Origin of the sequence: Xenorhabdus kozodoii, assembly GCF_002632875.1 — a bacterium.
Lineage (GTDB): Bacteria > Pseudomonadota > Gammaproteobacteria > Enterobacterales > Enterobacteriaceae > Xenorhabdus > Xenorhabdus kozodoii.
In genome coordinates this window covers 56408-144821 of sequence record NZ_NJCX01000010.1, presented here as the reverse complement: position 1 = coordinate 144821, position 88414 = coordinate 56408, and the positions used below count along the sequence as shown (strand labels likewise).

The window sequence follows — 88414 nt, the reverse complement described above, 5'->3', positions numbered from 1 at the left end:
GACAGTGACCAATCAACTTTCATAACTTACTGTTTTTCAAGTTGTTGTCCCTACACTGTCCTACCAAATTTGGTGGAGCTGGCGGGAGTTGAACCCGCGTCCGAAATTTCTACATCCTCGGTACTACATGCTTAGTCTAGTCTTTACATTCGCTTGCTAGCTGCGGACAGACACGCCACTAACAAACTAGCCTGATTGGATTTAACGCTTCAACCCCAGGCAAGGCATCCACGCGATCTCTTTTAGGTTTGACCTCTCTTGATCCCCGTCCTAAGAGCTGAGGCTAGGGAGAGAGGGCTCTGCGCAGGTTATTAAGCTGCCAGTGCGTAGTTTTCGTCGTTTGCGACTATTATTTTGCGGCTTTTTACGAGGCCAACCGCCCCTCGGCATGCACCTTGGGTTTCGCAAATTCCGTCGAATCCAGAATCAGCCCCAAGTGTTAAAGGCAAGTATATCAGAATATTGGGTGATAACGCTAGCGATTAACGCCCAGAATTCTTCATAATTCGCGCTTTGTCTAATTTCCACTCACGTTCTTTAATGTCTGAACGTTTATCGTGCTCTTTTTTGCCTTTTGCAACGCCAATTTTGATTTTGCACCAGGCATTCTTCCAATACATGGAAAGTGCGACGATGGTATAACCTTCTCGATTGATTCGACCATACAGTGAATCAAGTTCGCGTTTGTTAAGTAGTAGTTTGCGTGACCGTGTCGGATCACAAACTACATGGGAAGAAGCAACATTTAATGGCGTAATGGTGGCACCAAAAAGATAAGCATCACCATCTTTAAGTAAAACATAACTCTCACTGATGTTAGCTTTGCCTGCTCGCAGTGATTTGACTTCCCAACCTTGTAGGGATAAGCCTGCTTCGAATTCTTCTTCAATGAAGTATTCGTGGCGGGCTCGTTTATTCATGGCAATTGTTGCCGAACCGGGTTTGTGTGCTTTTTTCTTTGTCATAATGCGTTGTATTATACTGTATGCGTTAGTGAAAGAAATCTCTTCTGCATGATATTTAGCGATAAGTGCATATTTATTGTTCTAAATGTCATCAGGTTTTTATTTAACCACATTTAAGTGATACTATTCAGCGCTGTTATGTTTTACAGGAAATGATATGCCACAGATTAGTCGCTCTGCGCTAGTGCCTTATAGCGTGGAACAAATGTATAAATTGGTCAACGACGTGACATCTTATCCAGATTTTTTACCGGGATGTGTGGGGAGCCGTGTAATAAGTAGTGGTGATAATGAAATGACGGCTTCCGTTGAGGTCTCTAAGGCAGGGATCAGTAAGACGTTTGTAACGCGCAATACGTTATTTGATAATACAAGAATCAGCATGCAGCTTGTTGATGGCCCTTTCCGTAAGTTGATGGGAGGATGGCATTTTACTCCGTTAAGTGAAGATGCCTGCAAGGTTGAGTTGCACCTCGATTTTGAATTTACCAATAAATTGATTGAGCTGGCCTTTGGCAAAGTGTTTAAAGAGTTAGCCGGTAATATGGTTCAGGCTTTTACCCAACGTGCACGTGAGGTTTATAGTGTCTGAGATCAATATCGAAGTCGTTTATGCTCTGCCTGAACGGCAATATCTGCGTAATGTGAAATTACCGCAAGGAGCCACTGTTGAACAGGCGATTATCGCGTCTGGTCTTTTGACATTACGTCACGATATCGATTTGGTTAAAAATAAAGTTGGAATTTATAGCCGTCCAGCCAAGCTGAGCGATACGCTGGAAGAGGGTGATCGTGTAGAGATTTATCGCCCTCTGATTGCTGATCCAAAAGAAATGCGCCGTAAACGAGCAGAGCGCGCTAAAAATAGTGCACAATAATGCCTATTTATTCGCCAGGTGATCTGCTGGCGAATAAATAAAACACACATCACTGATTCTCTGGCAGTGATTTTTCATTCTCGATATCAGTTAGCACACCTTTGTCATCAAAAGTCAGTGTCAGGGTTTCCTGAGTGACTTTCCCATGACCAGGTTGTTGGCGGAATACGTAATACCAGGTTTGACTCCCAAACGGATCGGTCAGCATTGGCGTTCCCAAAGTGTAAGAAACTTGCTGCTGAGTCATCCCCTTATGGATTTTGGCTACCGCCGCCGGCGTGAGGTAGTTTCCTTGATTAATATCAGGACGATAAACAATTCGCTCAAACATGGAGCAACCCGCAGTCAGCATAACCAGTGATACAGTAGCGGCAGTCAACAATTTACAGCGCATAGTAATTACATTCCTTTAGGAGTTAGGTCGTCGATAATAATAAACATTGAAGAGATTGAAAACCTCTACGCATTTACCTATGACTGCAATTATACAAGAAAGTTGGATCAATTTATGCCGCCAACAGCTCTTTTGCATTAGCCAGCGTATTTTTTGTAACCTCACTTCCTGCCAGAAGCCGTGCCAGCTCTTGAAGCCGTGCTTTTTTATCCAATAGTTGCATTTGGGTTTCTGTTTCTTCGCCGTCTGTTTGCTTGCTGACATAAAAATGTTGATGCCCACAGCCTGCAACCTGAGGTAAATGGGTGACACACATAACCTGGGTTGATTCCCCCAATTCACGTAGCAGGCGACCGACAATTGCCGCTGTTGGGCCGCTGATACCGACATCAACTTCATCGAAAATAAGCGCAGGGGTTTCCATCTTTTTCGCGGTAATGACCTGAATTGCCAGGGCAATACGGGAAAGTTCACCACCTGATGCGACTTTCGCCAATGGTTGATGGGGTTGACCAGGGTTAGTTGTGACATTGAATTCAACTTTGCTGGCTCCATCGATACTTAAATGCTCCGGTTCAAAAGTAATATCGATGGTAAAACGACCATGCGGCATAGAAAGTTGGTGCATACTGTTTGTTATCAATTGACCCAATTCTGCGGCATATTTCTGGCGAATATGGTGCAATTTTTCTGCCACTGACAGCGCCTGTTGATAATGCAGGCTGACCAGTTCACTTAGGTGGGCACAATCGTTTTCCTGCTGGGATAATTGATATTGTTCTTCCAACAACTGCTGGTGTAATGCAGGCAACTCTTCTGGCGCAACATGGTGCTTACGAGCCATGCTGATCTGCTGGGAGATTTTTTGTTCCAGTTCGAATAAACGATTAGGATCGAGTTCCAATTGGTCACTGTAATGACGTAACTCGTCACTCACTTCATTGATTTGGATAGCCGCCTCTTCCAGCATGTTAAGCAGGCCACTGAGTTTGTGATCCATGCTGGCAAGCTCTGTCAGTTCATTACGTGCATAGCTGAGAAGGCTGACGATATTCTGCTCATCATTATCACTTAACATCTGGAGGATATTTTGGCTGACGGACAAAAATTGCCCGCAATTTGCCAGCCGTTTGTATTCGCTATCTTGTTCTTGATAATCCCCTGCTTGTGGTGACAACTCGTTCAGCTCTTTCAGGTGATATTCCAGCAATTGCTGACGCGAGCGACGCTCAAGGGTTTGTTGTTGAAATTGGGAGAGTGCTTGGCAGCTTTGGCGCCATTGCTGGTAGGCCTGCTTCATTTCGAGCTGAAGTTCGAAATCACCCGTGTAAATATCCAGTAAGTGCCTTTGATGACGATTTTCTAACAACATTTGGTGGGCATGTTGCCCGTGGATTTGGATCAGATGCGAACCCAATTCACGTAATTGAGAAAGGGGGACAGCAGTGCCATTGATAAAACCGCGGGAGCGCCCATCAGCGGTGATCGTACGGCGCAGCAGGCACTCATTGCCATCATCAAAACTGCTATCAAGCTGGTGATCTATAAGCCATTTGCGGGCAGAAGGGGCATCAGCCAATAAAAAACGGGCACAAAGATCGGTACGTGGAGCACCTGGGCGAACCATATTGGCTTCACCACGATTACCAAGGCATAAACCTAATGCATCAATCGCGATGGACTTACCGGCTCCGGTTTCACCGGTGATTGCCGTCATTCCTGAGCGAAAATCAATTTCAAGTTCGCGAACGATAGCAAAATTACTGATGGTTAATTGAGTCAGCACCGTGCCCCTCCTTTTTTACTGTATATAAAACATGTCCCTGTGCATAAAAACATGTCTGTGCTTTCATACAGTATAAACTGGTTTTTTATACAGTAAAGTAGGCAAACGTATTTTTAGAACATTTTTTTCGACCAGCCCAGTTTTGTGCTCAGCGTATTGAAGTAGTTGTAATCTTTTGGATGAATTAAGTGCAGATTATAGTCACTGCGTTTGATGATCACTTCTTCACCATCTTGGATTGGCAGGACAATCTGGCTGTCACAACTGACTTCGTAGTCACTGCTGTTTTGGGTGAATTTCAGGCGAATGCTGCTTTCGCTGCTGATAACGAGAGGGCGTGCCGAGAGTGTATGTGGAAACATCGGGACTAGCACGATAGCATTCAAGTTTGGGGTTAATATCGGCCCTCCCGCAGACAATGAATAGGCAGTGGAGCCTGTGGGGGTTGCTATGATCAAACCGTCTGAACGTTGAGAAAAAGCGAAGCGCTCATCAATATAGACTTCAAATTCAATCATATGGGCAACTTTGCCTGGATGTAATACAACTTCATTGAGTGCAGTGCTACGTCGGGATTTATGTCCGGTTTTTGTCACTTGTGCTTCGAGCAGAAAACGTTTTTCGTCCCGATATTCGCCATCCAGAACTTCGGATAGCTGTTGCAAAGCATTATCGGGATCTAAATCCGTCAAAAAACCTAAGTTACCTCGGTTGATGCCAATGACTTTGATATCATAACGCGATAACACTCTGGCAGCACCGAGCATATTGCCATCACCACCGACAACAATCACAAGATCGGCGATCTGACCAATTTCTGTTAACCCTCCAGTCTGGGCGTCTTTTAAATTAATGTCTTTTGCAACCTGTCTATCCACAATGACGCAATAACCTTTAGACACCAGCCAGTGGTACAGCATTTCATGGGTGGCCAGCGCTTCAGGATGACGTGGACGACCGACAATACCGATGCATTTGAATTCATTATTCATTGCTGTTACTTCCTTCAGCATATGGTTTTGCCCTCACAATGATGATTGTTCCCTTGAATCCCACGTTTTGATCCCCATAATAAGCTCAAATGGCGAAGATAATACAAAATACGCGGAGATATCCATGAGTAGTAAAGACCAAAAAGTACCTGACGAGCAAGTCGCAGAAAATACAGAAAATGTATTAGAGCAACAAATGAATGCGGAAAAGGCAGACGCGGCAGAGACTGAAAACGTTGTTGACCCGCGTGTTGCTGAGCTGGAAGAACAACTGAAACAGGCGCAGGCTAATGAACGTGATGCGTTGTTGCGTGCACGTGCTGAAATCGAAAACATTCGCCGTCGTACTGAGCTGGATGTAGAAAAGGCACATAAATTTGCATTGGAAAAATTTGCCAATGAACTTCTGCCTGTTATCGACAATCTGGAACGTGCATTAGAAGTGGCTGATCGTACGAATGAAACGCTACAGCCAATGATTGAAGGTATTGAACTGACCCTGAAATCTTTTATTAATGCCGTGGGTAAGTTTGGTGTTGAAGTGGTTGGTGACATCAATGTCCCTTTCAATCCAGAAGTGCATCAGGCGATGACCATGATGGAATCTGAACAGCATGAACCTAATCAGGTGATGTTGGTGATGCAAAAAGGTTATACCCTAAATGGCCGCCTATTACGTCCTGCAATGGTTGCTGTTTCTAAATAACGCTACGGTATCCCGTGATGAAATGCCGCCGTTAAAAGGCGGCATTTTTGTGAGCAAAAATGGGTTATTGGGGCAATTGAGGTTTCCAGTCTATTGGCGATAATCCTTGAGCTTCCAACAGATTGTTGGCCTGCGAAAAATGCTTACAGCCTAAAAAACCACGATGGGCAGACAAAGGGGAAGGGTGTGGTGCTTTTAATACATGATGGCGTTGGGTATCAATAAAACGGCCTTTTTTCTGGGCATGAGATCCCCAAAGCAAGAAAATGACCCCGCTACGATGTTCATTGATTGCTGCAATAACTTTGTCAGTAAAGGTTTCCCACCCTAAATGGGCATGGGAATGTGCATTGCCGCGTTCAACGGTGAGCACGGTATTGAGCAATAGCACCCCCTGTTTTGCCCAACTGATCAGGCAACCGTGATCGGGGCGAGTGAATCCAGCAATATCCGCTTCCAGCTCTTTGTACATATTGACGAGAGAAGGTGGCGCAGGAATGCCTGGTTGTACAGAAAAAGCCAGGCCATGGGCTTGGTTCGGGCCGTGGTAAGGATCTTGTCCCAAAATCACCACTCTTACATCAGCCAATTCGGTATAGCGGAATGCGTTGAAAATATCTTTCTGAGGCGGATAAATGGTTTTTCCAGCCTGACGTTCATGGGTAACATAATTGATTGTATCAATAAAATAAGGCTGCTTCTTTTCATTGCCGATGACATCGTGCCATGTGAGAGGTGCGGACATAGCCAATCCCTTTCTAGATGATTATCAGATGGCTTAAGCTTACCGATTCCCTTGGGATAGGGAAACCCTCAGATCCTAATCCACGCTGAATTTCCAGAATGAAAATCTGTTTTTATCATTTTTTTTGAAAATATATAAAAATAATTTTATTCAGGCTGTCCATAAAAAATGATTTAAAACATGGTGTTATAATTTCCCCATTAATAACCTTATAAAATTAGTTGATTACAATCAAAGAATCTTCTCATTTGGGCTGGTATACAGGAAACCAAGAATGATGGTTGATTAAATAATGGCTTGGCTAAATAACCAAAATGATGATGTTGGAGGTATAAATGATTACTGGGATTCAAATTACCCAATCTGACAACGCTGCATTGATGAACTCTTTTTGGCTGTTGGATGATGAAAAAAATGAAGCGCGTTGTATCTGTGCCAAAGCAGATTACGATGAAGGCCAGATTATTGATAAACAGGAGTTGGGGCAGTTTGAGTATCGCGAGATCCCGCTAGAAATTGAACCGACTGTACGTGTCGAAGGCGGGCAACATCTGAATGTTAATGTTCTGCGGCGTGAAACGTTGGAAGACGCAGTCAAACATCCCGAAAAATACCCTCAGCTTACTATTCGCGTATCCGGTTATGCTGTGCGCTTTAACTCACTGACCCCAGAACAGCAGCGCGATGTGATTGCGCGTACTTTTACAGAAAGTATGTAATTTTTATACCAAGCAAAAAGTCCAAAGGGAGAATGAATACTCCCTTTTTTATTGGCATAAACGAGAAAATACAATCCCATATTTAAGTTATGGAAATTTATTTTGTTAATTAAAAATTAAAATTGTTTTAAATTTGTTAATCATTCTGCCGATAGAGAGTTTAGGTTTTTTAATTGCATCAAACTTGAATAATCTATGGGAGAACTTTATGACTTTATCAATCAATACCAATTTGTTAAGTAACTTAGGGGTATATTCATTACAAGGGAGTTCCCTGCAACCTCAATCTAATTCTTCAGCCCAGCCACCCCCAGACAAAGTTAATCCTATTTCTCCCCCAAACATTTCGCTTTCAGAAAACACCAAACAGGTTAATGCGCTCTATCAATCATTGGTGAGCAACTCAAATGCCAGTGCGATGGCAGTGCCTGGATTGGAAGCCAATGATATTGCGGGAAAACAATCGAAACGGGTCGATTATACCTTGACGCTGCTTACCCGTGATGTTTATCGGCAAAGTAGTTTAGGGATTGGCGATTATGAACGTCTGTCTGATGAAGATTTATTAAAAGTAGGCATTGATCCCGACACCCTGAATGATTATTCAACAGGGTTTCAGGCCGGGGTATACCATAACAAGGGGCTATATATTGTCTCTTTCACGGGTTCGAATGAACTAAAGGACTTTATGGTCAGTATTCGTCAGGGACTTGGTTACAATGAAAAGCAATATAACCAAGCGGTAGACTTGGCACATAAGGCGCTAGGGGTATTTGGGGAAAATGTAGTTTTCACAGGGCACTCATTAGGGGGGGGATTAGCAACAGTGGCCGCATTGACAACCGGAAAACCCGCCGTTATCTACAATTCTGTGAGTGTTTCTGACGCGACATTGAAATATATGGGAATATCACCCGAAGTCGCTCGTGAAATGGCTGACAGTGGCTTGATACGCCATTATGCCGTTGAACACGATTGGCTGGGTAATTTGCAAAAAACATTGCCACTGGATCAACCGATGGGACATACAATAGAACTTAAGTATGAATATGAATTGGAGAACGTATGGGATGTCATCTTGCCTAATCGATATGGCTTACATGTCTTTAAAGCGCATTTTTTGGAAGCCGTCCTCGAATTGATGGCGGAGCAAAAGCCTTGGTTGGACAAGGGCAATACCCTGCTGGCGTCAACGGATGCTACAGCGACTGATACCACACCACAACAAAGTGAACGGTATTATGCTGGGTAATATTTAGGGTTCAGCCTGCCAGAAGATGGGCGAATTCATTGCATGGCTTCGCCCATTTCTGCAATCAATTTCTACGACCGATTTGTACAACCGATTGTTACAATTGATAATTGCTAGAATTAATCATTGCTGGATTCAATTAATTCTGGTTTGGATTTGTCAGAAGAAGTACGGCGTTTACCGATATTTTTTCTGTCGCGATGGCGAACTTTAACGCGGTTTTTCTTCGTTTCTTCTGTTTTTTTCTTCTCTATACGTTTTGCCAATACTTTTTTGGATGGTTTATTGCCCTTTTTCTCACTGGGTGCTTTGGTTTGTGGACGAAGCTCATCAACTACCCGCATTTTCAACGGCTCATTGAGGTAACGGCTGACTTTACCCAAAAGTAAGTGGTCGTGTGCTTCAACCAGCGCAATGGCGGTTCCTTTACGGCCTGCGCGGGCAGTACGCCCAATTCGGTGCAAGTAAACATCTGAGGTACGCGGTAAATCAAAATTAAAGACGTGGCTGACATTTTCGATATCCAACCCACGGGAGGCTACGTCGGTTGCGACCAGAACGTTGACCTTACCATCATTCAAGCGTCTGACGGCATCTGTACGCTTGGCTTGCACCATTTCCCCCTCAAGGAAAGCGGCCTGAATGCCTGCCTGGCTCAGCCAATCAACAAGTTCACGTACTCGCTCTCGTTTACGTACGAAAACAATGGACTTAGTCACATCGGGTTGTTGGAGAAGGTGACACAGCAAAGCGGTTTTATGCTCTAACGAATCCGCCCGATAATAAAATTGCTGAATTCGCTTGCGCTCGCGGCGAGAAGGTTCGGCATCGATCTCAACGGGATCCGTTAACAGGCGCGTGGCAAAATCACGGATGGCTTCCCCTTCCAGCGTTGCGGAGAATAATAACGTTTGTTTGCGCCAGCGGGTTTCACCTGCAATAGTTTCGACATCATTGGCAAAGCCCATATCCAGCATGCGATCGGCTTCATCAAGGATCAGCGTCTCTACTGCACGGCAGTCGAAGTTTTCTTCTTTGATGTATTGCAGCAACCGCCCTGTCGTTGCGACAACAATATCCTGGTTTTCACTAAATACTTCCGCGTGATTCATATAGGCAACACCACCGGTTATGGTGGCAATGTCCAAATGTGTATGGGCCGCGAGTTCTTTTGCCTGTTCTGCAACCTGCATGGCCAGTTCACGGGTTGGCGTCAAAATCAGGATACGCGGAGGCCCTGATTTTTTGCGAGGAAAATCCAGTAAGTGCTGTAGTGCCGGCAGCAGGAAAGCCGCCGTTTTGCCTGTCCCGGTTGGCGCAGAACCTAATACATCCCGTCCTTCCATGGCCGCAGGAATGGCGGCCGCCTGAATGGCGGTCGGGCGTTCATAGCCTTTTTCATTCAGTGCTTCAAGCAGGGTTTCATCAAGTTCGAATTCGGAAAAATTTGTCGCAGTCATCATATACCTCTGTTAGGGCCGCAGATTATAAACGGGTTAGGCGCATTCTTCACCCTATAAAAGCATCCAATAAGCAGGTTGCTTTGATCCGTAGGCCATAAGATTTATGCTATGACAAATTCTCATTTCAGCAGATATAGGTCATGGCATCGATACAGAAACCCGCTTTTCGCCGCGGTGGTTTTACATTTAAACAGTTTTTTGTTGGACATGATAAATGTGCGATGAAAGTCGGGACGGATGGTGTGTTATTGGGAACCTGGGCGCCAGTATATAACAGGAAAAGATGTCTGGATATTGGATGTGGTAGTGGTTTGATTGCGTTAATGATCGCCCAACGTACAAAAGAAGAGACTATTATTGATGCAGTGGAGCTGGACGCACTTGCTGCTATGCAGGCCGTTGATAATGCGCAGCAATCACCGTGGTCTTCCCGCATTACGGTATATCAGCGGGATATTCATGATTTCGTGCGACAACATGTTCAGCAAAATGAGTTACGAAACATTGATCTCCAATATGATTTGATTGTTAGCAATCCTCCCTACTTTGAGCCGGCTAATGCATGCCGAAACGAAGCGCGTAATCAGGCTCGTTATACGGAATCATTGACGCATCAAGGATTGCTGGCGTGTGTGCAGGCGTTGATTACCCCGACGGGGTTATTTTGTTTGGTACTGCCTTATAACATTGGTGAACAATTTGAAAAAATGGCGTCAGGTTTGGGATGGTTTACCCATTTCCGAGTCAATGTTCGTGACAGGCAAGGGAAGCCGTTGCATCGTCTATTGCTGGGATTGTCACTACAAGAACGAGATACTCAAGTGAGTGAGTTAACAATTCGTTCTTCGGATGGCTCATACTCAGACGAATTTCGTCAGTTAGTAACGGATTTTTATCTTTATTATTGATAATGTTAGCACTATTGAGATGGCGAATTATATTTTTCGCTACAATAAAACAAGAGTTTTCTTTTTCTCAGATTAAAATCGCGTGCCCTGTAAAATAGTGGCTATGATTTAGACAGATGCAATACGAGAATAACAGGCGGTTGCCATTAAAATTACAGCTAACGTTGAACTTCACAATAAATTGATACTCAAAGTCATGCTTGTTCGGGAAATTAGAGCATCATATTGGTTTAATTTAAGTATAAATGTGGAGTTTTACCTCAGGAGAGTGAACCTCGGATGAGCGAGCAGTTAACGGATCAAATGCTGATTGAACGAGTCCAGAAGGGCGACCAAAAGGCATTTAATTTGCTGGTGATGAGATACCAGCACAAAGTAGCGAGTTTGATAGCTCGTTACGTACCTCAAGGCGACGTTCCTGATGTTGCTCAAGAGGTTTTCATTAAGACTTATCGGGCACTGTCTTCTTTCCGGGGTGACAGTGCTTTTTATACATGGTTGTACCGTATTGCCGTTAACACTGCGAAAAATTATTTAGTTGCTCAGGGACGTCGTCCACCATCCAATGATCTGGATGCCAACGACGCAGAAAATTATGATACGTCGAATTCATTAAAAGAAATTTCGAACCCTGAGAACTTAATGTTGTCTGAAGAATTAAAGGAAGTGGTTTTTCGCACGATCGAATCGCTGCCAGAAGATTTGCGGGTAGCGATTACGTTGAGGGAGTTAGAGGGGTTGAGCTATGAAGAAATAGCCGACATCATGGAATGTCCTGTAGGCACTGTGCGTTCACGAATTTTTCGGGCAAGAGAAGCAATTGATAATAAAGTTCAACCATTGATCCAACAATAGTGGAACAGGGTTGGGCAAAACAATACTTAAGGGTACTTTGGCATGCAAAGAGAAAAACTTTCCGCATTAATGGATGGAGAAGCTCTTGATAGTGAAGTAGTTCATTGGGTCTCTGAAGATGCGGTCATGCAGAAACAGTGGGAACGATATCACCTTGTGCGTGATGTACTGCGTGGCGATGTGGGTAATGTATTACATGTGGATATTGCGAGTCGAGTAGCTTTGGCACTTGAAAAAGAACCCATCCATATTAACCCGGCGGCGGTTTTGGAATCTCAGCCAAAACCCGAAACATGGGCTAATATGCCGTTTTGGAACAACATTCGCACATGGAAGAGCCAAATTGCACAAATAGGTGTTGCAGCTTGCGTATCGTTGGCGGTGATTGCCGGTGTCCAACAATATAATAATGGCGATAATAGTGTTGAAACAGATAGCCAATTTGAAGCGCCAGCTTTTAACACGTTGCCTGTGATGGGAACCGCCTCAACAGTGGGTTTAGCGACGCCAGTCGAAGAAGAAACTTTTGGTGGCGATTTGAGTATGCAAGTGCGAGAAAGCAATAAACGGATTGATGCGATGTTGCAGCAATATGAACTCGCTCGACGCATTCACACGGAAAAAAATTATGGCGCCACCCAGGCTAATCCCGTTTCTGAAGAGCAAGCACCACAACAGCCACAACAACAGTGATGAAACAGACTTGGGTTGTCGTTTTTTTATTGGCGAGTAGCCTGATCAATCCTCTAAAAGCCTCAGCGCAACAAAGCCGTGCTGAGGCTTTGTTGCAGGATATGAGTAAGGCGGTACAAACGCTGGATTATGAGTTTGGTTTTATCATTTTAGGGCAACAATTTCTTGTTCCCTTGCGTTACCGTCATGCCATTATTGATGGACAAGTTATCGCCCAAATCATCCAAATGGATGGCTCACGTAGAGAAATTATCCAGCGCGGTGACCAAATCAGCTATTACGAGCCTGGATTGGATTCATTTAGTATACGTAGCACCCATATCGTCGATTATCTTCCGCCAATCATCTTCGCTGATTTTACCCAATTGCAAAATTTTTATCGTTTCATTGATGCAGGGAGTACGCACGTTGGCGATCATCCCGTGAATTTTGTTCGCATCATATCGAAAGATAAATCCCGCTATAACTATAACCTCCTGATTGATGAAAAAAATCATCTTCCTCTGTTGATAGACCTATTAGATAAGGATAATAAAACAGTCATTGAGCAATTCCGTGTCGTGTCATCAACGGTGAATGGCGATGTTAAAACGGCACTGAACGCGATTACTGATTTGAAATTGCCGCCTATGTTACTCATTTCCCCGGCCAACAAACTGAAGTTCAATTGGCGGGTTGCAGAAATGCCGGAGGGTTTCAAAGAAATTTCCCGTAACAGCGGGAAGATATCAGAGACAGAGTGGTTGGAATCTATCATGTATAGTGATGGGTTGTTTAATTTCTCGGTCAATGTCGTGAACTCAGGTACAAAGGTTGTTGATGGGCCACCCTTTCGACAAGGCAGGAGAACGGTTTATACTTTGACCGGAGATAAACATAGCATCACAGTCATTGGTGAATTGCCTTTTGCAACAGCCGAGCGAATTGCGGCAAGCGTGATGTTTACGGGAGAAAAAAACTGATGGTTAAAGAGTGGGCAACGGTTGTCCGTTGGCAAAAGGGGCGTGCATTGTTACGCTATGGCTCATCTTCAGGTTGCAGTAGCTGCCAGGCTAAAGCCGCCTGTGGTTCTTATTTACTGGAAAAAATAGGGCCAGAAAGCATCCATCAGTTGGAGCTGGAAATTACCCAACCGCTGCAACCAGGCCAGAAGGTCGAAGTCGGTATTCCTGAAAGCAGCCTGCTACGCTCAGCTATGCTGGTTTATTTGACCCCCTTGTTGGGATTGTTTTTGGGCGCCGCACTTTTCCAGTTTTGGACGATTGACCAATTATGGATCTGTTTAGGGGGAATTAGCGGTGGATTTGTTGGTTTCTTCACTGCCCGCAAGATTGCTGCGTATTGGGATAATTTGCAAGCATACCAACCTGTTGTGTTACAAATTGGTTTACCTCCTGATTCGATTAAGGTTCTACAGCAAGAATAATCTGTTTTACCATTCGAATTTCAACTTTAATTTATCATTACTGAAAATGACCCGGTCATACTGAAAACGACAGGCATGGCTAAGTTTTCATGAGTTTGGTTTTCACGGGTTTGGCATGTAGAATACGATCCCTTAGGCCAGTGGCCGAACCCATAAACTGTCGCTTTATGTCCATCAATGTGTCCATAGGCGAATATTCAGAAATATTAAGGCAAAAAAGATTTAATAATGAAGCAAATACGAAATTTCTCCATTATCGCCCACATTGACCACGGTAAATCCACGCTATCTGACCGGATTATTCAAATTTGTGGTGGTCTGTCTGATCGCGAAATGGCAGCGCAAGTACTGGACTCAATGGATCTTGAACGTGAGCGCGGGATCACGATCAAAGCCCAAAGTGTCACTCTTGATTACAAGGCAAATGACGGGCAAGTTTACCAATTAAACTTTATCGATACACCAGGCCATGTTGACTTCTCTTACGAGGTTTCCCGCTCTCTGGCTGCTTGTGAAGGCGCTTTGTTGGTTGTGGATGCGGGGCAGGGTGTTGAAGCTCAAACATTAGCTAACTGCTATACCGCCATTGAAATGGATCTGGAAGTGGTGCCAGTTCTGAACAAAATTGACCTCCCTGCCGCTGAACCAGAGCGTGTCGCAGAAGAAATTGAAGAGATTGTTGGTATTGATGCAACAGATGCTGTTCGTTGTTCTGCGAAAACAGGGGTGGGCGTACAAGATGTTATTGAACGTCTGGTGAAAGAGATACCCCCACCAGAAGGCGATCCTGATTCACCGTTGCAGGCCCTGATTATTGACTCATGGTTTGATAATTACCTGGGTGTTGTTTCACTTGTCCGTATTAAAAACGGTACGTTACGCAAGGGTGATAAAATCAAGGTAATGAGCACCGGGCAAGTCTATAACGCTGATCGTTTGGGCATCTTCACGCCAAAACGTATTGATCGTGATGTATTGAATTGTGGTGAAGTCGGCTGGTTAGTCTGTGCCATCAAAGATATTCTGGGGGCGCCAGTTGGGGATACACTGACAACGGCCCGTCAGCCTGCGGAAAAAGCCCTGCCTGGTTTTAAAAAGGTCAAACCGCAAGTTTATGCGGGGTTGTTCCCGATAAGTTCTGATGACTATGAAGCGTTCCGTGATGCATTGGGTAAACTGAGCTTAAATGACGCGTCATTATTCTATGAGCCAGAAAGTTCCACTGCATTGGGCTTCGGTTTCCGCTGTGGTTTCCTTGGCTTACTGCATATGGAAATTATTCAGGAGCGTTTGGAACGTGAATATGATCTCGACTTGATCACCACGGCTCCAACAGTGGTTTATGAAGTTGAGACAGTCAGTGATGATATTATTTACGTTGATAGTCCATCCAAGTTACCGCCATTAAACAACATTAAAGAACTGCGTGAGCCGATTGCAGAATGTCACATGTTGTTACCGAAAGAGTACCTTGGCAATGTCATTACACTCTGCATAGAAAAACGCGGTGTGCAGACGAACATGGTCTACCACGGCAATCAGGTTGCACTGACTTATGAAATCCCAATGGCTGAAGTTGTGCTGGATTTCTTTGACCGCCTGAAATCGACATCCCGTGGTTATGCGTCCCTGGATTATAACTTTATTCGTTTCCAGAACGCAGACATGGTTCGTGTGGATGTCTTGATTAATGGCGAGCGTGTTGATGCGCTGGCATTGATTACTCACCGTGACAATTCGCAATATCGTGGGCGTGAGCTGGTGGAAAAAATGAAGGATTTGATCCCACGCCAGCAATTTGACATTGCCATTCAGGCTGCCATCGGTGCTCATATTATTGCGCGTTCTACCGTTAAACAGTTGCGCAAGAACGTATTGGCGAAATGTTATGGTGGTGACGTCAGCCGTAAGAAAAAGCTATTGCAGAAACAGAAAGAAGGTAAAAAACGCATGAAGCAGGTCGGAAACGTTGAACTGCCGCAGGAAGCCTTCTTAGCGATTCTGCACGTTGGCAAAGATAATTAACAAAGATCCGTAAGGAGATCAAATGGCTAACACTTTTGCCTTGATATTAACGTTAGCAACGTTAATCACCGGTATTCTCTGGTGCATAGAGCGATTCAAGTTCGCACCTGAACGTAAGAAAAAACTTGCTCACATTCAGGGACAGGCGACAGGCGCAGAAACTCAGGAAACTTTGGCTAAAGAACTGAATAAACCTTCATGGATTGAGACACTTGCATCTGTCTTCCCCGTGTTAGCCATTGTATTGGTTCTACGCTCTTTCGTGTATGAACCTTTTCAGATCCCTTCGGGTTCAATGATGCCAACACTGCTGATCGGGGATTTCATTCTGGTTGAAAAATTTGCTTATGGTTTAAAAGATCCGATTACGCAAACAACCTTAATTAAGACTGGCGAACCTAAGCGTGGAGATATTGCTGTTTTCAAATATCCGAAGAACCCAAGCATAGATTTTGTAAAACGAATCATTGGCTTGCCTGGGGATAAGATCGTTTACGATGACGTCAAAAAAGAGCTTCAGGTTTACCCTGGCTGCGGTTGGAATGCGGAATGTAAAGGTGACTTACCGGTGACTTATCGGAGTGTGTTTCCAAGTGAATGGACGCTAAAAGAAGATATAACACCAGAAGGAATGAGAATAAATGGTGTTTATCAAGTGCCAGTTGATGAACCAATAGGGCCATACTCTCTGCGCCAGAATGAAAGGGTCGAAAATCTAGGTAATGTGTCACACTCTATTTTGACCATCCCTATCATACAACGCGTCCCCAGTTTCTCTCAGGAAGGTTTGCCAATGGGCACTTGGGTTGTTCCTAAAGGGCAATATTTTGCGATGGGGGATAACCGCGACAATAGCGATGACAGTCGTTCATGGGGATTTGTACCGGAAAAAAATCTGGTAGGCCGTGCAACCGCCATTTGGATGAGCTTTGAAAAACAGGAAGGTGAATGGCCGACCGGCGTGCGTTTCAGCCGCATTGGGGGAATTCACTAATATTTCTATATTAGCGCAGCATTAATTTATCCCACAGTGTAGAATATTCTTTCAAACGAGATGACTGGCTCCCTAAGATAACGAATCCCTTGGGAGCCAGTGCAAACGCAACAGTTTTGTAAGGTATACCGCAATGGTATCGCCTCACAGGTCTGTTGCGTGTGCTTTTATTTGATAAATTCTAACTGAATTGGTAGCACATGAACTCCATAATAACGAACCGGTTACAACATAAGCTAGGGTATAGCTTTAAACAGCACGATTTGTTGCTTCAAGCGTTGACTCACCGTAGTGCCAGCAGTAAGCATAATGAACGTTTGGAATTTCTTGGTGATTCAATCCTGAGTTTTGTCATTGCTAACGCCCTTTACCAGCGTTTTCCCCGTGTTGATGAAGGGGATATGAGCCGCATGCGAGCGACACTGGTGCGTGGTAATACGTTGGCAGAGCTGGCCAGAGAATTTGAATTAGGTGAATGCCTGCGTCTGGGGCCGGGTGAGTTAAAAAGTGGAGGGCATCGTCGCGAATCCATTTTAGCGGATAGTGTAGAGGCTTTAATTGGCGCTATTTTTCTTGATAGCGATATTCAAACCATCGAAATGATCATCCTGAATTGGTATGAAGCCCGTTTGAATGAAATTAGCCCAGGCGATAAGCAAAAAGATCCCAAAACACGTTTACAAGAATATTTGCAAGGGCGTCATTTGCCGTTGCCTACATATCTGGTTGTTCAGGTTCGTGGGGAAGCACACGATCAGGAATTTACCATTCACTGCCAGATCAGTGGATTTGAACAACCCGTCAGAGGAGTTGGTTCCAGTCGCCGCAAGGCAGAACAGGCGGCTGCAGAACAAGCATTAAAACAACTGGAGCTTGAATGAGCGAAGAAAAAAACTATTGTGGATTTGTTGCAATAGTCGGTCGTCCCAATGTCGGTAAGTCAACATTATTGAATCGATTATTGGGGCAAAAAGTATCCATCACTTCCCGTAAACCTCAAACGACGCGGCATCGCATCATGGGGATCCATACGGAAGGGGCTTACCAAACTATCTATGTTGATACACCCGGTCTTCATATTGAAGAAAAGCGTGCGATCAACCGATTGATGAACCGTGCGGCGAGCAGCTCTATTGGTGATGTTGAACTGGTTATTTTTGTTGTGGAAGGCACGCACTGGACACCCGATGATGAAATGGTGGTGAACAAGTTGCGTCATTTGCGTTGCCCTGTCTTATTGGCTATCAATAAAGTGGACAATGTGACAGATAAAGCGATTTTGCTGCCACATATCGGTTTCCTTAGCCAACAGATGAATTTTATCGATGTTGTGCCGATTAGCGCCGAAAAAGGCATGAATCTTGATACAGTCGCCAAATTAGTGCGTGATCATATGCCACAGGCGGATCATCACTTCCCTGAGGATTACATCACTGATCGCTCACAGCGTTTTATGGCGTCCGAGATTATCCGTGAAAAACTGATGCGTTTCTTGGGTGATGAACTGCCCTATTCCGTGACAGTGGAAATTGAACAATTTATTACCAATGAACGTGGAGGGTATACAATCCACGGTTTGATTCTGGTAGAGCGTGATGGCCAGAAGAAAATGGTGATTGGTAATAAAGGCAGCAAGATCAAGAAAATCGGCATAGAAGCCCGCCAAGATATGGAAAAGCTGTTTGATATGAAAGTCCACTTAGAATTGTGGGTGAAAGTCAAATCCGGTTGGGCTGATGATGAACGGGCGCTGCGTAGCCTCGGTTACGTTGACGACTTATAAGGCTGATTAGTGGACGGCTGGCAGAGAGCCTTTGTGCTTCATGGGCGCCCTTACAGTGAAACCAGTTTACTGCTGGATCTCTTTACTGAAAATGAAGGGCGGGTACGTGTTTTAGCGAAAGGGGCACGCAGCCGTCGCTCTCATTTAAAGGGTTGCTTGCAACCTTTCACCCCGTTGCTCATTCGCTGGAGTGGGCGGGGTGAAATCAAGACATTAAGGGATGCAGAGCCTATTTCATTGGCTCTCCCCTTAACCGGAAGTGTGCTCTACAGCGGCTTGTATGTGAATGAACTGCTGTCCAGAGTTCTTGAGCAAGGAACAGCCTATCCCGCGCTTTTTTTTGATTACCTCCAATGCTTACAGGCTCTTGCGGCGAGTGAATTGACACCCGAATGTGCATTGCGTCGTTTTGAATTAGCGTTACTTACCAATATGGGTTACGGTGTCGATTATCTTCACTGTGCAGGAAGTGGCGAACCTGTATTGGATACAATGACTTACCGTTATCGTGAAGAAAAAGGGTTTATCGCCAGTTTGGTGGTAGATCATGACAGTTTTACTGGCTATGAACTCAAGGCGCTGGCAAGTGGTGAATTTCCCGATCAGGCGACTTTGAAAGCGGCGAAGCGTTTTACCCGCATTGCCTTGAAGCCCTATTTAGGGGGGAAACCGCTAAAGAGCCGTGAACTATTTCGTCAATTTGTGCGTAAAAAAACTGATAATCCCAACAAGAAAAATGAAAATTAAAGTAGGCCGCTTTTTCATGATGAAGAGTGTAGACTTTATTGAATCTTATGTTATTGCAGGAGCTAAAAATGGCTGAGGTATTGTTAGGTATCAACATTGATCACATTGCAACCTTACGTAATGCCCGTGGGACACCCTATCCAGATCCCGTTCAGGCTGCATTTGTTGCCGAGCAAGCCGGTGCTGATGGTATCACCGTTCATTTGCGTGAAGATCGCCGCCATATCACTGACAGAGATGTTCAATTATTAAGAAAAACAATCCAAACTCGTATGAACCTTGAAATGGCGGTGACAGACGAAATGGTGGGGATTGCTTGCCAAATCAAGCCTGCTTTTTGTTGCTTAGTGCCTGAAAAACGACAAGAAGTCACAACCGAAGGCGGCTTGGATGTGCTGGGGCAAAAAGGGCACATTGCGGCGGCTGTTAAGGCTTTATCGGAAGCGGGGATTCTGGTGTCTTTGTTCATTGATGCCGATCACCAGCAAATTGATGCTGCGGTCGAGGTTGGTGCACCCTTTATTGAGATCCACACTGGTGCGTATGCCGATGCTGAGGATGAAAGACAACAGGAAAAAGAGTTCCAGCGCATCAAACAAGCTGTAACTTACGCGGCAGCTAAAGGGCTGAAAGTCAATGCAGGCCATGGCTTGACCTATCACAATGTACAACGTATTGCAGCCTTACCTGAAATTTATGAGTTGAATATAGGGCATGCCATTATTGGCCGTGCTGTATTTAGTGGCTTACCTGCGGCGGTTGCGGATATGAAAACGTTGTTGCGGGAAGCTCGCCGTTAATGGCCATTATTGGATTAGGCACTGATATTGTTGAAATATCCCGCATTGAAGAAATTGTCGGGCGTTCAGGCGAACGCCTGGCAAAGCGCGTTTTGAGTGACGGAGAGTGGCAGCAATATCAACAACATAACCAGCCTATTCGCTTTTTGGCAAAGCGCTTCGCTGTCAAGGAAGCGGTAGCCAAAGCATTTGGAACCGGTATCCGCAATGGGCTGGCCTTTAATCAATTTGAAGTGATTAATGATCCGTTGGGAAAACCCACGTTAAAACTTCATGGAGAAGCCGAAGTGTTGGCTGAAAAACTGAAGGTTAAATCCATGCATGTCACACTGGCAGATGAACGGCGTTATGCCTGCGCGACGGTGATATTGGAAAGTTAATTCAGATCTTATCAGCATGATGCAAAAGCACAAACTTATCCCATAACTGCTCCTCGGTTTCCTGATGGTCAGGATCAAGGATAATGGTATTTGTGATTGGGCAGACAGATTGGCAAGTTGGCTTTTCGTAATGCCCGACGCATTCAGTACAGCGTTCGGGCGTAATTTCGTAGATCTCGGCACCCATCGTGATAGCCTGATTAGGGCATTCGGGTTCACACATATCACAATTGATGCAACGTTTGGTAATTAATAGTGCCATTTCAACCTCTTACATAAACTAAGCCTGTTAATTAACGGCTTAATTCTCTTCCTGATTTGTTGCTCTGAACCATTCCTTGTTATGCATACAATATATTTCACTAAAAATATATCTTACAAAGAAAGGGTTACAACGAAATGCATTTTACAAAAAACGATCGGGCGCATATGTTAACACATCTGGGATTTTCACAGCGATTAAGTGTGCCCTTGTCTGTTGATTAGAATCAAGGCAATGAATTGATTTTCGATTGCCATACTGTTTGTTATGCTTCGCCAGTTATCCTGACGGATAATTTTTACTCATAATCTGACAGGCGGGTATATACTTAAGTATGTTTTAAATTCTTTAGAGTAAAAGCATGCTTGAATACATCATAAAACATGGCAATGATATCGTGAAAGTTTTGGGAACTATCGGGACTTTTATTGGTATTATTCTGTCTGTATTAAAAAATTTTTATGCCGATGTCAGTGTTTTTAGGCAGAGAAGAGCAATAAAATACGTTAAATACCTCAATGAGTACAATGCTTATTTAGATGATTTGAGTAAAAACTATATTAGATATGAAATCGCCTCTGAGATAATGTGTGATATTACAAAAATAAAGTCTGATAAATTTAGAAATATATTTATCAAGCTGAAACAAAATGGATTGAGTCCAGAATATATAGATATTCTTAAAAAGTTGAAAACATATACCGCCCTAAATTCTGGCATAGTTCAAGTCAAGGTTGGTCCTTCCTATTACTTTACTTATTGTTTTGAAAAAACATTATCAACGTATTTTTTCACGTTGGCATTCGTTGTATTGGTTGTGTTTTTATTCAAAGTCGATGCCTTGAGTAATAGCATCGGGAGTGCTTTAGATTTCTTTCTAGCCACTTTCAGTATGATTTTACTTATGGGGATTGCTATCTATCTATTAATGTTAAGTCCGTCAAAATATCAAATCCAAAAATTAAACCAGGAATTAACCAAATATAAGATTGATGATATTGCGTTGTAATCTAAATGGCTTGATTTGCCATTGTATCTAAACTTAAAGTCTGTTAGATAGTGGCTTCATACTGTGTGTCTCTGGAGCTACTCCAATGAAAGCAAGCTGTTTAACGGAAATTATATTACCCAATAATTATCACACGAAAGACTTTTTGGCTTTTCATCAAAGGGATGAAATGGGGGTTGCTGAAATCGTGCGAGATAGCCAGGTTAAAAAAGGCATTATTTGGCACGAAAATCCCGCTCTTTTGACCATGACAATGGAAAACAATAGGGCGAAAATACAGCTTGATATTGATGGTGATAAAGTTTGCTCTCCACAACCTGAAGCGCTATCGACGCTGGCTTCCCATATGCTTGGTTTGGAACAACCTGTTGACGTATTCGAATCTGCCTATCAGGATCATCCCGTGATTGGGGCGTTGGTTAGCAGGCAAACGGGCTTACGCATTTACCAGTCTGCGACACCTTTTGAAGCGCTTAGTTGGGCGATTATCGGGCAACAAATTAGTTTAAGTGCCGCAATTTCCATTCGGCGGCGCTTTATTCAGGCGCTGGGTTTGCAACACTCTTCTGGGTTACTGTGTTTCCCTAATTATCAGCAGGTGATGCAATGTTCGCAGCCTGAGCTCCGTCAGTGTGGTTTTTCTGTGAGTAAGGCCAATGCCTTATTGAATGTTTGTCAACTTATTGATTCTGGGGCATTGGAACTTAATATCCCAGCAGGAGAAGATGAAATGAAACGGCTGACGAATAGTTTGCTTGCTATCAAGGGCATTGGCATGTGGACCGTTAATTATGCCTTACTACGAGGATTCAGTTATCTGGATGGTTCATTGCATGGCGATGTTGCCGTAAGACGTAATCTCCAACATTTGCTCAGCCAGGAAGATAAAGTTAGCGCGGAACAAGCAGAAAAATGGCTGGCCGATTTTTCTCCCTGGAAAGCATTGGTGGGGGCGCACTTATGGCAACAGCAATCCAGTAGCGGATATTAATACCATCCCCCTTTTCGTCAGCCCCCCAAGACGGAACCCGCACGAACTTCAAGTTTGCCCATTATGATCCGGTGACTTAAGCATGAGCACCGGATCGGTTTAGGGGAATAGAAAGGATTATTGATATTGGGGAAGGTGTTTACAAAAGAAATATATGATAAACAGCATTACGGTAAAAATTATAACGATATGAATTAATGGGTAAAATGATGTTATATGGAACAAATCAAAAAAGATCATGAATATTCCGGTAAAACTCATTTTTAGCGCGCCTTGTAATGCGCTAGCGGCTCCTTTGTTTTCAGTGACATCCTCCATGCATAGCACTAAAGCTAAGGGGGCAGAGGCACCTGAAATGATAGCCAATAAAAAAGAGAGTGCAATAATGGTAATGGGGATATTTAAGTCTGACAATAGAAAAAGTAAAAGAATAACCATATAAGACATTAGCATTAAAAAATAGATTTTCTCAGGTGGTGTTTTTATAAAATTTCTGCCCATTAACCATGATCCAGAAAAAATACCAAAAGAATAAACAAGATAAAAGAAACTATTCTCCACAGGCGTGTAGCCAAGTTGATGAAAAACATAAGGCGAAATTGAATAATACCCAATCGTGAAAGAAAATATCAATGATGATGCGATACTAAACGCAATAAATCGTGTGTTTTTTACTAAATTGATATAAGGAATAAAAATGCCGGATGGTTTTTGCGTTTTTGTATTAGTTTCCCTCATGGTATATAACACAATGATCAGCCCAATAAAATAAATAACGGCTAGCGTAAAAAATGACATATGTCAGTTATATTTCTGTTGGAGCCAACCACCGCACAAGGGAGCCAGTGCCGGAGAGAGTTGGCTAGACATTGAAAAATAAGAAAAGGCTTTTTTCAGTTTTGAATTATCCTTAAACGTATCCACAATAATGGCTCTTGATATAACAGTAAAACTGGCTGCACCAAATGCCGTTATTGCCCTGGATAAATCGAGCTGACTGATTTTTTCACTGTAACCTGATAGCATTAAGCCAATAATTGCAATCATAAATCCTATAATAACAGCTGGTTTTCTGCCATAACGGTCACTCATACTGCCATAGAAAAATTGGGATACACCGAGAATTATCATATAAATAACAATTAAATTTTTGATGCTTCCCTGTGATACCTGAAATTCTTTTAAAATAAAAGGCAAGGATGGATTAAAAAAGTCAACGGTCATTAAGCCAATAACTAATAAAAAACAGGAAAAGAAAATGGTTTTTTGTTCATTCATCATAATAATCCTGATTGCTTTTATTGATATTCATTAAATATTGTTATCGATGTGGTTGTGGAAATGGTTTATTTTTCTATAACTATGGGGGTAATATAATTATGTTTATTTAAACAAACTTAAAACAAATGGGTCGAACAAAAATAATCATTCATAATCGCTAAATGATTTTTACAAACACCCATTGTTGACGGTTAAAATTGACGCCAGCCAGTAATATCAGGATTTTCTATTAAAATGACGCTTGTCTTTAATGGCATGAATATTTTCATTTAATGATCATGATCACAAAAATCGTGTTCGCGGGCGTGCTGGTAAGAGGGACTCAACAACTAATAAAATGTTCTGTTTTCTTTTTGCTAAGATGATATTTCCATTCATTAAGGGGTTTTGGCGATGTTAACTTTTTCACCGTTTGAAGATTTGGCTCAACAGCTTTTACCGATGGCAATAGAAAGTGATGATGGTGCCCATGATATTGCCCACCTTCATCGAGTATGGCGCAATGCTCAACAAATTTGTGAAGCGGAATCGGGTAACTTGCGCTTAGTGTTTGTCGCTGTGCTCTTGCATGATTGTGTGAATGTTGAAAAAAATGCCCCAAACCGACACCTTGCTTCACGCATGGCAGCAGAAAAAGCCGCATTGATATTGAAAGATTTGGCGTGGAGTGAGGAGGATATTAATGCCATCTGTCATGCCATTGAAGCACATAGTTTTTCAGCCGGCCTGACTCCAAAAACATTGGAAGCGAAAATCGTGCAAGATGCGGATCGGCTGGATTCCATTGGCATGGTTGGCATTGGGCGCTGTTTTTATACCGCGGGTCGAATGGGTTCTTTACTGTATGACTTTCATGATCCGCTGGCAACACAGCGCGAATATGATGATAAGGTTTATACGGTCGACCATTTCTTTACTAAATTGTTTAAAATTGAATCAGGATTTCAGACGGCCTCAGGCAAAAAAATGGCCAGTGAGAGGACTGCACGTATGAAGTTGTTCCTTGACGCTTTTTTGGATGAGATTCAGGTTGAACCCGCAGATTGAGGTGATTGGGTATAATAGGCGGAATTTTCATAAGTAAGAGAATGGGCAGTGACAGAATTATATACCGTGACCGAAGATTTTAGTGATGAATATTGGATGCGCCGGGCAATCGATTTAGCCATGCAAGCACAAGCACAGGGAGAGATCCCGGTTGGTGCGGTATTAGTGGCCGATAATAAGGTGATTGCTGAGGGGTTTAACCATCCAATTACTGACCATGATCCCACCGCCCATGCAGAAATTATTGCGTTACGGCGGGGTGGGGAACAATTGCAGAATTATCGGCTGTTGAACACAACACTGTATGTCACGTTAGAGCCTTGCATCATGTGCGCCGGTGCGATGGTACACAGCCGGATACAACGGTTGGTTTATGGTGCCAGCGATATGAAAACAGGGGCTGCGGGATCATTGATTGATATTTTGCGTCACCCAGGGATGAATCATCAAATTGAAATTACTGCGGGTGTACTGGCGAAAGAGTGCTCCACTATGCTGAGTTGTTTTTTTAAACAGCGCAGGGAGCAACATAAGAAATTGAAAGCTCAGCAACAGACAATGCCATAGCAAGTTATGGCCTGGCGGCTGTTTCGGATTGCGTCGGCGTCTTATTCTCCGGCGCTTTTTCGTGAGATGCTGTGTCAGTACCTGTTAGTTTGTCATCTTTCGCCTTGGTATTTTCTTCTACCTTGGGGCTTTCTGTTTTAGTGTCCTCTTTGTTATTACTTTCAGCCGTAGTCGCGTCAATTTTAGTATCTCCAGCTTGGGGATGGCTGATGATCGTCGTATCTATGGGCGTTTCGCTTCCTTCTGCTTTTTCCCGATTGGCTTTTGCCCGAAGGTAACCCTCCAGGCTTAAATAGTAACGCCGAATATTTTCAACATAGCGATAAGCCTCATAGCCACGGGCATAACCATAGGTGGTATTGGCGTAGTATTTTTTCTTGCTAAGCAGGGGAAGGCGCGTTTTTACATCCAGCCAACTGTCTGGATTACCTTTTTGTGCAGCGGTTAATTTACGGGCATCAAGGAGATGGCCATACCCCATATTGTAAGCGGCGAGGGCAAACCAAATTCGCTCATCTTCAGGAATGGTTTTTGGTAATCGCGCTATTAAATAGTGTAAATAATCCATTCCACCTTTTACGCTCTCCACGGGATCTAGCCGATCACGGATACCCGCCCATTCGGCTGTCGGGCGAGTCAGCATCATCAAACCCCGCACACCAGTGGGTGAAGTGGCTTGTGGGTCCCAGTGTGATTCCTGCCATGCGATAGCTGCCACTAATTGCCAATCCAGCGAGCCTGCATATTGTTGAAAAATGGGCTGATAGGTCGGCAAGAGCCTATTGATGGCGCGAATAAATGAAATCGTATCGAAATAGTCGAATGAACCAACGTGGCCGAAATACTTTTCTTGCAACCGCGACATGATGCCGTTTTCCGTCAACATACTAAAGAAATCGAGCATGGCAGAGTAGAGGCTATCATCACTATTACGCTTTAAATACCAGGTCAGGGGACTCTCTTCACTGACATCAAAAGCGACGGCCAAATTGGGGTGAATACGCTGTTGCAAGGCTAAGCTGATGGAGTCGCTGATGGTATAGTCGATTTTTCCTTCGGAAAGCTGTTCGAGCAATTGTTGCGTATTTTTGCGGGGTGATTCTTCCCAGCTTAGCTCAGGATAAGATTTTTCTTTCCATTTTTTCAGTTCGCTGACGTGGGCGGAACCTTCCGTGACGACGAGTCTGCCTTTTAAATCACCAAAGGAGTGTGGGCGAGTCGTCCCCTTGCGATAAACCAGTTGTTGTATGACTGAAGCATAGGCAGGGCCAGTGCTTGTTTGATCCAGCCTATCTTTATTGTAGATAAGGCCGGCAGCCAGAAAATCGGCTTTATCGTTTTCCAGATCGTCAAAAAGCTGGTTAATGTTGGGGCGAAACTTAATGACCAGTTTCACCCCCAGGTAATTGGCGAACCGTTTGACTAGCTCATAGTCAAATCCCGTTGGTTCATTTTTGTTGTTAAGAGAAATTAGAGGAGAGCTTAGGGTACTAACCCGTAGCTCTCCTCGTGCCAGAATTTTGTTTATCTGCTCCTGCTGCTTATTGGGCCAATTGATATTAAGGCCAATGATAGCAGCAGAAAGAAGCGCGATAATTACGATAACAAAATAATTTATCTTTATATTATTCAAATAGTTATCTCTTTCCAGAACGATTGGAACTGTGTGAAGTGCAAGATAATAGCATGATCAAATTTCCAGTAATCGAGAATTTTGCGTAACAAAATGGGGATGTGCAACCCTATTAAACCAATTTTGACAACTTATTGAGTGTATTGTTGGGTTGACAAATAACCACGCAAACGGTTTCGTCAGAGAAAACATTCCTCTATAATGCTCGCAGTTTCCCCTGAGGCACGAATCAGGCTTTGCTTCTAAGATGAGAGAACCTATTATTATGGAAATTCTGCGTGGCTCCGCCGCTTTATCAGCATTTCGTATCGCTAAGCTCCTTTCCCAGTGTCAAGATCACCGTCTCCCTGTTTCCGACATTTATGCAGAGTATGTCCATTTTGCAGACGTTAATGCCCCAATCCCAGAAGGTGAGCGAGAAAAATTAAATAAACTCTTAAGATATGGCCCTTCTCTGGACGAACTGGAGCCTAAAGGACAACTCATATTAGTCACACCGCGTCCGGGCACGATATCCCCTTGGTCATCGAAAGCGACAGATATTGTCCACAATTGTGGGTTAAAGCAGATTGTCCGTTTAGAAAGGGGGATTGCCTATTATATTCAGGGTACTGGCATGAATGACGGGCAATGGCAAACGTTGTCGGCACTTTTGCATGATCGCATGATGGAAAGTGTGTTCACTCAGCTTGAGCAGGCCGAAGCCCTGTTTTCTCACCAGCAACCTGCGCCGTTGAAGCAGATTGATATCTTGCAATCGGGACGGGCTGCCCTGGAATCGGCAAATATTGAGCTGGGATTGGCGCTGGCTACGGATGAAATTGATTATCTGATGGACGCTTTCCAGACATTGGGACGTAATCCAACGGATGTTGAGCTGTATATGTTTGCTCAGGCAAATTCTGAGCACTGTCGCCACAAGATTTTTAATGCCGACTGGATTATTGATGGTCAGGTTCAGCCTAAGTCTTTGTTCAAAATGATTAAAAATACGTTTGAAAAGACACCGGAATATGTGTTCTCTGCTTATAAAGATAACGCGGCAGTGATGGCTGGCTCTCATGTTGGCCGCTTTTTCCCTGACTCTGCAACCGGCATTTATGACTACCACCAAGAGTCTGCCCATATCTTGATGAAAGTGGAAACCCATAACCATCCAACCGCCATTTCCCCCTGGCCTGGCGCGGCGACCGGCTCAGGTGGCGAAATTCGTGATGAAGGTGCAACGGGGCGAGGTGCCAAACCCAAGGCCGGATTGGTCGGTTTTTCGGTTTCAAACTTGAGAATTCCTGGCTTTGAACAGCCGTGGGAAGCGGATTTTGGTAAACCAGACCGAATTGTCAGTGCATTGGATATTATGCTGGAAGGTCCATTAGGGGGCGCGGCATTTAATAATGAATTTGGGCGTCCGGCGTTGTTGGGGTATTTCAGAACTTATGAAGAAAAAGTCTGTTCCCATAATGGTGCCGAGCTGCGTGGTTACCACAAGCCTGTCATGCTGGCCGGCGGGATCGGGAATATCCGTGAAGAGCATGTTCAGAAAGGGGATATTTCGGTCGGCGCAAAATTAATTGTGTTGGGTGGGCCAAGTATGAATATCGGCTTAGGAGGCGGTGCGGCCTCTTCCATGGCATCGGGCCAGTCTGATGCTGATTTGGATTTTGCCTCTGTGCAGCGTGACAATGCGGAGATGGAGCGCCGTTGTCAGGAAGTCATCGATAGTTGCTGGCAATTGGGCGATAAAAATCCGATCTTATTTATCCATGATGTCGGGGCGGGGGGGTTATCAAATGCGATGCCTGAATTAGTCAGTGATGGCGGCCGCGGTGGGCGTTTTGAATTACGCGATATTCTTAACGATGAACCTGGCATGAGTCCATTACAGTTATGGTGCAATGAATCCCAGGAACGTTATGTTTTGGCGGTTGCGCCAGAACAGTTGGCGCTGTTTGAAGCGATATGTCGTCGTGAACGTACTCCCTATGCGGTGATTGGGGAAGCAATGCAAGAGCGGCATTTGCTGCTCAATGACAACCATTTTGAGAACCAGCCAATCGATATGCCACTGGATGTCTTGCTCGGTAAGACGCCAAAAATGCTGAAAAATGTGCAGACCTTGCAAGCCCAGGGGCAAAGCCTGGATCGCAAGGGCATTGATCTTGCGGAAGCGGTAAAACGTGTCTTGCATCTGCCTGCTGTCGCTGAAAAAACATTCCTGATTACGATTGGGGATCGTTCCATAACCGGCATGGTTGCCCGTGACCAAATGGTTGGCCCTTGGCAAATTCCAGTCGCCGATTGTGCGGTGACGACCGCCAGCCTGGACAGCTATTATGGCGAAGCGATGTCAATCGGCGAGCGGGCGCCGATTGCATTATTAGATTTTGCCGCCTCGGCACGCATGGCCGTGGGTGAAGCATTGACCAATATTGCCTCCGCCTATGTACAAGATCTGAAACGCGTGAAGTTATCCGCTAACTGGATGTCGGCGTCAGGCCATGCTGGTGAAGATGCGGGATTGTATGCCGCCGTCAAGGCCGTGGGTGAGGAGTTGTGTCCGGCATTGGGATTGACGATTCCGGTTGGCAAGGATTCGATGTCAATGAAAACACGCTGGAGCCAGGACGGTGAAGTCCGTGAAATGACGTCACCACTGTCATTGGTGATCAGTGCATTTGCCAGGGTAGAAGATGTGCGCCGCACCGTGACACCCGAATTATCTATCGAAGATGACAATGCGTTGCTGCTTATCGATCTGGGTAAAGGGCAGAATGCGCTGGGCGGAACGGCATTAGCCCAGGTTTATCGTCAACTCGGCGATAAAACCGCAGATGTTCGCAGTGTTGAACAATTAGCGGGTTTCTTTAATGCGATCCAACAGTTAATTTCGGAACAAAAATTGCTGGCTTACCATGACCGTTCAGATGGCGGGTTGTTGGTGACATTGGCGGAAATGGCGTTTGCCGGCCATTGCGGATTACATGCCGATATTAGTGCATTTGATGAAGATATCCTGGCTGCACTATTTAATGAAGAGCTGGGGGCGGTCATTCAAATTCGTGAGACTGACAGGGAGTACGTTGAAAACCTGTTGGCGGGTTATGGCTTGGGGGAATGTGTGCACTATCTGGGTAAAGCCCAGGCAGGCGATGATTTTGTGATTTCCAGTGGCAATATGGACGTTTATCGCCAGAATCGCAATACATTGCGCTTATGGTGGGCAGAAACAACGTGGCAAATGCAGCGTCTGCGTGATAACCCAGCATGCGCAGATCAAGAACATCAGGCAAAACAAGATGTGAATGATCCGGGTTTGAATGTGAAAGTGACCTTCGATCCCGCGGAAGATATTGCTGCTTGCTATATTGCGAAACAAGTACGCCCGCGCGTTGCGGTGCTGCGTGAACAGGGCGTTAACTCGCATGTTGAGATGGCAGCCGCATTCCACCGGGCGGGTTTTGAGGCTGTGGATGTTCATATGAGTGACTTATTGGATGGGCGGATCACATTAGATCAATTCCAGACATTGGTGGCTTGTGGTGGCTTCTCATATGGGGATGTGCTGGGTGCCGGTGAAGGTTGGGCGAAATCGATCCTGTTTAATTCGCGGGTGCGTGATGATTTCGCGAATTTCTTCGCAAGGCCGGATACCTTAACACTGGGTGTGTGCAATGGCTGTCAGATGATCTCTAACTTGCATGAGTTGATCCCAGGGACAGAGCACTGGCCACGTTTTGTCCGTAACCGTTCAGAGCGTTATGAAGCCCGTTTTAGTCTGGTAGAAGTGGTAAACAGCCCTTCCCTGTTCCTGAAAGATATGGCGGGTTCTCGTTTGCCGATAGCCGTTGCTCATGGCGAAGGGCAGGTCGAGTTTAGGAATAACCAGAGTTTGATGGCGCTTGAAAAGCATCAGCAAGTTGCATTGCGTTTTGTGGATAACACCGGTTCGGTGACAGAAAACTATCCGGCAAACCCGAATGGTTCAGTGAATGGTATTACCTCTGTGACCAGCCTTGACGGACGGGTCACGGTGATGATGCCTCATCCTGAAAGAGTGTTCCGAACTGTCAGCAACTCTTGGCATCCTAAAGAATGGGGCGAAGACAGTCCGTGGATGCGGATGTTCCGTAATGCACGCAAACAGTTAGGGTAATTCCTTCAACCATTTTTTAGCTATTTAGGCTTCCAGCCGAAGGCTCTGAAAATTCATCAGAGCCTTTATTTTTTGATGTTATTAACCTTTTTATGGGCGTGTCTCCATATCGCGACAATGGCACCTTATGTTGTCTCAAAAAGGAGACACCCAGTAGATTGATATTTAATGGAAAATATTTTTTTGTGGCGAGATGTCATAATTAGGCGACACTAATACTTATCAAGTATGAAAAAATACTGATAAAAAAAGACGGTAAATATTTTTTTATAATAATATCAATATATTAAAAATAGTTTTACAGGTTGGCATGTAACATGCATAATACGGGCAGTTGCTCATTCAATTTCTTATGTCGGCCCGCGAAAGGTGGAAACATGCCACATAAAGCCCAGAATGATGCCGAAGTCAGGTGCCTACCGTCCAACTTAATGATATTCGCCTCCGGGCCTTATCAAACACAGGGCGACACGTGGAGTGAGGCACCACCTACATGTTCATCGTTCATCGAATAACATGAAGGTCCTCGCTGGCGGGATAGTTAAAAAGTGACTATCCCGCCGTCATTATTACAGGTCACGCTGTCCAGTGTGTCTATGTATGCACACCCGCATCGCTTTCAATTACCTAATTGTTTCAATTATCCACTGTTTTCAACTATTATTTCGACCATTCTCAAATTAAAGAAGAAAAAGCCACTGTATCGTCAGTGTCATTACAGGTTATGAGATGATTTCTTTGAAAAAATGGCGTTTATTCCCCCGCTCATTGCGCCAGCTCGTTGTCATGGCTTTCTGGCTGGTGTTATTGCCACTATTAGTTTTGGCTTATCAGGCTTATCAAAGCCTTGATCAGCTCAGCACTCAGGCTGCTGAGATTAATCGTTCAACATTGTCGGATGCCCGTCGTAGCGAAGCGATGATTGGCGTAGCCCTTGAGATGGAGCGCAGTTACCGTCAATACTGTGTATTAGGAGATGGTCGGCTAGAAAAACTTTATCAACGTCAATATCGGCAATACATGAATATGCTCGGTAATCAAATGGCGATGCTGGCTAATGCGGAATATACAAAGAAATTTAATGACTTATTGTCAGGTTTAACCAAAATTTCTTGTCACAATGGCGTGCCAGAACCCGCCTCGTCTAAATTACTTGAAGAGTTTTCCAGGGCTAATAACCTTTTGGTACAGGAAACCCGTAATATCATTTTCAGTCGTGGTGAACAACTGCAAAAAGATATCGCTGATAAAGGGCAATTTTTTGGTTGGCAAAGTCTTATTTTATTCTTGCTAAGTGCCTTTTTGATAACCTTGTTCACGCGTATGATCATCGGGCCAGTAAAAGGTATTGAGCGAATGATCAACCGGCTTGGTGAGGGGCAGTCATTGGAAAATCAGATTGACGCCTTTAAAGGGCCACGGGAGTTGCGATCGTTGGCTCAGCGCATTATTTGGTTGAGTGAGCGTTTATCCTGGCTTGAGTCTCAGCGCCATGAGTTTCTGCGCCATATTTCCCATGAATTAAAAACACCGTTGGCAAGTATGCGTGAAGGGACGGAGCTCTTGGCTGATGAGATTGCAGGGCCTTTGACGGCAGATCAAAAAGAAGTGGTCAGCATCCTGGACAGTAGTAGTAAACACTTACAGCAGCTTATTGAACAATTGCTTGAATATAACCGCAAATTAGCGGATGGGCCTGCCGAGCGTCAGATTGTCTCTTTAAAAGAAATTGTGGATGGTGTCGTATTATCACACCAATTGCCCGCGCGCGCGAAAAATATTTATACAAAAATTCAACTGGATACGGATTATTGTTGGGCAGAGCCTGGTTTATTGACGCGGGTCATTGATAATCTCTACTCCAATGCAGTGCACTATGGCGCTGAATCCGGTAACATTTGGATTGCTAGTCGGCAAGTGGGGAAAAATCTTCAGATTGACATTGCCAACACCGGAACCCCTATCCCTGAGTTAGAAAAAAGTATGATCTTCGAGCCATTTTACCAGGGAAAACTACAACGAAAAGGCGCAGTGAAAGGGAGTGGTCTTGGCTTAAGCATCGCGCAAGATTGCATTAAACAGATGCAGGGAGAGCTTTGCCTGATAGAATCCGAATTTGCTGACGTATGTTTTCGAATTGAACTGCCATTAACCGCAGAGAATGACTAACTAATATGTATAACAGGTTTATTTACCGCTTTATGACGGAGACGGAACAGCAAAATCTTGTGACTAAGCCAATGAAAAAAACGGCCATTATGCAACCTGTCTTGGCACGTTTACGTTTCCGTGCCATGTTGCTACTGTTTGTTCCCTATTTGCTGACAGGGTGCGTCAAAACGAATGGGGCAGATAATCTGGCAACCCTTGCGCAGTCTATTCTGCCAGAACAAAGTGTCACGGATTATCGTCTTAAGGATTGTGATTTAATCTGGGACATCACCAAACCCGCCGCGATGGAAAACGGGCTTTATTGGTTGAAGTTTATCGATTGCACAGATCGGCTCTCTTCGGCAAACGCCCGTGAAATGGCGAAACGGTTTAACTCAGATACCTCGACTGATTGGCATCACGTGTTTAAGCAAAGCATCTTGATTAGCAGGGCGACGTCGGTATTAGCTGAACGCAAGAAAATTGTGGAAAACTTTAATCGGTATAGTGCGCAATTTCCTGTCGCTTTGCGGCCATTACTCCAATTGTGGCGCGAACAGCAATACCTGAAAATTAATCTCGCTGAAGAAAAAGCCAAATTCCAGCGCTTCCAATTGGACAGTGATAATAAAATTGATCGCTTGAAAGAAACACGAGCACACTTAGAATTTGAACTTCATTCAATGTCCCGCAAATTAGAAAACCTGACAGATATTGAGCGTCAACTTTCCTCCCGTAAACAAGAACAAAATAATGTTGCTATTCCAGGTGGCTCATCCACAGGAACACCATCCGGCGCGGGGACTTCACCTAATACAGATACTTCATCGAATAATAAAGTAGAATCGAAAGACAAATCCGCAACCGATGCGGAGACTAAAGCGGAAGCCCATTCCCCAGAAGAAAAAGGAGCCGAATAATAATGACAGTGCGCAATTCCGCCCATCTTCTTTTAGTTGATGATGATCCTGGCTTGCTAAAACTATTGGGAATGCGTTTGAGTAGTGAAGGATTTCGCGTCACAACCGCAGAGAGTGGCCATGAAGCGTTACGCATACTGGTGAGAGAAAAAGTAGATTTAGTGATCAGTGACTTACGCATGGATGAAATGGATGGTATGGCACTATTTGTGGAGATCCAGAAACAGCATCCGGGGATGCCTGTCATTATTCTGACCGCGCATGGATCCATCCCTGATGCAGTGGCGGCAACGCAGCAGGGGGTATTTAGCTTCCTGACCAAGCCTGTTGATCGCGATGCACTTTATAAAGCGATTGATAATGCGCTGGAACTGTCAACACCCGCCGTCGATGGGCAATGGAGCGAGAAAATTGTCACCCGAAGCCCTCCGATGTTGCGTCTGTTGGAACAGGCAAAAATGGTGGCTCAATCCGATGTGAGTGTCCTGATTAATGGGCAAAGTGGCACCGGTAAAGAGGTACTGGCCCAGGCTATCCATCGGGCAAGTCCCAGGGCGAAGAAACCCTTTATTGCCATTAACTGTGGTGCCTTACCTGAGCAATTGCTTGAATCTGAATTATTTGGCCATGCCAAAGGCGCATTTACGGGGGCAGTCAGCAGTCGGGAAGGGTTATTTTTAGCGGCGCAAGGCGGGACATTATTCCTTGATGAGATTGGTGATATGCCGATGGCGTTGCAAGTTAAGCTGTTGAGAGTGTTACAGGAACGCAATATCCGCCCATTGGGGAGTAATCGGGATATAGACATTGATGTCAGAATTATTTCGGCCACGCATCGCGATCTACCGAAGGCAATGCAGCGTAATGAGTTTCGGGAAGATCTCTACTATCGACTCAACGTTGTTAATTTGAAAATTCCCGCCCTGAACGAACGTGCAGAAGATATTCCCTTGCTGGCGAATCACCTGTTACGTGAAACAGCCAAACGCCATAAACCTTTTGTGCGTAGCTTTTCCACCACGGCGATGAAATGCTTGATGGCAGCAAGTTGGCCGGGCAATGTTCGGCAATTGGTCAATGTTATCGAACAGTGTGTGGCGTTGACGATGGCGCCAGTCATTAGTGATGCTCTGGTGACCCAGGCATTGGAAGGCGAAAACACGGCATTGCCGACATTTGTGGAAGCCCGTGGGCAGTTTGAACTGAATTACCTGCGTAAATTGTTGCAGATAACCAAGGGTAATGTTACCCACGCCGCTCGCATGGCCGGGCGTAACCGGACAGAGTTTTATAAATTGCTGGCGCGCCACGAATTAGATGCTAATGATTTTAAGGAATAACTTTTCTGCTACCCCAGAAATGAAATTCTTACACTGGTTTTTATCCTAAGTAGAAATAATATATCCCGATAAATTTCAAATTGCGGCATTGAAGATGCAGGCCGCTTGGAAAATATAGGGTATATACCAATCTAACTTCAAGATGCGTGTGATTTCTCCCCGCGAAGCGGGGAGAAATCAGGTTTCATATCGTGTTGTAAATTGCAACTTGAAGTTTAATGCGTATAGAGATGAATTGCTTTGCTGCTGAAGCTCAGTAAGGCAAGTAGATGATTTATGGCCCAGGAGAGCCGCATTCTATGAGTCGTACTCTTAATATCGCTCTTGCCCAGTTAAATTGGCTGGTAGGAGACATTGAAGGCAACAGCGAACGTATGTTGCAGACAGTCCAGGAACAGCAAGCAAAAGGTGCTGATCTGGTTATGTTTTCTGAGCTAGCATTGTCTGGCTATTTCCCTGAAGATTTGTTGTTCCGTGCTGATCTTAATCAGCGTTGCCGTGAACAGTTGGTGCGTTTACAAGCGGCAAGCGCTCAGGTGGGAATTTTGGTAGGGCACCCGTGGCAACAGGATGGCAAACTCTACAATGCGCTTTCCCTGTTTTGGAAAGGGGAAACTATCGCGCGTTATTTCAAACAGTTATTGCCAAACTATGGTGTTTTTGATGAAGAGCGTTATTTCAAAGCCGGTGATCAAAGCTGTGTTATCCCCTTTAAAGGTTATAACCTCGGTTTATTGATTTGTGAAGATTTGTGGTTTGATGCCCCGGTTGATGCACTGAAACAGGCGGGTGCGGAAATCATCTTGTCGATTAATGCTTCGCCTTATAATCGTGAAAAACCGAATATCCGCGGCACATTAATTAAGTCCCATTGCCAGCGTACCCAATTGCCAATTATCTATCTTAATCAGATAGGTGGGCAAGACCAGCTCATCTTTGATGGCTGTTCTAAGGTTTTTGATGCCAATGGCGAAATAACCCATCGCATGGCCGCATTTGAGGAGCAGGTTGAGCAATGCCGTTTCAATGAGATGAACATTGAACCCATGGCAAACCCAACCCCTCAATTGCCACCTCTGGCGCAAGTCTATAAAGCCCTGGTACTTTCTGTGCGTGATTATGTACAGAAAAACGGCTTTAAAGGCGCTTTGCTTGGCTTGTCTGGCGGAATTGACTCAGGATTGACATTAGCGATTGCCGTGGATGCCTTGGGGAAAGATCAGGTACAGGCGGTTATGATGCCATTTCGCTATACCTCAGAAATGAGTATCCATGATGCCAGGGAACAAGCGGAACTGTTGGGCGTTGAATTTGACGTTGTCTCCATCGAACCCATGTTTGATGCGTTTATGACACAACTTGAACCGATGTTCGCGGGAACAGAAAAAGACACGACAGAAGAGAATTTGCAGGCACGTTGCCGCGCAGTGATTTTGATGGCAATGTCGAACAAACGTCGTCGTTTAGTCTTGACCACCAGCAACAAAAGTGAATCGGCAGTAGGGTATTCAACCCTGTATGGTGATATGGCGGGGGGGTTTAATGCGTTGAAAGATGTCCCTAAGACGATGGTATTTGCCTTATCTAAATATCGTAATACCGTATCCTCGGCTATTCCTCAGCGTGTGATTGATCGTCCGCCGTCAGCGGAGTTGGCACCCAATCAACTGGATCAGGACAGCCTTCCTCCCTATGACATGCTGGATGCTATTCTCGAAGGGTATGTGGAAAAAGATAAATCAGTGGCTGATCTGGTATCTGAAGGTTTTGATGAAGCCATTGTCCGTAAGGTGATCCGACTGGTTGACATCAATGAATATAAACGTCGTCAGGCACCCATTGGCCCACGCATAACGCAGCGTGATTTTGGTAAAGATCGGCGTTACCCGATTACGTCTGGTTTTGGGCGTAACAACTGGTAATAACAGGAAAACTTCATGAAAAAGATTGATGCAATTATCAAACCTTTCAAGCTGGATGACGTGCGTGAAGCGCTGGCTGAAGTGGGTATCACGGGTATGACCGTAACAGAAGTAAAAGGGTTTGGTCGTCAGAAAGGACATACTGAACTGTATCGCGGTGCGGAATATATGGTGGATTTTCTGCCAAAGGTAAAAATAGAAATTGTTGTACCGGATGATATTGTTGATACCTGTGTCGAAACCATTATGCAGGTTGCACAAACCGGCAAGATTGGCGATGGCAAAATTTTTGTTTTCGATGTTGCCCGTGTTGTGCGTATCCGTACGGGTGAACAGGACGAAGAAGCGATTTAATCAACGCACTAAAATCACCGACAAAAAGTGATAACGGAAATATTATCAGTTAGCCCACACCCTAATGGGAGATAAAATGTGGGATGGCCGATTTTCAATCCGTTATCACTTATCCTTGTTTATCAAATAAGCAGCCTTAAATGACTTTATGTGGGCCAAAACATTCGTAATGGAGACAGTGTTCATCAATGCCCATTGCCAGCAACTGTTTGGCAATATGTTGCATGAAAGCGACAGGCCCACAGAAATAGAATTGCATCCCTTCCGCCGTTATTGCATCTCTCACGAAAGATAAATCCATCAGTCCGGTATGCTGGTAATGCGTGCCTTGCTGATCGATGTCCCTGGGTTCACGATACCAAACTTGTGACTGCAAGTTTGGCATGGATTGGGCAATTTCATTCACCTTATTGGCGAAGGCGTGATGGCCGCCATGCTCTGCGGCGTGGAACCAATTTACTGTACCCGCATGGTGCTGGTGATGCAGGTGTTGCAGCATACTCATCATCGGTGTCAAACCAACACCGGCAGAAATCAGTGTCACCGGCGTATCAGGTTGTACATCAAGGAAAAAATCACCGCGCGGGGCGGCCAGCATCACGATATCCCCTTCCTGTACCTTATCAAGCATGTGGTTTGAAACCTTGCCATGAGGTTCACGTTTAATGGCAATCTGGTAACCGATTCCGTTGGGAGCGGCAGTCAGCGAATATTGGCGTATTTCCCGGTTTTCAAGTGTCGGATCTTCGACATAGATCGCCAAATATTGCCCCGGTTTATAGTCCATCACCTCGCCACCATCGACAGGTACAAATTCAAAGCTCGTGATGACGTCACTTTGGGGTTGTTTGCGGCTGACACGAAACGGGCGCAGATCACGCCAACCGCCTGTCAGGGATTCAGCGCTTTGATAAATTTCCTCTTCTCGATGGATAAAGACATCAGCCAATACGTTATAGGCTTTTCCCCACGCGTTGAGCACTTCATCACTAGGGTGGAACATTTCATCAAGGGTTGCCAGAAGGTGCGTACCGACAATTTGATAGTGTTCAGGTTGAATGTTAAGGCTGGCATGTTTATGGGCAATTTTTTCTACAGCAGGCAGTAGCGCCGACAGATTATCGATATTGGCAGCATAGGCACAAAGTGCATTGAACAGCGCTTCACGCTGATCGCCATTGATCTGGTGACTCATATTAAAAATATCTTTTAATTCAGGATGATGATTGAACATACGTTCATAAAAATGCGCTGTGAGTTTAGGGCCGGTAGAAACAATTAATGGGATGGTCGATTTTATGGTTGCGATAACTTGACTATCTAGCATGGGGATCTCCTGAATTTTCTTCACACGATGCTGAAATTTATAAATTGCATTTTAAATGCAACTTATAGGGATGGGAATATGCCAGACCAAGAAAAGAGAATTATCTTTCTTTAAATCAAAAAATTAGGGTTTTTATCAATACTGATCTGGATCGTGGTCACAAATATCAGTAATAAATCCGCAAACATGATCGCAACGACAGATTATTTAGCTGCCTATGGGGGAACTATGCATGATGCAAACGTTTGCGTAATTTGTTTTGTCAAGACTATCTCATTCGATAAAAAGGGTTTACACTGTGTGACATTCTGGCCCTCAGGGGTATTTTTTAAGAGATGTAGCTGAGTCAGGAGAACCAAATGTTAAAGCGTGAAATGAATATTGCGAATTACGATCCCGAACTGTGGCAAGCGATGGAACAGGAAGTTTGTCGCCAAGAAGAACACATTGAATTGATTGCTTCTGAAAACTACACCAGTCCAAGAGTTATGCAGGCACAAGGCTCCCAGCTTACTAACAAATATGCCGAAGGTTATCCAGGTAAACGTTACTACGGTGGCTGTGAGTATGTCGATGTAGTTGAACAGCTTGCGATTGACCGTGCAAAAGCGCTGTTTGGTGCCGATTATGCTAACGTCCAGCCACACTCTGGTTCTCAGGCAAATGCGGCGGTGTATATGACACTGTTAAAACCGGGTGATACCGTTTTAGGGATGAATCTGGCTCATGGTGGTCATTTGACGCACGGTTCTCCGGTTAACTTCTCTGGTAAACTTTATAACATCGTGCCTTATGGTATTGATGAATCGGGTAAAATCGATTACGACGATATTCGTAATCAAGCGCAAAAACATCATCCTAAAATGATCATCGGTGGCTTCTCTGCGTATTCCGGGGTGGTCGATTGGGCGAAGATGCGTGAAATCGCGGACGAAATCGGTGCTTATCTGTTTGTTGACATGGCTCACGTAGCGGGGCTGGTTGCCGCAGGGGTTTATCCAAATCCCGTTCCTCATGCCCATGTTGTGACCACTACAACGCACAAAACCCTGGCTGGCCCACGTGGTGGTTTGATCTTAGCCAAGGGTGGCGATGAAGCGTTTTACAAGAAACTGAATTCCTCCGTTTTTCCGGGTTCCCAGGGCGGCCCTTTGATGCACGTGATTGCCGGTAAGGCGGTTGCATTAAAAGAAGCGATGGAGCCTGAATTCAAAGCCTACCAACATCAAGTCGCCCAGAACGCGAAAGCGATGGTAGAGGTATTCCAGCAACGCGGTTACAAAGTGGTTTCTGGGGAAACCGAAAACCATCTGTTCTTGTTGGATCTGGTGGATAAAGATATTACGGGTAAAGATGCTGATGCGGCATTGGGACGTGCCAATATTACAGTTAACAAAAACAGCGTACCTAACGATCCGCGCAGCCCATTTGTCACTTCAGGTATTCGTGTCGGGACACCGGCCACTACCCGTCGTGGCTTCAAGGAAGCCGAGTCCCGCGAACTGGCAGGCTGGATGTGTGATGTGCTGGATAACATCAATGATGAAGCGACCATTGAAAGTGTGAAGCAAAAGGTATTGAATATCTGCGCAAAATATCCGGTTTACGCATAATTTAAACTCAATATCGTTTAGTCATAAGCCCGACTCATAACGTCAGTTTTGAGCGGGTTTTTTGTATCAAAAACGGGGGCATTTGGATGGTTGTTCCATCGACATTTTGGTTGGGATTGGGCTATTTCACCTATTTTTTTTCTTATGGCATATTCTTGCCTTTTTGGTCTGTCTGGTTAAAAGGTGAAGGCATTGAGGCCTCAATGATAGGAATATTGCTAGGCGTTGGCATGGTAGCCCGCTTTGTCGGTAGCTTGGTTATCTCCCCTACAGTCAAAGATCCGGCTAAATTAATTAAGGCATTGCGCTTGCTCTCTGTGTTGGCACTGATGTTTGCTATTGGTTTTGCCGTCGATAGCCATTGGGTATGGCTTTTCTTCATTATGGTTAGCTTCAACTTATTCTTCTCCCCCTTAGTCCCGTTATCAGATGCCTTAGCCGGTACATGGCAAAAACAATTTACATTTGATTATGGCAAGGTCAGAGTCTGGGGATCGATTGCCTTTATTATCAGTTCTTCGTTGACGGGCATATTGATGTCTGCCAATGGGATGAGTTTCTCCATCAGCAGCCTGAATTTTGGCTGGAATATAGGGTTTGATAGTTTAAATCATTGGCTGGGTTACCACTTATTTGGTACACACCGTATCATTCTTGCTTTTTTAATATTCAGTGTCACAGCCATGCTATTGGGAATGATGTTGAAACCCTCCATCATGCCGGTAGGCAAGATTAAGACTGCCAATACCAATGCGGTTTCCTTTAAAGAACTGTTATCCGAAAAATCAGTGTGGCAGTTTTTAGTCTGTGTGACTTTATTACAGGCTGCCCATGCGGGGTATTACAGTTTTGGCTCCATTTACTGGGGGCAGGCGGGTTATTCCTCATCAACCATTGGTTATCTCTGGTCGTTGGGGGTGGTGGCTGAGGTTGTGATCTTTACCTTTAGTAAGAAACTGTTCCGTCGTTGGAGTGCCCGTAATTTACTTTTATTGTCAGGGATTTGTGGTGTCGTCCGTTGGGGGCTTATGGGAGCATCGACCGCATTACCCATGTTGATTGTTATCCAAATTCTGCATTGTGGGACTTTTACCGTTTGCCATTTGGCGGCGATGCGTTTTATTGGTGCCCGAAAAGAAAATGAAATTATCCGCTTGCAGGCGACTTATTCGGCGGTAGCAATGGGAGGCGGTATTGCTGTCATGAGTATGATTGCGGGTTTCATGTATGAGCATATAGGCAGTGGTATCTTTTGGATGATGGCGCTGGTTGCGTTGCCTGCCCTGTTCCTGAGACCAAAAGTTGAAGCCCATGCCCGTTCGCACTAATCAAAATCGAAGATAAGAAAAAAGGGCACCCAATAAATAGGTGCCCTAAAAACAACATTGCTCAAATTATATTATTCAATATTAACGAATTAACGAATTAACGAATTAACGTTTTAATGCTTCTGTCAATTCTTCACGCATTTCAGACAGGATGTCTTTAACGATACGTGGGCTACCCGCAACGATATTGCCGGAATGGATATAGTTATGGCCACCGACGAAATCAGTGACGATGCAACCTGACTCACGTACCAACAATTCACCGCCCAGAAAATCCCAGGGCTTCAGGCCAATTTCGAAGAAACCATCGACACGTCCGGCAGCGACATAAGCCAGATCCAGTGCGGCTGAACCCGTGCGACGAAAATCGGCACAGCGTTCAAATAATTTACTCAGTACATTGATGTAAGGGGTAGCGTGCTGCTTAGCTTTGAATGGGAAACCTGTCGCAAGGAGCGTGCCATCCAGGTCACGGGCATTAGTACCACGCAGACGGTAACCGTTCAATTGAGCGCCTTGACCACGGGTTGCGCTGAACAGCTCATTACGCATTGGATCGTAAACCACGGACACTTCTGTGCGGCCTTTAATGCGCACAGCAATGGAAACAGCAAAGTGGGGAAGACGTTTAATAAAGTTAGTTGTGCCATCCAGTGGATCGATAACCCATTGGAAATCGTTCTCTTCGCCTAAGTGCTCACCGCTTTCTTCGGTGATAATCGTATGTTTAGGATAAGATTTACGGATGATGTCAATGATCAGCTTTTCCGCTTCACGATCAATATTCGTAACGAAGTCGTTTTGGCCTTTTTGGCTTGCTTCAACAGCATCAGGAGTTTCATAGCTTTTGGCAATGTAATTGCCGGCCTTACGTGCAGCGCGTATAGCGATGGTTAGCATCGGATGCATGGGGTATCTTCCACCAGAATTTTAAAGAACGGGAAACAAATCGGCGCGCAGTATAGCAGTAGTTCGTCAAAATGACTAATGCTGTGTTAAGATATCCGGCTCTTATACTGAGATTAAAAGCCGCCATGTTAGAGAATATCCGCATTATTCTGGTAGAAACCTCCCATACAGGGAACATGGGTTCAACCGCCAGGGCCATGAAAACAATGGGATTAACCAATCTGTATCTGGTGAATCCGCTTGTCCAACCTGATTCTCACTCTATCGCACTTTCAGCCGGTGCCAGTGATGTTATCGGCAATGCAACCATTGTAAATTCGTTGGATGAAGCATTGGCGGGGTGTGAATTGGTCATTGGAACCAGTGCCCGCTCACGAACCCTCTCTTGGCCAATGGTTGAACCCCGTGAATGTGGTGAGCGTTGTGTCAACGCCGCCAGCCACTCTCCGGTTGCGCTTGTTTTTGGCCGTGAACGCGTCGGTTTGACCAACGAAGAGTTGCAAAAGTGTCATTATCACCTTTATATCCCAACTAACCCTGAGTATGGTTCACTGAATTTGGCGATGGCGGTTCAGTTGGTCAGCTATGAAATTCGCATGGCACACCTTGCCGCTCAAGAACAGCCAGAAAAAGTGGCGTCTGTAGGGCACGAAGCTGAATATCCACTTGTCGAGGATATGGAGCGTTTTTACCAGCATCTTGAACAGGTATTAAAAGAAGCCGGGTTTATTCGCAAATCGCACCCAGGCCAAATCATGAACAAACTCAGGCGTCTTTACACCCGTGCACGGCCAGAAACCCAAGAACTGAATATCCTGCGTGGTATACTGACGTCCATGGAGAAGTGGGCTAAAAAATAAACTGATGCTGTTAAAAAATATAGCGGGAAGTAAGAGGACGAAGTCGCTGGGAAATACAATATCGTGACTGGACAATATCGTGACTGGACAGTAACGGAAAGCAGGCGGAACTCAGGAGACAAGCGGGTGAAAAAAGCGGCAAGACAGCCAAATAATAGTTGAGTAAATTACTCGGTTAAATAGTTGACTAAAATACTCAGGAATGCCACAATTTCACCCATATTTCACCACGGAGTTTTTGTTATGAGACTGACATCAAAAGGACGTTATGCGGTAACAGCCATGTTAGATGTGGCGTTGCATTCACAAGAAGGGCCGGTGCCGTTAGCCGACATTTCTGAACGTCAGGGTATTTCCCTTTCCTATCTTGAGCAGTTGTTTTCCCGCCTGCGTAAAAATGGTCTGGTTTCGAGCGTCCGTGGTCCAGGTGGCGGCTATTTATTGGGCAGAGATGCCGGTAAAATTTTCGTTGCCGAAGTGATTTCTGCTGTTGATGAATCCGTTGATGCCACTCGTTGTCAGGGACGAGAAGGCTGTCAAGGCGGTGATCGGTGTTTGACGCATACCTTATGGCGTGACCTCAGTGATCGCATCACCGGCTTCCTGAGTAGCATCAGTTTAGAAGAATTAGTCAATAACCAAGAAGTATTGGATGTAGCTGATCGCCAAGACGGCGATAAGCGTCGAACCTCTAACGGCAGACATCAAGAGACGATAAACGTTAATCTGCGTGCGTAGCCTTGAGTCAAATACTTGTTAAATACTTGTTGGCAATGAAAGTATTGAAAGTGTCTTACGGAGCATGTGAGCAATGAAATTACCCATTTATTTGGATTATTCAGCAACAACACCGGTTGATCCACGTGTTGCTGAAAAAATGATGAACTACTTAACTATCGATGGCGTCTTCGGTAACCCAGCCTCTCGTTCTCACCGTTTTGGTTGGCAGGCTGAAGAGGCGGTTGATATTGCACGTAATCAGATTGCTGATTTAGTTGGCGCAGATCCACGCGAAATCGTCTTCACTTCAGGCGCAACAGAATCAGATAACCTGGCAATCAAGGGTGCTGCAAAATTTTATCAAAAGAAAGGCAAGCACATTATTACCAGCAAAACTGAACACAAAGCGGTTTTAGATACCTGCCGTCAGTTGGAGCGTGAAGGTTTTGAGGTCACTTATCTGGCGCCGATGAGCAACGGCCTGATTGATCTGAAAGAGCTGGAAGCGACCCTGCGTGAAGACACCATTCTGGTTTCTATCATGCACGTCAACAATGAAATCGGTATTGTTCAGGATATTATGACCATTGGTGAATTGTGCCGTAGTCGTGGCATTATTTTCCATGTTGATGCAACCCAAAGCGTTGGCAAATTACCTGTCGATCTCAGTCAGCTAAAAGTTGACCTGATGTCCTTTTCTGCCCACAAACTTTATGGCCCGATGGGGATTGGTGCACTCTATGTTCGCCGTAAGCCTCGCGTACGTATTGAAGCTCAGCAGCATGGTGGCGGTCATGAACGCGGTATGCGTTCCGGTACATTGCCTGTTCACCAGATTGTTGGTATGGGTGAAGCGTACCGTATCGCGAAAGCAGAGCTGGAATCAGAGGCAGAGCGTCTGCGCGGTTTGCGTCTGCGTTTGTGGAATGGCATTAAAGACATCGAAGAAGTTTACCTGAACGGTGATTTGGAGCAGGGGGCGCCACACATTTTGAATGTCAGCTTCAACTATGTTGAAGGTGAATCATTGATGATGTCATTGAAAGATCTGGCGGTATCTTCTGGCTCGGCATGTACTTCCGCGAGCCTGGAGCCTTCTTATGTCCTGCGCGCACTGGGCATGAATGATGAACTGGCGCACAGTTCTATTCGTTTCTCGTTGGGACGTTTTACCACAGCAGAAGAAATAGACTATGCAATTAAGCTGATTCACAACGCGATTGGTCATCTGCGTGATCTTTCTCCCTTGTGGGAAATGTTCAAGCAAGGCGTGGATATTAGCACCATCGAATGGTCTCATCATTAATCAGACGGTTTCAGGAGTAACGATATGGCTTACAGCGAAAAAGTAATTGATCACTATGAAAACCCACGTAATGTTGGTTCATTCGATAGCGAAGATCCAACCGTGGGCAGTGGCATGGTAGGGGCACCTGCTTGTGGTGACGTCATGCGACTGCAAATCAAGGTCAACGATGAAGGCATCATTGAAGACGCACGTTTCAAAACCTATGGCTGCGGCTCTGCAATTGCATCCAGTTCTTTAGTTACAGAATGGATGAAAGGTAAGTCGCTAGATCAGGCTGAGGAAATCAAAAACACTCAGATTGCAGAAGAGTTAGAACTGCCACCCGTGAAAATTCACTGTTCTATTCTGGCAGAAGACGCGATCAAAGCGGCTATAGCTGATTACAAAAGCAAGCGCCAGGCCAAATAACGCTTTATCGTAAAAAGAAAATAATTCTGGTGGATATTGCTTCAATATCCACCTTTACTAGTTTTAAAGTGAGGTGTTGTATGTCAATTTCCGTGACAGAAAGTGCAGCCCAACGTATTTCAGCCTTTCTTACCAATCGGGGAAAAGGTGTCGGGTTGCGCCTGGGGGTGAGAACATCCGGCTGCTCTGGTATGGCATATGTGCTCGAATTTGCTGATGCAGTCAATGAAGAAGATCAGGTTTTTGAAGATAAGGGCGTAAAAGTCATCGTTGACGGTAAAAGCATCCTTTACCTTGATGGTACTGAGTTGGATTTTGTGAAAGAAGGCTTGAATGAAGGCTTTAAATTCAACAACCCCAATGTTTCCAGCGAATGCGGTTGTGGAGAAAGTTTCCACGTTTAATCCCCTGTATTGAACCGTATTTTGCGAAACCAAGAGTAACTTATGGACTACTTTACTTTATTTGGGCTGCCTGCACGTTATGCGATTGATCGCGAACAGTTGGTGACCCGTTATCAGGAATTACAACGCCAGTTTCATCCTGATCGTTTTGCCAACCAGCCAGAACGTGAAAAAACGCTGGCACTCCAACAAGCTGCTACCATCAATGATGGCTATCAGACGCTAAAACATCCCCTGAAACGCGCAGAATATATACTGTCTCAGCACGGATTCGATCTATCCAACGAACAGCACACGATGCAGGATACCGCTTTTTTAATGCAGCAGTTGGCATTGCGTGAAGAGCTTGAATCGATTGAACATAGCGGAGATCCGGAAACAGCATTGAGTGATTTTTCGTCTCGCTTGCATAAAATGATTAAAACACGCAGTGAGCAGATGGAACAGCGACTCAATGCTGCCGAGTGGTCAATTGCAGCCGATACCGTCCGTAAATTACGCTTTCTGGATAAATTGCAACAGCAGGTTGAACAACTGGAAGAGCGGTTGTTGGATGATTTTTAACTGACTTTTAGCCGAATCACACAGTTTAGAATAAGTTCAGGCTGAATAATTTCAGTTGAATCAATTTCGGCTGATAGAGATTTATAGGGGCACACATGGCTTTATTACAAATCAGCGAACCTGGTTTATCTGCCGCACCGCACCAGCGTCGGCTGGCTGCGGGGATTGATCTTGGTACAACTCACTCCCTGGTTGCGACCGTCCGTAGCAGTCAGGCGGAAACATTGGCAGACAGCGATAACCGTCACTTGCTTCCTTCTGTTGTACAGTATCGCAAAGAAGATATTCAAGTTGGCTGGCAGGCGCGTCAGCAGGCGGCATCTGATCCTGCCAATACCATCAGTTCAGTTAAACGAATGCTGGGACGCTCCCTGACTGACGTTCAACAACGTTATCCCAACCTGCCATACCAGCTTCAAGCCAGTGAAAATGGTTTGCCATTGATCAATACCGTGGCGGGGCTGGTCGATCCTATTCAGGTTTCTTCTGAGATATTGAAATCGTTGGCGCAACGGGCAGAAGAAACCTTGGATGGTAAACTTGATGGTGTGGTGATCACGGTTCCGGCTTATTTCGATGATGCCCAGCGTCAGGGGACTAAAGATGCGGCTCGCTTAGCGGGATTGCATGTTCTCCGCCTCCTGAATGAACCCACCGCGGCGGCTATTGCCTATGGCCTCGATTCCGGTCAGGAAGGGGTGATCGCGGTTTACGACCTGGGTGGCGGGACATTTGATGTCTCCATTCTCCGCCTGAGCCGCGGCGTATTTGAAGTGCTGGCAACGGGGGGAGATACGGCCCTTGGTGGGGACGATTTTGATCTGCTGCTGGCAAATTGGATACGTGAACAGGCCGGGATCAGTGATAACAGCCATCAATTGCAGCGTCAATTGCTGGATATTGCCATCCAAACCAAAATTGCCTTGAGTGAGGCAGATAGGGCGGAAATCAGTATTGCTGGTTGGCAGGGTAGTATTACCCGTACCGAATTTAACGCATTGATTACCGCCTTGGTCAAACGCACATTACTCTCCTGTCGCCGGGCGCTAAAAGACGCCGGCGTGACCTTTGATGAAGTATTGCAGGTCGTCATGGTTGGCGGTTCAACACGAGTGCCGCTGGTACGCAGTATGGTGAGAGAATTCTTTGGCCGTGAACCCTTAACTTCTATCGATCCAGACAAAGTGGTCGCGGTTGGCGCTGCCATTCAGGCCGATATTCTGGTGGGTAACAAACCAGACAGTGAAATGCTGCTACTTGATATCATCCCGCTGTCACTTGGCCTGGAGACAATGGGAGGGCTGGTTGAAAAAGTCATTCCACGTAATACCACTATCCCTGTTGCAAAAGCGCAAGAGTTCACCACCTTCAAAGATGGCCAAAGCGCGATGAGCATTCATGTAGTGCAAGGCGAGAGAGAATTGGTCAATGATTGCCGTTCACTGGCGCGTTTCACGCTGCGCGGTATTCCGCCATTACCGGCGGGGGGCGCCCACATTCGTGTGACCTTCCAGGTCGATGCGGATGGCCTGCTGAGCGTCAGTGCGCTGGAAAAATCGACAGGTGTTGAGTCTTCCATTCAGGTCAAACCTTCCTATGGTTTGTCGGATGGCGAAATTGCCCGCATGCTCAAGGAATCCATGACGAATGCACAGGAAGATATTCAGGCACGCAGATTAGCTGAACAGCAAGTCGAAGCAGCTCGAATACTGGAAAATTTAACCAGTGCATTGGAAAAAGATGCAGATTTACTGAGCCAAGAAGAGCAGGTTGCTATTGATGCTGCCGCACAAGTATTAATTGAAAGTGTTCAGGGAACCTCCCCTGATGCGATTGAAAGTGCAATTAAACAATTGGACAAGCAAACGCAGGAATTTGCGGCACGCCGTATGGACACTTCAATCCGCCGGGCTTTGGCGGGTCATTCTGTGGATGAGATTTAATTATGCCTAAAATTGTATTTTTACCTCATAACGAACTTTGCCCTGAAGGAGCTGTATTGGACGCTCAGGAAGGCGAATCAATACTGGATGTTGCATTACGTAATGGCATTGAAATTGAGCATGCTTGTGAGAAATCCTGTGCATGTACCACTTGCCACTGTATCGTCAGGGAAGGCTTTGACTCACTGGAAGAAAGCTCTGAACTGGAAGATGACATGCTAGATAAGGCATGGGGGTTGGAGCCTGAAAGCCGATTGAGCTGCCAGGCCAAAGTGACCGATGAGGATTTGGTCGTCGAGCTTCCGAAATACACCGTTAACCATGCGCGTGAACACTGACAGGAGAATAAAAAATGAAATGGTCTGACAGTCGTGATATTGGCGAAGCACTGTATGATAAGTTTCCTGATTTAGATCCTAAGACAGTGCGTTTCACCGACATGCATCAATGGGTTTGTGAGCTGGATGGCTTTGATGATGATCCACAGAAATCTAACGAAAAAACATTGGAAGCTATCTTGTTGGTGTGGCTGGATGAGTATGAATAGTCGTCAATTTGTCCAGGGTAAAAAATAGCCTAAGCTCACCGATTCTTGCTCAATAGCTTGGCATAGTCTGTATTTAGTGGAAAACTGGCAATTGCCAGTTTTTTTATAATCCCTTACTGTGAAACAGTAAATAAATAAGATAAGAAGTGAGAAAAAATGACAAAGCAAATCATGCCAATAACACTGTCTTATGAGCCAGCTAACGCTTGCTGGGGTGAAAAAGCACTAATTAGTCCAAATGAGCAGGGGATCACTATCCACCTGGAAGGTAATGACAAGCTGGGCGCCATTCAACGCGCTGGACGTAGAATTGATGGACAAGGAATTCGCAATGTTGCCTTAGTGGGTGATGATTGGGATCTGGAAAAAAGTTGGTCATTTTGGCTGGGCTTTCGTTCCCCTAAGGGATTGCGCACAATCGAATGGCCACAACTCCCTGCGGCGGAAAAACAAGAGCTGGAAAGCAGGATCAAATTCATTGATTGGGTGCGTGATACCATCAACCTTCCGGCAGAAGACTTGGGGCCAGAGCGGCTTGCCCAGAAAGCGATTGATTTACTCAGTGGTGTAGCGGGTGATGCCATGAGTTATCGTATCATCAAAGGGGATGAGTTGCGTGAACAGGGATATGCGGGGGTCTATACTGTCGGCCGTGGCTCTTCGCGTGCTCCGGTCTTTCTGGCATTCGATTTTAACCCAACAAAAGATGAAACAGCGCCTGTCTTTGCCTGCCTGGTTGGTAAAGGGATTACCTTCGATTCCGGTGGATACAGTCTCAAACCTTCTAATTTCATGGAATCCATGAAATCGGATATGGGCGGCTCGGCAACATTAGCGGGAGCACTGGCTCTGGCAATCAGCCGTGGCTTAAAACATCGTGTAAAACTGTTCCTGAGCATTGCAGATAATATGGTGAGTGGTAATGCCTTCAAATTGGGAGATATCATTCGCTACCGCAATGGCAAAACGGTTGAAGTGATGAACACCGATGCAGAAGGGCGTCTGGTGCTGGCTGATGGGTTGATCGATGCCAGTGCAACGAAAGCACAGTTAATTATTGATGCAGCCACCTTGACTGGTGCAGCCAAAACAGCAGTAGGAAATGATTACCACTCAGTATTGAGTTTCGATGACCAATTGGTATCTGACTTAATGGTTGCGGCTGATCATGAACATGAATTGTTCTGGCGCTTGCCGCTGGCTGAATTCCATCGTAGCCAACTGCCCTCTCATTTTGCTGATCTGAACAACATCGCGTCACCTGCACACTCAGCAGGGGCAAGTACCGCGGCCGCGTTCTTATCGCACTTTGTCAAAAATTACAAAAAAGGTTGGGTACATATCGACTGTTCAGCAACTTACCGTAAATCATCGGTTGAACAATGGGCTGCGGGGGCAACGGGATACGGCGTACGCACCATTGCTAATTTATTGCTGGCAAAAGCAAAATAGCAGGGAAATACCCTGTTTAATGGCTCCCTTAAGGGAGCCATTGTTGAACTTTTCCAAGATGTTAACTTCAACTTCAAACAGCATTCATTTAAAACAGTATTGTCGGAGATTTTCATGAACGCATTAAATGGGGCTATCGCGACTGAAATAGACGTTCCTGGTGGCAGCCGTATTACGCTAAGTCAGCCAGAGGAACAGCCGGTTCAGCTTATTGAATCCCTGATTAATTTATTCAAACAGCATAAATCGATTCGGCGGGCTTTTTTAGTGATGGCCCATGATCAACATCTGGATGAAAATCCCAATTTATTAATTGGCCTGGAATTCAGTGTGGCACTGACAGAAAATGAGATTAATTTGTTGATCCAGGAAGCCGGTGAGCTGGCTTGCGAATATCTTGATGAAGATGAATCTGTCGATTTTTGCCTGCTTGATGAACAAGAAAGTGGCATTAGTCATTACTTGATCCAACATACTCAACCTTTTTATCAGCGAAAATTAGGGGGTTGGCTGCGTGATTCTATCCCGATTGTTAATCAATAACGCATTGATTTATTTTCTATAACGATATTTTCTTCATCATTAAATGAGCTTCTACGGCATAGGCGCTATTTTAAAACATAACTCATCAATTCTGCTCTGTGACTTTCTTATGCCCGGCTTTCATGTCATTTAATAACACTTGCTAAACTCATATTGCGAAGAGCATCGAAAATCAGCAAAAACATGGGGCATAAATAGTCAGGCATATTTCTCTTTGTCAGGAAGTGAGTTACTTTTTTCTGCGCTTTGATGATGCGCGATCAGAAGTACCATCATAAATATCCAAAAAGTAATATCCGGTAAACTTATAAGGATTACGGTTATGTATCAACGACAATTGCAGCAATGGGTGGTACGGAGAAAGCAATATCTGGTAGTGTTGTTTGCCATATTATTTTCGCTCTTTTCACTCTCCGGGTGCGATCAATCCGAAAGCCCGGAGAAAGACAAGCCCCATTCTTCATCATCGCAAACTAGCAATACCCAGAATAAAAAAACGCAATCGGAAGAAGTATCAACAACTACATCAACAAATAAAGATGTAAGCTCCAAAATATCAGCCCAACGCTATGCGGGTAAAAATGTCACTATCTTAGATGCTTCTGAGCTGCAATTGGATGGTGCCAGCGCAATGGTCGTGACATTTTCCGTTCCTCTGGAACCTAATCAGGATTTTGCGCAAAAGATACATCTTGTTGATATGAAATCGGGAAAACTGGATGGTGCATGGGAGCTTTCCAATAATCAGATGGAACTCAGGTTACGCCATCTGCCCCCTTCTCGCGAATTACAGTTGACAGTTGACGCAGGTATAAAAGGCATCAATGAGCGTCAATTGGCGAAGGCTTATGAGAAAAAATTTAATACCGCACCGATTACACCGACAGTGGGTTTCGCCAGCAAGGGATTCTTGTTACCGGGCAAGGCAGCGGAAGGGTTGCCTGTTCTGGCTCTTAATGTTGACCGGGTGGATGTCAACTTTTTCCGAATTAAAGAAGCAGCATTGCCTGAATTCATCGCCAACTGGCAATACAGCAGTAACATGAGCAATTGGGATTCAAAGGAATTATTGCAAGGCACGGAGTTAGTCTACACCGGCCGTTTTGACCTCAACCCTACCGCCAATACCCGCGAAAAAATATCACTGCCCTTAAGCCATATCAAAGAACTGCAAAGAGATGGCGTTTATTTGGCTGTTATGCAGCAGGCAGGAAAATATACCTATAGTAACCCGATTGCCCTGTTCACATTGAGCGATATTGGTGTTTCGGTACACAGTTATTTGAACAGGGTTGATATATTTACCCAATCTTTGGCGCAAGGTACTAGCCTGAAAGGTGTTGAGATCCGTATGTTGGACGCCAAAGGGCAACTTGTGGCAAAGGCGACGACAGACAGCGATGGGCATGCCTCTCTGGAAAAAAGTAACAAGGCCAAATTATTGCTGGCTATTCAGGGTGAACATACCAGCATGATTGATTTGACCTCCCCGGCATTAGACCTCTCTGAATTTGATATTGGTGGGCCACAAGGATATAGCAAGCAGTTTTTTGTATTTGGTCCAAGGGATCTTTACCGGCCAGGGGAAACATTGATCGTTAATGGGTTACTGCGTGATGCAGATGGTCACCCGTTAAAATCACAGCCAGTTAAGGTGGATGTATTAAAAGCGGATAATCAGGTTGTCCACAGTTTTGTTTGGCAAGCGGAAAACGGGCTATATCAATATCGTTACCCAATTCCTCGTGAGGCTGAAACAGGGATGTGGTCACTCCGGTTTGATTTAGGGGATAACACGCCACGATATTACAAATTTAATGTTGAAGATTTTATGCCTGAACGAATGGCATTGGAAATCAAAGGAAACGCTTCCGGCCAGCCAGTATCAACCAATAAAGATGTTGAATTCGCCATTACGGGTCGTTACTTGTATGGCGCACCTGCCGCGGATAATCGCTTGCAAGGACAACTGTTCCTGCGTCCTGCCCGCAATGCGGTAGCAAAATTATCTGGATACGAATTTGGCTCGATAAAAGAGACGGATTTGCGGCGGACATTGGATGAATTTGACCTGACCTTAAACAGTGAGGGGAAAACTAACCTTTCAGTCAGCAGTGATAACTGGAAAGCCATTGCATCACCGGCGACAGTTATTCTACAGGCCAGCTTGCTGGAATCTGGCGGACGTCCGGTAACCCGCCGTGCTGAACAGGCTATCTGGCCGGCTGATAAGTTAGTGGGTATACGCCCGCTTTTCGATAAAGCAGCCATTTATGATTACCGCACTAATCGTGATGAAAATCGCTATAACGTGGATGAAAACTCACTGGCAGAATTTGAAATCGTTTATGCCGACGCCAGTGGTAAAAAATATGCGGCACCAGACTTAACCGCGCGTTTGGTGTATGAACGACGTGATTACTACTGGCGCTGGTCAGACAGTAGTGGTTGGGATTCGGATTATAACCAGAAAGATCTGGTTATGGCCGAACAACATATCCAGATTGCTGAAAATGGTACAGCGAAAATCAGTTTCCCTGTGGATTGGGGAAGTTACCGTATTGAAGTGGTCAATCCCCAAAATCAACTCGTGACTAGCCTGAATTTCTGGGCGGGTTATTCGTGGCAGGATAATACCGGCGGCACAGGGGCAGTACGCCCGGATCAGGTTAAATTGTCGCTGGATAAACCCGCCTATAAGCCAGGCGAAAAAATGCAAGTACGTTTGGTTGCACCACAAGAAGGTCAAGGTTATTTACTGGTGGAATCCAGTGATGGCCCGTTGTGGTGGCAAGAAATAGCGGTTCCAGAAAAGGGCCTGGATGTTGAAGTCCCGATTAATCAGGCGTGGGCGCGCCATGATCTGTATCTCACGGCCGTTGTTATTCGTCCAGGAGATAAATCCCGTCAGGCAACGCCGAAGAGGGCAATCGGGGTATTACACCTGCCATTGGTGGATGAAGGGCGTAAGCTAAACTTGACCTTAAACGCGCCTGATAAGATGCGGCCAAATCAGGCGCTAAAAGTTAAAATCAAAGTCACCCCCCAACCAGGGCAACCCCTTCCGCAACAGGTTAATGTCCTGCTTTCAGCGGTGGATACAGGCGTATTAAGCATTACTCACTTTAAAACCCCAGATCCTTATGAAAGTTTCTTTGGTCGTAAACGGTATAGCGTTGATCAATATGATGTTTATGGCCATCTGATTGAAGCTGGAGGACGACAGGCAAATCTGCGTTTTGGGGGAGATGGTAGTGATAGTGACCTGGAGCGGGGCGGCAAAAAGCCACTGACGGAAGTCAAAATTATCGCAGAGCAAGCTAAACCTGTTACCTTGAACGCCAATGGTGAAGGCGAAGTTACCTTACCGATCCCTGATTTCAATGGCGAGCTTAGATTAATGGCTCAGGCATGGAGTCATGAAGAATTTGGTCACGGTGAGCGTAAGATTATTGTGGCGGCTCCGGTCATTACCCAAATGTCACTACCCCGTTTTATGGCAGGTGGCGATGAATCCCAGTTGTCGTTGGATCTCACCAACTTAACGGAGCAACCCCAAGTCTTGACCTTGCATTTCGCCGCCCAGGGGCTGATTAAATTACAAGGTGTGATAAGCAAAAAACTCACCTTGGAAAAAGGGAAACGTACCACCGTTCAAATTCCGGTCAAAGCTGACTATGGATTTGGGCAAGGGGAAATCTTCCTAACTATTGATGGCTTGAACCTGCCCGACGAAAAACTGGCGCAATATAAAAATAGTTGGAAAATAGGCGTGCGTCCTGCACATCCAGCCCGAACCATTCAATTTTCTGACGTCATCCATCAAGGGCAAAATTGGCAATTACCGCCGACAGCCATTTCGGGTCTGGCACCCAAAACGGTAGAAGGGCAGTTATTGCTGACCAGCAGGCCGCCATTGCAAATCGCGCGTTATATTCGTGAATTGTATGCCTACCCTTACGGCTGTTTGGAGCAAACGGTGAGTGGGCTCTATCCATCGCTCTATTCCAATGAAGCCGAATTGAAAAAGCTGGGTATTCATACCCAAAGTGATGAGAACCGCAGACAAGCCATTGAAGCGGGAATTACCCATCTGCTCAGTATGCAACGCCATGATGGTAGCTTTTCGTTGTGGGATCGCAATGGCTATGAAGAGTTTTGGCTGACCGCCTATGCGACGGATTTCCTATTCCGCGCAACCCAGCAGGGTTACAGCGTTCCTGTTGATGCGCTGAAAGCCGCTGATAACCGGTTACTGCGTTACCTACAGGATAGAACCCTCATCAATGATCGCTACAGCGTTTCTTCACATTTGGCGACACAATTTTCTGTGCAGGCTTACGCCGGCTTGGTTTTGGCCAGCCAACAAAAAGCGCCGCTGAGTGGATTGAGGCAGCTCTATGGACGTCGGGAACAGGCAGAAAATGGCTTGTCTTTGGTTCAATTGGGTATCGCACTGAAAATGATGGGAGATAATACCCGCGGTAATGAAGCCGTTCACCTGGGTGTGAATAAGCCCCGCAAAGCGGGTTATGGATTAGGGGACTATGGCAGCGTTATCCGTGATAACGCATTGATTGTCGCTCTGTTGACAGAGCACAATATGTTGCAAAAAGAGCGTGATGCCAAGTTGCTTAGTTTATCCAATGAATTATCAAGTCGCCGTTATTTCTCAACACAAGAAAGTAATTCGCTGTATCTGGCCGGACGTTACTTTATTGGCATGACTGAACAACCGTGGCAAGCGGTCATTAATCAACAGATGCCGCCACTTAACCGTGACAGTGCCCTAACCGAAGCCGTAACGGAAAGCCAGCTTTCGAAAGGCGTGGATATCCGTAACCGTGGAGACAGTACGTTGTATTCGCGCTTGAATATCGTCGGATATCCACTGAATACCCCTGTCCCTTACTCAAATGTCCTGCAAATTAAGCGCACTTATCTTGACTTAGCCGGCCATCCTGCCGCCATAGAGCGTATGAAAAGTGGTGAAATGGTTGTCGTGAAGCTGGAGATTAGCGCAACCCAATCAGTGCCCGATGCGTTGGTCGTTGATTTACTGCCAGCCGGATTGGAGATAGAAAACCAAAATCTGGCCGCCAGCAGTGCCAGCCTGAGTGAGAGCGCGACGGGTTTGACAGATTCTGTTGAAGAAATGCAGAATGCGGATATCCGTCATATCGAATACCGCGATGATCGCTTCGTTGCCGCTGTGGCTGTGCCATCCTACAAGCCAGTGACATTGCTGTATTTGGCTCGCGCCGTTGCACCAGGGATTTATCAAATACCGGCACCGCAGGTTGAATCCATGTATGTCCCTAACTGGCGGGCAGTGGGTGAAACCAACCCAAAACTGGAAGTTGTCCGCTAATCATCAACAGCCCCTATTTTCAGAAGGTAGGGGCTGCCTTATTTCGGTATGGCTTGAATGAGAAAACTGTCTTTCCGCAATCATCAATTTATTGTGACGATGATGGTGGCTGTTTTATTCGCCTTTCCCGCCGCACTGTGGCTGGCAGATAAAATCTGGCCATTGCCAATACATAACGTCAAAATGGCACGGGTAGTGATCGGGGCTGATGGCTCACCATTATGGCGCTTTGCTGACAGTGAAGGGATTTGGCGTTATCCCGTCACATTAGATCACGTTTCTCCTGACTACCTTCAGGCATTACTGACTTATGAAGATCGCTGGTTTTATCAACATCCGGGGATTAACCCGATCTCTCTTTTGCGGGCGGCATGGCAAGATCTTCGCGCAGGAAAAATTGTGTCAGGGGGAAGTACTATTTCCATGCAGGTTGCCCGACTGATTGATCCACATCCCCGCACCCTTGCCGGAAAACTCAAACAAATTTGGCGCACTCTGCAACTGGAATGGCACTATTCAAAAGATGAGATTTTGGAAATGTACCTGAATCGTGCGCCATTTGGTGGAACATTACAGGGAATTGGGGCAGCAAGCTGGGCCTATTTGGGGAAGTCACCGTCAGAACTTTCAGCCGGAGAGGCGGCATTATTGGCCGTATTGCCACAAGCACCCAGCCGATTACGGCCTGATCGCTACCCAGAACGCGCGCAAGCAGCACGTGACAAGGTATTGCAGCGATTGGCGCAATATCATGTTTGGTCAGAGGAAAAAGTTGCTGATATCAAGGAAGAAAACATATGGCTGGCTCCACGTCAGGTTCCCCAGCTTGCACCACTATTGGCAAGGCGAATGGCGAACGAAAATCAGCAGGAAGTGATCCAAACCACGATTGATACCGCTTTGCAACGTCAATTAGAAGACATGGTGCTGAATTGGAAATATCAGTTAGCGGATAAAACATCCATTGGCGTATTAGTCGTGGATCATACCGATATGTCAGTCAAAGCCTATATTGGTTCAGTGGATTTTCAGGATGATAGCCGTTTCGGGCATGTGGATATGGTCAGTGCGTGGCGTTCACCTGGTTCGACACTAAAACCGTTTTTATATGCAATGGCGTTAGATGATGGGTTAATCCATGCGGGATCTTTATTACAAGATGTTCCCCGCCGTTTTAATGATTATCGACCAGGAAATTTTGACAGTGGGTTCAACGGGCCGGTGAGTGCCAGTGAAGCACTAGTCAGATCGCTGAATTTACCCGCAGTGCAACTGCTCGAAGCTTATGGTTCCAAACGATTCACGGCTAATTTACGCAATGTGGGGATGAGACTGCGTTTCCCGTTAGGCAGTGAACCCAATTTATCCCTGATTTTGGGAGGGACTGCGGCTCGAATGGATCAATTGGTTGCGGCTTACAGTGCCTTCGCCCGTCAGGGAAAAGTCTCTCCGCTGCGCTTTACTCCGCAACAAAAAATACGGGACAGGCAACTGTTCTCTGCTGGGGCAGCCTGGATTGTCAGAAGGATTATGGCCGGAGAAGGGCGGCCTCAACCTGATGATATTTTGCCTGCCAGTGTTCCGTTGGCATGGAAAACAGGCACAAGTTATGGCTACAGGGATGCATGGGCAATTGGCCTGAATGCGCGCTATACCATAGGTGTTTGGGTTGGCAGGCCAGACGGCACGCCTGTTATGGGTCAGGTTGGGTATGCCACGGCGATACCCATTATGAATCAAGTCAATGGCTTGTTGATGGAGAACTTGCGTCGCACCCCTGTTGATCCCCGGCCTGCTAGTGTCACTCAGGCAACTATTTGCTGGCCGAGCGGGACTATCCTGCCTCAGCGCAGCGACAATTGTCGGCAGCATCACCTAAGCTGGATTTTGGATAATACGATCCCCCCGACACTCTCTGCGGTTGAACAGGAGGGTATTTCTGGGATTAATGAGCGAATTTGGTTAGATAAAAATGGGTTGCGTGTTGCTCCTGATTGCCCTACCGCCCATCCTGAAACAATCAGCTTATGGCCGATCGCATTGGAAGCATGGTTACCGGCCAAGGAGCGTCGGGCTAATCGACTTCCTCCCATTAATCCACAATGCCCGCCGATGAAAATGGATGAAGCCCCATTATTGATTATTGGCGTTCGGGAAGGCGACGTATTGAAGCGCATTCCGGGGAAAATGAACCTGGATTTGCGGCTCACAACCCAAGGCGGCAGCGGTAAGCAGTGGTGGTTTTTGAATGGCGAACAAGTGGCTGTAACAGAAAATAACCAATCCTGGAACAGGACGTTATCACAATCAGGAAAATACCAGCTTAGTGTTTTAGACTTGGCTGGACAAGTCAGCTCAATTAACTTTGTGGTGAAGTGATTTACTGTTTTATTTTGTTTTTTTACATCTAATTTATTCATGTTTTAGATGAATAAATTATTGTTTTACGATAATAATGGTCTATGGTTTGATCATGTTAATTGATGAGACATAAGCATGATACCCTCTGAAAAACTGACATACATGACGACACTCAGCCTGGTGATGTCCAGATTATCTTTGTTAATTATTATTCTCATGATAGCGATCAATATTTTCAGTTGGTTGGAGCCAAAGCTAATTTTGGGAAGATATGGATTAGGTTTTTCGTTAACTGAAAGAATATTGTCCAGCTTCGACCGGGGGACATTGAGCGCATGGAGATTAACGGGGGGAATATTTGATATCGACGATCCCACTCCTATCGTTGATTGGGCGTTTTTTCGCTTTTCATCGATTGTTTGGCAATTATAGAAAAGGGGATTATTTTTCCAAGCGTACTGTTAAGTATTTGGAATATGCAGGTTGGGGAGTCATCTTATGGAGTATTTTAGACATTTTTTGCGAGCCTATACCCTATGGATTTCAAGATGCGGCGCGGCGGCAAGGGAATGAACCCCCAGGAGCATAGATAACTCTGTGACTGGGGTGAATGAGCGCAGCCAACAAAGCGGCAACTTGAAAGACGACGGGTATATATTAACAGGGTGGTTAACAATGGGAGCACCAGTGGGTGAACGATTTATCTCATTGAGTTTAACGACGGGTCATTTTGTCGCGATTTTTATTTCAGTTTGTCTGGCTATTATTTCGCGTATTCTTTACCAGGCATGTAATATATATACCAATCTAACTTCAAGATGCGTGTGATTTCTCCCCGCGAAGCGGGGAGAAATTAGGTTTCATATCGTGTTGTAAATTGCAACTTGAAGTTTAATGCGTATACGACGAAAATCAGAGCATTGTGTAGGGGATAGCGTGGCAATTCTTATCAATCTGGATGTGATGATGGCGAAACAAAAAGTTAAATCTAAAGATTTAGCACGAGCTATTGGTATTACTGAACAGAATCTTTCTTTGTTGAAAACAGGAAAAATTAAAGGGATTCGGTTTTCTACCTTGAATGCTATTTGCCAATATTTGCATTGCCAGCCAGGAGATATATTGGAATTCAAAGACGATTAAGGCAAAGAATTAGCATAAATAAGAGCGTGTTTATTATTAATTCAACGTAAATAGAGTGAGGAAAAAATGAAAATTTTTTTCCTATGTTTTGCTGCTGGCTGCATTTTATCTACCTGTTTCGTTTGCTGATACATTAATAACGGATAATCAAAAGATAACCGGTCAGGGCGCCTTGAGAGAATGTACCGATCTATTGCCCGCAGGGCACAAATATACTATCAGCATCATTGGTACGTCAGATAAAACCAGCCAAAATCCCAAAGAAAAGTTTACCGGGCAATTTCAAGTCTCTGATGAGAGCAAACAGGATATATACCAATCGCCTTTCAAGATGCGTCTTATATCTCCCCGCGTAGCGGGGAGATATAAACACTCTCGTTGGTTTGCAAACGGCAACTTGAAGTTGGATTGGTATATTATGCAAACTGATTTCGTGAAAAATGCCAATTCCATGATCTTAGTCAGCTTGGCTGTCTGGAATTTCATCGCCTGAACGGGCATTGTTTTATAGAATTATCATTTTTACCGGGTGTCACGGAGCGAAAATGTGATTTATGCTAAAAAATGATATTTTCGCTAAGAAAGTTTTAATGAAATGTTATGTTTTTTGTAGGCAAGCAGAAACTCTCCTCCTATAATCAACGCCTATTTTTATTCCTGTCAGATACAGGGTAGCGTTGCTCCTTAGTTTTGTCTGGGGCATAAAAATTAAAATGAATCATCGCTGAAAGTGCCAAAGAGGTTACTCAATGACAATTGAACGTACTTTTTCTATTATTAAACCCAATGCCGTAAAGAAAGATGCTATCGGTTCTATCTATGCCCGTTTTGAAAGCGCAGGGTTTAAAATCATTGCGGCTAAAATGCTGCATTTGACTCGCGAACAAGCGGAAGGTTTTTATGCTGAACACAAAGGCCGCCCTTTCTTTGATGGTCTGGTGGCGTTTATGACCTCTGGCCCAATCATGGTACAAGTTTTAGAAGGTGAAAATGCCGTACAACGTCACCGTGATCTGATGGGTGCCACTAATCCCGCTAATGCATTGGCAGGCACTTTACGTGCAGACTACGCGGACAGCTTTACTGAAAATGCAGTTCACGGCTCGGACTCTATCGAATCTGCAACCCGCGAGATTGCTTATTTTTTCAGTCATGATGAAGTCTTTCCTCGCTGCTAAAGCTTTTGGCTGCATATAGCATATAAACAGTAAAGTTTGTACAATGAGGCGCCCCACTGATTTGGTTCAGTGGGGCGTTTATTATTTTATTTCGATGTCCATTCAACATAGCTCGTGTTAAAAGAGCGAATGAGCATTGAACTGGCAGTCACCGCATGAAAACTTAATGCTGAAATTAGATCAGCATAGAGCCGAAAGTGTAACAACGAGGCAATGTAACAATGTCCCAACTTAACGAAACCGTACCACCTTCAACTTCCGCCGTATCTGTCACGCCTGAAAAGAAAAGCGGCAAAATCAATTTGCTCGACCTTAACCGTAAACAAATGCGTCAATTCTTTATCGATATGGGCGAGAAACCTTTTCGTGCCGATCAGGTCATGAAATGGATTTACCACTATTGCTATGACGATTTTGAGCAGATGACCGATATCAACAAAGTGCTCAGGGCAAAATTGCAACAAGTTGCCGAAATCAGGGCGCCCGAAGTGGCAGAAGAACAACGCTCCGCTGATGGCACTATCAAATGGGCGATTACTGTCGGTGATCAACAGGTTGAAACGGTTTATATCCCAGAAGATGATCGCGCGACATTGTGTGTTTCATCTCAGGTGGGATGTGCTTTAGAGTGTAAATTTTGTTCTACGGCTCAGCAGGGCTTTAACCGTAACCTGCGAGTCTCCGAAATTATTGGTCAAGTCTGGCGTGCCGCCAAAATTATAGGTTCACTGAAATCCAGTGGCCGTCGCCCCATTACTAACGTGGTAATGATGGGGATGGGAGAACCATTACTTAATTTGAATAATGTCGTCCCCGCAATGGAAATTATGATGGATGATTTCGGCTTTGGTCTGTCGAAGCGCCGTGTGACATTGTCAACGTCTGGTGTTGTCCCTGCATTGGATAAATTGGGGGATATGATCGATGTTGCATTAGCCATTTCCTTGCATGCACCGACTGACGACGTTCGTGACGAAATTGTGCCAATTAACCGTAAATATAATATTGAAGAGTTCCTGGCAGGAGTACGTCGTTACCTGGAAAAATCCAATGCTAATCAGGGAAGGGTGACCGTAGAGTATGTGATGCTTGACCATGTCAATGACAGTGTTGAGCAGGCCCATCAATTGGCAGAATGCCTGAAAGATACGCCCAGCAAGATCAACCTGATCCCGTGGAACCCGTTCCCAGGTGCACCTTATGGACGCAGCTCGAACAGTCGCATCGACCGTTTTTCCAAGGTTCTGATGGGATATGGCTTTACAACCATCGTGCGTAAAACGAGGGGTGATGATATTGATGCCGCCTGTGGACAGCTGGCCGGTGATGTCATCGATAGAACAAAACGGACATTGAAAAAACGCCTGACAGGTGAACCTATTCAGGTAAAAACAGTCTAATTTTTTGTTTAAAATCGATTACTGGCTAAAAATTTGGCAAAGTTTAACATATCCTTATAAATGAAGATGCTATGATACGGAAATCAATAATTTGGTCTATAGTTTGTTTTGGCCTGTTAACGGGGTGTGCAGAACGCTCGCCGCATCGCGTTCATCAGGGTGTTGCCATAGATACACGATTACAGTTAGGGAAGGCTTATTTGGCGGAACGAAATTTGTCGGCCGCTAAATATCATTTTCAAAAAATCTTGCTGGCGGACCCTCGTCATCCAGAGGCACACCTGGGTATGGCACTGCATGAACAGTATGCAGGCCACCCAGAAACCGCCAGCCAGCATTATAGAATGGCTATGCAGTATGCGGCTGGAAGTGATACCGTAGTACGTCACTATTATATTTTTCTTTGTGAGCAAAAACAGTATGAAAAAGCTGAGCAATTGATCACGGAGAATAGGCAAGATAATACAAGCCGTTATAGTTGTGATAGATGATTTTCTGTGTTGAACACAGTAATTTGATGATTTCGCTACACAAGTTAAATTGATGTGTCCTATTAATTTAATTTGCGTAAATTCTTTAACCTAGAACAGTACCAGTATCCCTTGCTAATGAAGACTGAAACTTACCCAGAAGAAGCCAATCTGACAACAGGTCAGATCCTGCGTCAGGCTCGTGAAAAACATGAACTTTCTCAGCAAACTGTGGCAGATCGCTTGTGTCTTAAACTGTCCACTGTTCGTGATATTGAAGAAGATAATATCCCGCCAAATATTTCACCGACGTTTTTCCGTGGATATATTCGTGCCTATGCAAAATTGGTTCAGGTGCCTGAATCTGAGATTTTGAGTCTCTTAGATAAACAGATACCCTCCAAAGCCATAAAAACTGCCCCTATGCAAAGTTTCTCTTCGGGGAAAAAACGTAAGAAGCGTGACGGTTGGTTAATGAAGATAACCTGGGCTGTGATCATTGTATTATTAGGAATGACAGTCTTGTGGTGGTGGCAGAACTATAAGGTACAACAAACAGAACTGTCGTCAATGGCTGCACAATCCCATGCCCAGAATAGTCAGAGTCAGGTCACAGGTTCTGAAAATTCCGCCACTGGAGAAGATAATGTCGCCGCATCTCTTAAAGAAAATCAATCCGCAGCGGCTGACCAACATCCTGCTTCGCAAGAAAAAACATTGCCAACAGAGGTAAATGGCGCAGAAGTAAACAGCAATATCTCAACCTCTACAGCAGCGCAGCCTAAAACTGTACCCCTGTCAGTTAATCAATCAGCAGCAAATGCAACATCAGAAAATACAGTGGCCGCTAATGCAGGGGTGACAGGGAAAAATAGTCCAGTTGTAAGTCCGTCATCGACTGATATCACCGGTATCAGCGCTGCGGGCACCAATGAATTAGTGATAGATTTCAATGGTGAATGCTGGTTATCCGTCAAAGATGCTAAAGGTAAGATGCTGTTTAGTGGGATCAAAAAGAAAGGGGATAACCTAAAACTGTCCGGCGATTTGCCTTACTCGGTGAATATTGGTGCTCCTGCTCAGGTTAAGATCCAGTTCCAGGGAAAACCGGTGGATCTGAATGCCTTCGTGAAAAAAGGCACTGCGGCTAAACTCACACTGAAATAAATTCTTCAACGGTTTTGGCAAAATTATTCACCACAGCATAGTTGTAATTCTTATAAACAAAAATACAGGGATGTAGGGGAGTAATGTAAAAATGCACAATGAATCACCGATAAAAAGACGTAAATCTACGCGTATTTATGTCGGTAATGTTCCCATCGGGGATGGTGCACCGATTGCGGTGCAATCAATGACTAACACACGAACAACGGATGTTGACGCGACGGTCAACCAAATTAAGGCGTTAGAGCGTGTAGGTGTTGATATCGTTCGGGTTTCTGTACCAACAATGGATGCAGCCGAAGCGTTTAAATCCATCAAACAACAGGTCAATATTCCGCTTGTTGCCGATATTCATTTCGATTACCGCATTGCATTGAAAGTCGCGGAATATGGTGTTGATTGTCTGCGCATCAATCCTGGCAATATCGGTAACGAAGATCGTATCCGTCAGGTGGTGGATTGTGCCCGCCACAATAACATCCCAATTCGCATTGGGGTGAATGGGGGATCGCTGGAAAAAGATCTCCAGGAAAAATACGGTGAACCCACACCAGAAGCGTTGGTTGAATCAGCCATGCGTCATGTGGATATTCTTGATCGGCTGAATTTCGACCAATTTAAGGTGAGCGTCAAGGCTTCTGACGTTTTCCTGGCGGTTGGGGCCTATCGTTTACTGGCGAAGAAAATCGATCAACCGTTACATCTGGGGATTACTGAAGCAGGCGGTGCCCGTGCTGGCGCGGTGAAATCTTCCATTGGGCTTGGCATTTTGTTGTCAGAAGGCATTGGTGATACGCTGCGCATCTCGTTGGCCGCAGACCCAGTGGAAGAAGTTAAGGTCGGTTTTGATATTCTGAAAGCATTGCGTATTCGCTCAAGGGGCATTAATTTCATTGCCTGCCCAACGTGTTCACGTCAAGAGTTTGACGTTATCGGTACGGTTAATGCACTTGAGCAGCGACTGGAAGACTTAGTCACACCGATGGATATTTCTATCATTGGTTGTGTGGTGAATGGTCCTGGAGAAGCAGAAGTTTCAACGCTGGGTGTAACGGGCGCGAAAACAAAAAGTGGTTTCTATGAAGATGGCATCCGTCAAAAAGAGCGTCTCGACAATAACAACTTGATTGATCAACTTGAAGCGAAAATCCGGGCGAAGGCTGCGATCCTTGATACCAATAACCGGATCAGCATCAACCAGATTGATGAGTAATATGTTTAATGCTGGCTCATATTATTATGGGTCAGCTATGCCTGTTATTTTATGCCCCTTATCTAGCGAGTTTATTGGGGAGATAGGCATATACTTTTGCTTGCAGATTGAACCTGGTAAGTATTCGCTTTTATAATCGACGGCATTGTATAAATATTAATAAGAGATAAAACGTGGCAAAAAATATCCCAGCTATTCGTGGCATGAACGACTGCCTTCCTGCCGAAACAGCCATCTGGCAACGAGTTGAATCAACGGTAAAACGTGTTCTGTCAGGTTATGGTTTCAGCGAAATTCGGACACCGATTGTAGAGCAGACCCCGTTATTCAAACGTGCAATTGGGGAAGTCACCGATGTTGTCGAAAAAGAGATGTATACCTTTGACGATCGCAATGGTGAAAGTCTCACCCTGCGCCCAGAAAATACCGCAGGATGTGTTCGCGCCGGTATCCAGCATGGTCTGCTGTACAATCAGGAACAGCGCTTATGGTATATCGGGCCTATGTTCCGTTATGAACGTCCACAAAAAGGCCGCTATCGTCAATTTCACCAATTGGGGGCTGAAGTGTTTGGCTTGCAAGGGCCAGATATTGATGCTGAACTGATTTTAATGACCGCACGTTGGTGGCGCGAACTCGGCATTGCTGATCATGTGACGCTTGAATTGAACTCAATTGGCTCATTAGAAGCGCGTGCCAATTATCGTGAGGCACTGGTGGCGTTCCTTGAACAACACAAAGAGAAGTTGGACGAAGATTGCCAACGCCGCATGTATACCAACCCACTGCGCGTACTGGACTCTAAAAACCCTGAAATTCAGCAACTGCTGAATGACGCACCTGAGTTGTTTGATTATCTTGATACCGAGTCAAAAGAGCACTTTGCTGGATTGTGTCAGATACTTGATAACGCAGGTATCAAATACCGTATCAACCAGCGTCTGGTTCGCGGCCTTGATTATTACAACCGCACTGTTTTTGAATGGGTAACATCGGCATTGGGTGCACAGGGAACTGTCTGTGCCGGTGGTCGTTACGACAGCCTGGTTGAGCAATTGGGCGGTAAAGCAACACCCGCCGTTGGTTTTGCCATGGGTATGGAACGCATGGTGTTGTTAGTGCAGGAGGTTAATCCTGATTTTGTCGCTGATCTGACAGTTGCCGATGTTTATCTCTCTTCCTTGGGTGAAGGCAGTCAACAAGCGGCATTGATACTGGCAGAGACAATCCGTGATCAACTGCCAGAATTACGTCTGATGACTAATCATGGCGGTGGTAACTTTAAGAAACAGTTAACCCGTGCAGGTAAACACGGTGCCAAGGTTGCCTTGCTCCTTGGGGAAGATGAAATTCAAGCGGGTACGATCACAGTGAAAGATTTACGCAACGGTGAACAAGAAACGTTGTCACAACAAGCGGTCGCAGCGCGTTTGAGCGAATTGTTAGGCTAAGGAGAGAGACTCTAGTGCAAGTCTATACCACTGAAACTGAACAAGTTAACGCGATAAAGCGTTTTTTCTTTACTAACGGTAAATACCTTGCTGTTGGCTTGGTACTGGGCATTGGGGCTTTGGTCGGTTGGCGCTACTGGCTAACTCACCAAACAAACCAATTACATAATACGGCGGCAGTGTTTGAAGGATTGAACAATTCGTTGGCGTCAGGGTCGAAGGAAGGTGTTGCTGCCGTCGAAAAATTCGCTAATGAAACGGATAATGTTTACGGTGTCATGGCTGATCTGGAACTCGCAAAACAGGCTGTTGCCCAGAATAACCTGGCTCAGGCAGAGAAAAATTTGCTGACAGCATCCAGTAAAGCTAAAGATGAAAACATGCAGACACTGTCTAACCTACGTCTGGCCAGGGTTCAATTGGCGGAAGATAAAACGGACGCTGCATTGAAAACGCTGGAACTGGTCAAAGGCAAAGGATGGCAGGTTATGGTTGAGGATATTCGTGGGGATATTCTGGCGAAAAAAGGGGATATTGCGGGTGCTCGTGCAGCTTATTCCACCGGGCTTGGACTTGATGGCCCGCAGGTAATTAAGAATCTTATGAAAATCAAACTTAATAATTTATCCAACTAAGGGAGTCAACTTTATAATGCAACTGCGAAAAACACTCTTGGTTGGGCTGGTTGCTTCTGTTCTGCTGGCCGGTTGTTCAAGCGAACAGGATACGGTAACAATGTCACCGTTACCGAAGGTTGAAAATCAATTCAAACCGCGTATCGTTTGGGATAAGTCTGTTGGGAGTGGCACTGGGCAGTATTATTCCCATTTGTCGCCAACCTGGCAGGGTTCAACAGCTTATGTTGCCGATCGTCGCGGTATTGTCAAAGCATTTGACATAGACAGCGGTAAAGAGCTATGGGCAACGGATCTGTCAGAAAAAACCGGTTTATTGTCATCTCGCTTGTCGGCACTGCTTTCTGGTGGTTTGACGGTATCCGGTGATCGCCTGTATGTCGGAACGGAAAGGGCAAAAGTTATTGCACTGGATGTAACAAACGGTAAGGTTGAATGGGAGTCAACAGTTGCTGGCGAAGCGTTGTCCCATCCTGTAGTGAGTGATGGCCTGGTCTTGATCCATACAGGCAATGGCATGTTGCAGGCATTGAACGAAACCGATGGGAGTGTTGCCTGGTCAGTTAACCTGGATACACTTCCATTATCCGTTCGTGGTGAATCTGCCCCTGCCGTGGCTTATGGTGCAGCTATTGTCGGTGGTGACAATGGTCGAGTCAGTGCAGTTCTGTTGTCTGAGGGGCAACTGATTTGGCAACAGCGTATTTCTCAGGTAACAGGTTCTACCGAAATAGATCGCCTGAATGATGTTGATATGACACCGATCATTTCTGACAATGTCATTTACGCTATTGCCTATAATGGCAACTTAGTGGCAATGGATATGCGTTCAGGCCAGATCATTTGGAAACGTGATCTTGGATCAGTGAATGATATGGTGGTCACGGACAGCAACATTTTCATTGTTGATCAAGACGACCGTATTTTGTCTCTGCGTAAGAGTGATGGTGTGACATTATGGTCGCAAAATTCTCTCTCGCACCGTAACCTGACAGCCCCGGAAATGTATAATGGCTATTTGGTTGTTGGTGACTCTGAAGGTTATCTGCATTGGTTAAATATGGCTGATGGCAAATTTGTGGCGCAAAATAAGGTGGATGGTTCCGGCCTGTTGAGTCGTCCGGTTGTTGCCAGTGATAAGCTGATGGTACAAGCGAAGGACGGGACAGTTTATCTGTATACCCGCTAATGCTAAGCGTGTTTTAACTAACACAATATTATACGGCTCCTGGGCAGTAACAGGAGCCGTTTCGTCTTTTTAGTATCTTGTATCTTGCTGTGGTGAATGAGAGTAAGAAGACACTGCCAGCAGGATATCGATTTAAATTTAGTCATGAGGCATCAAAAAAATGATACCTGTCGTTGCGCTGGTTGGGCGCCCCAATGTTGGAAAATCCACCTTATTTAACCGATTAACCCGAACCAGAGATGCGCTGGTAGCGGATTTCCCTGGCTTAACCCGTGATCGTAAGTATGGACGGGCAGAGGTTGAAGGACAGGAGTTCATCATCATTGATACAGGGGGTATCGATGGTACAGAAGATGGCGTAGAAACGCACATGGCTGCGCAATCTCTTATGGCCATAGAAGAGGCTGATATTGTTCTGTTTATGGTTGATGCTAGATCGGGATTGATGCCGGCCGACCATGCGATTGCCAAGCACTTGCGTAGCCGTGAAAAAGCCACTTTTTTGGTAGCGAATAAAACCGATGGTATCGATATTGAGACTTCTATAGCTGAATTTTATTCACTGGGGTTGGGCGATATTTACTCCATCGCTGCTTCTCATGGTCGTGGTGTCACGCAACTGATCGAGCGTGCGTTGCTGCCGTTTTCTGATAAAGAAGGGACGGAAGAAGAAGTCGAATTAACGGAAGAAGAGGCTAACGCTGCATATTGGGCGGAAATGGAACAAGCCGAATTGGAGGCTTCTGCTGAACAAGAAAAAGAGGAAGAGGTATTTGATTATTCAACCTTGCCTCTGAAACTTGCGATTGTTGGCCGCCCTAATGTGGGGAAATCCACATTAACCAACCGTATTCTGGGTGAAGAACGCGTTGTTGTTTATGATATGCCAGGTACAACCCGTGACAGCATTTATATTCCCATGGAGCGTGATGGCCGTGAATATATTTTGATTGATACAGCGGGTGTTCGTAAGCGTGGAAAAATCACTGAAACGGTTGAAAAGTTCTCTGTGATTAAAACGCTTCAGGCGATTGAAGATGCCAATGTTGTGCTGCTGGTCGTGGATGCCCGTGAAGGCATTTCTGATCAAGATCTCTCCCTGCTCGGTTTTATTCTTAACAGTGGTCGTTCTCTGGTCATCGCCATCAATAAATGGGATGGCATGAGTCAGGAAGATAAAGATCACGTCAAGGATATGCTTGATCTACGCTTAGGTTTTGTTGATTTTGCCCGTGTTCACTTTATTTCTGCGCTACATGGTAGTGGCGTTGGGAATTTATTTGAGTCAATTGCGGAAGCCTATGAAAGTGCGACCCGTCGCGTTAGTACTTCTTTATTGACCCGTATAATGCACATGGCAGAAGATGATCACCAGCCACCGATGATCCGCGGTCGCAGGGTGAAAATGAAATATGCCCATGCTGGTGGACATAATCCACCTATCGTGGTTATTCATGGTAATCAGGTAACAAATCTACCGGATTCCTATAAGCGTTATTTAATGAATTATTTCCGCCGTTCTTTAAAAGTGATGGGAACACCTATTCGCATCCAGTTTAAGGAAGGGGCCAACCCTTATGCAAATAAGAAAAATACATTAACAACATCTCAGCTTCGTAAACGTAAACGTTTAATGGAACATATGAAAAAACGTTAATGATTTAAAATCTTGGTATAGATAAAGGGCTATTTTTAGCCCTTTATTATTGAGTGTATTTATGATTATTTTTTATTGCAAATAATAGCTTAGTGGTTTCATTCCTGTCACTCTTTTTTAAAGAGTGAGTTAATCATCATAAAAAATGATAAATAGAGTTAATCTATACGCATTAAACTTCAAGTTGCAATTTACAACACGATATGAAACCTGATTTCTCCCCGCTTCGCGGGGAGAAATCACACGCATCTTGAAGTTAGATTGGTATAGCTGGTTATTCAAATTTTCAAAGCCACCGGTGACTTCACTGTATACCAGACGCGATTAACATAGATTTTTTCTTCCTGATTGTCTTAAAGAGTAGATAAATCAATGAGTAATTCTACTTCCCTGATAATGAATAACTCTCTTCTGGTTCAAGGTTTTTATTTTTATATACTACCGGCTCATCTTTAGAGTCTAAGGCGGATTCTGTGGTTGATTGCTTCATCAGTTTATTCACATGATCTAATGTATTCAAAACACACTTTTGATCATTAGCATCACAAATTTTTGCAATATACTCCAATAAATAAGGGGGGATTATATTTTGTTTTCTTGCTTTATTGTTACTCATAGCAATGCCCTATTTTGTTTGTTATCGTGCTGGTGTATATTTTGACTCATTCAAATAGTAGTCAAACTAACCATGTTAGTCACTACTAAAGATGTAAATTTAGATCATTAATTTGATGTGATCGAAGGTATAGGGCTTTAATTAGAGGATATTGGTAAGCTATGAGCCTGAAAAATTTAATGCTTTGGTTTTATTGCTTGATTTTTTGGTAAAGGTGAATAACGAAAACGTAAAATATAATCAAGACCTTCCCTGGTCTTTAGTGATTAAAGAAATATGCTTTTAAATTAGGGTTCCGACTTGTTTCCATGAATGGGTTACAATGGCTGAAATTTTCTTACCAAATAATGTGTTAGCATTGTCAACGGTGAGCTGTGCAAAATCATTAAAACTGGCTTTATGGGATAATCGTTTGTCCAATAATGTGTTATACCAAATTTTTCCGGCTTGTTCCCACGCATATCCCCCCAATTCTGTTGCCAACAAGTAGAAGGCTTTATTGGGAATACCAGAATATTTGTGAACACCGCCATTATCATCTCTGACAGATAAATCCTGATATTCGTTCATATGACCGATTTGGTTATCTTTGGAATTTGCAGTTCCGGGGTTTTTGAATGAACGCAAGGCGACATTAGGATTTTTGTCTGGATTAAGGGCTGGACCAAATATTCCTTGGCCTATCAACCAATCAGATTCGCTGGCTTTTTGGTTATTAGCATACTGCTTCACCATAATACCGAATACGTCTGAGATAGATTCGTTTAGTGCCCCTGATTGATAAGCATAATCAAGATTTGCTTCACTTTCAGTTACCCCGTGGGTGAGTTCATGTGCAGTAATATCGATGCAGGAGGTAAAGCGATTAAAATAGGGCGTATAACCATCGCCAAAAACCATCTGATTATTATCCCAAAATGCATTCATATAGTTTTTTTGGTAATGCACTGTAGCAACTAATTTAAGACCTTTGTTATCAATAGAATTGCGGCCAAAAACTGTTTTGTAAAACTCATATGTCTTACCAAGATAATGATAAGCTTCAGTGGCTGAAGTATCAGAATTTATAGTCATTCCTTCTCTTAAAATTAATTTTCTTCCTGGATATTGATCATTATATTCAGCATTATAAATAGTTCTGTTTAATTTATTGTCAGAACCTGGCTGATATCCATGAATGGAAATATCCATTTCGGCAGGGTTATTCATTAAATTATAAACATGATCTAATGTTTTTAATATGTATGCTTTATCGATTTGACCACAAATTTTAACAACATATTCTAATAAATAGGGTGGAATGATACCTGATTTATTTAATTTGTCTTGATGATTGCACATGATATTACCCCCGCTTTTTAGGTGTTATGCATATTTTTATTTCTAGGGCCTTAATTAATTATTAGTCCAAATGGTGGTGTTTACTACTAATGGAAGGTGTTTTTGTTAGGTTCTAATGTGTTAATTTATAAATATAATAAAGGGTAGTCCTTAACCCTTTATTATTTATTTTAAGATTATCTTAGTGTTACTGCTTAAAATTGGAATTGATATTTTATTAATATTAATTAAATTATTTTTTGGAAAGTAGAACCCCCACTTCTTTCCAGCTATTACTAACAATATCTGATACCTTTTTGCTAAATAACTTTTCGGCATTATCAATTGTCAGTTTGGCAAAATCCTCGAAATCAGCATCTGAAGACAGACGCTTATCCAGTAGCGTTTCGTACCAAATTTTCCCTGCTTTTTCCCAGGCATAGCCCCCCAATTCCATCGCTACTAAATAAAACGCTCTGTTTGGAATGCCTGAATATAGGTGAACGCCTCCATTATCAATGACAAAGGGAAGGTCTTCATATTGATCCATATGACCAACTTGCTTATCTCCAGAAAATGCACTGCCGGGGTTAATAAAACTACGTAAGGCAACCTCTGGTTTATTCTCCGGGTTAAACTTTGGTCCCAGTAAACCCTGGCCTAATAACCAGTTGGATTCATCGACTTTTTGGTTATTGACATATTGTTTGACCATGATGCCAAATACGTCTGCGATGGATTCATTCAGTGCACCAGATTGGTAGACATAATCCAGGCTGGCTTCACTTTCGATGACGCCATGGGTTAATTCATGAGCGATGATGTCGATAGCAGAGGTGAAACGGTTGAAATATTTCCCGTCACCATCACCAAATACCATTTGTTTTCTGGTCCAGAATGCATTCAGATAATTTTCTCCATAATGTACGGTAGCAACTAACTTGATCCCTCTGTTATCAAGAGATTTGCGGCCGAAAACGTGTTTATAGAATTCATGAGTCTTACCAAGATACTCATAAGCCTCATTAACTGAATTATCTGAACTCTCTGGCATACCTTCATTGCGGGATAACTTTTCTCCTGGGAATTTCTCTTCATGGTCAGCATCATAGATAGTGCGATACAGTTTATCATCCATCTCTGTTTTAGTTTCTTGTTTATCCTGCCGGGAAATAATCCCTTTAGTAGGAACATTCATCAATTGATAAACATGATCTAATGTCTTTAATACATATTGATGAGCACATGTATCACAATCATCAGAGATATACTCCAGAACAAATGGAGGAATTAAGCTATATATATTGGTTTGATTATTGCTCATATTAATACCCTATTTTGTTGTTAGATATTGTATTCGTTTTTTTCGGGCCCGAATTGGATACTAGCTTTAATTAATAGGGGAGTCATTAGTATAAGCATTGACTTTTTATGGCAGGGTATTGCTAATGAAAAATAATAAATGTTTTTATCAGTATTATGATAAATAACTTATTTTTTAGATTTATTTTGTTAAAAATAAGGCATAAAACAGGAATAAATAAATGATCTTATATTCCTGTTTTTAATTGTCATACCCAATCTTTTTTTATCAAAAATGATGTGTGTAATTCAGATTCAGGCGAGCCAGCTTCTGGAGAATAACCATATTCCCAACGTACTAATGGAGGCATGGACATTAATATTGATTCCGTTCTTCCGCCACTTTGCAGGCCAAAAAGTGTTCCTCTGTCCCAAACAAGGTTGAATTCAACATAGCGGCTTCGGCGATATAATTGAAATTGTCTTTCGCGATCACCCCAGGTTATATTTTTTCGCTGTTCTACAATAGGTAAATAGGCAGATAAGAATCCATTCCCGACGGCTTGCGTAAAACTAAAGCAGGTATCAAAATCAGGCGTATTCAGGTCATCATAAAACAGACCCCCAATACCACGCGGCTCATTGCGATGCTTAATAAAAAAGTAATCATCACACCATTTTTTATATTTGGGATAAACATCATCACCAAAAGGTTGACACAAATTCTTGGCAACGGTGTGCCAATGAATAGCATCTTCTTCAAAGCCATAATAAGGCGTGAGATCAAAACCACCGCCAAACCACCATACCGGCGTTTCTCCTTCTTTTTCAGCAATAAAGAAACGCACATTAGCATGACTGGTTGGGACATAAGGGTTAATTGGATGGATGACAAGAGAAACACCCATAGCCTGATAACTGCGGCCGGCTAATTCAGGGCGATGGGCTGTGGCAGAAGCGGGCAGTGAAGCCCCTGTGATATGGGAAAAATTGACGCCCGCTTTTTCAAAAACCTGACCTTCCGTCAATAGCCGGCTTTGCCCGCCACCACCTTCTTCCCGTTGCCAGCGATCTTCCATGAAGGTTGCCTGACCATCGAGTTGTTCCAGTTGCTTGCAGAGGTGATCCTGTAATGAAAGGAAAAAATTCTTAACTTGATATATATTAGGTATATTCATAATTAAATCATAACCTATTGATAATGTTTAGATAAATATCATTTTTTAATGGGTTTATTTTTGTTTATTTATACAATTGTTTATACATAAAACGCTGAACAAACCTATAAACAAAACATAAGATAAGAACAATGTGGAAGAAAAGAAAGAATAAGAGTGAATTTGTGCTCAATAAAAAGAGGTCAGTACGCTAAACGTTCTGAACTTATGAGAGGTTGCAGCGCACTTCGTCGGGAGCTATTGAGGTGACAATGATGAGTGTTACTGCTAGTGAGAAGATACCCTGTTACGGCTATCTTCCCGGTGATTTTCAAGTGGTGGACTGCTATTTTTATGATTTATCTCGAACTTTACGCTCAATAAGCTGACCGTACATATCAAAATAACGGCTAGGACAAATTTCAGAGGGATGTATTTCAAGATAGTTAGCGATGATCCATTCGCCTTTAGGCCACGGACGGCTAAGAGTATTTGCCAGTGTAGATGAACTGAGTCCCGCCTCACGAGAAACAGCCGCTAAGGTTGTACCACGCTTACGTAATGCAGCAATAATGTCGGCTTGATGCCAGTCAATTTTAACATTATTCATTCCTGCTACCCCTTCCATTAATTGAACATTGATGGTGGCGATTCAGACAGGGTTCGCAGTACCGGAACATACCCACCCGGCGAGGCCGAAACCTCCCCTACCAGAACCGCCATTGAAAAGGCGATAACAGACACACTGGTAGAAATTTCCTACCAGTGGGGTATGTTTACAAGGCTGCGAAACCCTGACCACTAGATTTTGCCAGTGGCGGGGGGACTTTAGCTGATTGGTTTATCTGGTTCAATAAGCGAATCAGTAAAAGTGCTTACCTTTATTGCGTTATATGCTATTAAACAGCCCATGCAAGCTGACACTCTTGCTACTCTGGATTCAAGTAAATATGACAGTCAGCTCAGTGCCAATAGCGGACTTTGGAAAAATTTGAGCCCTACTAACTTTATGCTGTTTAGTAGCTGATATTTTCAATAACGAATTGAAATTAATTTGCATTGTCTTTAGGTTAGTATAAATAAAAATCATGAAGGAAGGCCGGAAAGTCTTCAACTTGCAAGCACAGTGCCTTCCCTTAAATTATTAGCCCTTCAGGATACTTATGAACGAAAGATTCTTTCTCTATTTAGATATACTTGGTTTTACTGAATTGGTAAGGCAAGGAAGTGAAAAGATTGATGATCTATATGAGGTCATTGCCAGCTTACATGCTCATGAACACTATGCATTTAAGGTTATTGTTTTTTCAGACACAGTGGTCGTCTACAACGTAATTGGCGGAGATACCCCAGAAGACGCTAGGTATCTCATTATGTTTATGTGTGAATTTGTCAGAGAGCTTATGCACAGGCTCACGGAAAGAGAAGTTTATTTCCGTGCAGTCATTACGTATGGCGATTTCACTCACTACGAAATAAATGGCATACCATGTTTTTACGGAAATGCACTAATTGATGCTTATAATTCTGAAAAAGAATTAAAAGCTATCGGATTATTCATAGACAAAAATATTTCTCATTACTGTAATATATTCAAATATAGAGAATTTAACGATAATTATAATTTTGTATATGTTACTCAAAGCTTAGATGACGTTGAGGAATATAGTTATGGAAGCTTCCAGATACATTCTGAATTAATAGATTGCACGGACTCAAAGTGGTTTATATTACCCGAAATACAGTATATTAATAGCATGTATATAGGTTCAAAAAATAATAATTACCCAGAATCAGTGCGGAAAAAATATGCCTCATCATGGGATATGTATTGTAAGCACTACCCCCATCTGACAAAACAGTTATTGTTATCAGGAAATGATGTGACTTCGATCGCTCCTGATGTGGAATGGAAAGAAGTATTCGATAGATATCCAGAAGATTATAGTTACGCTATCGAGACAAAAATAACGTACTAAAAAGAGTATCTTGTCGAACTGGTTTTCCGCTGCGCTCAAAACCAACCGAAAAATGCGGACGTAACGTCCGCTTCTCGCTCATAGCTGACTGTCAGATTTAGTCGCATTTTTCTACAAAACACTGTCAGATAAAGCCGTCATTCCGCAGCTATATCTGTAATATACTGATTTTAAATAAATTGCATAAATTTTATGCTATTGTTAAATTTTAATTAAATCAATAAATTACGAATGCGGTGCGGAATGTCGGATAAAGTAGCGACTAATCCCAAAAAGGTGTGTGATATCTAACCTTCTGAGCATTTTATTTCATTAATTCCTATACTGCACAGGCATTAAAAAAATCAATTAGTTATCTAAATTCCATCAAAGTTAGCTAATCTCTGTTTCTGTTCATCATTTTGGCTAAACGCAAAGTCTTCATGCTCTGCTTGCCATGTGCCAAAACTCATCAGGAACGCGATGGCAGGGTCGATTTTATTCGCTGATTTCTTCTTGTTCGGTTTGATATTAGCGTTCGCGTCCGTTTCCATCACGACATTGGACATCGCCCAAGCGAGCACCGGATCGCCGTTGTGACGAATGACCTTGCGGTTAACAAAGACTTCGGCAGACTTGGCAACGGGGCTAAACCGCATATAGGTTTGCGAGAACGGCTCGACCTCAATACCTGTGCCCTGTAATTGCGTTCTTAAATGGGTAGCGTTCCATGTGTCGAAGCCTACCAGTTTGATATCAAAGTGCTGGCTGTCACGAAGAATGTCATCACGGATACGATCATAGTCAATGCAGTCGCCCGTTGTGGTGCGTATCCAGCCCAATTTCACCCACTGGCGATAAACCGCCCGATTCTTGTTAGCCGGGTTCTGTAACTGGGCTTCGGGCAGGTAATGGCGAGTCAGCAATAACAGTTCGTTATCCACGGGGAAGGTGTAACAGATGCTGGTGATATCGCCTGTTGAGGATAAATCTAATCCGGCGTAACATTCCAAGCCTTTCAGGTCATTTTCATCGTATTCTGTCTGGCAGGCTTTCCAAGCTCCTTCACCCATCCACGGCGTTTCGCCCTGGCACCAGATATTAAAGCGTTTGGTTAACATCTCCGTCCATTGTGAAGGAATGCCACGGGCTTTCTGTATCGTGTCATGCAAAGCGCCACTGTCTACCGAGACATTCAGATTGGGGTTTGCCTTGATCCAAAGCGCTTCATCATCAATCTCGTTCTCGTCGTCTAGTTCGTAAATCAGGGCAAACAGTGATGCGTTTTGCTCTTCTCCGTCCAATATCTGGCAACAATAATCATAATGCTGCTTACAGGCTGATATTACGTTACTGCCCGCTGTGGTAATGGCAAACAGGACACCTTCGGGGCGTGCGCCCATGCCTAATTCAAGGGCAGAGTACACCGCGTTATCGGGGTGCAAATGGTACTCATCGACAATGGCCAGACTGGGGTTTGTTCCTTCAATAGTAGAGGCTTTGGCTGCCAGTGGCTTTAACAGGCTATTGGTTTTCGGGTCGGTCACTTTATGTTGCTGGATAGATAGCCGCTTTTTCAGCGGCTTTGATAACAAACTCATCTGGCGGGCATCATCAAACACGATACGCGCCTGATCACGGCTCACGGCGGCAGTGTAAATATCCTGCTGGCCTGACTCCATCACTAAGAACCAATTCGCCAATATCGCGGCAACGGTGGATTTCGCATTTTTACGTGGCACCTGAATATAAGCGCTACGGTATTTTCTGCGCCCCGTGGCTTTTACCTTGAAGCCGAACAGATTGGCAAAGGCGAACTGCTGCCACGGCTCCAGTACAATCGGCTTACCGCGTAAATGGCCTTTGACGTGCGGACAGAGACGGGAGAAGGCAATAAAACGCGCTATAACCTCAGAATCAAACGTATAACGTGGGTTATTCAGGTCGTTATAGTAGCGTTTCACGGCCTGTTTTAGTCGCTTACAGGCCGGAATGTTACTGTTTTGGATATCAAAAGCGTATTGCTCCCATGCATTCATAGGCGGTCTAACTCGTCTTCTTCCTCGGTTTCGACCGGATTTTTACGCCGTGACACCGGATCAAAGCCAAGCAACGACGACATTTTTATCATGATTTTTTCTGCATCGGATTTGGCACTCAGTGACGGATTGCGGTTTTCGCTGCCCTGACTGTTTACAATGCTAAAGCCCCGAATATCAAGGTCTGCCACCGCTTTTCGGTAAATGGCATAGTTGACGCAGTACAGTTCTAAGTTGTTCCAGTCGGCGGCGGTCAGATCTTCCCGTTCGCCTAAGATTTTTGCCTTGGATTTCCACTGACTGGCGGCAATGTCATTAAGATACGTCGGGGGTTTGGGTGCTCTTGCCATGATTTTCTGTCTTCCTTGTGAGTTTATTTTCAAAAAAAGTGCCGTGCGTAAAAATTTGAGGAGGGGGTCGGTTCCGCTGAGAAGCGCGTTTGTCATTTTTAATACCCCCACCCACTATTTCATTTGTTATTATTCTGCGACTAACCAACCGCGACGCTTTGCCGCTTCTGCTTCCCGTTCCTGATAGATACCCTGTTTGCGCTTCGCTTTGGTGATAGGGTCTGTCTGTACGGTCTTGCGATTATGGCAGGGCTGGCATAACGATTGATGGTTGGATGCAGGCCAGAACAACACATCAGCTTCACCCTGTATCGGGATAATGTGATCCACAATCGTTGCAGAGGCATAGATATCTTGCTGTAGGCAGTGGACACACAACGGGTTAGCTTTCAGGTATTGCAGCCGATAGCGTCCCCATCGGTTACTGTAGCCTCGTTGGGTTCGGGTTCCCCGCTGCTTATCCTGATGCCGTCTGGCTTCCCGCTGGTGCTGTGTACAGCGACCGGACTTGACCCGCTCGCGGCAAGCCGGATAGCTACAACGCTTTAACGGTTGCCACGGCATCAAATAGCCCCTCACATAATGGTAGATAGATCATGACAATTTGTTCCGGCATTAAGGAGGCTAGTGTGGCAAAGACACTATGGGGCATGTTTCTGGAATGATTCAGTGAAATTGAAAAATCCCCTAGTGAGGTACTGTGCTATCACTGTCCTTATGTATGGAGATATAGCGAAAATTTCCATCATGATTGTCCTGATGTGAAAATAACATCTGAAAAAACAGTATGTTAGTTACATTTCTTCTGATGATATAAATTAGGAAAAGGATATTAAATTTTATTTTTTATAATCGCCTATAATAAATTATGACTTATTGAACAAGAATATTACTAATATTATTGTTTTTTAATTAGTTTAAAAAGGAATCGTATCATGAAAAGTATAGTTTTTTTCAATAACAAAGGTGGGGTAGGTAAAACCACTCTAATATGCAATGTGGCAGCATATTTATCTCTGGAATTAGATAAAAAAGTATTAGTAGTTGATGCTGACCCTCAGTGCAATGCAACATCTTATTGCTTAAGTGATGAAAAGTTAGATGAATTATATTTAACTGATAAAAGAGATACTATAGAGTCTTTCCTAAAACCAGTAAGGAGAGGTACTGGTTATCTAGAAAAAAGAATAAGCCCTATAAAAACCGATAATTTTGGTTTCGACCTTATACCCGGAGACCCTTTATTAGCTCTAAGCGAAGATTCATTGGCCTCTGATTGGTCTGAGGCAATAGTTGGGAAATATAGAGGGTTGCAAACAACATTCGTGTTTTCACATTTATCTTATTTATATGATGACTATGATTTTATATTTTTTGATGTTGGACCATCCTTAGGAGCATTAAATAGAGCTATTTTAATATCAAGTGATTACTTTACAATTCCTATGTCTGTTGACACATTTAGTTTGATGGCTATAAAAAATATAAAGACCTCATTAATTAATTGGAGAGATAATATAAGTAGAGGTCTTAGTATCTATGAAAAATATGAGGGGGATGGAGATTCTTTTTATATCAAAGATAAGGAAATGAAGTGGAAACTATTTTTTATTGGATATGTAATGCAGCAATATAGGGCCAAAACTGTTAGAGGCAAAAAAGTTCAGGTTAAATCTTTTGAGAAAATAGCAAGAAAAATCCCCACAATAATTAAATCAGATATTTCTGATGAGTTTAGCATAAGTAAAGATCTTGTACCAAAACTTGGAGAAATAGAGAATATGAATAGCCTGATACCCATGTCTCAACTTGCTCATACACCTGTGTTTTCATTAAAAGGTATAGATGGGGTGGTAGGTGCTCATTTTGCAAAAGTAAATGATGCAAAAAAATATATAGTAATATATGTAAAAAGTTATTAAATAATATTAAGGTATGATGACCATGATAAAATGGACTAATACATTAGTGCAAGATCTCGCTAGGCGAAAATGTATTCTTTTTTTAGGCTCAGGTGTGTCTATGAACAGTGTTGGCATAGATAATATTCGACCTCCAAGCTGGAAAAATTTTTTAGAAAAAAGCATGCGTAATTTACCTAATGCTAACCAAATAAAAAAATTGATACGTAATGAAGATTATCTGACTGCTTGTGAACTAATCAAATTAAACTCGAGCAAGGGTGAATTTGAGACACTAATAAAAGAATGTTTTTTAACTCCTAAATATAAACCAGCGCCTATACATGAATGTTTATTTAAATTAGATAGTAGGATAGTTATAACCCCTAATTTCGATAAAATATATGATACTTATGTAACTACTGAAACACAGGGATCAGTAGTAATAAAAAATTATTTTGATTTAGATATTGTTACTTTCGTTAAAGATATAGGTAGGTTAATAATAAAAATACATGGTACAGCAGACGGATACAAAAAATTTAATATTTTCTAGGTCTGATTATGCTAAAGCCAGATCAAAAAATAGAGATTTTTATGAGCTTATAAATGCCTTGAGCTTAACACATACTTTCCTTTTTATAGGCTGTGGTGTAAATGATCCAGATATTAAGTTATTACTTGAAGATTCATTTTTCAAGCATGACGCAACAAAACCACATTTTATGATATCCTCAGACAAAAGTATTCATAAAGACATGATTAAATTAATTGAAGATACATTAAATTTAACCATTCTTCATTATAAGTCTTCAAAAGGAGATCATTCTGAACTAACTAATAGTTTGTTTGAACTTGTTAGTTTAGTTGAAGAAGAAAGAATAAACCTGAAAGAGACAATGAACTGGTAAAAAGATACTGAATTAATTACAGTGGATATAAAAACCACATTTTTAATTTCAGATTAATGATTTCAATTACATCAGGTAGTGGATAAATCTATCGCTACCTAAAATTATTTTTCCCTTGACAAAGACAAACAATATTATAACAGATGATAATAGTACCTATTCTTATCTGTAGTGGTGCGCGGTCAATATATATCCCAGCCGTCGTTCTTGATATTCAAAAACTCGCCTTAAATCGTTGCTTCAAATAAGTCAGAAAGCTTTTTTGCCACCGTCACCAAGTTTCTTCGGTATCAACAAAGGTGTCATCAATCTCTTAGGTCAGCCAGCCGAGAACATCCACATCACTATTACTGAAGTTTTTGCTAGCTGGTTGGGTTTTACCTGCCTGATTGCGCTCATCATCGGCAAGGGTTTCATAATGGGCAATTTCCGCATTCAGGGAATCGGACTGGCTGCGCAGTTCGTCAAACTGTTTGGTTTCATCATTGGTTAGTGAGCGTTTTTCATCTCCAGCTTTGGTGAGAAAGGAACGCATTTGATGGGTTAAATCGGCTTTTTGCTGGCGTAATTCGAGTAGTTTTTTCATGGTGTCTTTGTAGTTAATTTATTTTTGCAAAAAATAATTTTTAACACCATGAAAAATAATAAGAAAGAATCCTTGTTATGTTGAGCGAGCATACAAAAATGGCGACTTAAATCGCCATTCTACTAAAGCTATTTGTTTTTTACTTTTATAGTATAGGTTTTATCGAAATCTTTCCCTGGGTACATTGTACCCAAAGTAAACCCTACCACTTCAATTTTTATCAGCTCTGTCTTCTTTGGGATGCCTGTTATATTTATATGAAGATAATCTTTTCTTATTTCTTCTTTTCCTTCCCATTGGAAAGAACTTTCTTTTGGATTCCATGTTAGTCCTGAGCCAATAGGATGAATTTTTACCCAAACGCTTTTTTCATTTAATGCGCCTCCTGTGATGGTAATTGATGCTTGATATGGTTCGTTTATCACAGCATCAGGAAGAACTTCTGATTTTGGTAAAAATTTTGGCGTTGGATTCCCACAACCATAAAGTAAAAAAATAAAAATAATCAGTATCTTTTTCATATTATTTCATTAGTTTAAAAACCAAACCAGAGTAGTTAACTTAAAAATCAATCAAGTGTAATATTACTGAGTAAAATTTATTTTAAGTAATTAAATAAAGGTTACAGTTTTAAGATGATATTACTTACTATAAAAATAAATTTGAAAACACTTTGTTACTGATATGTTAAAAATTAACACATAATTTTTTGTGAAGAAAATACTCTATACGCAATTAACTTGAAGATGCAGGAATTAAAGTCTGGAAATTATCTGTCAACCGGGTGGTGAGTTCTTTCGCTTTTTCTGGCAATGTGACATGAAAAAAGTGATGCAGTGTTTCACGGAACGTTTTTGCCTCCGAGAAATAGATATTGTTTCGTACCTGCTCATTCGCATACTTCCATAATCGCTCAATCGGGTTGAGGTTAGGGCTGTAAGGGGGCAGATAATACAACTCGATATTCAGAACCTCGGCAAAAAATTGAACTATTTCAGCGCGGTGGTAACCGGCTCCATCCAGAATGAGATGAATTTTTTGTGAAAGCGGATAGGTTTCTCGGATTGAGCCGAAAAACAGGACAACATTTTTCGCGTTAATCGTCGGATATTCACGAATAATGGTCTCTCCAATCCGTTGCAAATTGAGTGCGCCCATGATGTTAAGGCGGGTCCGGCTGCCTGTGGTTTCGACCACGTTGACATGCTCTCTTCCGCGCCTCATCCAGCCGTAACTTAATTTTGTGGACTGGGTAGGATGCATCGCATCAATAAACAAAATAGGCGCATTTTGGCCACATTCAGCTTTCAACGCGTTGTAGGTCTCAATAAAGTGTTGCTGTTTACCCGCATCGGATTTATGAGGCGTTCCCATCGGCTTCTTGTAGCTGAACCCTTGGCGGTGGAGCCATTTTGTCATCCCAGCCACAGTGAAAGTCACCTGCCAGCGCGCCCAGACACAAGCCACAATTTGCGCGGTAGTGTGCATCAAATTTGCCGTCAGATACTCCACTAATTCTGTCGTTTGTTCGGCAGATAAACGGCTTTCAGAGCCGCCATTTTCAGGGGCGAATTTTTCCTCAGAGACGTAATCCTTCAGATGGCGACTCACCGTACTTTCATGAATACGCAAAGCCTGGGCAACCATCTGGGCAGTCCAGCCTTCTGAGGCCAAAAGCACGGCCTTGATGCGGTCACGTACGCGCCCATCACGAGTCGTATCGTGCATCAATTCGAGGGCTTCTTTTTGGGCATCTGTCAGAGTAATTTTCATGGGCGCGATCTTGATCTGATACGAATGAAAAATCAAGTATCTTCAATTACGATGGGTATATACTATTAACTAATCATGTTTATAGTCTAAGATTATGATTGTATCTTACGAAAATATTGATATTTACTAATTTAGTAAGTAATTATATCATCATATTCTACAGGAGGTTAGTGTGAGGGTAGAATAGCTGATTTTTGTTAAAATTATTCTACTAATTATTTTGTTTAGTGTCATACGTCTAAGATTTTATGGCACACTTAACTAAATTACAGGAGTTCTAATGACTAAAAGATCTGATATAAAAGATGGACGATTGGTTTATACAGAAAAATTAGGGTGGTTAGATTTAGGACATGCTAACGGTGATGATGCAAGGAAGTTAATGCTCTCTCTTGCTTTGGGGGATGAAACTACTAATAAATCGCATTTTATTGTTAGGTATGTTCAATATATGGGCAGGGGGCGTAGCCTAGGAACATCTATAAAAACAAGATGGAGAGTTAGAAGAGGTTTATCTTTACATGATAAAAAAAGAGTTTCTCTTACTATTATGATGTATACAACTCATTCATTTGAATCATATCAAGATTCCTTTCCTTTTACTTTAATTTCGGATAGTGGCTATAGTGGTGAAGATTTGATTTCTAACTTATTCGGTTTTTATCAAGCTATCAACGGTATTAATTATTTACCTCAAGTAGGGGTAGTAAGTAAAGAAAAAGCATATAAACGATGGGATTACTACGGGGATATAGGGAAATTTAAAAATAAATATTTTAAGCCATTATTATTCCCTGACCCTGAAAAGTATCCAAATAATACAATTCCTTATAATGTTCCCTTGCCTAGTTTTTTAAATACAATAACGCCTATAAGCGATATAAAAACTGGTCAGGACGTAATGCTTATTGAAGATACAAGCTGGATTAATATAGGTAAAGAATATGCTGGGATTGCGGTTGAGTAATTTCATACGTATATGTATAGTTATATTTATTTTAGCTATTGGCGTTATTCTTTTTTTTGCATCATTAGCGAATGTTAATTTATCATATACAAAAAGAAATTTTATTTACTATTACTCATTTACCTTTGATGAGATTAAGAGTGTACCTTTAATTTCAAATGATTATATCATATATTATGACTCCCCTGATGGTAATAATACCATGACTAACGAAATTATATTTTCAAATGTAAAATTGAGTCGTCTGGCAGAATTAATAAAATACACTGAAAATATGGGTTTTATAAAATACTATGATAAGTATTGGAAAGATGAACGCTGGCGTAAAGATAATACCATTATAAGTATAAAACAAAATGATACTGAGCGTACCATTTTGTTTTTAGTGGAGAAAAATTAAAATACATTCTCTTCTCTTATGCTGTAGCCTGATGTACCAGCGATGTGATGTGTCCACGTTATGCTATCATATGAAATTGTTATACTTTCATATGGTTGCATATCATTGTGGCTTAGTGAGTTGGGGTAGTGGCTTGAGATATTTTTTATAGTTGCATTTGTTAATTTGATAGAGTAAAACTTTTCTAATCCTCCTGCTGAGCTATTCCTATATATGTCAAGCAGGCAATCTAAATGCTCATTACTTGATATTGCAACGCCTAATAATGGAGATGATTTATCTATTGGCTTTGTTATTATTATAGGTTGATGATTTACATTCTGTTCTCTACTGATATCGTGATCTACAGAATAAACCAATATTTTATCTTTATTTTCTTCTTGGTATTTATTACCTATTGAATCATAGGTTGAACAACCTGCTGATATCAGCCCTTGCTTTTTGCCGTTTAAGGTCATATAAATAATGTTAGCCATTTCCTTTCCTTTCCTTTTGCTATATATTTTATAGTCATAAAATATATAGCTATTTATCTGCCTGTCAATAGTCATATTCATAATTTATCATAAAACAAAATAACAACGATAAAAAATATAATATAGGGTTCTAAAATATTATCACTCAATGGTACTAACATACGTTACATTGAGTGATTTTGATAATTCTGATATGAAGAAATATTTCATTAGATAGCCTCTAAAAACGACTATTTAATCTGCTAATTTTAATTATGTTTTGATATATATCAAAACATAAAGATATTTTTGTTTTCCTACCAAAGGTACCCCCCCTAAAAATCTTTTTCACCTTCTCCGCTGTGCACCCTCTGCATAATTCCCTGAAAGCCTTGCTACATCTGGGTTTGCCGCAATTAATAGGATATTCATTGACTGTATCTCCTGTTCACCCATTTTTTATATTAATGAAGAGAATGTATAATAGGTGTATAGCTAAAAAATAACTATACACCTATTATTTTCCTTTAAATACAGATAGATATTTAAAATGGTGCAGGGAATGCAGACCTAAACCTAAAAGTTTTATGCAGCAGGCTTAACTGTTTCGTAACTCAGGCACAGAGGGTAACCATTCTTCGGCCTCTTCCGATAATTCAACGTTATAGGAATAGCCTTTCTTGGTTCTCACTTTCCGATACTCTTTCCGGTATTCCAGCATAATCTTGGGGATGGATTCACCAAACTTAGTTAATGTCAGCGGACGTTCAAAGCCGTGCGCTTCCATAAAAGAAAGATAAGCATGATATAAATACATTCTCGGTGCCCGTGGGATGATGTTCTGGCGACAATGCCAGTCGCCGTTATGGTTATCGTCAATAAAGTGAAAGCGATCAGTGCCGCCGCATATCGGGCAAGCCCCATGCTTTCCCTTGGCGGGAACATCAACGCCACAAGCGGGCAACAGGTTTTGCCAATAATTGGCGGCGGATTGCTTCACAGCGCGGATGACGTCAATCGGGCGGCTTTTAGGGTTATGATTTCCCTGACTCATGATCATTCTTCCTCACCATTAACCACCGCATAAAGCGCGTGGTAAACTTCCTGATTGATATCACAGGCCAGCGACAACAAATCATGTAACTCTTCCGAACAATGTTGGCTGGCCTGTTCAAGAATGATTTCATATAAAGAAGTGCATAAGCCCGCACGAAACGAGGACTGACCTAATGGATCTATTTCCCTGCGTACAATGCAATTGACTAATTTATTCACCGGGTTCTGCGGGACGTGTTTCAACAGGTCGCGGTGAACCTCCTGATGAATGCCGTGCGCCAGTGCAATCAGGTTATTTAAGTCAATTGAACACTCATCTT

Annotated in this window: 83 protein-coding genes, 1 other RNA gene and 4 pseudogenes (1 of these 88 only partly in view); 61 read left to right on the top strand and 27 right to left on the bottom strand. The window is 43.7% G+C overall.

From position 1 onward, the window contains the following. Positions 1 to 70: 70 nt before the first annotated feature. Together ssrA and smpB are read right to left on the bottom strand one after the other, a co-directional pair. Positions 71 to 434, bottom strand: a transfer-messenger RNA (tmRNA) gene (ssrA, locus tag Xkoz_RS08945). Between the two features lie 48 nt (positions 435 to 482). Beyond that, positions 483 to 965 carry an SsrA-binding protein SmpB gene (gene smpB / locus Xkoz_RS08940; RefSeq protein WP_047965037.1) on the bottom strand — a complete coding sequence of 161 codons (483 nt, stop codon included), beginning with the start codon at positions 963 to 965 and terminating at the stop codon, positions 483 to 485. A 157-nt stretch (positions 966 to 1122) separates the two neighbouring features. On the opposite strand from smpB, the gene Xkoz_RS08935 reads away from it, so the two are divergent. Continuing rightward, complete coding sequence (locus Xkoz_RS08935; RefSeq protein ID WP_099141824.1) at positions 1123 to 1557, top strand: type II toxin-antitoxin system RatA family toxin; 435 nt, start codon at positions 1123 to 1125, stop codon at positions 1555 to 1557. After that, on the top strand, positions 1550 to 1843 hold the full coding sequence (locus Xkoz_RS08930; protein WP_099141823.1) for an RnfH family protein: 294 nt from the start codon (positions 1550 to 1552) through the stop codon (positions 1841 to 1843). The genes Xkoz_RS08935 and Xkoz_RS08930 overlap by 8 nt, the downstream gene beginning before the upstream one ends. A gap of 49 nt (positions 1844 to 1892) precedes the next feature. Here Xkoz_RS08930 and bamE read toward each other — a convergent pair whose 3' ends face one another. The 3 genes from bamE to nadK all read right to left on the bottom strand — a co-directional run bounded on the left by bamE (position 1893) and on the right by nadK (position 5015). Continuing rightward, on the bottom strand, positions 1893 to 2237 hold the full coding sequence (gene bamE, locus Xkoz_RS08925) for an outer membrane protein assembly factor BamE (RefSeq protein ID WP_099141822.1): 345 nt from the start codon (positions 2235 to 2237) through the stop codon (positions 1893 to 1895). A gap of 112 nt (positions 2238 to 2349) precedes the next feature. Then, positions 2350 to 4023 (bottom strand): DNA repair protein RecN, encoded by a 1674-nt coding sequence (recN, locus tag Xkoz_RS08920; RefSeq protein ID WP_099141821.1) that lies wholly within the window; start codon positions 4021 to 4023, stop codon positions 2350 to 2352. A 113-nt stretch (positions 4024 to 4136) separates the two neighbouring features. Continuing rightward, positions 4137 to 5015 carry an NAD(+) kinase gene (gene nadK / locus Xkoz_RS08915; RefSeq protein ID WP_099141820.1) on the bottom strand — a complete coding sequence of 293 codons (879 nt, stop codon included), beginning with the start codon at positions 5013 to 5015 and terminating at the stop codon, positions 4137 to 4139. A gap of 124 nt (positions 5016 to 5139) precedes the next feature. Here nadK and grpE point away from each other — a divergent pair, with 124 nt between their 5' ends. After that, complete coding sequence (gene grpE / locus Xkoz_RS08910; protein ID WP_099141819.1) at positions 5140 to 5721, top strand: nucleotide exchange factor GrpE; 582 nt, start codon at positions 5140 to 5142, stop codon at positions 5719 to 5721. A 64-nt stretch (positions 5722 to 5785) separates the two neighbouring features. Here the strand turns inward: grpE and ung are convergent, their stop codons facing one another. After that, entirely contained in the window at positions 5786 to 6466 is a 681-nt protein-coding gene (gene ung / locus Xkoz_RS08905; RefSeq protein ID WP_099141818.1) for a uracil-DNA glycosylase, read from the bottom strand. A 335-nt stretch (positions 6467 to 6801) separates the two neighbouring features. On the opposite strand from ung, the gene grcA reads away from it, so the two are divergent. Both grcA and Xkoz_RS08895 read left to right on the top strand, forming a co-directional pair. Continuing rightward, positions 6802 to 7185, top strand: coding sequence for an autonomous glycyl radical cofactor GrcA (gene grcA, locus Xkoz_RS08900; RefSeq protein WP_099141817.1), 384 nt, complete (start codon positions 6802 to 6804; stop codon positions 7183 to 7185). 208 nt (positions 7186 to 7393) lie between these two features. Further along, positions 7394 to 8437, top strand: a complete 1044-nt coding sequence (locus Xkoz_RS08895) for a Tle-like phospholipase domain-containing protein (RefSeq protein WP_208615233.1) — start codon at positions 7394 to 7396, stop codon at positions 8435 to 8437. 119 nt (positions 8438 to 8556) lie between these two features. Here the strand turns inward: Xkoz_RS08895 and srmB are convergent, their stop codons facing one another. After that, positions 8557 to 9897 carry an ATP-dependent RNA helicase SrmB gene (gene srmB, locus Xkoz_RS08890; RefSeq protein ID WP_099141816.1) on the bottom strand — a complete coding sequence of 447 codons (1341 nt, stop codon included), beginning with the start codon at positions 9895 to 9897 and terminating at the stop codon, positions 8557 to 8559. A gap of 143 nt (positions 9898 to 10040) precedes the next feature. On the opposite strand from srmB, the gene trmN reads away from it, so the two are divergent. The 12 genes from trmN to acpS all read left to right on the top strand — a co-directional run bounded on the left by trmN (position 10041) and on the right by acpS (position 20511). Next, positions 10041 to 10808: a tRNA(1)(Val) (adenine(37)-N(6))-methyltransferase TrmN gene (trmN, locus tag Xkoz_RS08885; protein ID WP_099141815.1), complete on the top strand. Its 768-nt coding sequence runs from the start codon at positions 10041 to 10043 to the stop codon at positions 10806 to 10808. A 279-nt stretch (positions 10809 to 11087) separates the two neighbouring features. Next, entirely contained in the window at positions 11088 to 11663 is a 576-nt protein-coding gene (gene rpoE / locus Xkoz_RS08880) for an RNA polymerase sigma factor RpoE (protein ID WP_099141814.1), read from the top strand. A gap of 42 nt (positions 11664 to 11705) precedes the next feature. After that, a complete protein-coding gene (gene rseA, locus Xkoz_RS08875) occupies positions 11706 to 12356 on the top strand; it encodes an anti-sigma-E factor RseA (RefSeq protein ID WP_099141813.1) in 651 nt (216 codons plus the stop codon). Next, on the top strand, positions 12356 to 13318 hold the full coding sequence (rseB, locus tag Xkoz_RS08870) for a sigma-E factor regulatory protein RseB (RefSeq protein WP_099141812.1): 963 nt from the start codon (positions 12356 to 12358) through the stop codon (positions 13316 to 13318). Before rseA ends, rseB begins: the two co-directional genes overlap by 1 nt. Next, positions 13318 to 13782 carry a SoxR-reducing system protein RseC gene (gene rseC / locus Xkoz_RS08865; RefSeq protein WP_099141811.1) on the top strand — a complete coding sequence of 155 codons (465 nt, stop codon included), beginning with the start codon at positions 13318 to 13320 and terminating at the stop codon, positions 13780 to 13782. The genes rseB and rseC overlap by 1 nt, the downstream gene beginning before the upstream one ends. 228 nt (positions 13783 to 14010) lie before the next feature. After that, complete coding sequence (gene lepA, locus Xkoz_RS08860; RefSeq protein WP_099141810.1) at positions 14011 to 15807, top strand: translation elongation factor 4; 1797 nt, start codon at positions 14011 to 14013, stop codon at positions 15805 to 15807. Positions 15808 to 15829: 22 nt separating this feature from the next. Next, positions 15830 to 16801 (top strand): signal peptidase I, encoded by a 972-nt coding sequence (gene lepB / locus Xkoz_RS08855; protein WP_099141809.1) that lies wholly within the window; start codon positions 15830 to 15832, stop codon positions 16799 to 16801. A gap of 200 nt (positions 16802 to 17001) precedes the next feature. Continuing rightward, positions 17002 to 17682, top strand: a complete 681-nt coding sequence (gene rnc, locus Xkoz_RS08850) for a ribonuclease III (protein ID WP_099141808.1) — start codon at positions 17002 to 17004, stop codon at positions 17680 to 17682. Further along, positions 17679 to 18584: a GTPase Era gene (gene era / locus Xkoz_RS08845; RefSeq protein ID WP_099141807.1), complete on the top strand. Its 906-nt coding sequence runs from the start codon at positions 17679 to 17681 to the stop codon at positions 18582 to 18584. Before rnc ends, era begins: the two co-directional genes overlap by 4 nt. A gap of 9 nt (positions 18585 to 18593) precedes the next feature. Next, positions 18594 to 19331, top strand: a complete 738-nt coding sequence (gene recO / locus Xkoz_RS08840) for a DNA repair protein RecO (protein ID WP_099141806.1) — start codon at positions 18594 to 18596, stop codon at positions 19329 to 19331. A 68-nt stretch (positions 19332 to 19399) separates the two neighbouring features. After that, entirely contained in the window at positions 19400 to 20131 is a 732-nt protein-coding gene (gene pdxJ / locus Xkoz_RS08835; protein ID WP_099141805.1) for a pyridoxine 5'-phosphate synthase, read from the top strand. Beyond that, a complete protein-coding gene (gene acpS / locus Xkoz_RS08830; protein ID WP_099141804.1) occupies positions 20131 to 20511 on the top strand; it encodes a holo-ACP synthase in 381 nt (126 codons plus the stop codon). The genes pdxJ and acpS overlap by 1 nt, the downstream gene beginning before the upstream one ends. A gap of 1 nt (position 20512) precedes the next feature. Here acpS and Xkoz_RS08825 read toward each other — a convergent pair whose 3' ends face one another. Continuing rightward, positions 20513 to 20773, bottom strand: coding sequence for a YfhL family 4Fe-4S dicluster ferredoxin (locus Xkoz_RS08825; RefSeq protein ID WP_099141803.1), 261 nt, complete (start codon positions 20771 to 20773; stop codon positions 20513 to 20515). A gap of 361 nt (positions 20774 to 21134) precedes the next feature. Here Xkoz_RS08825 and Xkoz_RS08820 point away from each other — a divergent pair, with 361 nt between their 5' ends. Both Xkoz_RS08820 and Xkoz_RS08815 read left to right on the top strand, forming a co-directional pair. Continuing rightward, the gene (locus Xkoz_RS08820; RefSeq protein WP_099141802.1) at positions 21135 to 21782 is read left to right on the top strand and encodes a hypothetical protein; all 648 of its coding nucleotides are present in this window, start codon (positions 21135 to 21137) and stop codon (positions 21780 to 21782) included. Between the two features lie 85 nt (positions 21783 to 21867). Beyond that, positions 21868 to 22773, top strand: coding sequence for a DNA-3-methyladenine glycosylase family protein (locus Xkoz_RS08815; protein ID WP_099141801.1), 906 nt, complete (start codon positions 21868 to 21870; stop codon positions 22771 to 22773). A gap of 117 nt (positions 22774 to 22890) precedes the next feature. Here Xkoz_RS08815 and Xkoz_RS24970 read toward each other — a convergent pair. After that, positions 22891 to 24051 (bottom strand): annotated as a pseudogene (locus tag Xkoz_RS24970) (MFS transporter). Positions 24052 to 24447: 396 nt separating this feature from the next. On the opposite strand from Xkoz_RS24970, the gene Xkoz_RS08800 reads away from it, so the two are divergent. Both Xkoz_RS08800 and tadA read left to right on the top strand, forming a co-directional pair. Next, positions 24448 to 25101, top strand: a complete 654-nt coding sequence (locus Xkoz_RS08800; protein WP_099141798.1) for an HD domain-containing protein — start codon at positions 24448 to 24450, stop codon at positions 25099 to 25101. Positions 25102 to 25149: 48 nt separating this feature from the next. Beyond that, positions 25150 to 25668 (top strand): tRNA adenosine(34) deaminase TadA, encoded by a 519-nt coding sequence (gene tadA, locus Xkoz_RS08795; protein WP_099141797.1) that lies wholly within the window; start codon positions 25150 to 25152, stop codon positions 25666 to 25668. A gap of 4 nt (positions 25669 to 25672) precedes the next feature. Here the strand turns inward: tadA and mltF are convergent, their stop codons facing one another. Beyond that, positions 25673 to 27301, bottom strand: a complete 1629-nt coding sequence (mltF, locus tag Xkoz_RS08790) for a membrane-bound lytic murein transglycosylase MltF (RefSeq protein ID WP_244183437.1) — start codon at positions 27299 to 27301, stop codon at positions 25673 to 25675. A gap of 265 nt (positions 27302 to 27566) precedes the next feature. On the opposite strand from mltF, the gene purL reads away from it, so the two are divergent. From purL to glnB, 6 genes are all read left to right on the top strand, one after another. Beyond that, complete coding sequence (gene purL, locus Xkoz_RS08785; protein ID WP_099141829.1) at positions 27567 to 31454, top strand: phosphoribosylformylglycinamidine synthase; 3888 nt, start codon at positions 27567 to 27569, stop codon at positions 31452 to 31454. A 729-nt stretch (positions 31455 to 32183) separates the two neighbouring features. Continuing rightward, entirely contained in the window at positions 32184 to 33623 is a 1440-nt protein-coding gene (locus Xkoz_RS08780; protein ID WP_099141796.1) for a sensor histidine kinase, read from the top strand. A gap of 5 nt (positions 33624 to 33628) precedes the next feature. Further along, entirely contained in the window at positions 33629 to 34525 is an 897-nt protein-coding gene (gene qseG, locus Xkoz_RS08775; RefSeq protein WP_244183436.1) for a two-component system QseEF-associated lipoprotein QseG, read from the top strand. 2 nt (positions 34526 to 34527) lie between these two features. Beyond that, entirely contained in the window at positions 34528 to 35865 is a 1338-nt protein-coding gene (gene glrR / locus Xkoz_RS08770; RefSeq protein ID WP_099141794.1) for a two-component system response regulator GlrR, read from the top strand. Positions 35866 to 36164: 299 nt separating this feature from the next. Beyond that, positions 36165 to 37787 (top strand): NAD+ synthase, encoded by a 1623-nt coding sequence (locus tag Xkoz_RS08765; RefSeq protein WP_099141828.1) that lies wholly within the window; start codon positions 36165 to 36167, stop codon positions 37785 to 37787. Between the two features lie 15 nt (positions 37788 to 37802). Continuing rightward, the gene (gene glnB / locus Xkoz_RS08760) at positions 37803 to 38141 is read left to right on the top strand and encodes a nitrogen regulatory protein P-II (RefSeq protein ID WP_045971762.1); all 339 of its coding nucleotides are present in this window, start codon (positions 37803 to 37805) and stop codon (positions 38139 to 38141) included. 136 nt (positions 38142 to 38277) lie between these two features. On the opposite strand, the gene hmpA is transcribed toward glnB, so the two are convergent. After that, on the bottom strand, positions 38278 to 39492 hold the full coding sequence (gene hmpA / locus Xkoz_RS08755; protein ID WP_279627399.1) for an NO-inducible flavohemoprotein: 1215 nt from the start codon (positions 39490 to 39492) through the stop codon (positions 38278 to 38280). Positions 39493 to 39827: 335 nt separating this feature from the next. Between hmpA and glyA the strand changes: the two genes are divergently transcribed. Together glyA and Xkoz_RS08745 are read left to right on the top strand one after the other, a co-directional pair. Further along, positions 39828 to 41081, top strand: coding sequence for a serine hydroxymethyltransferase (gene glyA / locus Xkoz_RS08750; protein ID WP_099141792.1), 1254 nt, complete (start codon positions 39828 to 39830; stop codon positions 41079 to 41081). Positions 41082 to 41167: 86 nt separating this feature from the next. Continuing rightward, positions 41168 to 42409 (top strand): 3-phenylpropionate MFS transporter, encoded by a 1242-nt coding sequence (locus Xkoz_RS08745; protein ID WP_099141791.1) that lies wholly within the window; start codon positions 41168 to 41170, stop codon positions 42407 to 42409. A gap of 105 nt (positions 42410 to 42514) precedes the next feature. On the opposite strand, the gene suhB is transcribed toward Xkoz_RS08745, so the two are convergent. Beyond that, complete coding sequence (suhB, locus tag Xkoz_RS08740) at positions 42515 to 43318, bottom strand: inositol-1-monophosphatase (protein WP_099141790.1); 804 nt, start codon at positions 43316 to 43318, stop codon at positions 42515 to 42517. A 125-nt stretch (positions 43319 to 43443) separates the two neighbouring features. Here suhB and trmJ point away from each other — a divergent pair, with 125 nt between their 5' ends. The 26 genes from trmJ to der all read left to right on the top strand — a co-directional run bounded on the left by trmJ (position 43444) and on the right by der (position 71303). Beyond that, entirely contained in the window at positions 43444 to 44178 is a 735-nt protein-coding gene (trmJ, locus tag Xkoz_RS08735; RefSeq protein WP_099141789.1) for a tRNA (cytosine(32)/uridine(32)-2'-O)-methyltransferase TrmJ, read from the top strand. A 243-nt stretch (positions 44179 to 44421) separates the two neighbouring features. Next, entirely contained in the window at positions 44422 to 44916 is a 495-nt protein-coding gene (gene iscR / locus Xkoz_RS08730) for a Fe-S cluster assembly transcriptional regulator IscR (RefSeq protein ID WP_099141788.1), read from the top strand. A gap of 73 nt (positions 44917 to 44989) precedes the next feature. Further along, positions 44990 to 46204 (top strand): IscS subfamily cysteine desulfurase, encoded by a 1215-nt coding sequence (locus Xkoz_RS08725; RefSeq protein ID WP_099141787.1) that lies wholly within the window; start codon positions 44990 to 44992, stop codon positions 46202 to 46204. 24 nt (positions 46205 to 46228) lie between these two features. Next, a complete protein-coding gene (iscU, locus tag Xkoz_RS08720; RefSeq protein ID WP_099141786.1) occupies positions 46229 to 46615 on the top strand; it encodes a Fe-S cluster assembly scaffold IscU in 387 nt (128 codons plus the stop codon). A gap of 80 nt (positions 46616 to 46695) precedes the next feature. Then, positions 46696 to 47019, top strand: coding sequence for an iron-sulfur cluster assembly protein IscA (gene iscA / locus Xkoz_RS08715; RefSeq protein ID WP_099141785.1), 324 nt, complete (start codon positions 46696 to 46698; stop codon positions 47017 to 47019). A gap of 42 nt (positions 47020 to 47061) precedes the next feature. Beyond that, complete coding sequence (gene hscB / locus Xkoz_RS08710) at positions 47062 to 47583, top strand: co-chaperone HscB (RefSeq protein WP_099141784.1); 522 nt, start codon at positions 47062 to 47064, stop codon at positions 47581 to 47583. A 95-nt stretch (positions 47584 to 47678) separates the two neighbouring features. Next, positions 47679 to 49526, top strand: a complete 1848-nt coding sequence (gene hscA, locus Xkoz_RS08705) for a Fe-S protein assembly chaperone HscA (protein ID WP_099141783.1) — start codon at positions 47679 to 47681, stop codon at positions 49524 to 49526. 2 nt (positions 49527 to 49528) lie between these two features. Further along, positions 49529 to 49864 (top strand): ISC system 2Fe-2S type ferredoxin, encoded by a 336-nt coding sequence (gene fdx, locus Xkoz_RS08700; protein ID WP_099141782.1) that lies wholly within the window; start codon positions 49529 to 49531, stop codon positions 49862 to 49864. A gap of 14 nt (positions 49865 to 49878) precedes the next feature. Then, complete coding sequence (iscX, locus tag Xkoz_RS08695) at positions 49879 to 50073, top strand: Fe-S cluster assembly protein IscX (RefSeq protein ID WP_099141781.1); 195 nt, start codon at positions 49879 to 49881, stop codon at positions 50071 to 50073. 156 nt (positions 50074 to 50229) lie between these two features. Further along, positions 50230 to 51525 (top strand): aminopeptidase PepB, encoded by a 1296-nt coding sequence (pepB, locus tag Xkoz_RS08690; RefSeq protein WP_099141780.1) that lies wholly within the window; start codon positions 50230 to 50232, stop codon positions 51523 to 51525. A 114-nt stretch (positions 51526 to 51639) separates the two neighbouring features. Then, a complete protein-coding gene (locus tag Xkoz_RS08685; protein ID WP_099141779.1) occupies positions 51640 to 52068 on the top strand; it encodes an enhanced serine sensitivity protein SseB C-terminal domain-containing protein in 429 nt (142 codons plus the stop codon). Between the two features lie 322 nt (positions 52069 to 52390). Then, the gene (locus Xkoz_RS08680) at positions 52391 to 57439 is read left to right on the top strand and encodes an alpha-2-macroglobulin (RefSeq protein WP_099141778.1); all 5049 of its coding nucleotides are present in this window, start codon (positions 52391 to 52393) and stop codon (positions 57437 to 57439) included. A gap of 57 nt (positions 57440 to 57496) precedes the next feature. After that, complete coding sequence (gene pbpC, locus Xkoz_RS08675) at positions 57497 to 59818, top strand: peptidoglycan glycosyltransferase PbpC (RefSeq protein ID WP_099141777.1); 2322 nt, start codon at positions 57497 to 57499, stop codon at positions 59816 to 59818. Positions 59819 to 59935: 117 nt separating this feature from the next. Next, the gene (locus tag Xkoz_RS20820; protein WP_167386572.1) at positions 59936 to 60232 is read left to right on the top strand and encodes a hypothetical protein; all 297 of its coding nucleotides are present in this window, start codon (positions 59936 to 59938) and stop codon (positions 60230 to 60232) included. After that, positions 60159 to 60389 carry a DUF2975 domain-containing protein gene (locus tag Xkoz_RS25895; protein ID WP_099141776.1) on the top strand — a complete coding sequence of 77 codons (231 nt, stop codon included), beginning with the start codon at positions 60159 to 60161 and terminating at the stop codon, positions 60387 to 60389. Before Xkoz_RS20820 ends, Xkoz_RS25895 begins: the two co-directional genes overlap by 74 nt. A 347-nt stretch (positions 60390 to 60736) precedes the next feature. Further along, positions 60737 to 60943, top strand: coding sequence for a helix-turn-helix domain-containing protein (locus tag Xkoz_RS08665; protein ID WP_099141775.1), 207 nt, complete (start codon positions 60737 to 60739; stop codon positions 60941 to 60943). A 172-nt stretch (positions 60944 to 61115) separates the two neighbouring features. Beyond that, the gene (locus Xkoz_RS08660; protein WP_141554406.1) at positions 61116 to 61436 is read left to right on the top strand and encodes a hypothetical protein; all 321 of its coding nucleotides are present in this window, start codon (positions 61116 to 61118) and stop codon (positions 61434 to 61436) included. A 256-nt stretch (positions 61437 to 61692) separates the two neighbouring features. Beyond that, positions 61693 to 62121, top strand: a complete 429-nt coding sequence (ndk, locus tag Xkoz_RS08655; protein ID WP_099141773.1) for a nucleoside-diphosphate kinase — start codon at positions 61693 to 61695, stop codon at positions 62119 to 62121. 221 nt (positions 62122 to 62342) lie between these two features. Continuing rightward, entirely contained in the window at positions 62343 to 63521 is a 1179-nt protein-coding gene (gene rlmN / locus Xkoz_RS08645; protein WP_099141772.1) for a dual-specificity RNA methyltransferase RlmN, read from the top strand. Between the two features lie 71 nt (positions 63522 to 63592). Beyond that, entirely contained in the window at positions 63593 to 64012 is a 420-nt protein-coding gene (locus Xkoz_RS08640) for a tetratricopeptide repeat protein (protein ID WP_099141771.1), read from the top strand. Positions 64013 to 64129: 117 nt separating this feature from the next. Then, complete coding sequence (rodZ, locus tag Xkoz_RS08635) at positions 64130 to 65158, top strand: cytoskeleton protein RodZ (protein WP_099141770.1); 1029 nt, start codon at positions 64130 to 64132, stop codon at positions 65156 to 65158. Positions 65159 to 65249: 91 nt separating this feature from the next. Next, positions 65250 to 66371 carry a flavodoxin-dependent (E)-4-hydroxy-3-methylbut-2-enyl-diphosphate synthase gene (gene ispG / locus Xkoz_RS08630; RefSeq protein WP_099141769.1) on the top strand — a complete coding sequence of 374 codons (1122 nt, stop codon included), beginning with the start codon at positions 65250 to 65252 and terminating at the stop codon, positions 66369 to 66371. Positions 66372 to 66544: 173 nt separating this feature from the next. Then, positions 66545 to 67822 carry a histidine--tRNA ligase gene (gene hisS, locus Xkoz_RS08625; protein ID WP_099141768.1) on the top strand — a complete coding sequence of 426 codons (1278 nt, stop codon included), beginning with the start codon at positions 66545 to 66547 and terminating at the stop codon, positions 67820 to 67822. Positions 67823 to 67836: 14 nt separating this feature from the next. Next, a complete protein-coding gene (locus tag Xkoz_RS08620) occupies positions 67837 to 68457 on the top strand; it encodes a YfgM family protein (protein ID WP_099141767.1) in 621 nt (206 codons plus the stop codon). Positions 68458 to 68473: 16 nt separating this feature from the next. Next, positions 68474 to 69646 (top strand): outer membrane protein assembly factor BamB, encoded by a 1173-nt coding sequence (gene bamB / locus Xkoz_RS08615; protein WP_099141766.1) that lies wholly within the window; start codon positions 68474 to 68476, stop codon positions 69644 to 69646. A gap of 160 nt (positions 69647 to 69806) precedes the next feature. Beyond that, positions 69807 to 71303, top strand: coding sequence for a ribosome biogenesis GTPase Der (der, locus tag Xkoz_RS08610; protein WP_099141765.1), 1497 nt, complete (start codon positions 69807 to 69809; stop codon positions 71301 to 71303). Between the two features lie 382 nt (positions 71304 to 71685). Here der and Xkoz_RS08605 read toward each other — a convergent pair whose 3' ends face one another. The 5 genes from Xkoz_RS08605 to Xkoz_RS08585 form a co-directional block, all read right to left on the bottom strand. Next, positions 71686 to 71919 (bottom strand): protealysin propeptide domain-containing protein, encoded by a 234-nt coding sequence (locus tag Xkoz_RS08605; RefSeq protein ID WP_099141764.1) that lies wholly within the window; start codon positions 71917 to 71919, stop codon positions 71686 to 71688. A 282-nt stretch (positions 71920 to 72201) separates the two neighbouring features. Further along, on the bottom strand, positions 72202 to 73260 hold the full coding sequence (locus Xkoz_RS08600; protein ID WP_099141763.1) for a M4 family metallopeptidase: 1059 nt from the start codon (positions 73258 to 73260) through the stop codon (positions 72202 to 72204). A gap of 232 nt (positions 73261 to 73492) precedes the next feature. Then, complete coding sequence (locus tag Xkoz_RS08595) at positions 73493 to 74563, bottom strand: M4 family metallopeptidase (RefSeq protein WP_099141762.1); 1071 nt, start codon at positions 74561 to 74563, stop codon at positions 73493 to 73495. A gap of 247 nt (positions 74564 to 74810) precedes the next feature. After that, positions 74811 to 75719, bottom strand: coding sequence for an oxygen-dependent coproporphyrinogen oxidase (hemF, locus tag Xkoz_RS08590; protein ID WP_099141761.1), 909 nt, complete (start codon positions 75717 to 75719; stop codon positions 74811 to 74813). Between the two features lie 331 nt (positions 75720 to 76050). Continuing rightward, complete coding sequence (locus Xkoz_RS08585; protein WP_099141760.1) at positions 76051 to 76308, bottom strand: helix-turn-helix domain-containing protein; 258 nt, start codon at positions 76306 to 76308, stop codon at positions 76051 to 76053. A 553-nt stretch (positions 76309 to 76861) separates the two neighbouring features. On the opposite strand from Xkoz_RS08585, the gene Xkoz_RS08580 reads away from it, so the two are divergent. Beyond that, a complete protein-coding gene (locus Xkoz_RS08580) occupies positions 76862 to 77677 on the top strand; it encodes a hypothetical protein (protein WP_099141759.1) in 816 nt (271 codons plus the stop codon). A gap of 356 nt (positions 77678 to 78033) precedes the next feature. Here Xkoz_RS08580 and Xkoz_RS08575 read toward each other — a convergent pair whose 3' ends face one another. The 3 genes from Xkoz_RS08575 to Xkoz_RS08565 all read right to left on the bottom strand — a co-directional run bounded on the left by Xkoz_RS08575 (position 78034) and on the right by Xkoz_RS08565 (position 80609). Next, positions 78034 to 79695 (bottom strand): terminase large subunit, encoded by a 1662-nt coding sequence (locus Xkoz_RS08575; RefSeq protein WP_099141758.1) that lies wholly within the window; start codon positions 79693 to 79695, stop codon positions 78034 to 78036. Then, positions 79692 to 80045 carry a phage terminase small subunit P27 family gene (locus Xkoz_RS08570; RefSeq protein ID WP_099141827.1) on the bottom strand — a complete coding sequence of 118 codons (354 nt, stop codon included), beginning with the start codon at positions 80043 to 80045 and terminating at the stop codon, positions 79692 to 79694. The genes Xkoz_RS08575 and Xkoz_RS08570 overlap by 4 nt, the downstream gene beginning before the upstream one ends. 129 nt (positions 80046 to 80174) lie before the next feature. After that, complete coding sequence (locus Xkoz_RS08565) at positions 80175 to 80609, bottom strand: HNH endonuclease (RefSeq protein ID WP_099141757.1); 435 nt, start codon at positions 80607 to 80609, stop codon at positions 80175 to 80177. A 371-nt stretch (positions 80610 to 80980) separates the two neighbouring features. Here Xkoz_RS08565 and Xkoz_RS08560 point away from each other — a divergent pair, with 371 nt between their 5' ends. Genes Xkoz_RS08560 through Xkoz_RS08550 form a run of 3 tightly spaced genes read left to right on the top strand, consistent with a single transcriptional unit; the run spans position 80981 to position 82857 of the window. After that, positions 80981 to 81967, top strand: a complete 987-nt coding sequence (locus Xkoz_RS08560) for a ParA family protein (RefSeq protein WP_099141756.1) — start codon at positions 80981 to 80983, stop codon at positions 81965 to 81967. Between the two features lie 22 nt (positions 81968 to 81989). Next, entirely contained in the window at positions 81990 to 82502 is a 513-nt protein-coding gene (locus Xkoz_RS08555) for an SIR2 family protein (RefSeq protein WP_099141755.1), read from the top strand. Then, on the top strand, positions 82462 to 82857 hold the full coding sequence (locus Xkoz_RS08550) for an SIR2 family protein (protein ID WP_099141754.1): 396 nt from the start codon (positions 82462 to 82464) through the stop codon (positions 82855 to 82857). The genes Xkoz_RS08555 and Xkoz_RS08550 overlap by 41 nt, the downstream gene beginning before the upstream one ends. Positions 82858 to 83230: 373 nt before the next feature. Here the strand turns inward: Xkoz_RS08550 and Xkoz_RS08545 are convergent. From Xkoz_RS08545 to Xkoz_RS08535, 3 genes and pseudogenes are all read right to left on the bottom strand, one after another. Then, a pseudogene (locus tag Xkoz_RS08545) lies at positions 83231 to 83443 on the bottom strand (phage major capsid protein); the annotation flags it as partial. 128 nt (positions 83444 to 83571) lie between these two features. Further along, positions 83572 to 83964: a hypothetical protein gene (locus tag Xkoz_RS22935; RefSeq protein WP_244183435.1), complete on the bottom strand. Its 393-nt coding sequence runs from the start codon at positions 83962 to 83964 to the stop codon at positions 83572 to 83574. A gap of 214 nt (positions 83965 to 84178) precedes the next feature. Then, positions 84179 to 85216: an IS630 family transposase gene (locus Xkoz_RS08535; RefSeq protein ID WP_099141753.1), complete on the bottom strand. Its 1038-nt coding sequence runs from the start codon at positions 85214 to 85216 to the stop codon at positions 84179 to 84181. Positions 85217 to 85496: 280 nt separating this feature from the next. Between Xkoz_RS08535 and Xkoz_RS08530 the strand changes: the two genes are divergently transcribed. Beyond that, a complete protein-coding gene (locus tag Xkoz_RS08530) occupies positions 85497 to 86183 on the top strand; it encodes a hypothetical protein (RefSeq protein WP_099141752.1) in 687 nt (228 codons plus the stop codon). Then, positions 86176 to 86583: a hypothetical protein gene (locus Xkoz_RS08525; RefSeq protein ID WP_230579276.1), complete on the top strand. Its 408-nt coding sequence runs from the start codon at positions 86176 to 86178 to the stop codon at positions 86581 to 86583. The genes Xkoz_RS08530 and Xkoz_RS08525 overlap by 8 nt, the downstream gene beginning before the upstream one ends. Here the strand turns inward: Xkoz_RS08525 and Xkoz_RS08520 are convergent. The 4 genes and pseudogenes from Xkoz_RS08520 to Xkoz_RS08510 all read right to left on the bottom strand — a co-directional run. Then, a complete protein-coding gene (locus Xkoz_RS08520; RefSeq protein ID WP_038189289.1) occupies positions 86580 to 87059 on the bottom strand; it encodes an Hcp family type VI secretion system effector in 480 nt (159 codons plus the stop codon). The genes Xkoz_RS08525 and Xkoz_RS08520 overlap by 4 nt on opposite strands. 577 nt (positions 87060 to 87636) lie before the next feature. Further along, positions 87637 to 87882 (bottom strand): annotated as a pseudogene (locus Xkoz_RS24965) (winged helix-turn-helix domain-containing protein); the annotation flags it as partial. A 9-nt stretch (positions 87883 to 87891) separates the two neighbouring features. Then, positions 87892 to 88092, bottom strand: a pseudogene (locus Xkoz_RS24960) (primase-helicase zinc-binding domain-containing protein); the annotation flags it as partial. A gap of 2 nt (positions 88093 to 88094) precedes the next feature. Beyond that, on the bottom strand, positions 88095 to 88414 hold the 3' portion of the coding sequence (locus Xkoz_RS08510) for a hypothetical protein (RefSeq protein ID WP_099141751.1). It continues 88 nt past the right edge of the window; 320 of the gene's 408 nt are visible here — the last part of the coding sequence; its start codon lies beyond the right edge, outside the window; its stop codon occupies positions 88095 to 88097.

Excerpts from the sequence above, each read along its gene's own strand:
- smpB (WP_047965037.1), bottom strand. The coding sequence starts at position 965 with ATGACAAAGAAAAAAGCACACAAACCCGGTTCGGCAACAATTGCCATG.
- Xkoz_RS08935 (WP_099141824.1), top strand. The coding sequence starts at position 1,123 with ATGCCACAGATTAGTCGCTCTGCGCTAGTGCCTTATAGCGTGGAACAA.
- bamE (WP_099141822.1), bottom strand. The coding sequence starts at position 2,237 with ATGCGCTGTAAATTGTTGACTGCCGCTACTGTATCACTGGTTATGCTG.
- nadK (WP_099141820.1), bottom strand. The coding sequence starts at position 5,015 with ATGAATAATGAATTCAAATGCATCGGTATTGTCGGTCGTCCACGTCAT.
- grpE (WP_099141819.1), top strand. The coding sequence starts at position 5,140 with ATGAGTAGTAAAGACCAAAAAGTACCTGACGAGCAAGTCGCAGAAAAT.
- ung (WP_099141818.1), bottom strand. The coding sequence starts at position 6,466 with ATGTCCGCACCTCTCACATGGCACGATGTCATCGGCAATGAAAAGAAG.
- grcA (WP_099141817.1), top strand. The coding sequence starts at position 6,802 with ATGATTACTGGGATTCAAATTACCCAATCTGACAACGCTGCATTGATG.
- Xkoz_RS08895 (WP_208615233.1), top strand. The coding sequence starts at position 7,394 with ATGACTTTATCAATCAATACCAATTTGTTAAGTAACTTAGGGGTATAT.
- srmB (WP_099141816.1), bottom strand. The coding sequence starts at position 9,897 with ATGACTGCGACAAATTTTTCCGAATTCGAACTTGATGAAACCCTGCTT.
- trmN (WP_099141815.1), top strand. The coding sequence starts at position 10,041 with ATGGCATCGATACAGAAACCCGCTTTTCGCCGCGGTGGTTTTACATTT.
- rpoE (WP_099141814.1), top strand. The coding sequence starts at position 11,088 with ATGAGCGAGCAGTTAACGGATCAAATGCTGATTGAACGAGTCCAGAAG.
- rseA (WP_099141813.1), top strand. The coding sequence starts at position 11,706 with ATGCAAAGAGAAAAACTTTCCGCATTAATGGATGGAGAAGCTCTTGAT.
- rseB (WP_099141812.1), top strand. The coding sequence starts at position 12,356 with ATGAAACAGACTTGGGTTGTCGTTTTTTTATTGGCGAGTAGCCTGATC.
- rseC (WP_099141811.1), top strand. The coding sequence starts at position 13,318 with ATGGTTAAAGAGTGGGCAACGGTTGTCCGTTGGCAAAAGGGGCGTGCA.
- lepA (WP_099141810.1), top strand. The coding sequence starts at position 14,011 with ATGAAGCAAATACGAAATTTCTCCATTATCGCCCACATTGACCACGGT.
- lepB (WP_099141809.1), top strand. The coding sequence starts at position 15,830 with ATGGCTAACACTTTTGCCTTGATATTAACGTTAGCAACGTTAATCACC.
- rnc (WP_099141808.1), top strand. The coding sequence starts at position 17,002 with ATGAACTCCATAATAACGAACCGGTTACAACATAAGCTAGGGTATAGC.
- era (WP_099141807.1), top strand. The coding sequence starts at position 17,679 with ATGAGCGAAGAAAAAAACTATTGTGGATTTGTTGCAATAGTCGGTCGT.
- pdxJ (WP_099141805.1), top strand. The coding sequence starts at position 19,400 with ATGGCTGAGGTATTGTTAGGTATCAACATTGATCACATTGCAACCTTA.
- acpS (WP_099141804.1), top strand. The coding sequence starts at position 20,131 with ATGGCCATTATTGGATTAGGCACTGATATTGTTGAAATATCCCGCATT.
- Xkoz_RS08825 (WP_099141803.1), bottom strand. The coding sequence starts at position 20,773 with ATGGCACTATTAATTACCAAACGTTGCATCAATTGTGATATGTGTGAA.
- Xkoz_RS08820 (WP_099141802.1), top strand. The coding sequence starts at position 21,135 with ATGCTTGAATACATCATAAAACATGGCAATGATATCGTGAAAGTTTTG.
- Xkoz_RS08815 (WP_099141801.1), top strand. The coding sequence starts at position 21,868 with ATGAAAGCAAGCTGTTTAACGGAAATTATATTACCCAATAATTATCAC.
- Xkoz_RS08800 (WP_099141798.1), top strand. The coding sequence starts at position 24,448 with ATGTTAACTTTTTCACCGTTTGAAGATTTGGCTCAACAGCTTTTACCG.
- purL (WP_099141829.1), top strand. The coding sequence starts at position 27,567 with ATGGAAATTCTGCGTGGCTCCGCCGCTTTATCAGCATTTCGTATCGCT.
- Xkoz_RS08780 (WP_099141796.1), top strand. The coding sequence starts at position 32,184 with ATGATTTCTTTGAAAAAATGGCGTTTATTCCCCCGCTCATTGCGCCAG.
- qseG (WP_244183436.1), top strand. The coding sequence starts at position 33,629 with ATGTATAACAGGTTTATTTACCGCTTTATGACGGAGACGGAACAGCAA.
- glrR (WP_099141794.1), top strand. The coding sequence starts at position 34,528 with ATGACAGTGCGCAATTCCGCCCATCTTCTTTTAGTTGATGATGATCCT.
- Xkoz_RS08765 (WP_099141828.1), top strand. The coding sequence starts at position 36,165 with ATGAGTCGTACTCTTAATATCGCTCTTGCCCAGTTAAATTGGCTGGTA.
- glnB (WP_045971762.1), top strand. The coding sequence starts at position 37,803 with ATGAAAAAGATTGATGCAATTATCAAACCTTTCAAGCTGGATGACGTG.
- glyA (WP_099141792.1), top strand. The coding sequence starts at position 39,828 with ATGTTAAAGCGTGAAATGAATATTGCGAATTACGATCCCGAACTGTGG.
- Xkoz_RS08745 (WP_099141791.1), top strand. The coding sequence starts at position 41,168 with ATGGTTGTTCCATCGACATTTTGGTTGGGATTGGGCTATTTCACCTAT.
- suhB (WP_099141790.1), bottom strand. The coding sequence starts at position 43,318 with ATGCATCCGATGCTAACCATCGCTATACGCGCTGCACGTAAGGCCGGC.
- trmJ (WP_099141789.1), top strand. The coding sequence starts at position 43,444 with ATGTTAGAGAATATCCGCATTATTCTGGTAGAAACCTCCCATACAGGG.
- iscR (WP_099141788.1), top strand. The coding sequence starts at position 44,422 with ATGAGACTGACATCAAAAGGACGTTATGCGGTAACAGCCATGTTAGAT.
- Xkoz_RS08725 (WP_099141787.1), top strand. The coding sequence starts at position 44,990 with ATGAAATTACCCATTTATTTGGATTATTCAGCAACAACACCGGTTGAT.
- iscU (WP_099141786.1), top strand. The coding sequence starts at position 46,229 with ATGGCTTACAGCGAAAAAGTAATTGATCACTATGAAAACCCACGTAAT.
- iscA (WP_099141785.1), top strand. The coding sequence starts at position 46,696 with ATGTCAATTTCCGTGACAGAAAGTGCAGCCCAACGTATTTCAGCCTTT.
- hscB (WP_099141784.1), top strand. The coding sequence starts at position 47,062 with ATGGACTACTTTACTTTATTTGGGCTGCCTGCACGTTATGCGATTGAT.
- hscA (WP_099141783.1), top strand. The coding sequence starts at position 47,679 with ATGGCTTTATTACAAATCAGCGAACCTGGTTTATCTGCCGCACCGCAC.
- fdx (WP_099141782.1), top strand. The coding sequence starts at position 49,529 with ATGCCTAAAATTGTATTTTTACCTCATAACGAACTTTGCCCTGAAGGA.
- iscX (WP_099141781.1), top strand. The coding sequence starts at position 49,879 with ATGAAATGGTCTGACAGTCGTGATATTGGCGAAGCACTGTATGATAAG.
- pepB (WP_099141780.1), top strand. The coding sequence starts at position 50,230 with ATGACAAAGCAAATCATGCCAATAACACTGTCTTATGAGCCAGCTAAC.
- Xkoz_RS08685 (WP_099141779.1), top strand. The coding sequence starts at position 51,640 with ATGAACGCATTAAATGGGGCTATCGCGACTGAAATAGACGTTCCTGGT.
- Xkoz_RS08680 (WP_099141778.1), top strand. The coding sequence starts at position 52,391 with ATGTATCAACGACAATTGCAGCAATGGGTGGTACGGAGAAAGCAATAT.
- pbpC (WP_099141777.1), top strand. The coding sequence starts at position 57,497 with ATGAGAAAACTGTCTTTCCGCAATCATCAATTTATTGTGACGATGATG.
- Xkoz_RS20820 (WP_167386572.1), top strand. The coding sequence starts at position 59,936 with ATGATACCCTCTGAAAAACTGACATACATGACGACACTCAGCCTGGTG.
- ndk (WP_099141773.1), top strand. The coding sequence starts at position 61,693 with ATGACAATTGAACGTACTTTTTCTATTATTAAACCCAATGCCGTAAAG.
- rlmN (WP_099141772.1), top strand. The coding sequence starts at position 62,343 with ATGTCCCAACTTAACGAAACCGTACCACCTTCAACTTCCGCCGTATCT.
- Xkoz_RS08640 (WP_099141771.1), top strand. The coding sequence starts at position 63,593 with ATGATACGGAAATCAATAATTTGGTCTATAGTTTGTTTTGGCCTGTTA.
- rodZ (WP_099141770.1), top strand. The coding sequence starts at position 64,130 with ATGAAGACTGAAACTTACCCAGAAGAAGCCAATCTGACAACAGGTCAG.
- ispG (WP_099141769.1), top strand. The coding sequence starts at position 65,250 with ATGCACAATGAATCACCGATAAAAAGACGTAAATCTACGCGTATTTAT.
- bamB (WP_099141766.1), top strand. The coding sequence starts at position 68,474 with ATGCAACTGCGAAAAACACTCTTGGTTGGGCTGGTTGCTTCTGTTCTG.
- der (WP_099141765.1), top strand. The coding sequence starts at position 69,807 with ATGATACCTGTCGTTGCGCTGGTTGGGCGCCCCAATGTTGGAAAATCC.
- Xkoz_RS08605 (WP_099141764.1), bottom strand. The coding sequence starts at position 71,919 with ATGAGTAACAATAAAGCAAGAAAACAAAATATAATCCCCCCTTATTTA.
- Xkoz_RS08600 (WP_099141763.1), bottom strand. The coding sequence starts at position 73,260 with ATGTGCAATCATCAAGACAAATTAAATAAATCAGGTATCATTCCACCC.
- Xkoz_RS08595 (WP_099141762.1), bottom strand. The coding sequence starts at position 74,563 with ATGAGCAATAATCAAACCAATATATATAGCTTAATTCCTCCATTTGTT.
- hemF (WP_099141761.1), bottom strand. The coding sequence starts at position 75,719 with ATGAATATACCTAATATATATCAAGTTAAGAATTTTTTCCTTTCATTA.
- Xkoz_RS08585 (WP_099141760.1), bottom strand. The coding sequence starts at position 76,308 with ATGAATAATGTTAAAATTGACTGGCATCAAGCCGACATTATTGCTGCA.
- Xkoz_RS08580 (WP_099141759.1), top strand. The coding sequence starts at position 76,862 with ATGAACGAAAGATTCTTTCTCTATTTAGATATACTTGGTTTTACTGAA.
- Xkoz_RS08575 (WP_099141758.1), bottom strand. The coding sequence starts at position 79,695 with ATGAATGCATGGGAGCAATACGCTTTTGATATCCAAAACAGTAACATT.
- Xkoz_RS08570 (WP_099141827.1), bottom strand. The coding sequence starts at position 80,045 with ATGGCAAGAGCACCCAAACCCCCGACGTATCTTAATGACATTGCCGCC.
- Xkoz_RS08565 (WP_099141757.1), bottom strand. The coding sequence starts at position 80,609 with ATGCCGTGGCAACCGTTAAAGCGTTGTAGCTATCCGGCTTGCCGCGAG.
- Xkoz_RS08560 (WP_099141756.1), top strand. The coding sequence starts at position 80,981 with ATGAAAAGTATAGTTTTTTTCAATAACAAAGGTGGGGTAGGTAAAACC.
- Xkoz_RS08555 (WP_099141755.1), top strand. The coding sequence starts at position 81,990 with ATGATAAAATGGACTAATACATTAGTGCAAGATCTCGCTAGGCGAAAA.
- Xkoz_RS08550 (WP_099141754.1), top strand. The coding sequence starts at position 82,462 with ATGGTACAGCAGACGGATACAAAAAATTTAATATTTTCTAGGTCTGAT.
- Xkoz_RS22935 (WP_244183435.1), bottom strand. The coding sequence starts at position 83,964 with ATGAAAAAGATACTGATTATTTTTATTTTTTTACTTTATGGTTGTGGG.
- Xkoz_RS08535 (WP_099141753.1), bottom strand. The coding sequence starts at position 85,216 with ATGAAAATTACTCTGACAGATGCCCAAAAAGAAGCCCTCGAATTGATG.
- Xkoz_RS08530 (WP_099141752.1), top strand. The coding sequence starts at position 85,497 with ATGACTAAAAGATCTGATATAAAAGATGGACGATTGGTTTATACAGAA.
- Xkoz_RS08520 (WP_038189289.1), bottom strand. The coding sequence starts at position 87,059 with ATGGCTAACATTATTTATATGACCTTAAACGGCAAAAAGCAAGGGCTG.